The sequence below is a fragment of the Bradyrhizobium sp. IC4059 genome, assembly GCF_020193615.1.
Lineage (GTDB): Bacteria > Pseudomonadota > Alphaproteobacteria > Rhizobiales > Xanthobacteraceae > Bradyrhizobium > Bradyrhizobium yuanmingense.
Window position 1 is genome coordinate 328,883 of the sequence record NZ_JADYVH010000006.1, and the last position, 109,646, is coordinate 438,528.

120 protein-coding genes and 2 tRNA genes (2 of these 122 running past the window's edge) are annotated in these 109,646 nt (G+C 64.3%); 93 read left to right on the forward strand and 29 right to left on the reverse strand.

Translation table 11 applies throughout. The features are described 5' to 3' along the window. The 3 genes from I6F12_RS20880 to I6F12_RS20890 all read left to right on the forward strand — a co-directional run. Positions 1 to 603 carry the end of an acyl-CoA dehydrogenase family protein gene (locus I6F12_RS20880; RefSeq protein WP_036027669.1) on the forward strand. 633 nt of this gene lie to the left of the window's left edge, so only the last 603 of its 1,236 coding nucleotides appear in the window; its start codon lies beyond the left edge, outside the window; it ends in the stop codon at positions 601 to 603. A gap of 131 nt (positions 604 to 734) precedes the next feature. Continuing rightward, positions 735 to 1,793 carry a phosphotransferase family protein gene (locus I6F12_RS20885; protein WP_036010960.1) on the forward strand — a complete coding sequence of 353 codons (1,059 nt, stop codon included), beginning with the start codon at positions 735 to 737 and terminating at the stop codon, positions 1,791 to 1,793. Between the two features lie 249 nt (positions 1,794 to 2,042). Further along, positions 2,043 to 2,669, forward strand: a complete 627-nt coding sequence (locus I6F12_RS20890) for a LysE family translocator (RefSeq protein ID WP_109143338.1) — start codon at positions 2,043 to 2,045, stop codon at positions 2,667 to 2,669. A 140-nt stretch (positions 2,670 to 2,809) separates the two neighbouring features. Here the strand turns inward: I6F12_RS20890 and argE are convergent, their stop codons facing one another. Continuing rightward, positions 2,810 to 3,982, reverse strand: coding sequence for an acetylornithine deacetylase (gene argE / locus I6F12_RS20895; RefSeq protein ID WP_225157134.1), 1,173 nt, complete (start codon positions 3,980 to 3,982; stop codon positions 2,810 to 2,812). A 400-nt stretch (positions 3,983 to 4,382) separates the two neighbouring features. Then, positions 4,383 to 5,168 (reverse strand): SDR family oxidoreductase, encoded by a 786-nt coding sequence (locus I6F12_RS20900; RefSeq protein ID WP_109143341.1) that lies wholly within the window; start codon positions 5,166 to 5,168, stop codon positions 4,383 to 4,385. Positions 5,169 to 5,301: 133 nt separating this feature from the next. On the opposite strand from I6F12_RS20900, the gene I6F12_RS20905 reads away from it, so the two are divergent. Together I6F12_RS20905 and I6F12_RS20910 are read left to right on the forward strand one after the other, a co-directional pair. Further along, positions 5,302 to 6,000 (forward strand): histidine phosphatase family protein, encoded by a 699-nt coding sequence (locus tag I6F12_RS20905; protein ID WP_057029612.1) that lies wholly within the window; start codon positions 5,302 to 5,304, stop codon positions 5,998 to 6,000. 33 nt (positions 6,001 to 6,033) lie between these two features. Beyond that, entirely contained in the window at positions 6,034 to 6,801 is a 768-nt protein-coding gene (locus I6F12_RS20910) for an SDR family oxidoreductase (protein ID WP_225157135.1), read from the forward strand. A gap of 147 nt (positions 6,802 to 6,948) precedes the next feature. On the opposite strand, the gene I6F12_RS20915 is transcribed toward I6F12_RS20910, so the two are convergent. Further along, the gene (locus tag I6F12_RS20915) at positions 6,949 to 8,184 is read right to left on the reverse strand and encodes a serine hydrolase domain-containing protein (RefSeq protein WP_225157136.1); all 1,236 of its coding nucleotides are present in this window, start codon (positions 8,182 to 8,184) and stop codon (positions 6,949 to 6,951) included. A 148-nt stretch (positions 8,185 to 8,332) separates the two neighbouring features. Between I6F12_RS20915 and I6F12_RS20920 the strand changes: the two genes are divergently transcribed. The 48 genes from I6F12_RS20920 to I6F12_RS21155 all read left to right on the forward strand — a co-directional run bounded on the left by I6F12_RS20920 (position 8,333) and on the right by I6F12_RS21155 (position 50,543). Beyond that, positions 8,333 to 8,408, forward strand: a tRNA-Trp gene (locus I6F12_RS20920). Positions 8,409 to 8,711: 303 nt separating this feature from the next. Next, positions 8,712 to 9,119, forward strand: a complete 408-nt coding sequence (locus tag I6F12_RS20925) for a hypothetical protein (RefSeq protein ID WP_225157137.1) — start codon at positions 8,712 to 8,714, stop codon at positions 9,117 to 9,119. Then, positions 9,116 to 9,859, forward strand: coding sequence for a methyltransferase C-terminal domain-containing protein (locus I6F12_RS20930; protein ID WP_225157138.1), 744 nt, complete (start codon positions 9,116 to 9,118; stop codon positions 9,857 to 9,859). Before I6F12_RS20925 ends, I6F12_RS20930 begins: the two co-directional genes overlap by 4 nt. A 327-nt stretch (positions 9,860 to 10,186) precedes the next feature. Continuing rightward, on the forward strand, positions 10,187 to 10,378 hold the full coding sequence (gene secE / locus I6F12_RS20935; RefSeq protein WP_036010992.1) for a preprotein translocase subunit SecE: 192 nt from the start codon (positions 10,187 to 10,189) through the stop codon (positions 10,376 to 10,378). Further along, a complete protein-coding gene (gene nusG / locus I6F12_RS20940) occupies positions 10,378 to 10,932 on the forward strand; it encodes a transcription termination/antitermination protein NusG (protein ID WP_018647229.1) in 555 nt (184 codons plus the stop codon). The genes secE and nusG overlap by 1 nt, the downstream gene beginning before the upstream one ends. Positions 10,933 to 11,061: 129 nt before the next feature. Beyond that, a complete protein-coding gene (gene rplK, locus I6F12_RS20945; RefSeq protein WP_011088164.1) occupies positions 11,062 to 11,490 on the forward strand; it encodes a 50S ribosomal protein L11 in 429 nt (142 codons plus the stop codon). Between the two features lie 6 nt (positions 11,491 to 11,496). Then, a complete protein-coding gene (gene rplA, locus I6F12_RS20950; RefSeq protein WP_025037003.1) occupies positions 11,497 to 12,189 on the forward strand; it encodes a 50S ribosomal protein L1 in 693 nt (230 codons plus the stop codon). A gap of 90 nt (positions 12,190 to 12,279) precedes the next feature. Next, on the forward strand, positions 12,280 to 13,233 hold the full coding sequence (locus I6F12_RS20955; RefSeq protein ID WP_225113229.1) for a 2-hydroxyacid dehydrogenase: 954 nt from the start codon (positions 12,280 to 12,282) through the stop codon (positions 13,231 to 13,233). 583 nt (positions 13,234 to 13,816) lie between these two features. Beyond that, positions 13,817 to 14,335, forward strand: a complete 519-nt coding sequence (rplJ, locus tag I6F12_RS20960) for a 50S ribosomal protein L10 (RefSeq protein WP_036010998.1) — start codon at positions 13,817 to 13,819, stop codon at positions 14,333 to 14,335. Between the two features lie 54 nt (positions 14,336 to 14,389). Further along, complete coding sequence (rplL, locus tag I6F12_RS20965) at positions 14,390 to 14,770, forward strand: 50S ribosomal protein L7/L12 (RefSeq protein ID WP_036027614.1); 381 nt, start codon at positions 14,390 to 14,392, stop codon at positions 14,768 to 14,770. A gap of 483 nt (positions 14,771 to 15,253) precedes the next feature. Beyond that, positions 15,254 to 19,378, forward strand: a complete 4,125-nt coding sequence (rpoB, locus tag I6F12_RS20970; protein ID WP_036011012.1) for a DNA-directed RNA polymerase subunit beta — start codon at positions 15,254 to 15,256, stop codon at positions 19,376 to 19,378. A 129-nt stretch (positions 19,379 to 19,507) separates the two neighbouring features. Next, entirely contained in the window at positions 19,508 to 23,704 is a 4,197-nt protein-coding gene (gene rpoC, locus I6F12_RS20975) for a DNA-directed RNA polymerase subunit beta' (RefSeq protein ID WP_036011015.1), read from the forward strand. Positions 23,705 to 23,889: 185 nt separating this feature from the next. Beyond that, positions 23,890 to 25,944 carry an FAD-dependent oxidoreductase gene (locus I6F12_RS20980; protein WP_225157139.1) on the forward strand — a complete coding sequence of 685 codons (2,055 nt, stop codon included), beginning with the start codon at positions 23,890 to 23,892 and terminating at the stop codon, positions 25,942 to 25,944. A gap of 134 nt (positions 25,945 to 26,078) precedes the next feature. After that, complete coding sequence (locus tag I6F12_RS20985; RefSeq protein WP_225157140.1) at positions 26,079 to 28,124, forward strand: ABC transporter ATP-binding protein; 2,046 nt, start codon at positions 26,079 to 26,081, stop codon at positions 28,122 to 28,124. 899 nt (positions 28,125 to 29,023) lie between these two features. Beyond that, positions 29,024 to 29,395 (forward strand): 30S ribosomal protein S12, encoded by a 372-nt coding sequence (gene rpsL / locus I6F12_RS20990; RefSeq protein WP_007603006.1) that lies wholly within the window; start codon positions 29,024 to 29,026, stop codon positions 29,393 to 29,395. A gap of 15 nt (positions 29,396 to 29,410) precedes the next feature. Next, positions 29,411 to 29,881, forward strand: a complete 471-nt coding sequence (gene rpsG / locus I6F12_RS20995) for a 30S ribosomal protein S7 (RefSeq protein ID WP_018647239.1) — start codon at positions 29,411 to 29,413, stop codon at positions 29,879 to 29,881. A gap of 33 nt (positions 29,882 to 29,914) precedes the next feature. Then, the gene (gene fusA / locus I6F12_RS21000) at positions 29,915 to 31,987 is read left to right on the forward strand and encodes an elongation factor G (RefSeq protein WP_225157141.1); all 2,073 of its coding nucleotides are present in this window, start codon (positions 29,915 to 29,917) and stop codon (positions 31,985 to 31,987) included. Between the two features lie 40 nt (positions 31,988 to 32,027). Next, positions 32,028 to 33,218 carry an elongation factor Tu gene (gene tuf / locus I6F12_RS21005; protein ID WP_025036994.1) on the forward strand — a complete coding sequence of 397 codons (1,191 nt, stop codon included), beginning with the start codon at positions 32,028 to 32,030 and terminating at the stop codon, positions 33,216 to 33,218. Between the two features lie 81 nt (positions 33,219 to 33,299). Beyond that, positions 33,300 to 33,608, forward strand: coding sequence for a 30S ribosomal protein S10 (gene rpsJ / locus I6F12_RS21010; protein WP_002712302.1), 309 nt, complete (start codon positions 33,300 to 33,302; stop codon positions 33,606 to 33,608). A gap of 52 nt (positions 33,609 to 33,660) precedes the next feature. Then, the gene (rplC, locus tag I6F12_RS21015; protein WP_025036993.1) at positions 33,661 to 34,374 is read left to right on the forward strand and encodes a 50S ribosomal protein L3; all 714 of its coding nucleotides are present in this window, start codon (positions 33,661 to 33,663) and stop codon (positions 34,372 to 34,374) included. A 1-nt stretch (position 34,375) separates the two neighbouring features. Beyond that, positions 34,376 to 34,996, forward strand: a complete 621-nt coding sequence (rplD, locus tag I6F12_RS21020) for a 50S ribosomal protein L4 (RefSeq protein ID WP_018647243.1) — start codon at positions 34,376 to 34,378, stop codon at positions 34,994 to 34,996. Then, entirely contained in the window at positions 34,993 to 35,295 is a 303-nt protein-coding gene (locus tag I6F12_RS21025) for a 50S ribosomal protein L23 (protein WP_025036992.1), read from the forward strand. Before rplD ends, I6F12_RS21025 begins: the two co-directional genes overlap by 4 nt. 12 nt (positions 35,296 to 35,307) lie before the next feature. Further along, positions 35,308 to 36,141, forward strand: a complete 834-nt coding sequence (gene rplB, locus I6F12_RS21030) for a 50S ribosomal protein L2 (RefSeq protein WP_024342450.1) — start codon at positions 35,308 to 35,310, stop codon at positions 36,139 to 36,141. A 12-nt stretch (positions 36,142 to 36,153) separates the two neighbouring features. After that, positions 36,154 to 36,432, forward strand: coding sequence for a 30S ribosomal protein S19 (gene rpsS, locus I6F12_RS21035; protein WP_008136357.1), 279 nt, complete (start codon positions 36,154 to 36,156; stop codon positions 36,430 to 36,432). A gap of 10 nt (positions 36,433 to 36,442) precedes the next feature. Next, complete coding sequence (rplV, locus tag I6F12_RS21040) at positions 36,443 to 36,829, forward strand: 50S ribosomal protein L22 (RefSeq protein ID WP_008549264.1); 387 nt, start codon at positions 36,443 to 36,445, stop codon at positions 36,827 to 36,829. Positions 36,830 to 36,846: 17 nt separating this feature from the next. Then, complete coding sequence (rpsC, locus tag I6F12_RS21045; RefSeq protein ID WP_036011029.1) at positions 36,847 to 37,572, forward strand: 30S ribosomal protein S3; 726 nt, start codon at positions 36,847 to 36,849, stop codon at positions 37,570 to 37,572. A 30-nt stretch (positions 37,573 to 37,602) separates the two neighbouring features. Next, positions 37,603 to 38,016: a 50S ribosomal protein L16 gene (gene rplP / locus I6F12_RS21050; RefSeq protein WP_008136349.1), complete on the forward strand. Its 414-nt coding sequence runs from the start codon at positions 37,603 to 37,605 to the stop codon at positions 38,014 to 38,016. A gap of 5 nt (positions 38,017 to 38,021) precedes the next feature. Continuing rightward, complete coding sequence (gene rpmC / locus I6F12_RS21055; RefSeq protein WP_025036989.1) at positions 38,022 to 38,228, forward strand: 50S ribosomal protein L29; 207 nt, start codon at positions 38,022 to 38,024, stop codon at positions 38,226 to 38,228. Positions 38,229 to 38,241: 13 nt separating this feature from the next. Beyond that, positions 38,242 to 38,490 (forward strand): 30S ribosomal protein S17, encoded by a 249-nt coding sequence (gene rpsQ / locus I6F12_RS21060; protein ID WP_024342452.1) that lies wholly within the window; start codon positions 38,242 to 38,244, stop codon positions 38,488 to 38,490. A gap of 84 nt (positions 38,491 to 38,574) precedes the next feature. Continuing rightward, a complete protein-coding gene (gene rplN, locus I6F12_RS21065; protein ID WP_007603030.1) occupies positions 38,575 to 38,943 on the forward strand; it encodes a 50S ribosomal protein L14 in 369 nt (122 codons plus the stop codon). Continuing rightward, positions 38,943 to 39,257 (forward strand): 50S ribosomal protein L24, encoded by a 315-nt coding sequence (gene rplX, locus I6F12_RS21070; RefSeq protein ID WP_011088142.1) that lies wholly within the window; start codon positions 38,943 to 38,945, stop codon positions 39,255 to 39,257. Before rplN ends, rplX begins: the two co-directional genes overlap by 1 nt. Then, positions 39,250 to 39,807 (forward strand): 50S ribosomal protein L5, encoded by a 558-nt coding sequence (gene rplE / locus I6F12_RS21075; protein WP_025036988.1) that lies wholly within the window; start codon positions 39,250 to 39,252, stop codon positions 39,805 to 39,807. Before rplX ends, rplE begins: the two co-directional genes overlap by 8 nt. Before the next feature lie 46 nt (positions 39,808 to 39,853). After that, positions 39,854 to 40,159 carry a 30S ribosomal protein S14 gene (gene rpsN / locus I6F12_RS21080; protein ID WP_028137018.1) on the forward strand — a complete coding sequence of 102 codons (306 nt, stop codon included), beginning with the start codon at positions 39,854 to 39,856 and terminating at the stop codon, positions 40,157 to 40,159. Positions 40,160 to 40,173: 14 nt separating this feature from the next. Continuing rightward, positions 40,174 to 40,572, forward strand: coding sequence for a 30S ribosomal protein S8 (rpsH, locus tag I6F12_RS21085; RefSeq protein WP_024342456.1), 399 nt, complete (start codon positions 40,174 to 40,176; stop codon positions 40,570 to 40,572). Between the two features lie 16 nt (positions 40,573 to 40,588). Beyond that, positions 40,589 to 41,122, forward strand: coding sequence for a 50S ribosomal protein L6 (gene rplF, locus I6F12_RS21090; protein WP_036011036.1), 534 nt, complete (start codon positions 40,589 to 40,591; stop codon positions 41,120 to 41,122). Between the two features lie 11 nt (positions 41,123 to 41,133). After that, a complete protein-coding gene (rplR, locus tag I6F12_RS21095; protein WP_024342458.1) occupies positions 41,134 to 41,496 on the forward strand; it encodes a 50S ribosomal protein L18 in 363 nt (120 codons plus the stop codon). A gap of 44 nt (positions 41,497 to 41,540) precedes the next feature. Then, positions 41,541 to 42,134 (forward strand): 30S ribosomal protein S5, encoded by a 594-nt coding sequence (gene rpsE / locus I6F12_RS21100; RefSeq protein ID WP_025036985.1) that lies wholly within the window; start codon positions 41,541 to 41,543, stop codon positions 42,132 to 42,134. A 25-nt stretch (positions 42,135 to 42,159) separates the two neighbouring features. Beyond that, positions 42,160 to 42,354 carry a 50S ribosomal protein L30 gene (rpmD, locus tag I6F12_RS21105; RefSeq protein WP_225147670.1) on the forward strand — a complete coding sequence of 65 codons (195 nt, stop codon included), beginning with the start codon at positions 42,160 to 42,162 and terminating at the stop codon, positions 42,352 to 42,354. Between the two features lie 75 nt (positions 42,355 to 42,429). Beyond that, the gene (gene rplO / locus I6F12_RS21110; RefSeq protein ID WP_036011044.1) at positions 42,430 to 42,915 is read left to right on the forward strand and encodes a 50S ribosomal protein L15; all 486 of its coding nucleotides are present in this window, start codon (positions 42,430 to 42,432) and stop codon (positions 42,913 to 42,915) included. Positions 42,916 to 43,064: 149 nt separating this feature from the next. Next, positions 43,065 to 44,396 carry a preprotein translocase subunit SecY gene (gene secY / locus I6F12_RS21115; protein ID WP_036011045.1) on the forward strand — a complete coding sequence of 444 codons (1,332 nt, stop codon included), beginning with the start codon at positions 43,065 to 43,067 and terminating at the stop codon, positions 44,394 to 44,396. Further along, positions 44,393 to 45,604, forward strand: a complete 1,212-nt coding sequence (locus tag I6F12_RS21120; RefSeq protein ID WP_225157142.1) for a preprotein translocase subunit SecY — start codon at positions 44,393 to 44,395, stop codon at positions 45,602 to 45,604. The genes secY and I6F12_RS21120 overlap by 4 nt, the downstream gene beginning before the upstream one ends. Then, the gene (locus I6F12_RS21125) at positions 45,601 to 46,470 is read left to right on the forward strand and encodes an adenylate kinase (protein ID WP_057029636.1); all 870 of its coding nucleotides are present in this window, start codon (positions 45,601 to 45,603) and stop codon (positions 46,468 to 46,470) included. Before I6F12_RS21120 ends, I6F12_RS21125 begins: the two co-directional genes overlap by 4 nt. A gap of 186 nt (positions 46,471 to 46,656) precedes the next feature. Next, on the forward strand, positions 46,657 to 47,025 hold the full coding sequence (gene rpsM / locus I6F12_RS21130) for a 30S ribosomal protein S13 (protein ID WP_008549231.1): 369 nt from the start codon (positions 46,657 to 46,659) through the stop codon (positions 47,023 to 47,025). A gap of 131 nt (positions 47,026 to 47,156) precedes the next feature. Then, a complete protein-coding gene (gene rpsK / locus I6F12_RS21135; protein WP_007603045.1) occupies positions 47,157 to 47,546 on the forward strand; it encodes a 30S ribosomal protein S11 in 390 nt (129 codons plus the stop codon). A 114-nt stretch (positions 47,547 to 47,660) separates the two neighbouring features. Next, positions 47,661 to 48,692, forward strand: coding sequence for a DNA-directed RNA polymerase subunit alpha (locus I6F12_RS21140; protein ID WP_036011050.1), 1,032 nt, complete (start codon positions 47,661 to 47,663; stop codon positions 48,690 to 48,692). A 148-nt stretch (positions 48,693 to 48,840) separates the two neighbouring features. Next, the gene (gene rplQ / locus I6F12_RS21145; protein WP_025036979.1) at positions 48,841 to 49,257 is read left to right on the forward strand and encodes a 50S ribosomal protein L17; all 417 of its coding nucleotides are present in this window, start codon (positions 48,841 to 48,843) and stop codon (positions 49,255 to 49,257) included. Positions 49,258 to 49,447: 190 nt separating this feature from the next. Then, positions 49,448 to 50,236, forward strand: a complete 789-nt coding sequence (locus I6F12_RS21150) for an SDR family oxidoreductase (protein ID WP_109143365.1) — start codon at positions 49,448 to 49,450, stop codon at positions 50,234 to 50,236. Positions 50,237 to 50,246: 10 nt separating this feature from the next. Further along, the gene (locus tag I6F12_RS21155) at positions 50,247 to 50,543 is read left to right on the forward strand and encodes a DUF1330 domain-containing protein (protein WP_036027590.1); all 297 of its coding nucleotides are present in this window, start codon (positions 50,247 to 50,249) and stop codon (positions 50,541 to 50,543) included. Positions 50,544 to 50,632: 89 nt separating this feature from the next. Here I6F12_RS21155 and I6F12_RS21160 read toward each other — a convergent pair whose 3' ends face one another. After that, the gene (locus I6F12_RS21160; protein ID WP_225157143.1) at positions 50,633 to 51,646 is read right to left on the reverse strand and encodes a zinc-binding alcohol dehydrogenase family protein; all 1,014 of its coding nucleotides are present in this window, start codon (positions 51,644 to 51,646) and stop codon (positions 50,633 to 50,635) included. Between the two features lie 123 nt (positions 51,647 to 51,769). Here I6F12_RS21160 and I6F12_RS21165 point away from each other — a divergent pair, with 123 nt between their 5' ends. Then, a complete protein-coding gene (locus I6F12_RS21165) occupies positions 51,770 to 52,144 on the forward strand; it encodes a helix-turn-helix domain-containing protein (RefSeq protein ID WP_036011060.1) in 375 nt (124 codons plus the stop codon). 120 nt (positions 52,145 to 52,264) lie between these two features. Here the strand turns inward: I6F12_RS21165 and I6F12_RS21170 are convergent, their stop codons facing one another. Further along, on the reverse strand, positions 52,265 to 53,878 hold the full coding sequence (locus I6F12_RS21170; protein WP_074448164.1) for an OprO/OprP family phosphate-selective porin: 1,614 nt from the start codon (positions 53,876 to 53,878) through the stop codon (positions 52,265 to 52,267). A gap of 312 nt (positions 53,879 to 54,190) precedes the next feature. On the opposite strand from I6F12_RS21170, the gene I6F12_RS21175 reads away from it, so the two are divergent. The 8 genes from I6F12_RS21175 to blaOXA all read left to right on the forward strand — a co-directional run bounded on the left by I6F12_RS21175 (position 54,191) and on the right by blaOXA (position 62,395). Further along, on the forward strand, positions 54,191 to 55,597 hold the full coding sequence (locus tag I6F12_RS21175) for a DegQ family serine endoprotease (protein ID WP_036027581.1): 1,407 nt from the start codon (positions 54,191 to 54,193) through the stop codon (positions 55,595 to 55,597). Continuing rightward, positions 55,594 to 56,928: a replication-associated recombination protein A gene (locus tag I6F12_RS21180; protein ID WP_225157144.1), complete on the forward strand. Its 1,335-nt coding sequence runs from the start codon at positions 55,594 to 55,596 to the stop codon at positions 56,926 to 56,928. The genes I6F12_RS21175 and I6F12_RS21180 overlap by 4 nt, the downstream gene beginning before the upstream one ends. 66 nt (positions 56,929 to 56,994) lie before the next feature. Next, complete coding sequence (locus I6F12_RS21185) at positions 56,995 to 57,312, forward strand: HigA family addiction module antitoxin (RefSeq protein ID WP_057029643.1); 318 nt, start codon at positions 56,995 to 56,997, stop codon at positions 57,310 to 57,312. Next, a complete protein-coding gene (locus I6F12_RS21190) occupies positions 57,309 to 58,523 on the forward strand; it encodes an RluA family pseudouridine synthase (RefSeq protein ID WP_036027577.1) in 1,215 nt (404 codons plus the stop codon). Before I6F12_RS21185 ends, I6F12_RS21190 begins: the two co-directional genes overlap by 4 nt. 197 nt (positions 58,524 to 58,720) lie before the next feature. Next, positions 58,721 to 59,512: an ATP12 family protein gene (locus I6F12_RS21195; protein WP_225157145.1), complete on the forward strand. Its 792-nt coding sequence runs from the start codon at positions 58,721 to 58,723 to the stop codon at positions 59,510 to 59,512. Positions 59,513 to 59,568: 56 nt separating this feature from the next. Then, complete coding sequence (locus I6F12_RS21200; RefSeq protein WP_225157146.1) at positions 59,569 to 61,170, forward strand: flagellar hook-length control protein FliK; 1,602 nt, start codon at positions 59,569 to 59,571, stop codon at positions 61,168 to 61,170. Next, positions 61,167 to 61,430, forward strand: a complete 264-nt coding sequence (locus I6F12_RS21205) for an EscU/YscU/HrcU family type III secretion system export apparatus switch protein (RefSeq protein WP_057029647.1) — start codon at positions 61,167 to 61,169, stop codon at positions 61,428 to 61,430. Before I6F12_RS21200 ends, I6F12_RS21205 begins: the two co-directional genes overlap by 4 nt. A gap of 146 nt (positions 61,431 to 61,576) precedes the next feature. Beyond that, the gene (gene blaOXA / locus I6F12_RS21210; protein ID WP_225157147.1) at positions 61,577 to 62,395 is read left to right on the forward strand and encodes a class D beta-lactamase; all 819 of its coding nucleotides are present in this window, start codon (positions 61,577 to 61,579) and stop codon (positions 62,393 to 62,395) included. Positions 62,396 to 62,443: 48 nt separating this feature from the next. Here the strand turns inward: blaOXA and I6F12_RS21215 are convergent, their stop codons facing one another. From I6F12_RS21215 to I6F12_RS21225, 3 genes are all read right to left on the reverse strand, one after another. After that, entirely contained in the window at positions 62,444 to 62,881 is a 438-nt protein-coding gene (locus I6F12_RS21215; protein WP_036027565.1) for a hypothetical protein, read from the reverse strand. Between the two features lie 191 nt (positions 62,882 to 63,072). Continuing rightward, a complete protein-coding gene (locus I6F12_RS21220; protein WP_225157148.1) occupies positions 63,073 to 63,663 on the reverse strand; it encodes a hypothetical protein in 591 nt (196 codons plus the stop codon). Between the two features lie 259 nt (positions 63,664 to 63,922). Then, complete coding sequence (locus I6F12_RS21225; RefSeq protein ID WP_225157149.1) at positions 63,923 to 64,327, reverse strand: DUF4260 domain-containing protein; 405 nt, start codon at positions 64,325 to 64,327, stop codon at positions 63,923 to 63,925. 140 nt (positions 64,328 to 64,467) lie between these two features. Between I6F12_RS21225 and I6F12_RS21230 the strand changes: the two genes are divergently transcribed. Both I6F12_RS21230 and I6F12_RS21235 read left to right on the forward strand, forming a co-directional pair. Next, entirely contained in the window at positions 64,468 to 66,000 is a 1,533-nt protein-coding gene (locus I6F12_RS21230; RefSeq protein WP_025036964.1) for an acyl-CoA carboxylase subunit beta, read from the forward strand. A gap of 110 nt (positions 66,001 to 66,110) precedes the next feature. Continuing rightward, positions 66,111 to 66,458: a hypothetical protein gene (locus I6F12_RS21235; protein WP_036027561.1), complete on the forward strand. Its 348-nt coding sequence runs from the start codon at positions 66,111 to 66,113 to the stop codon at positions 66,456 to 66,458. Between the two features lie 120 nt (positions 66,459 to 66,578). Here I6F12_RS21235 and I6F12_RS21240 read toward each other — a convergent pair whose 3' ends face one another. Together I6F12_RS21240 and I6F12_RS21245 are read right to left on the reverse strand one after the other, a co-directional pair. After that, positions 66,579 to 66,731 carry a hypothetical protein gene (locus I6F12_RS21240; RefSeq protein ID WP_193374987.1) on the reverse strand — a complete coding sequence of 51 codons (153 nt, stop codon included), beginning with the start codon at positions 66,729 to 66,731 and terminating at the stop codon, positions 66,579 to 66,581. 75 nt (positions 66,732 to 66,806) lie between these two features. Continuing rightward, the gene (locus tag I6F12_RS21245; protein WP_225157150.1) at positions 66,807 to 67,460 is read right to left on the reverse strand and encodes a glutathione S-transferase family protein; all 654 of its coding nucleotides are present in this window, start codon (positions 67,458 to 67,460) and stop codon (positions 66,807 to 66,809) included. Between the two features lie 130 nt (positions 67,461 to 67,590). Here I6F12_RS21245 and I6F12_RS21250 point away from each other — a divergent pair, with 130 nt between their 5' ends. Beyond that, a complete protein-coding gene (locus tag I6F12_RS21250; protein WP_225157151.1) occupies positions 67,591 to 67,905 on the forward strand; it encodes a hypothetical protein in 315 nt (104 codons plus the stop codon). Positions 67,906 to 68,047: 142 nt separating this feature from the next. Continuing rightward, positions 68,048 to 68,335: a twin-arginine translocation signal domain-containing protein gene (locus I6F12_RS21255; RefSeq protein WP_074448158.1), complete on the forward strand. Its 288-nt coding sequence runs from the start codon at positions 68,048 to 68,050 to the stop codon at positions 68,333 to 68,335. Between the two features lie 150 nt (positions 68,336 to 68,485). On the opposite strand, the gene I6F12_RS21260 is transcribed toward I6F12_RS21255, so the two are convergent. The 3 genes from I6F12_RS21260 to I6F12_RS21270 all read right to left on the reverse strand — a co-directional run bounded on the left by I6F12_RS21260 (position 68,486) and on the right by I6F12_RS21270 (position 70,762). Continuing rightward, positions 68,486 to 68,737 (reverse strand): hypothetical protein, encoded by a 252-nt coding sequence (locus I6F12_RS21260; protein ID WP_036011098.1) that lies wholly within the window; start codon positions 68,735 to 68,737, stop codon positions 68,486 to 68,488. 195 nt (positions 68,738 to 68,932) lie between these two features. Next, positions 68,933 to 69,943, reverse strand: coding sequence for an alpha/beta hydrolase (locus I6F12_RS21265; RefSeq protein ID WP_225157152.1), 1,011 nt, complete (start codon positions 69,941 to 69,943; stop codon positions 68,933 to 68,935). Between the two features lie 120 nt (positions 69,944 to 70,063). Next, a complete protein-coding gene (locus I6F12_RS21270; RefSeq protein WP_192893176.1) occupies positions 70,064 to 70,762 on the reverse strand; it encodes a winged helix-turn-helix domain-containing protein in 699 nt (232 codons plus the stop codon). Between the two features lie 158 nt (positions 70,763 to 70,920). On the opposite strand from I6F12_RS21270, the gene I6F12_RS21275 reads away from it, so the two are divergent. From I6F12_RS21275 to I6F12_RS21285, 3 genes are read left to right on the forward strand one after another with little or no spacing between them, the layout of a single operon-like run. Then, positions 70,921 to 71,229: an NIPSNAP family protein gene (locus tag I6F12_RS21275; protein ID WP_036011128.1), complete on the forward strand. Its 309-nt coding sequence runs from the start codon at positions 70,921 to 70,923 to the stop codon at positions 71,227 to 71,229. A 24-nt stretch (positions 71,230 to 71,253) separates the two neighbouring features. Further along, on the forward strand, positions 71,254 to 71,604 hold the full coding sequence (locus tag I6F12_RS21280) for an antibiotic biosynthesis monooxygenase (protein WP_036011104.1): 351 nt from the start codon (positions 71,254 to 71,256) through the stop codon (positions 71,602 to 71,604). Positions 71,605 to 71,655: 51 nt separating this feature from the next. Next, a complete protein-coding gene (locus tag I6F12_RS21285) occupies positions 71,656 to 72,465 on the forward strand; it encodes an isocitrate lyase/phosphoenolpyruvate mutase family protein (protein ID WP_057029659.1) in 810 nt (269 codons plus the stop codon). Positions 72,466 to 72,522: 57 nt separating this feature from the next. Here the strand turns inward: I6F12_RS21285 and I6F12_RS21290 are convergent, their stop codons facing one another. Beyond that, positions 72,523 to 72,912: a hypothetical protein gene (locus I6F12_RS21290; RefSeq protein WP_225157153.1), complete on the reverse strand. Its 390-nt coding sequence runs from the start codon at positions 72,910 to 72,912 to the stop codon at positions 72,523 to 72,525. A gap of 162 nt (positions 72,913 to 73,074) precedes the next feature. Between I6F12_RS21290 and I6F12_RS21295 the strand changes: the two genes are divergently transcribed. After that, positions 73,075 to 73,719, forward strand: a complete 645-nt coding sequence (locus I6F12_RS21295; RefSeq protein WP_225157154.1) for a trimeric intracellular cation channel family protein — start codon at positions 73,075 to 73,077, stop codon at positions 73,717 to 73,719. Positions 73,720 to 73,774: 55 nt separating this feature from the next. On the opposite strand, the gene I6F12_RS21300 is transcribed toward I6F12_RS21295, so the two are convergent. Beyond that, the gene (locus I6F12_RS21300; protein WP_225131185.1) at positions 73,775 to 75,022 is read right to left on the reverse strand and encodes a c-type cytochrome; all 1,248 of its coding nucleotides are present in this window, start codon (positions 75,020 to 75,022) and stop codon (positions 73,775 to 73,777) included. Positions 75,023 to 75,305: 283 nt separating this feature from the next. Between I6F12_RS21300 and I6F12_RS21305 the strand changes: the two genes are divergently transcribed. The 8 genes from I6F12_RS21305 (at position 75,306) to I6F12_RS21340 (ending at position 88,186) form a co-directional block, all read left to right on the forward strand. Next, positions 75,306 to 78,797 carry an indolepyruvate ferredoxin oxidoreductase family protein gene (locus I6F12_RS21305; protein WP_225157155.1) on the forward strand — a complete coding sequence of 1,164 codons (3,492 nt, stop codon included), beginning with the start codon at positions 75,306 to 75,308 and terminating at the stop codon, positions 78,795 to 78,797. Positions 78,798 to 79,774: 977 nt separating this feature from the next. Further along, positions 79,775 to 80,932, forward strand: coding sequence for a thiolase domain-containing protein (locus tag I6F12_RS21310; protein ID WP_225157156.1), 1,158 nt, complete (start codon positions 79,775 to 79,777; stop codon positions 80,930 to 80,932). Then, positions 80,932 to 81,321 (forward strand): OB-fold domain-containing protein, encoded by a 390-nt coding sequence (locus I6F12_RS21315; protein WP_225157157.1) that lies wholly within the window; start codon positions 80,932 to 80,934, stop codon positions 81,319 to 81,321. The genes I6F12_RS21310 and I6F12_RS21315 overlap by 1 nt, the downstream gene beginning before the upstream one ends. 197 nt (positions 81,322 to 81,518) lie before the next feature. Next, entirely contained in the window at positions 81,519 to 82,379 is an 861-nt protein-coding gene (locus I6F12_RS21320) for a MaoC family dehydratase (protein ID WP_036011141.1), read from the forward strand. Positions 82,380 to 82,554: 175 nt separating this feature from the next. Beyond that, positions 82,555 to 83,433, forward strand: a complete 879-nt coding sequence (locus I6F12_RS21325) for an SDR family oxidoreductase (protein ID WP_225157158.1) — start codon at positions 82,555 to 82,557, stop codon at positions 83,431 to 83,433. Positions 83,434 to 83,558: 125 nt separating this feature from the next. After that, positions 83,559 to 84,512, forward strand: coding sequence for a dihydrodipicolinate synthase family protein (locus tag I6F12_RS21330; RefSeq protein ID WP_225157159.1), 954 nt, complete (start codon positions 83,559 to 83,561; stop codon positions 84,510 to 84,512). 4 nt (positions 84,513 to 84,516) lie between these two features. After that, positions 84,517 to 85,311 carry an NUDIX hydrolase gene (locus tag I6F12_RS21335; protein ID WP_225157160.1) on the forward strand — a complete coding sequence of 265 codons (795 nt, stop codon included), beginning with the start codon at positions 84,517 to 84,519 and terminating at the stop codon, positions 85,309 to 85,311. A 187-nt stretch (positions 85,312 to 85,498) separates the two neighbouring features. Continuing rightward, the gene (locus I6F12_RS21340; protein ID WP_036027531.1) at positions 85,499 to 88,186 is read left to right on the forward strand and encodes a PAS domain S-box protein; all 2,688 of its coding nucleotides are present in this window, start codon (positions 85,499 to 85,501) and stop codon (positions 88,184 to 88,186) included. Here the strand turns inward: I6F12_RS21340 and I6F12_RS21345 are convergent, their stop codons facing one another. After that, on the reverse strand, positions 88,187 to 88,540 hold the full coding sequence (locus tag I6F12_RS21345; RefSeq protein WP_036011154.1) for a GrlR family regulatory protein: 354 nt from the start codon (positions 88,538 to 88,540) through the stop codon (positions 88,187 to 88,189). A gap of 254 nt (positions 88,541 to 88,794) precedes the next feature. On the opposite strand from I6F12_RS21345, the gene I6F12_RS21350 reads away from it, so the two are divergent. Then, positions 88,795 to 89,292 carry a hypothetical protein gene (locus I6F12_RS21350; protein WP_225142820.1) on the forward strand — a complete coding sequence of 166 codons (498 nt, stop codon included), beginning with the start codon at positions 88,795 to 88,797 and terminating at the stop codon, positions 89,290 to 89,292. Positions 89,293 to 89,351: 59 nt separating this feature from the next. Here I6F12_RS21350 and I6F12_RS21355 read toward each other — a convergent pair whose 3' ends face one another. Beyond that, on the reverse strand, positions 89,352 to 89,738 hold the full coding sequence (locus I6F12_RS21355; RefSeq protein ID WP_225157161.1) for a VOC family protein: 387 nt from the start codon (positions 89,736 to 89,738) through the stop codon (positions 89,352 to 89,354). Positions 89,739 to 89,920: 182 nt separating this feature from the next. On the opposite strand from I6F12_RS21355, the gene I6F12_RS21360 reads away from it, so the two are divergent. The 3 genes from I6F12_RS21360 (at position 89,921) to I6F12_RS21370 (ending at position 91,399) form a co-directional block, all read left to right on the forward strand. After that, the gene (locus tag I6F12_RS21360) at positions 89,921 to 90,493 is read left to right on the forward strand and encodes a hypothetical protein (RefSeq protein ID WP_036011161.1); all 573 of its coding nucleotides are present in this window, start codon (positions 89,921 to 89,923) and stop codon (positions 90,491 to 90,493) included. Positions 90,494 to 90,654: 161 nt separating this feature from the next. Next, on the forward strand, positions 90,655 to 91,173 hold the full coding sequence (locus I6F12_RS21365; RefSeq protein ID WP_225142822.1) for a hypothetical protein: 519 nt from the start codon (positions 90,655 to 90,657) through the stop codon (positions 91,171 to 91,173). A 149-nt stretch (positions 91,174 to 91,322) separates the two neighbouring features. Then, positions 91,323 to 91,399 (forward strand) — tRNA-Arg (locus I6F12_RS21370). Positions 91,400 to 91,472: 73 nt separating this feature from the next. On the opposite strand, the gene I6F12_RS21375 is transcribed toward I6F12_RS21370, so the two are convergent. Both I6F12_RS21375 and I6F12_RS21380 read right to left on the reverse strand, forming a co-directional pair. After that, positions 91,473 to 92,435 carry a helix-turn-helix domain-containing protein gene (locus I6F12_RS21375; RefSeq protein WP_225157162.1) on the reverse strand — a complete coding sequence of 321 codons (963 nt, stop codon included), beginning with the start codon at positions 92,433 to 92,435 and terminating at the stop codon, positions 91,473 to 91,475. Positions 92,436 to 92,760: 325 nt separating this feature from the next. Then, positions 92,761 to 93,045: a hypothetical protein gene (locus tag I6F12_RS21380; protein ID WP_036031624.1), complete on the reverse strand. Its 285-nt coding sequence runs from the start codon at positions 93,043 to 93,045 to the stop codon at positions 92,761 to 92,763. Between the two features lie 249 nt (positions 93,046 to 93,294). Here I6F12_RS21380 and I6F12_RS21385 point away from each other — a divergent pair, with 249 nt between their 5' ends. Together I6F12_RS21385 and I6F12_RS21390 are read left to right on the forward strand one after the other, a co-directional pair. Then, the gene (locus I6F12_RS21385; RefSeq protein ID WP_225142826.1) at positions 93,295 to 93,705 is read left to right on the forward strand and encodes a DUF3775 domain-containing protein; all 411 of its coding nucleotides are present in this window, start codon (positions 93,295 to 93,297) and stop codon (positions 93,703 to 93,705) included. Positions 93,706 to 93,745: 40 nt separating this feature from the next. Next, positions 93,746 to 94,207: a host attachment protein gene (locus tag I6F12_RS21390; RefSeq protein ID WP_225157163.1), complete on the forward strand. Its 462-nt coding sequence runs from the start codon at positions 93,746 to 93,748 to the stop codon at positions 94,205 to 94,207. 24 nt (positions 94,208 to 94,231) lie between these two features. On the opposite strand, the gene I6F12_RS21395 is transcribed toward I6F12_RS21390, so the two are convergent. Beyond that, the gene (locus tag I6F12_RS21395; RefSeq protein ID WP_225113203.1) at positions 94,232 to 94,495 is read right to left on the reverse strand and encodes a hypothetical protein; all 264 of its coding nucleotides are present in this window, start codon (positions 94,493 to 94,495) and stop codon (positions 94,232 to 94,234) included. Between the two features lie 297 nt (positions 94,496 to 94,792). Here I6F12_RS21395 and I6F12_RS21400 point away from each other — a divergent pair, with 297 nt between their 5' ends. Continuing rightward, positions 94,793 to 95,239, forward strand: a complete 447-nt coding sequence (locus tag I6F12_RS21400; protein ID WP_036011182.1) for a hypothetical protein — start codon at positions 94,793 to 94,795, stop codon at positions 95,237 to 95,239. A gap of 99 nt (positions 95,240 to 95,338) precedes the next feature. Further along, positions 95,339 to 96,211, forward strand: a complete 873-nt coding sequence (locus I6F12_RS21405) for a DMT family transporter (protein ID WP_225139888.1) — start codon at positions 95,339 to 95,341, stop codon at positions 96,209 to 96,211. A 116-nt stretch (positions 96,212 to 96,327) separates the two neighbouring features. On the opposite strand, the gene I6F12_RS21410 is transcribed toward I6F12_RS21405, so the two are convergent. Next, positions 96,328 to 96,621, reverse strand: a complete 294-nt coding sequence (locus I6F12_RS21410) for a hypothetical protein (RefSeq protein WP_036011186.1) — start codon at positions 96,619 to 96,621, stop codon at positions 96,328 to 96,330. A gap of 66 nt (positions 96,622 to 96,687) precedes the next feature. Further along, positions 96,688 to 98,079 (reverse strand): deoxyribodipyrimidine photo-lyase, encoded by a 1,392-nt coding sequence (locus I6F12_RS21415; RefSeq protein WP_249787029.1) that lies wholly within the window; start codon positions 98,077 to 98,079, stop codon positions 96,688 to 96,690. A gap of 158 nt (positions 98,080 to 98,237) precedes the next feature. Between I6F12_RS21415 and I6F12_RS21420 the strand changes: the two genes are divergently transcribed. Beyond that, positions 98,238 to 99,968 (forward strand): Cache 3/Cache 2 fusion domain-containing protein, encoded by a 1,731-nt coding sequence (locus tag I6F12_RS21420; protein WP_225157164.1) that lies wholly within the window; start codon positions 98,238 to 98,240, stop codon positions 99,966 to 99,968. Between the two features lie 122 nt (positions 99,969 to 100,090). Here I6F12_RS21420 and I6F12_RS21425 read toward each other — a convergent pair whose 3' ends face one another. Then, the gene (locus I6F12_RS21425; protein ID WP_036011192.1) at positions 100,091 to 100,750 is read right to left on the reverse strand and encodes a peroxiredoxin; all 660 of its coding nucleotides are present in this window, start codon (positions 100,748 to 100,750) and stop codon (positions 100,091 to 100,093) included. Positions 100,751 to 101,143: 393 nt separating this feature from the next. On the opposite strand from I6F12_RS21425, the gene I6F12_RS21430 reads away from it, so the two are divergent. Beyond that, positions 101,144 to 101,716, forward strand: a complete 573-nt coding sequence (locus I6F12_RS21430; RefSeq protein ID WP_036011195.1) for a hypothetical protein — start codon at positions 101,144 to 101,146, stop codon at positions 101,714 to 101,716. Positions 101,717 to 102,544: 828 nt separating this feature from the next. On the opposite strand, the gene I6F12_RS21435 is transcribed toward I6F12_RS21430, so the two are convergent. Continuing rightward, a complete protein-coding gene (locus I6F12_RS21435) occupies positions 102,545 to 102,865 on the reverse strand; it encodes a LuxR C-terminal-related transcriptional regulator (protein ID WP_036029207.1) in 321 nt (106 codons plus the stop codon). Between the two features lie 42 nt (positions 102,866 to 102,907). Further along, a complete protein-coding gene (locus tag I6F12_RS21440) occupies positions 102,908 to 103,159 on the reverse strand; it encodes an FtsX-like permease family protein (RefSeq protein WP_225142834.1) in 252 nt (83 codons plus the stop codon). Here I6F12_RS21440 and I6F12_RS21445 point away from each other — a divergent pair. After that, positions 103,149 to 103,370 (forward strand): hypothetical protein, encoded by a 222-nt coding sequence (locus I6F12_RS21445; RefSeq protein ID WP_036013472.1) that lies wholly within the window; start codon positions 103,149 to 103,151, stop codon positions 103,368 to 103,370. The two genes, I6F12_RS21440 and I6F12_RS21445, sit on opposite strands and share 11 nt — an antisense overlap. Positions 103,371 to 103,544: 174 nt before the next feature. Continuing rightward, positions 103,545 to 103,994, forward strand: a complete 450-nt coding sequence (locus I6F12_RS21450) for a hypothetical protein (RefSeq protein WP_225157165.1) — start codon at positions 103,545 to 103,547, stop codon at positions 103,992 to 103,994. 1 nt (position 103,995) lies between these two features. On the opposite strand, the gene I6F12_RS21455 is transcribed toward I6F12_RS21450, so the two are convergent. Then, positions 103,996 to 104,838, reverse strand: coding sequence for a GNAT family N-acetyltransferase (locus I6F12_RS21455; RefSeq protein WP_225157166.1), 843 nt, complete (start codon positions 104,836 to 104,838; stop codon positions 103,996 to 103,998). Between the two features lie 116 nt (positions 104,839 to 104,954). Here I6F12_RS21455 and I6F12_RS21460 point away from each other — a divergent pair, with 116 nt between their 5' ends. After that, positions 104,955 to 105,659, forward strand: a complete 705-nt coding sequence (locus I6F12_RS21460) for an SDR family oxidoreductase (RefSeq protein WP_225142842.1) — start codon at positions 104,955 to 104,957, stop codon at positions 105,657 to 105,659. Between the two features lie 9 nt (positions 105,660 to 105,668). Here I6F12_RS21460 and I6F12_RS21465 read toward each other — a convergent pair whose 3' ends face one another. Further along, entirely contained in the window at positions 105,669 to 106,724 is a 1,056-nt protein-coding gene (locus I6F12_RS21465) for a serine hydrolase (RefSeq protein ID WP_225157198.1), read from the reverse strand. Positions 106,725 to 107,003: 279 nt separating this feature from the next. Between I6F12_RS21465 and I6F12_RS21470 the strand changes: the two genes are divergently transcribed. Then, on the forward strand, positions 107,004 to 107,390 hold the full coding sequence (locus tag I6F12_RS21470; protein ID WP_225142844.1) for a metalloregulator ArsR/SmtB family transcription factor: 387 nt from the start codon (positions 107,004 to 107,006) through the stop codon (positions 107,388 to 107,390). 2 nt (positions 107,391 to 107,392) lie between these two features. Further along, positions 107,393 to 107,884: an SRPBCC family protein gene (locus I6F12_RS21475; protein ID WP_036013486.1), complete on the forward strand. Its 492-nt coding sequence runs from the start codon at positions 107,393 to 107,395 to the stop codon at positions 107,882 to 107,884. Positions 107,885 to 107,992: 108 nt separating this feature from the next. On the opposite strand, the gene I6F12_RS21480 is transcribed toward I6F12_RS21475, so the two are convergent. Continuing rightward, positions 107,993 to 108,880 carry a manganese catalase family protein gene (locus tag I6F12_RS21480; RefSeq protein WP_036013489.1) on the reverse strand — a complete coding sequence of 296 codons (888 nt, stop codon included), beginning with the start codon at positions 108,878 to 108,880 and terminating at the stop codon, positions 107,993 to 107,995. 140 nt (positions 108,881 to 109,020) lie between these two features. Next, on the reverse strand, positions 109,021 to 109,646 hold the 3' portion of the coding sequence (locus tag I6F12_RS21485; protein WP_057029681.1) for an MBL fold metallo-hydrolase. The gene runs 223 nt beyond the window's last position; 626 of the gene's 849 nt are visible here — the last part of the coding sequence; its start codon lies off the right edge, out of view; its stop codon occupies positions 109,021 to 109,023.

A 109,646-nucleotide genomic window follows, 5' to 3' on the forward strand; every position in this document is an offset into this window, starting at 1 on the left:
GGCATCAAGGTCGAGAAGATGCTGCCGGTGTTCGGCTTCGACGACGCCCCGCACGGCCATGCCCAGGTGCTGCTCGAGAACGTGCGCGTGCCGAAGGAGAACATCCTGCTCGGCGAAGGCCGCGGCTTCGAGATCGCGCAGGGCCGCCTCGGCCCGGGCCGTATCCATCACTGCATGCGAACCATCGGCAAGGCTGAGGAGGCGCTGGAGAAAATGGTGAAGCGGCTTGCCTCGCGCACCGCGTTCGGCAAGAAAATCGTCGAGCACAGCGTGTGGGAGCAGCGCATCGGCGAGGCCCGCACCAACATCGAGATGACGCGTCTTCTGTGTCTCAAGGCGGCCGACATGATGGATAAGGTCGGCAACAAGACCGCGCAGGCCGAGATCGCCATGATCAAGGTCGCTGCGCCCAACATGGCGCTGAAGATCATCGACGAGGCGATCCAGGCGTTCGGCGGCGGCGGTGTGTCGGACGAGGCTGGCCTTGCCAAGGACTACGCCCACATCCGCACGCTGCGGCTCGCCGACGGCCCGGACGAGGTGCACAATCGCGCCATTGCCAGGCTCGAACTTCGGAAGTATGCAAACTCTCCCAATCACTAAGCGGGGGAGCCCTGCGGCGCTCCCGACTTGAAGAAACGACGGGACATGATCCAATTGCGGTAACCGCTTGACGCAAGTGCGTTAGCGGTTACCGATTAGGATCATGTTCGGACTGAAGAGGGAGCGTGACCGTGGCTGACGGCGTCAGGAAAGACGAGGAGTTTTCGGGCACCAAGCCGGTCGAGGAGCGGCATCGCTTCGACGAGATGCGGCTCGAGGCCTGGATGCGCGAGCACGTCGAAGGCTTCGAAGGCCCGCTTGTGGTGCTGCAGTTCAAGGGCGGGCAGTCCAACCCGACCTATCGCCTCAACACACCGAACCGCTCCTACGTGATGCGCCGCAAGCCGTTCGGCAAGCTGCTGCCGTCGGCGCATGCAGTCGACCGCGAGTATCGCGTCATCGCGGCGCTTGGCAAGCAGGGCTTTCCGGTCGCGCGCGCCTATGCGCTGTGCCAGGACGACGGCGTCATCGGCGCGGCCTTCTACATCATGTCGATGGAGGAGGGGCGCGTGTTCTGGGATCCGACGCTGCCGAGCCAGGAGCCGGAAGCGCGGCGCAAGATCTTCACCAGCAAGATCGAGACGCTGGCCAAGCTGCATATGTTCGACCCTGTTACCATCGGGCTCGGCGACTTCGGCAAGCCTGGCAACTACTTTGCCCGCCAGATCGACCGCTGGACCAAGCAATATCGGGCCTCCGAGACCCAGCACATTCCCGAATTCGAGAAGGTCGCCGAATGGCTGCCGAAAACGGTGCCCGAGCAGGCGCGCGTCTCCATCGTCCATGGCGACTATCGCCTCGACAACATGATTTTCCACGCGACGGAACCGCGCGTGCAGGCGGTGCTGGACTGGGAGCTGTCGACGCTCGGCGATCCCATGGCCGATTTCACCTATCTCTTGATGCAATGGATCATGCCGGGCCTCGACGGTGCCGACCTCAAGGCGCTCAATATCCCGAGCCTCGAAGAGGCCGCGCAGATCTATTGCAACGTCACAGAGATGACGGTGCCCGATCTCAACTGGTACTTCGCCTACAATTTGTTCCGTCTCGCCGGCATCACCCAGGGCATCGCCGGCCGCGTCCGCGACGGCACTGCCGCCAACGCCAAGGCGCTCGAATCCGCCAAGCGCACCGTGCCGCTGTCGAAGGCTTCCTGGGAATACGCGCAGAAGGCGGGGGCGGTGTAGGAAGAACAAAGGCGCGGCTGATGGCCGCGCCCTTTTTTGTTTTGGTAAGGCGCTGCTCCACACGCGCCGTCATTGCGAGCGCAGCGAAGCAATCCAGATTCTTTCCGCGGTGGCCCCCTGGATTGCTTCGCTGCGCTCGCAATGACGAGGAGGCGGAATCCAAGACTCGCAATTCACACCGCGCAAGTGCCTTTCGCAGCGACCGAGTCCTTGTATCCCTTTGCCCAATCCGCCCCGGGAGACCCGCGCATGATCGACCACACTACCCTCATCACCTACGTCCTCATCGTGCTCGGTTTCGTCTTCATCCCGGGACCAGCGACGCTGCTCACGATGGCGCGGGCGGCAAGCTCGGGAACGAAGGTCGGCATCGCCACGGGTGCGGGAATCGCCGCTGGAGACCTGGTACATACGGGGATGGCGATTGTCGGACTCTCGGCGATCATCGCGACCTCGGCGCTGCTGTTCAGCATCGTCAAATATGCCGGCGCTGGCTTCCTGATCTATCTCGGCATTCGGGCCATGCTGGACAAGGCGCCGATCGCGCTGAACGGCGGCGCCCCTCCGATCGGCGCGGGCCGTGCCTTTCGCGAGGCCGTGCTGACCGAGGTGCTCAATCCCAAGACCGCACTGTTCTTCCTGGCGTTCCTACCACAATTCGTGAAGCCGGAGCACGGCGCGCCCGCACTTCAGCTTGCCATTCTCGGTGTCGTCTTCGTGCTGCTCGGTCTGCTCAGCACCATCGTGTTTGCTGTCGGCGCCGGCCGTCTGGGCAACCTCCTGCGCCGCCATCCGGCGGTGGTGAAGTGGCAGGGCAAGGTGGTCGGGACCATTTACTGCGCCGTCGGCGTGCGGCTGGCCCTGCAGGAGCGGTGAGCCCGCAGTGGATGAGTACAGCGATATCCGGGCAGGAGGTTCCTACACGCCCGTCATTGCGAGCGAAGCGAAGCAATCCAGAAATCATTCCGCGGTCGCAGTCTGGATTGCTTCGTCGCTTTGCTCCTCGCAATGACGAGCTACCCCTTCGCACAATGCGCGATCAGCCGCTCCACGAACCCCGCGCATTTCTCCAGCTCCGCCATCTCCACGAACTCATCCGGCGTATGCGCCTGCGCGATCGCGCCGGGGCCGATCACCACTGAGGGGATGTCGGCGATGCTGGTGAACAAGCTCGCCTCGGTGCCGAACGCGACCTTGGCGTGGTCGTTGCGTCCTGCGAGGCTCTTGGCCAGCGTGACGATGGCGGCGTCGGCGGCGGTGTCGAGCGCGGGATAGTCGAGGATCTCCTCGAAATCGATGCCGCAATCCGGATGTCTCGCCTTCATCGCCGGCTCGATCTCGGCCTTGGCCCAGGCGACGATCGCATCGGTCACCTCCTTGGACTCGGTGATGCCGATGCCGCGGCATTCGAAATCCACGGTGCAGGTATCAGGCACGATGTTCAGCGCTGCGCCGCCGTGCACGATGCTGGTGAGCAGCGTCGAATGCGGGACGTCGTAGAGGCTGTCCGTCGACCGCACGGCCGCCAGCGCCACGGCGCGGCGGCGGATCTCGACGATCAGCTCGGCGGCATATTCGATCGCATTGACGCCGTCGGGCGCGATCGAGGAATGACGCGCGAGCCCATGGAACGCGGCGCGTACACCGTGCTTGCCCTTGTGGCCGATGATGACCTGCATCTGGGTGGGCTCGCCGATGAAGGCGCCGAGCGGCCGGACCCTCTTCTTCGCGACCTCGTGCAGCATCGGCCGCACGCCGACGCAGCCGATCTCCTCGTCATAGGAGATCGCCAGATGAATCGGCGTCTTGAGTCTCGCCTCCACCATCTCCGGCACCATGGCGAGGCACACCGCCACATAGCCCTTCATGTCCGTGGTGCCGCGGCCGTACAGCTTGCCGTCACGCTCCACCAGCTTGAACGGATCATGGCTCCAGTCCTGGCCCACCACAGGCACCACATCGGTATGGCCCGACAGCACGAAGCCCGGCCGATCCTCCGGCCCGATCGTGACCCAGAGCGAAGCCTTCTCGCCGGTCTCGTCGACGATGCGCTCACCCTTGAGGCCGAACGCGGCGAGATAGCTCTCGATATGGGCAATCAGGGGCAGGTTAGTGCGGTCGCTGACGGTGTCGAACGAGACGAGGTCGGCGAGGAGTTTTCGGATGCGGTCGGGTCTTGAGCTTGGCATTGTCTCGGTCTTGTCAGGGAATGGAGGCTGAGTTGCCTGCAGGAACCATACCAACGTGAGCCCCGGTCGAGCAAATCAACACAGTCCCGCAGCCCGGATGCTGCCCACCACACGACCGTCATTGCGAGCGCAGCGAAGCAATCCATAGTCTTTCCGCGGAGGGATTCTGGATTGCTTCGCTGCGCTCGCAATGACGGGTTGAGGCAGCTGTGTACCTGAAACTCACGTCTCGTGGCCCGGACGCTGCGCAGCGTCTCCCCGGCGATGCGAAGCATCGTCCGGTTCGACGATGCGCTGCAGAGCCGGGGCCCGTGCAGCAGCGAGCGACGTAGCCTGCTGGGTCCCGGCTCTGCGCCGCACCGCTTGCGCGCTGCGTCGCGTCCGGGACACGACCTGCGAACTAAACCGGCTTGCCCGTATACGGCATCGATGCCGTCAAGCCGCCGTCGACCGGGAACGCCTGGCCGTTCACATACGAAGCCTCGTCGCTCGCCAGGAACAGTCCCATCGCCGCGAGCTCGTGCGGCTGTCCCGGCCGCTTGAGCGGGTTGAGCTGGCCGATCTTGTCTTGGGTGCCGCGCTCCTTGGCGCGGTCGAAGATCGGCTTGGTCATGCCTGTTTCGATCAGGCCGGGGCAGACCGCATTGATGCGCACGCCGGTGCCGGTGAGCGAATACGCCGTGGTCTGCACCAGGCTGATCACGCCGGCCTTGCTCGCGGCATAGGGATGCCCGCTCGCGCCGGCCTTGAGGCCGGCGACAGAGGCGGTCAGCACGATTGCGCCGGACTGCTGCTTGACCATGTGCGGCATTGCGTACTTCACCGCGAGGAACGGCCCGATCAGGTTGACGCGCAGGATTTCCTGCCAATGCTCGACGGTCTGCTCGGCGAGCGGAACGAGTCCGCCGGAGACGCCGGCATTGGCCCAGATCACGTCGAGCCGGCCGTGCGTCTTCACCGCCTTGTCGATCACAGCGATGACGTCTTGTTCGGAGCCGGCATCCGCAACCATCGCTTCCGCGACGCCGCCGGCCTTCTTGATCTCCTCGACCGTCTCCTTCACCGCCTCGGTGCGATCGACCGCGATCAACTTGCCGCCCTCCTTGGTGAACAGCAGCGCAGCCGCGCGGCCGATGCCGCTGCCGGCGCCGGTGATGATGACGGATTTGCCTTGCAGGCGACCCATGCGTTTCTCCCTTTTGCTCGTGCACGACGCTTGCCGCGCGACGGAATTTCAAACAAGATTTCAAACGGCAAAGTGTCTTGAGACGCGTTCACTACTCACGTACAGCGACAATAGACGGGATGGAAGGGTTTCGATGGCAGGTGCAGACAAGCCGAACGTGGTCATCACGCGGTGGTGGTGGGTCCGTCACGCGCCGGTGCGCAACGACGGCGGCAACATCTACGGGCAGAGCGACATCGCCTGCGATACCAGCGATACTTATGTGTTCAACGCTGTTGCCAAGGTGCTGCCACGCCAGGCGGTCTGGTATTCGAGCAATCTGATGCGCACCCATCAGACCGCCGAGGCGATCTGGGCCGCGGGTTTTCCAAGGCCGGCAGCGCTGAAATGGGAGGCGGATCTCGCCGAGCAGAACCTCGGCCGCTGGCAGGGCATGAACCGCGCCCAGTTCATTGCCAGCCGCCCCGTCGGTGCGAGCTGGTTCGCCGACATCAACGAGCCCGCGCCCGGCGGTGAAAGCTTCATGGACCTGTACAACCGCACGCGCCGCACCATCGAGCGGATCAACGCCGAGGCGGCCGGGAAGGACATCATCGCAGTCGCGCATGGCGGCACTATCAGGGCGGCAGTGGGGTTCGCGCTCGGCGGGCAGCCGGAACGCGGGCTGTCGTTCGACATCGACAATTGCTCGGTGACGCGGCTGGATTATTTTGCGAGTCCCGATCGCACGGTCTGGCGGCTGCCGATGGTCAATCAGCAGCCTTGGATCGCCGATCCAGCGCACGCGGCGATGCATCAGCCGGCGGGACCGGAAGTCAAGAAGCTGGCCTGATACTGAATACGAAAATCAATCTGGGAGAGAAACATGACCTTGTTCGACATGAAGGGGAAAGTCGCCGTCATCACCGGATCGACGCGCGGCATCGGACTTGCGATCGCCGAGCGCATGGCCGAGCACGGCGCCAAGGTGGTGATCTCCTCGCGCAAGGCCGACGTGTGCGAGCAGGTGGCGAAAGGCATCAACGACAGGTTCGGCAAGGGCACTGCAATTGCGATCGCCGCCAACATCTCGTCGAAGGAGAATCTGCAAAACCTCGTCGACGAGAGCAACCGTGCCTTCGGCAAGATCGACGTGCTGGTCTGCAACGCCGCATCGAATCCATATTACGGCCCGCTCGCCGGCATCTCCGACGATCAGTTCAGGAAGATCCTCGACAACAACATCGTCGCCAACAATTGGCTGATCTCGATGGTGGTGCCGCAGATGATCGAGCGCAAGGACGGATCGATCATCATCGTCTCCTCGATCGGCGGCCTCAAGGGCTCGACCATCCTCGGTGCCTACGCGATCTCGAAGGCCGCCGACATGCAGCTCGCGCGCAACCTCGCCTGCGAATACGGCCAGCACAACATTCGCGTGAACTGTATCGCGCCGGGCCTGATCAAGACCGATTTTGCCAAAGCGCTGTGGGACAATCCGGAGAACCTGAAAGCCTCGACCTCGCGCTCGCCGCTCTTGCGCATCGGCATCCCCGACGAGATCGCCGGCGCGGCGGTGTTCCTGGGCTCGAAGGCCGGCGACTTCATGACCGGCCAGACCATGGTGATCGACGGCGGCGCGACGATCAGTTGAGATAACGACCGTGTCCCGGACGCCAGCGTGTAACGCTGCGCCGCAGAGCCCGGATCCAGAAGGCCGAGAACGAGATCGTGGATGCACGGGCCCCGGCTCTGCGCAGCAACGCTAAAGGGCGTTGCAGCGCGTCCGGGGCACGAGATCTCACTCCACCGCCGCGTACACCAGATCCCGTACCAAGGTCCGCGTGTAGTCGCGCTGTCCCGGCCCCTGGCTCATGAACACTGCGAACAGGTCCTCCTTCGGATCGATCCAGAAGAAGGTGCCGGCAATGCCGCTCCAGAAATACTGGCCGACGCTGCCGGGGAAGGGTGCGATGCCTGCCTCGCGACGCACGGCAAAGCCGAGGCCAAAGCCATGGCCGGGCGACAGCAGCGTGCCGTTGGTGGGCACGCCTGGCCCGAGGTGATCAGAGGCCATCAGCTCCAACGTCTTGCGGCCGATGATCCTGTTGCCGTCGAGTGAGCCGCCGTTTCGCAGCATCAGGCAGAAGCGGGCATAATCCATCGTGGTCGAGACCAGGCCACCGCCGCCGGACTCCATCACCGGCTGCTCCAGCATGTTGAACAGGGCGACCTTGTCGCCGGTCCAGGGGTCGGCCGCGAACGGCTCGGCGAGCCGGCCGGCATTCGCCTGGCTCGTCGAGAAGCCGGTTTCGGCCATTTGCAGCGGCGCGAGCACGCGCTCTGTGAGGAACGTGCCGAGCGATTTGCCGCTCACCACTTCGATGATGCGGCCCAAAATATCCGTGGAGCGGCTGTAGTTGAACTCCGCGCCGGGCTGGCAGACCAGCGGGAAGCTCGCCACCAGCGCGGCGTGCTCGGCATTGGTGATCTTGCGGCTGCGGACGCGGGACTCCTGGTAGAACTTGTGCACGGGGCCGTCGCCCTGGTGCTCGTAGGTGAGGCCGGAGGTGTGGCGGAGCAGGTCCTGCACGGTCATGGGCCGCGCCGGCGGCACCAGCTCCAACCTGCCGTCCTTGACGACGCCGACCTGCTGGCTCGCGAACTCCGGGATGAACTTTGCGACGGCATCGCTGAGCAGGAGGAAGCCGTCCTCGACCAGCGCCATGATGCCGACCGAGACGATCGGCTTGGTCATCGAGAAGATGCGGAAGATCGAATCGCGCGCCATCGGCGCCGCGCCTGCCGGGCTCTGCCTGCCGAGTGCCTCGAACCAGCCGATTTGGCCGCCCCTCGCCACCAGCACCGTGACCCCGGGCACGGTTCCCTTGTCGATCTCGCGCTTGAAGGCGTCCGACATGGCCTGGAGCCGCGGTCGCGACAGCCCGAGCGTCTCCGGGCGGCCCTCTGGCAAAGCTGGGGTGTGGGGCGCGCCTGGAGCCTGTGAGGCGGCAGTGGCGGTCGCTAGTGCGGTCATGGGCACTCCCGATTGTTTTTCGTTATGGCCGATGGACTGTGGCCCAGAACCCCCGGCACAAACAAGCGAAGCCGGCGCGGTTCACCCTTGCAAATCGGCCGCTCTCTGTGCTTGAAAGCGCCCTTGGTCCGCGGCGACGCGGGTTCGTAGGAGTGTAGCTCAATTGGTAGAGCACCGGTCTCCAAAACCGGGGGTCGCAGGTTCGAGCCCTGCCACTCCTGCCAGCCAAATCAATCACTTACGTTCGATGCTGGCGGGATAGGGACGGTAGCGTCCCGCGGACGAATCGCCAGCAGCGGGTCCTGATCTTCGACGTCCTAATGCCAGGCCCGCCCTAGCGCGCCGGGATCCGCTCGCGATCGCCGGGAACCTGGCTGAGATCGACGTTCCGGATGGGAACGCGGCGCAGCAGGGAAAGGACGGTCCCAGCTCGAGATAGGTGCGCAGCCGCAGCGCGCGCGATGAACCCTTCAGCTCTGCGTTCAGGCTCACCGGAACCTGGGCGTAGGTGAGGCCGAGCTGGAGCAGTGAGATCAGCGCACAGATTCCGCGCTGCGGTGCCGATGGCGCTGCATCTGTGCCGGGATTGCGGCCATCTCCAGATTCTCCATGTCGGCAATCCGGAGATCCAGTACCGAAACTACGTCTATATCACCTCGCTCTCGCTCGGCCTGCGCGAGCATTTCGCCGGCTATGCCAACGACGTCGTGAGCCGTTTCGGCATCGCGCCGGGTTCGCTGGTGGTCGAGCTCGGCAGCAATGACGGATCGCTGCTCGGCTTCTTCAAGGAGCGCGGCATGCGGGTGCTGGGCGTCGATCCCGCCGTCGAGATTGCGCGGCGCGCCACGGAGGCGGGCATCGAGACATCGGCGATTTCTTCACCGATGCCATCGGTCGCCGCATCCTCCAGAACCATGGCGCGGCGAGCGTCGTGATCGCCAACAACATGATTGCCAATGTCGACAATCTGGATCCGCTGGTGATCGGGGTTCGCGACGTGCTCGCACCGGACGGATTGTTCGTCTTCGAAACGCAATACGGCGTCGACGTCACCGAGAAGAACCTGCTCGATACCGTCTATCACGAGCATCTGTCGTATTTTAACATCAAGCCGCTGATCCGTTTCTTCGCCCGGCTGGGCATGGAGCTGATCGACGTCCAGCACATCTGGACCAAGGGCGGTTCGATCCGCGTGACCGTGCAGCGCGCCGGCGGCGCCAAGAAACCGTCGGCCGAGGTCGCGCGTTTCGTTGCCGAGGAAGACCGGCTCGGCGTCGATCAGCCGGCCTATTATGTGCCGTACGTGAAGAGGATCGCCGCCATCCGTGACGAATTGGTCGCGATGGCAGATGCCGCCCATGCGCGCGGTGAGCTGGTCGCCGGCTATGGCGTCTCGGTGGGCACCACGACGCTGCTGCCGCAGTTCGGCCTGGAGAACAAGATCGACTTCCTGGTGGACGACGATCCCAACAAGGGGAAGGTGATGGCGGGCCCCGGCTATGACATCCCGATCCTGCCGCCTGCCGCTCTCTACGAGCGCAAACCCGCGTTCGTCGTGGTCTTCGCCTGGCGCTATGTCGACCCGATCCGGGCCAAGCACGCCCGCTATTTCGCCGAAGGCGGGAAGTTCGTGGTGCCGCTGCCGGGGATTTCCATGGTCGACCGGGCCGACTGACGGCTCCCGATAGCCTTGCCGGGGATGGGATGGCGCGTTCCGGGCGGTCGACAAGTCCTTGATCCACATGGCCTCTGCACGACCCTCGGGGGGAGGGCGGCCTGCCCGGGCGAACTCTCTCTACCTTGACCTTTGGCCGCATCCGCAGTAGATACCCGGCACTCGCAGCCGGCCCGTTAGACGCGGATTTCCGGCGCGGCCTTGAAATCCCCGAACAATCGAGCCCGGTTTCCGGCTCATCCTTCGAGACAGAGGGCTGGGCCAACGGCGGCTGTTCGGATCCCTGAAATTCATTTGCGTCTGTCGACGGACGCTGGACCTCAAGCGATGGCAGTCAGCCCGTTCAAGTTCTTGCAGGAAGTGCGCTCGGAGACTGCCAAGGTCACCTGGCCGACCCGCCGTGAGACCACGATCACCACCATCATGGTGTTCGTCATGGTCGCGGTGGCTTCGATCTTCTTCTTCGCCGCCGACCTGATCATTCGCTACCTCGTCACCTTCCTCCTGGGCATTCAATGATGGCAACAGCAACCGCTCAAGTGTCCGACAAGCGCTGGTACATCGTCCACGCCTATTCGAACTTCGAGAAGAAGGTCGCCGAATCGATCCGCGAGCAGGCCAAGCAGCGCGGGCTCGAGGAGCTGTTCGAGCTGGTGCTGGTTCCGACCGAGAAGGTCACGGAAGTGCGCCGCGGCCGCAAGATCGACGCCGAGCGCAAGTTCTTCCCCGGCTACGTGCTGGTGAAGATGAAGCTGACCGACGAGGCGTTCCATCTGATCAAGAACACGCCGAAGGTCACGGGCTTCCTCGGCGCCGAGAACAAGCCGATGCCGATCTCGGAAGCCGAGGCCATGCGCATCCTGCACCAGGTGCAGGAGGGCGTGGAACGGCCGAAGGCGTCGGTGTCGTTCGAGATCGGCGAGAACGTGCGCGTGGCCGACGGCCCGTTCGCCTCGTTCTCGGGTGTGGTCGAGGAGATCGATGAGGCGCGCTCGCGCGTGAAGGTCGCCGTGTCGATCTTCGGCCGCGCGACGCCGGTCGAGCTGGAATTCGGTCAGGTCGAGAAGGTCTGATCGGGTAACGCGGGAGGCTTCGGTCTCGCGCAACAAGAGGCCGTGGGAGGGAGGGGCGGTTGCCAGCCGCATCCGACCCAGACCACGAACCTGAAACCGCCGGTCCTGCCGGCACAACAGGAGTGATACATGGCAAAGAAAGTGACCGGATACCTGAAGCTTCAGGTCCCGGCCGGCGCGGCGAATCCCTCGCCCCCGATCGGTCCCGCGCTCGGTCAGCGCGGTCTCAACATCATGGAGTTCTGCAAGGCGTTCAACGCCCAGACCCAGAAGGAAGAGAAGAACACCCCGATCCCGGTGATCATCACCATCTATGCGGACCGTTCCTTCACCTTCGAGATGAAGACGCCGCCGATGTCCTACTTCCTCAAGCAGGCTGCAAAAATCCAGTCCGGCTCGAAGGCGCCGGGCCGCGACAAGGCCGGCAAGGTGACCAAGGCGCAGGTGCGCGAGATCGCCGAGAAGAAGATGAAGGACTTGAATTGCGACACCATCGAATCGGCCATGAAGATGGTCGAGGGCTCGGCCCGTTCGATGGGTCTGGAAGTTGCGGGGTAAGCGGCCATGGCAATCGGAAAGCGTTTGAACAAAGCCCGCGAAGGCATTGACCGCGAAAAGCTTTACCCGCTCGCGGACGCCATCAAGATGGTCAAGGAACGCGCGAAAGCGAAGTTCGACGAGACCATCGAGGTCGCGATCAATCTCGGCGTCGATCCGCGCCACGCCGACCAGATGGTCCGCGGTGTCGTGACCCTGCCAAACGGCACCGGCCGTACGCTCCGCGTCGGCGTGTTCGCCCGCGGCGCCAAGGCCGATGAAGCCAAGGCCGCCGGTGCGGACGTGGTCGGCGCCGAGGACCTGGTCGAGAAGGTGCAGAACGGCACGATCGATTTCGACCGCTGTATCGCCACCCCCGACATGATGCCGCTGGTCGGCCGCCTCGGTAAGGTGCTCGGCCCGCGCGGCCTGATGCCGAACCCGAAGATCGGTACCGTGACCATGGACGTCACCGGTGCGGTGAAGGGCGCCAAGGGCGGCTCGGTCGAGTTCCGCGTCGAGAAGGCCGGCATCCTGCAGGCCGGCGTCGGCAAGGCCTCGTTCTCCGAGGAGAAGCTGGTCGAGAACATCAAGGCTCTGGCTGACGCGGTCTCCAAGGCGAAACCGGCCGGTTCCAAGGGCACTTACATCCAGCGCGTTGCGGTGTCCTCGACGATGGGCCCGGGCGTGAAGGTCGAGCCGGGCACCATTCTCGGCTGAGGTTTGGAAATTGCATGAGGCGAGGGGCGGGATCGGGTGACCGATTCCGCCCCTCGTCGTTTGTGGCGGCGCTCTTCGGAAACAACAACAATGGCTGACAAGGTCCTGATCTACTCGCGCTTTCCCAAGTCGATGATGGCGCGCTTCGCCGAGCGGTTCGAGCTGCTCGACACCGGCGGCAAGCCCGTGCGGGAGGTGTTTCCGGCGGAGGAGCTGGGCGGCATCCGCGCACTGCTGACTGCTGGCGGCTCGCCACTCGGTGCGGAGGCGATGGACCTGTTTCCGAAGCTCGGCGCCATCGTCTGCTATGGGACTGGCTATGATGGCGTCGACTTGAAGGCGGCGGCCAGCCGGAACATCGCGGTCGGTCACAGCCCAGGTGCCAATGCGGCTTCTGTCGCCGACATCGCGATGACCTTGATGCTGGCGACGACGCGGCGGATTTTGGTGGCCGACCAATATGTCCGCAGCGGCGATTGGGCGGCCTCGAAACAGTCGCCGATGATGCGTCCCCAGGCCGGCATGCCCGGCCGCCGCATCGGCATCTACGGCATGGGTGAGATCGGCCGCAAAATCGCCGCGCGCTGTGCTGCTTTCGAGAGCGAGGTCGGCTATTTCAGCCGCACCCGGTATGATCTGCCCTATCAGTACTTTCAGACCCTGGAGGCGCTCGCCGATTGGTGCAGCGTCCTGATGATCGCGGTGCGGGCAGGGGCCGAGACCCAACATGCCGTCAACGCCGATATCCTCAGGCGCCTCGGGGCGGAGGGCTACGTCGTCAACATCTCCCGCGGCTCCGTCATCGACGAGAAGGCGCTGGTCGCGGCGCTCACCGACAAGACGATCGCGGGGGCGGGCCTCGACGTCTTCGAGAAGGAACCGCACGCGCCTGACGCCCTGACCGAACTCCCCAACGTGGTGTTCGCCCCGCATATCGGCGGCCACACCCTGGATTCGCACGTCGCGATGCAGAACTGCGTGCTGGCCAACCTGACCGCGTTCTTCGAGGGCAAACCGCTGCCGTATCGGGTCAAATCGGCCTGAATCGGCCCTTGTTGGGCCATCTCAAGCCCAACCGCCAATCGATTGGAACTGGTGTGAATTTTGCTCTTGGCAAGCAGGCTCCGAGCGGTTAAAGAACCGCCTCCGGACGTGCCGGCCTCGGCTGGCGCGTTCGTGCACGCATTCCGAAAACCCGACACGACAGGAGATCATTCCTTTTCAGGACGTCCGTGAGGATTTGCCCGAAAAGGAAGGAAGATCCGTCTTTTGGCAGGGATGCGGGCAGAGGTCGGGCGGTTCGCCGGCTGACCTCGTCCTGTCCAAGACTGCAGGCGCCCGCGGGGAATCTCGATTCCTCAACGGCTTAATCGCATGGCCTGCATAGACGGGTGAAGACCGGATTTCACTTCGCATCCAGCTTTAAGGGCTGGTTTTGCGAAACGGGTCTGGTTCGGACCTCGACACGCCGTGGGCCCTTGGGCTCCCGGAGGGCAGGCTTTGAATTGTCGTCTTGCCCGGCGTGTCCGATGGGTTTTTGACCCGGAGGTTCAGGTTTGGGCGGGACGATGGGTGCAACCCGGCGGTCCCGCTTCTCGCGATGACCGCCAACCGGAGAGAGCTTGCTGTGGAACGAGCGGCAAAAAAAGAAGCGGTCGAACAGCTCAACGAGGTCTTCAAGACCACGAGCGTCGCGATCGTTGCTCAATATTCCGGCCTCACCGTCGCCCAGATGCAGAAGCTGCGCCAGCAGATGAAGCAGGCGGGTGCCGCGGTGAAGGTCTCGAAGAACCGTCTCGCCAAAATTGCTCTTGAAGGCACTGACGTCGTTGCCATCGGCCCCATGCTGAAGGGGCCGACCGTGATCGCGACTTCGAACGATCCGGTAGCGGCGCCAAAGGTCGCCATCGAATTCGCCAAGGCGAACGAAAAGTTCGTCATCGTCGGCGGATCGATGGGGAAGACCGTCCTGAATGTCGATGGCGTGAAGGCGCTTGCCTCGCTGCCGTCGCTTGACGAACTGCGCGGCAAGATCGTCGGCCTCATCGTGGCCCCGGCGACCAAGCTGGCCCAGCTCGCCAACGCGCCCGCGGGCAAGCTCGCGCGCGTCATCCAGGCTCATGCCTCAAAGGGCGAAGCGGCCTGACGCCCTTCGCAAAACTCAAACCCGAACCAGACTTACAGTTAAGGAAACTGAACAATGGCTGACCTGCAGAAGATCGTTGACGACCTCTCGAGCCTGACCGTGCTCGAAGCTGCCGAACTCGCGAAGCTCCTCGAAGAGAAGTGGGGCGTTTCGGCTGCCGCGGCTGTCGCCGTGGCCGGCCCGGCCGCTGGCGGCGGCGGTGCTGCCGCTCCGGCGGAAGAGAAGACCGAGTTCACGGTCGTTCTCGCCAGCGCCGGCGACAAGAAGATCGAGGTCATCAAGGAAGTCCGCGCCATCACCGGTCTCGGCCTGAAGGAAGCAAAGGACCTCGTCGAGGGTGCTCCGAAGCCGCTGAAGGAAGGCGTGAACAAGGACGAAGCCGACAAGATCAAGGCCCAGCTCGAGAAGGCTGGCGCCAAGGTCGAGCTCAAGTAAGCACTGCTTACTGGCGGGATCCCGGGCGGGCAACGGCTCTGCCCGGGATCCTGGTCCCCCTTCGAGAGGGTGGACCGGAATGCAAAAGGCGTGCGACGGAACGATCCGACGCAGGCCAAACACGAAAAAGTGTGGGGATTTGAGGGTTTGACCCTCGAATCTGCACTATTGTCGCCCCATATCGGGTCGGCAGCACGAAAGCGCGGTGGGCAGGGATGCCGGATTTCCCTGTAAGCCGTTGGGAGAGCAGGCTATTTCGGGCTTTTGCAGTCCGTGAAGATGATCGTTGTGACGGGCGGGCGCGCATCTGCGCCCCGCGCGTCGTTTTGCGTTTTGAAGGTCTGAAGAACAGATTCAGGACATCGGCGCCTGAAACTGCGTCTCCGGCCCCCCAAGACGGGTTCGAAAATTCAACCCGGAAAGCGGTGGCAGCCGCGGTCCGGACGGTGCGCCCAGGGCGGGCGACGAAAATGAGAGGCCACGATGGCGCAGCAGACATTCACCGGTCGCAAACGCGTTCGCAAGTTCTTCGGACACATCAAGGAAGTCGCCGAGATGCCGAACCTCATCGAGGTTCAGAAGGCGTCCTATGACCAGTTCCTGATGGTGGACGAACCCCAGGGCGGACGTCTCGACGAGGGTCTGCAGGCGGTGTTCCGCTCGGTGTTTCCGATCTCCGACTTCTCCGGCACCTCGATGCTGGAATTCGTCCGCTACGAGTTCGAGCAGCCGAAATACGACGTCGACGAGTGCCGCCAGCGCGGCATGACCTTCGCTGCGCCCCTCAAGGTGACGCTGCGCCTCATCGTGTTCGATATCGACGAGGAAACCGGCGCGAAGTCGGTGAAGGACATCAAGGAGCAGGACGTCTACATGGGCGACATCCCGCTCATGACGATGAACGGCACCTTCATCGTCAACGGCACCGAGCGCGTCATCGTCTCGCAGATGCACCGTTCGCCCGGCGTGTTCTTCGACCACGACAAGGGCAAGACCCATTCCTCGGGCAAGCTGCTGTTCGCCGCCCGCGTCATCCCGTATCGCGGCTCCTGGCTCGACATCGAGTTCGACGCCAAGGACATCGTCTATGCGCGTATCGACCGTCGCCGCAAGATTCCGGTGACGTCGCTGATGTTCGCCCTCGGCCTCGACGGCGAGGCGATCCTCTCAACGTTCTACAAGAAGATTCTCTACAAGCGGACCAAGGAAGGCTGGCGCGTTCCGTTCGACGCCAACCGCTTCCGCGGCTACTCCACGGTCAACGACCTGATCGATGCCGACACCGGCAAGGTCGTGCTCGAGGCCGGCAAGAAGCTCACCGTCCGCGCTGCCCGCCAGCTACAGGAGAAGGGGCTGAAGGCGCTGCGCATGGCCGACGAGGAGCTGGTCGGCAACTACGTCGCCGAGGATCTCGTCAACCCCAAGACCGGTGAGATCCACGCCGAGGCCGGTGAGGAGATCACCGACAAGCTGATGAAGGCGCTCAACGAGCAGGGCTACAAAGAACTGCCGCTGCTCGACATCGACCACGTCAATGTCGGCCCCTACATCCGCAACACGCTCTCGGCCGACAAGAACATGACGCGCGAGGACGCGCTGTTCGACATCTACCGCGTGATGCGTCCGGGCGAGCCGCCAACGCTGGAATCGGCGCAGGCCATGTTCCAGTCGCTGTTCTTCGACGCCGAGCGCTACGACCTCTCCGCGGTCGGCCGCGTCAAGATGAACATGCGCCTCGACCTCGATGCGCCCGACACCCAGCGCACGCTGCGCAAGGAGGACATCCTCTCCGTCATCAAGACGCTGGTGGATCTGCGCGACGGCAAGGGCGAGATCGACGACATCGACCATCTCGGCAACCGCCGCGTGCGTTCGGTCGGCGAGCTCATGGAGAACCAGTACCGCATCGGCCTGTTGCGCATGGAGCGCGCGATCAAGGAGCGCATGTCCTCGGTCGACATCGACACGGTCATGCCGCAGGACCTGATCAACGCCAAGCCGGCCGCCGCCGCGGTGCGCGAGTTCTTCGGCTCCTCGCAGCTCTCGCAGTTCATGGACCAGACCAACCCGCTCAGCGAGATCACCCACAAGCGCCGCCTCTCGGCGCTCGGACCGGGCGGTCTCACCCGCGAGCGCGCTGGCTTCGAGGTGCGCGACGTGCACCCGACGCATTACGGCCGCATCTGCCCGATCGAGACGCCGGAAGGTCCGAACATCGGCCTGATCAACTCGCTCGCGACCTTCGCGCGCGTGAACAAGTACGGCTTCGTCGAGACGCCGTATCGCAAGGTCAAGGATGGCCGTGTCACCGACGAGGTCGTGTACCTGTCGGCGATGGAGGAAGGGCGCTATTCCGTGGCCCAGGCCAACGTGCCGGTCGACGCCAAGGGCCGGTTCACCGAAGACCTCGTGGTCTGCCGTTCGAGCGGCACCCGCGACGTCGTGCCGATGACGCCCGACAAGGTCGACTACATGGACGTGTCGCCGAAGCAGCTCGTTTCGGTCGCCGCGGCGCTGATCCCGTTCCTCGAGAACGACGACGCCAACCGCGCGCTGATGGGCTCGAACATGCAGCGCCAGGCGGTGCCGCTGGTTCGCGCCGAGGCGCCGTTCGTCGGCACCGGCATGGAGGGCGTGGTTGCCCGTGACTCGGGCGCTGCGATCGCGGCGCGCCGTTCGGGCGTGATCGACCAGATCGATGCGACCCGCGTCGTCATCCGCGCCACGGAAGATCTCGATCCGACCAAGTCGGGCGTCGATATCTACCGCCTCATGAAGTACCAGCGCTCGAACCAGTCGACCTGCATCAACCAGCGTCCGCTGGTGAAGGTCGGCGACGTCGTCAGGAAGGGCGACATCATCGCCGACGGTCCTTCGACCGATCTCGGCGAGCTCGCGCTCGGCCGCAACGTGCTGGTCGCGTTCATGCCGTGGAACGGCTACAACTTCGAAGACTCGATCCTGCTCTCCGAGCGGATCGTGAAGGAGGACGTCTTCACCTCGATCCACATCGAGGAGTTCGAGGTGATGGCCCGCGACACCAAGCTCGGACCTGAGGAAATCACCCGCGACATTCCGAACGTCTCGGAAGAAGCGCTGAAGAACCTCGACGAAGCCGGTATCGTCTACATCGGCGCGGAAGTGCGCGCCGGCGACATCCTGGTCGGCAAGATCACGCCGAAGGGCGAAAGCCCGATGACGCCGGAAGAGAAGCTGCTGCGCGCCATCTTCGGCGAGAAGGCCTCCGACGTCCGCGACACCTCGCTGCGCGTTCCCCCGGGCGTGCAGGGCACCATCGTCGAAGTGCGCGTGTTCAACCGCCACGGCGTCGACAAGGACGAGCGTGCGCTGGCGATCGAGCGGGAGGAGATCGAGCGCCTCGCCAAGGACCGCGACGACGAGCAGGCGATCCTGGACCGCAACGTCTACAACCGTCTTGCCGAGCTGCTCGAGGGGCGGCAGGGCATTGCAGGTCCCAAGGGCTTCAAGAAGGACACCAAGATCACCCGTGCGGTGCTCGAGGAGTATCCGAAGTCGCAATGGTGGCTGTTCGCTTCGCCGAACGACAAGCTGATGGCCGAGATCGAGGCCATGCGGAAGCAGTACGACGAGTCGAAGAAGGGACTGGAACAGCGCTTCCTCGACAAGGTCGAGAAGCTTCAGCGCGGTGACGAATTGCCGCCCGGCGTGATGAAGATGGTCAAGGTCTTCGTCGCGGTGAAGCGCAAGATCCAGCCCGGCGACAAGATGGCCGGCCGCCACGGCAACAAGGGCGTGGTGTCGAAGATCGTGCCGATCGAGGACATGCCGTTCCTCGAAGACGGCACGCATGCCGACATCGTGCTCAATCCGCTCGGCGTGCCTTCGCGCATGAACGTCGGACAGATCCTCGAGACCCATCTCGGCTGGGCCTGCGCCGGCCTCGGCAAGCGTATCGGCCAGACCGTCGATGCGTACCTGTCGAGGCAGGACATCAAGCCGCTGAAGGAGACCTTGAAGAAGGTCTACGGCGAGGACGAGACGATCAAGTCGCTCAACGACAACGAGCTGCTCGAACTCGGCCATAACCTCAGCCGCGGCGTGCCGATCGCAACCCCGGTGTTCGACGGTGCCAAGGAAGCCGATATCGAGGAGATGCTGAAGCTCGCCGGTCTCGACGCTTCGGGTCAGTCGACCGTCTATGACGGCCGCACCGGCGATCCGTTCGATCGCAAGGTGACGGTGGGCTACATCTACATGCTCAAGCTGCACCATCTGGTCGACGACAAGATCCATGCGCGTTCGATCGGTCCGTACTCGCTCGTCACCCAGCAGCCGCTGGGCGGCAAGGCGCAGTTCGGCGGCCAGCGCTTCGGCGAAATGGAGGTGTGGGCGCTCGAGGCTTACGGCGCGGCGTACACGCTCCAGGAGATGCTGACGGTGAAGTCGGACGACGTCGCCGGCCGTACCAAGGTGTACGAGGCGATCGTGCGCGGCGACGACACGTTCGAGGCCGGTATTCCGGAATCGTTCAACGTGCTGGTCAAGGAAATGCGCTCGCTCGGCCTCAACGTCGACCTGCACAACTCCAAGATGGGACCGGCGCCGACGTCGGAAGCGGCCGAGTAATTCGACCTGTCATGCCCGGCCTTCGCGGCCGGGCATCGGCGCCCCGCCCGAGGCCTTGAGGGCAGGGCGCCATGCAGAAGTGATTTTCGAATTTGCGGCCGGAGGCGACCGGCACGCGAGGAGAAGACGATGAACCAAGAAATTATGAATCTCTTCAACCCGACGACGCCGGCTCAGGTCTTCGACCAGATCCGGATCTCGATCGCGTCTCCAGAGAAGATTCTGTCCTGGTCCTACGGCGAGATCAAGAAGCCGGAGACCATCAACTATCGTACCTTCAAACCCGAGCGCGACGGCCTGTTCTGCGCCCGCATCTTCGGGCCGATCAAGGACTACGAGTGCTTGTGCGGCAAGTACAAGCGCATGAAGTACAAGGGCATCATCTGCGAGAAGTGCTCGGTCGAGGTCACGCTGTCGCGCGTCCGGCGCGAGCGCATGGGTCATATCGAGCTCGCAGCCCCCGTCGCGCACATCTGGTTCCTGAAGTCGCTGCCCTCGCGCATCGGCCTCCTGCTCGACATGACGCTGAAGGATCTCGAGCGGATCCTCTACTTCGAATATTACGTCGTGCTCGAGCCGGGCCTCACCGCGCTGAAGGACCGTCAGCTGCTGTCGGAAGACGAGTATCTGAAGGCGCAGGACGAGTACGGCCAGGACAGCTTCACCGCCATGATCGGCGCCGAGGCGATCCGCGAGCTGCTCAAGGGCATGGACCTCGAGAAGCTCGAGGCCTCGCTGCGTGCCGAGATGCAGGAGACCGACTCCGACATCAAGCACAAGAAGCTCGCCAAGCGTCTGAAGATCGTGGAAGCGTTCCGCCATTCCGGCAACAAGCCGGAATGGATGATCATGACCGTGATCCCGGTGATTCCGCCGGACCTGCGTCCGCTGGTGCCGCTGGACGGCGGCCGTTTCGCGACCTCTGATCTCAACGACCTCTATCGCCGCGTCATCAACCGCAACAACCGCTTGAAGCGGCTGATGGAGCTGCGCGCGCCCGACATCATCATCCGCAACGAGAAGCGCATGCTTCAGGAAGCGGTCGATGCGCTGTTCGACAACGGCCGCCGCGGCCGCGTCATCACCGGCGCCAACAAGCGTCCGCTGAAGTCGCTCGCCGACATGCTCAAGGGCAAGCAGGGCCGCTTCCGCCAGAACCTGCTCGGCAAGCGCGTCGACTATTCGGGCCGTTCGGTGATCGTGGTCGGTCCCGAGCTGCGCCTGCATCAGTGCGGCCTGCCGAAGAAGATGGCGCTCGAGCTGTTCAAGCCGTTCATCTATTCGCGGCTCGACGCCAAGGGCCTGTCCACCACCGTGAAGCAGGCCAAGAAGCTGGTCGAGAAGGAACGGCCCGAGGTCTGGGACATCCTGGACGAGGTGATCCGCGAGCATCCGGTGCTGCTCAACCGCGCCCCGACGCTGCACCGCCTCGGCATTCAGGCATTCGAGCCCGTGCTGATCGAGGGCAAGGCGATCCAGCTTCACCCGCTGGTCTGCTCCGCGTTCAACGCCGACTTCGACGGCGACCAGATGGCCGTGCACGTTCCGCTGTCGCTCGAAGCGCAGCTGGAAGCGCGCGTCCTGATGATGTCGACCAACAACATCCTGCATCCCGCGAACGGCCAGCCGATCATCGTGCCGTCGCAGGACATCGTGCTCGGTCTGTACTACGTCTCGATCATGCGCGAAGGCCTGCCCGGCGAGGGCAAGGTGTTCGGCGACATGGCCGAGCTCGAGCATGCGCTGCACGCGAAGGTCATCCACCTCCACACCAAGATCAAGTACCGGTGGGAAGGCATGGACGAGACCGGCAAGGTCTCCAAGCGCTGGATCGAGACCACCGCCGGCCGCGTCATGCTCGGCAATCTGCTGCCGAAGAACCCGCGCATCTCCTACGAGATCATCAACAAGCTGATGACCAAGCGCGAGATCTCCGGCGTCATCGACCAGGTCTACCGCCACTGCGGCCAGAAGGAGACGGTGATCTTCTGCGACCGCATCATGGCGCTCGGCTTCTACAACGCGTTCAAGGCCGGCATCTCGTTCGGCAAGGACGACATGGTCGTGCCGCACGGCAAGTGGAAGATCGTCGACACCACCCGTACGCTGGCGAAGGATTTCGAGCAGCAGTACAACGACGGCCTGATCACCCATGGCGAGAAGTACAACAAGGTCGTCGACGCCTGGTCGAAGGCCACGGAAGAAATCGCCAAGGCGATGATGAAGGAGATCTCCGCCACCAAGAAGACGGCGAGCGGAGCCGACGCCGACATCAACTCGATCTACATGATGGCTCACTCCGGTGCCCGCGGTTCGCCGGCCCAGATGCGCCAGCTCGCCGGCATGCGCGGCCTGATGGCCAAGCCGTCGGGCGAGATCATCGAGACGCCGATCATCTCGAACTTCAAGGAAGGCCTCTCGGTGCTCGAGTACTTCAACTCGACCCACGGCGCCCGCAAGGGCCTCGCGGACACCGCGTTGAAGACCGCGAACTCCGGCTACCTGACCCGTCGTCTCGTCGACGTGGCGCAGGACTGCATCATCACGCAGAGCGACTGCGGCACCAAGCTCGGCATCAAGATGCGCGCCATCGTCGACGCCGGTACCGTGGTCGCCTCGCTCGGCTCGCGCATCCTCGGACGCACGGCCTGCGAAGACGTGCGTGACAGCTCGGGCCAGGTGATCGTCAAGCGCGATACGCTGATGGAAGAGAGCCACGTGGATGCCATCCACCAGGCCGGCATCCAGGAGGTGAAGATCCGCTCGGCGCTGACCTGCGAGCTCGTCAACGGCATCTGCGGCAAGTGCTACGGCCGCGACCTCGCCCGCGGCACGCCGGTCAACCACGGCGAAGCGGTTGGCGTCATCGCGGCGCAGTCGATCGGCGAGCCGGGCACCCAGCTCACCATGCGCACCTTCCACATCGGCGGTGCGGCGCAGCTCAACGAGCAGTCCTTCGTCGAAGCCAACTTCGACGGCAAGATCGTGATCAGGAACAAGGCCATCGCCCGCAACAGCGAAGGTCACCTTATCGCGATGGTGCGCAACATGGTTGTCGCGATCGTCGATGCCGACGGCACCGAGCGTGCGACGCACCGTATCCAGTACGGTTCGCGTCTGCACGTCGACGAGGGCGACATGGTCAAGCGCGGCCAGCGCATCGTCGAATGGGATCCCTACACCCGTCCGCTGCTCACCGAGGTCGAAGGAACCATCGGCTTCGAGGATCTGGTCGAGGGGCAGTCGATCTCGGAAACGCTCGACGAGGCCACCGGTATCGCCAAGCGCGTGGTCATCGACTGGCGTTCGACGCGCGGCGGCTCGGACCTGCGTCCGGCCATCGTGGTGAAGGGCAAGGACGGCAAGGTGCTCAAGCTCGCCCGTGGCGGCGATGCCCGCTACATGCTGTCGGTCGACGCCATTCTCTCGGTCGACATCGGAGCCAAGGTCCAGCCGGGCGACATCCTCGCCCGTGTCTCGACCGAAAGCGCCAAGACGCGTGACATCACCGGCGGTCTGCCGCGGGTGGCGGAACTGTTCGAGGCTCGGCGCCCGAAGGATGCGGCGATCATCGCCGAAATCGCGGGCACCATCCGGTTCGGGCGCGACTACAAGAACAAGCGTCGCATCTCGATCGAGCCGATGGACAAGACCGACGAGCCGCGCGAGTACCTGATCCCGAAGGGCAAGCACATCCACCTTCAGGACGGCGATGTCGTCGAAAAGGGCGACTTCATCGTGGAAGGCAACCCGGCGCCGCACGACATCCTTGCGGTCAAGGGCATCGAGGAGCTGGCGGCCTATCTGGTCAACGAGATCCAGGAGGTCTACCGGCTGCAGGGCGTGCTCATCAACGACAAGCACATCGAGGTGATTGTCCGTCAGATGCTCCAGAAGGTGGAAATCACCGATCAGGGCGACACGGACATGATCTCCGGCGAGCAGGTCGACAAGATCGAGTTCGACGCGCTGAACGTGAAGGCCAAGGAAGAGGGCAAGAAGCCCGCCACGGGAACGCCGGTTCTGCTCGGCATCACCAAGGCGAGCCTCCAGACCCGCTCCTTCTTCTCGGCGGCATCGTTCCAGGAGACCACCCGCGTCCTCACCGAGGCGGCGGTCAACGGCAAGATCGATCCGCTCGAAGGCCTCAAGGAGAACGTCATCGTCGGCCGGCTGATCCCGGCGGGCACCGGCGCCTCCATGGCCAAGATCCGCGAAGTCGCCATGAAGCGCGACAAGCTGATCCTGGACGAGCGCGAGAAGCAGGCCGCCGTCGTGTCGCCGGCGCCGGAAGCCGAGCTTCCTGCGCTGCCGCCCGCGGAATGATCGTTCATCCGTAGGAATACCGAGGACAATGAAAAGGCCGGCTTTTGCCGGCCTTTTTGCTGCTTTGTTGCGATGCGGGATCAACCTTTGTTCATCTTTCCTTCAGCCGCAAAAGCGCTTGTGCTATGGCGCCTTAGACCGGTGGTCCCGCCAAGGGGGCAGGGCCGGAAGACCACGGAACTCTCATGCTTGATCTCGCAATCGTAGGCGGCGGCCCCGGCGGGCTGATGAGCGCCTGGTACCTGAAGCGCAAGCTCGGCGACCTCTGCCGCGTCACCATCTACGAGGCCTCCGACAGGCTCGGCGGCAAGATCGTCACCCGCAAGTTCGATTCGGCGCCCGCGATGTACGAGGCCGGCGTTGCCGAGATCTACGACTACTCCATGACAGGCCCGGATCCTCTGCGCGAGCTGATCCAGCATTTCGGCCTTCAGACCATTCCGATGGATGCCGAGCAGGTGCAGTTCGGCGGTGAGCTGCTCAAGGACGTTCCCGGCATACGCCGCAAATACGGCGCCAAGACTGCCGCCGCGATCGAAGCCTTCCGCAAGCGCTGCGCCGAGGTGATGTCGCCGGTGGAATATTACGAGGGCGTCGGCGCGCACGACAACGAACATCCCTGGGCGTACAAGACCGCCGAGCAGGTGCTCGACGAGGAGGTCGAGGACGTCACCGCAAAGCGCTTCTTCAAGGTGATGGCGCGTTCCGACATCGCGACCGAGAGCCACAACACCAACGGGCTCAACGCGCTCAAGAACTATCTGATGGACGTCGACGGCTATATCGGCCTCTATTCCATCCAGAACGGCAACGAGCAGCTGATCGAATGCCTGCAGTCGGAGGTCAATGCCGACATCCAGCTCAATCACCGCGTGCTCACCGTCGGCAAGGCGCCGACCGGCCGGTATCAGCTCAAGATGATGAACGGCAAGGGGCCGGAGACCCGTGACTTCGATCTCGTGCTGGTCTGCCTGCCGCATTCCTGGCTCGCCACTCTCGGCTGGGAGGGCGAGCAGCTGCGCAGGTCGATGGTCAAGCACGTCGCCTATTTCGACCGGCCCGCGCACTATCTGCGCGTCTCGATCCTGTTCGACGAGCCGTTCTGGGGCGACAAGATTCCGGGCGCCTGGTTCATGTCGGAAGCCTTCGGCGGCTGCTGCGTCTACAACGAGGGCGCACGTCACGACGTCGGCAAGCATGGTGTTCTGAACTGGCTCATTCCCGGCTCCGATGCGCTGGCTTTTGCCAATCTGTCGGACCAGGAGCTGATCGAGGCCGCCCTGAAATCGCTCCCAGCTTCTCTCGGCGATGCGCGTCTGCACTTCATGGAAGGCAAGATCCACCGCTGGCTGTCCTCGGTGAACGCGCTGCCTGGTGGTTTGCCCGCGCGCGACGTCATGACCAATCACCGGCCCGAGCCGAAGGAGCACCCCGGCATCGTGGTGGTTGGCGACTATCTGTTCGATTCGACGCTCAACGGCCTGCTGGATTCCTCGGACGCGGCGACCGACATCATCCTGACCGAGATGATGCGCCTGCGCCGCCAGCGCGCGCAGGACGACAAGCCGCTCTCGGACAAGATCGATCGCAAATATTTCGAGAATTATCGCGGTCTCGGCCCCTATCATCAGGCGTGGCGGCACTTCACCGATCCCGACTACCTGACGAAGCTGATCGGCATCGTCTGGGGCAGGGCGGCGGGCGCCAAGCTGCTGGTCGCGGGCTCCGCCAGCGGCGAACTGGTCGGCGCCCTGCGCGATCGCGGCATCGATGCATGGGGAATCGAGAACAACCGCGCGATCCACGCCAGGACGCCGAAATCGCTGAAGAAGTACAACAAGCTCGGCACGATCACCGACATGCCGTTCAAGGACGGCACGTTCGACTTCGTGTTTGAGACCAGCCTCTGCCACGTGTCCCCCAAGCAAGTGGTCCGCGCGATCCGCGAGCTCAACCGCGTGGTCAAGACCGGCCTCGTGTTCGGCTCCATCACCTCGGACATGGCGCCGGCATTGATCGACCGCTACGACCTCTTGCGCGGAGTCAAGAAGCTCGGCACCTGGTGGGAATGGTCCGAACTGTTCTTCGGCAACGGCTTCGACCTGTCGATGCACCGCAAGGATTGCACCGATGCGCTGTGGGAGGCGACGCTCGCCGCCAACAAGGGGCCGGGGCAGTGGTACGCCGACGCGGACAGCTTGCGCTATTCCTTCTTCGACAAGGTCGAGGACGAGGACTAGCCCGGGGGACGCCAACCGAATTCGCCAATTGTTTTGCCGAATTCATCTTGATCGCATAGAATCGGTGCAATAGCGGTTGCCGCTATTTCCTGCGTTCTCTGCGGTCATGCCGGCCGTCAGCATCGGTTGGTTTCATGGCATCCAAGCCTTTCTTGCCTGGCGACAAGCCTGTATCTCCCGATCAACAGAAGCTCGCCGCGGAGGAGGCGGCCGGGCTCGATGGCAAGCTCGCCGACGCTGCCAAGCCGGATCTCAAGGACGACGAGGACGCCGAAGACGAGGGGGATGACGAGCTGGAGCTCGACGAGGACGATGAGGACGAGGACCTCGTCGTCTTTACCGCGCGCGAAGCCGCCGGGGCCCTTGCGACCATTGTCGGGTTCGTCAAGCCCTATCTCTCCAACTACAAGCGGATGCTGTCATTCGTGGCATTCGGCGTCGTGGTCGAGACGTTGTTCAACGTCATCATGCCGCTCAGCCTCAAGTTCCTGATCGACGATGCGCTCGGCGAGGAGGATTTTCAGGCGCTCTACAAGATCCTCGGCGTGCTCGCCGTCGCCGGCATTTTCACCTCGATCGTTGCAGTCTGGTACGAACGCTGGGACGCGCGACTTGCCGCTTGCATCATCTCCGATGTCCGCACACGCCTGTTCGAGCACGTCCAGGACCTGCCCGCCGCCTATTTCGGCCGCACCAGGCGCGGCGAGATCCTGTCGCGCTTCTCGGTCGATCTCTCGGCCTTCGAAGGCTCGGTCAAGACGTTCGCCAACAGTGCCGCGCTGCCGTTCCTGGAGCTGATCGCCGGCATCATCCTGATGCTGTTCCTCAACTGGCAGCTCGCCGTCGTCGCGCTGCTGGTGTTCCCGATCACGCTGATCGGCCCGCGGATCCTGACGCCGAAGGCGGTGCAGGCCAATTACGAACAGAAGCTCAATGAATCGGCGTTGCTGGGCCAAGTCCAGGAGAACGTGGCCGCCCAGGCGGTCATCAAGGCGTTCAGCCTGCAACGCAAGATGTTCGGCTTCTTCCGGTTGCGCAACGACGAGACCCGCAACAAGATGGCCTCGGCCACATTCCTCTCGACCATGGTGGAGCGGACAGTCACCATCTCGGTGCTCCTCCTGCACCTTGTGGTGCTCGCGATCGGCGCGTATCTGGCGACCAAGGGCCATATCACCATCGGCACCTTCGTCACCTTCGAGAGCGCGTTCTGGGAGGTCTCCTACAACATCGCCCATGTGATGCATTTCATCCCGGTGTCGATCTCCTCGGCCGCCGCGATCCGCCACATCCAGGAATTGCTCGACGAGCCGACCCGCAGCGCCGATCGGCCGGGCGCGCCCGATCTGCCGCGCATCACCCACGACATTACCTTCGATCACGTCACCTTCCAGTACGAGGGCAGTCAGACGCCGGTGCTGGACAATCTCAGCCTCAAGCTCGATGCCGGCAAGCGCATCGCGATCGTCGGTCCGAGCGGCTCCGGCAAGAGCACGCTGCTCAATTTGATCCTGCGGCTCTACGTGCCCGACGAAGGCCGCGTCACCATCGACGGGGTCGACGTCCGCAAGGTGACGCTGGACTCGCTGCGCCGGAGCATGGCGGTGGTGTTCCAGGAGAACATGCTGTTCAACATGTCGATCCGCGAGAACATCCGGCTCGGCAAGGAGGGCGCAACCGACGAGGAGGTGGAGGAGGCGGCCAAGAAGGCCGAGATCCACCGCTACATCATGAGCCTGCCGCAGCGCTACGACACGCCGGTCGGCGAGCGCGGTGACACACTGTCGGGCGGCCAGCGCCAGCGCATCGCGATCGCGCGCGCGATCATTCGCAACCCCTCCGTGCTGCTGCTAGACGAAGCCACTTCGGCGCTGGACCAGACCACTGAGGCCGCGATCAACCGCACGCTGCTCAAGGTCGCCAAGGGCCGCACCATGATCTGGTCGACCCACCGCCTGACCTCGGTGGTCGAGATGGACGAGATCATCGTGATTTCAGGGGGCAGGGCGATCGAGCGCGGTTCCCATGCCGAGTTGCTCGCCAAGAATGGCACCTATCGCAAGCTGTGGAGCGACCAGATCCACCAGCCCCATGGCGCGGCAGCTCACGCCGACGCCGACCGCGATGATGACGACGAGGACCAAGCCCTCGATGACGATGAGGACGACGAGGAGGAGTAACCGCGGGCAGTCAGCTTCGAGGGGCCGCGTCTGGTCGTCTCGTCTCACAGGCAACACGCGGTTCAGCGCCGACTGGTCGATTCTCTGATGCAAGGCGTTCGGCCGCCGCGACGCCGCTTTTTTTTCGCACGCATGGTTTGGGGCAAGCGCCATTCGCGGATCGACCAGTCCGGGCTGAAGCCCCGTCACACCGGGCATCGCGGCGGGCCGGGAAAAGCTGGTAGACCGGCCACCAGCCAGCAAACCGAGCGCAGGCAGGAGAAAAGCCCCTCAGCTTGGTAATAAAACTACATTAGACCCGGGTATAATTGTTTCAGATCTGGCAGGTCAGTCGCCTCGCTCCTATATCAGGCAGGCGCGGGGAGGCGGCGAAGAGGCGATTTTTTGCAGGCGCATGAAGCGCTTTGTGACTGTCGTTTCACCTTGACTTGACCGATTCCCACTTATAGAAAGCGCCTCACTTAACGACAGGCGGTGAGCATCGCCAGCGTCGGAACGGGCCACCCGTTGATCCCCAAAGACTAGATCTGCCAGGGGTCGCAAAGACGGGCACCAACCTCGACGAATGCCGCTCAAACGCTGTCGATCATAGCTAGGCAATGCCAGTGCGACTTTAGTTCTCTCGAGCACGTTCTCTTGAGATCGAATTCGGATGCATGACCTCAGTGCGCGGGCCGCGGCGTTACGCTGAACGGCTTCGAGACTGCGGTCCTCTGTGGCGTCGAAGCGCTTTCCGCTCGTTGATGGAGCGGTTGGCGCAATTTCGCTTTGCGCGGGTCTTTCGCGCCAGGCGGCCCGTTCGGGCGGGTAGCTCGAGCAGAATTTGCGGACCCGGTGACGGGCCGCGGCAAGACAGCGGACCCGAGAGGGGCCGCAGCAGAAAAAGGGTGAAGGCCAGAATGCCGACGATCAACCAGCTGATCGCTCAACCGCGGGAAGTGCAGAAGTCGCGCAAGAAGGTGCCGGCGCTGCAGCAGTCGCCGCAGAAGCGTGGTGTTTGCACGCGCGTCTACACCACGACCCCGAAGAAGCCGAACTCGGCGCTTCGTAAGGTTGCCAAGGTGCGCCTGACCAACGGCTTCGAGGTGATCGGCTACATCCCTGGCGAGGGCCATAACCTCCAGGAGCACTCGGTGGTCATGATCCGCGGCGGCCGCGTCAAGGACTTGCCGGGCGTGCGCTATCACATCCTCCGCGGCGTTCTGGACACCCAGGGCGTCAAGAACCGTAAGCAGCGTCGTTCGAAGTACGGCGCCAAGCGTCCGAAGTAAGCGGGAACCAAGCCTATGTCTCGTCGCCACTCTGCGGAAAAGCGCGAAGTTCTTCCGGATCCGAAATTCGGGAACATCATCGTCACGAAGTTCATGAACTCGGTGATGTACGCCGGCAAGAAGTCGGTTGCGGAAGGCATCGTCTATGGTGCGTTCGGCATCATCGAATCCAAGACCAAGCAGAACCCGCTCGGCGTGTTCGAGCAGGCGCTCGAGAACGTCATGCCGACCATCGAGGTCCGCTCCCGCCGCGTCGGCGGCGCGACCTACCAGGTTCCGGTCGAGGTCCGCTCGACCCGCCGGCAGGCGCTCGGCATTCGCTGGCTGATCGCGGCTGCGCGCGAGCGCAACGAGAAGACCATGACCGAGCGGCTCTCGGCGGAGCTCTTGGACGCATCGAACAACCGGGGGAACGCCGTCAAGAAGCGCGAAGACGTGCACCGCATGGCGGAAGCCAACCGCGCCTTCTCGCACTACCGCTGGTAACGGCGACACACTCGGACTCGCAAGGAACGACCCATGCCCCGCCAACATGCCATCGAGGACTACCGTAACTTCGGTATCATGGCGCATATCGACGCCGGCAAGACCACGACGACCGAGCGCATCCTCTATTACACCGGCAAGAGCCACAAGATCGGCGAAGTGCACGAAGGTGCCGCGACGATGGACTGGATGGAGCAGGAGCAGGAGCGTGGCATCACGATCACCTCGGCTGCGACCACCGCGTTCTGGAACGGCAAGCGCCTGAACATCATCGACACTCCCGGTCACGTCGACTTCACCATCGAAGTCGAGCGTTCGCTCCGCGTGCTCGACGGTGCCGTCTGCGTGCTCGACTCCAACCAGGGCGTCGAGCCTCAGACCGAGACCGTCTGGCGCCAGGGCGACAAGTACAAGGTTCCGCGCATCGTCTTCGCCAACAAGATGGACAAGATCGGTGCCGACTTCTTCAAGTGTCTGGCGGACATCGTCGACCGTCTGGGCGCCAAGCCCGTCGCGATCCAGCTTCCGATCGGTGCCGAGAACAACTTCAAGGGTCTTGTCGACCTCGTGAAGATGAAGGGCGTCGTCTGGAACGACGAGTCGCTCGGTGCCAAGTTCGACTATGTCGACATTCCGGAAGACCTTGCCGACCAGGCCAAGGAATACCGCGAGAAGATGGTGGAAGCCGCCGTCGAGCTCGACGACGATGCCATGGCCGCCTATCTCGACGGCAAGGAGCCGGACGAGGCGACCCTGAAGCGCCTGATCCGCAAGGCGGTGCTGACCGGCGCGTTTTATCCCGTGCTGTGCGGTTCGGCCTTCAAGAACAAGGGCGTGCAGCCGCTGCTCGACGCCGTGGTCGACTATCTGCCGTCGCCGCTCGACGTGCCCGCGATCAAGGGCACCGACGACAAGGGCAACGAGATCGTGCGCAAGGCGGACGACAAGGAGCCGCTGGCGCTGCTCGCGTTCAAGATCATGGACGACCCGTTCGTCGGCACCATCACCTTCTGCCGCATCTATTCCGGCATCCTGCAGAGCGGCACCGGCGTCGTGAACTCGACCCGCGAGAAGAAGGAGCGGATCGGGCGCATGCTGTTGATGCATGCGAACAACCGCGAGGACATCAAGGAAGCCTATGCCGGCGACATCGTCGCGCTGGCCGGTCTGAAGGAAGCGCGCACCGGTGACACGCTGTGCGATCCCGACAAGCAGGTGATCCTGGAGAAGATGGAGTTCCCCGAGCCGGTCATCGAGATCGCGATCGAGCCGAAGTCCAAGGCCGACCAGGAGAAGCTGGGCGTGGCGCTGGCCAAGCTCGCCGCGGAGGATCCGTCCTTCCGCGTGTCGACCGACCACGAGTCCGGCCAGACCATCCTCAAGGGCATGGGCGAACTCCACCTCGACATCAAGGTCGACATCCTCAAGCGCACCTACAAGGTCGACGCCAACATCGGCGCGCCGCAGGTGGCGTTCCGTGAGCGCATCACCAAGCGGGTGGAGCACAGCTACACCCACAAGAAGCAGACCGGCGGTACCGGCCAGTTCGCGGCCGTGTCGTTCATCGTCGAGCCGAACGAGCCCGGCAAGGGCTTCGAGTTCGAATCGAAGATCGTCGGTGGCGCGGTGCCGAAGGAATACATCCCGGGCGTCGAGAAGGGCCTGGAGAGCGTGCTGTCGTCCGGCGTGGTCGCGGGCTTCCCCGTGGTCGACGTCAAGGTGCAGCTGGTCGACGGCAAGTATCACGACGTCGACTCGTCGGCGCTCGCCTTCGAAATCGCCTCGCGCGCCTGCTTCCGCGAAGCGCTGCAGATGGGCAAGTCGGTCCTGCTCGAGCCGATCATGAAGGTCGAGGTGGTGACCCCGGAAGACTACACCGGCTCGGTCATCGGCGACCTGAATTCCCGGCGCGGTCAGATCCAGGGGCAGGACATGCGCGGCAACGCCAACGTCATCGACGCGATGGTGCCGCTCATGAACATGTTCGGTTACGTGAACAATCTGCGCTCGATGAGCCAGGGTCGCGCGACCTTCACCATGCAGTTCGATCACTACGCAGAAGCGCCGGCCAACGTGTCGGCAGAAGTCCAGAAGAAGTTTGCCTGATTGTCGTCGGTTGAAAGCTGACGATTGAACGGAGAGTCAAATGGCCAAAGCAAAGTTTGAACGTACCAAGCCGCACTGCAACATCGGCACCATCGGTCACGTCGACCATGGCAAGACGTCGCTGACCGCGGCGATCACCAAGGTTCTCGCCGAAGCCGGCGGTGCGACGTTCACCGCGTACGACCAGATCGACAAGGCGCCGGAAGAGAAGGCCCGCGGCATCACCATCTCGACCGCGCACGTCGAGTACGAGACGCCGAACCGCCACTACGCCCACGTCGACTGCCCCGGCCACGCCGACTACGTCAAGAACATGATCACCGGCGCTGCCCAGATGGACGGCGCGATCCTGGTCGTGTCGGCCGCTGACGGCCCGATGCCGCAGACCCGCGAGCACATCCTGCTCGCCCGCCAGGTCGGCGTGCCCGCGCTCGTCGTGTTCCTCAACAAGTGCGACATGGTCGACGATCCGGAGCTGCTCGAGCTCGTCGAGCTCGAAGTCCGCGAGCTGCTCTCCAAGTACGAATTCCCCGGCGACAAGATCCCGATTATCAAGGGTTCGGCGCTCGCCGCTCTCGAAGACTCCGACAAGAAGCTCGGCCACGACGCCATCCTCGAGCTGATGAAGAACGTCGACGAGTACATCCCGCAGCCGGAGCGTCCGATCGACCAGCCGTTCCTGATGCCGGTTGAAGACGTGTTCTCGATCTCGGGCCGCGGCACCGTCGTGACCGGCCGTGTCGAGCGCGGCGTCGTCAAGGTCGGCGAGGAAATCGAGATCGTCGGTCTCCGCGCCACCCAGAAGACCACCGTCACCGGCGTCGAAATGTTCCGCAAGCTGCTCGATCAGGGCCAGGCCGGCGACAACATCGGCGCGCTGCTCCGCGGCACCAAGCGCGAAGACGTCGAGCGCGGCCAGGTTCTGGCCAAGCCGGGTTCGGTCAAGCCGCACACCAAGTTCAAGGCCGAGGCCTACATCCTCACCAAGGAAGAGGGCGGTCGCCACACCCCGTTCTTCACCAACTACCGTCCGCAGTTCTACTTCCGCACCACCGACGTGACCGGTGTCGTGCACCTGCCGGAAGGCACCGAGATGGTGATGCCGGGCGACAACATCGCGATGGAAGTGCACCTGATCGTGCCGATCGCGATGGAAGAGAAGCTCCGCTTCGCGATCCGCGAAGGCGGCCGCACCGTCGGCGCCGGCGTCGTCGCCTCGATCATCGAGTAACAACGCGAATAGGGAATGGCGAGTGGCGAATAGTTTCTATTCGCTATTCGCTACTCGCCACTCACTAAGAAAGATTCGGCAATGAACGGCCAAAACATTCGTATCCGTCTCAAGGCGTTCGACCATCGTATCCTCGATACGTCGACCCGTGAGATCGTGAACACGGCGAAGCGCACCGGCGCGCAGGTCCGCGGACCCATTCCGCTGCCCACCCGCATCGAGAAGTTCACCGTCAACCGTTCGCCCCACGTCGACAAGAAGAGCCGCGAACAGTTCGAGATGCGCACTCACAAGCGCCTGCTCGACATCGTCGATCCGACCCCGCAAACCGTCGATGCTTTGATGAAGCTCGACCTGGCCGCCGGTGTCGACGTCGAGATCAAGCTCTAAGATTTTGGATCCCGTTCGCCAAAAGCGGACAAAGAGAACAGGAAGCAAGCCGATGCGCTCCGGAGTGATCGCACAAAAGGTCGGGATGACGCGGGTCTTCACGGAGGCCGGCGAACATATCCCCGTGACCGTGCTGAAGCTCGGCAATTGCCAGGTCGTAGGCCACCGCACCGAAGAGAAGAACGGTTACGTCGCGCTCCAGCTCGGTTCGGGCAGCCGCAAGACCGTCTACATGCCGAAGGCCGAGCGCGGCCAGTTCGCGGTCGCCAAGGTCGAGCCAAAGCGCCGGGTCGAGGAATTCCGCGTCACCGCGGACGCCATGATCCCGGTCGGCGCCGAGATCCAGGCCGACCACTTCGTCGTCGGCCAGTTCGTCGACGTCACCGGCACCTCGGTCGGTAAGGGCTTCGCCGGCGGCATGAAGCGCTGGAACTTCGGCGGTCTGCGCGCCACGCACGGTGTGTCGATCTCGCACCGCTCGATCGGTTCGACCGGTGGCCGTCAGGACCCCGGCAAGACCTGGAAGAACAAGAAGATGCCCGGCCACATGGGCGTCGACCGCATCACCACGCTCAACCTTCGCGTCGTCCAGACCGATGTCGAGCGCGGCCTGATCCTCGTCGAAGGCGCCGTTCCCGGCTCCAAGGGCGGCTGGATCCGCGTGCGCGACGCCGTCAAGAAGCCGCTGCCGAAGGAAGCCCCGAAGCCCGGCAAGTTCAAGGTTGCTGGCGACGCGGAAGCCGCTCCGGCTGCGCAGGAGGCGTGAGATGGAATTGAAGGTCACCACCCTCGAAGGTAAGGAAGCCGGCTCCGTCCAGCTGTCCGACGCCATTTTCGGCCTCGAGCCGCGCGAGGACATCATCGCGCGCTGCGTGCAGTGGCAGCTCAACAAGCGCCAGGCCGGCACGCACAAGGCCAAGGGCCGCGCCGAGATCTGGCGCACCGGCAAGAAGATGTACAAGCAGAAGGGCACCGGCGGTGCTCGTCACGGCTCGGCCCGCGTGCCGCAGTTCCGCGGCGGCGGTCGTGCCTTCGGTCCGGTGGTGCGTTCGCACGCCACCGACCTGCCGAAGAAGGTTCGTGCGCTCGCTCTGAAGCATGCGCTCTCGGCCAAGGCCAAGGACGGCGATCTCGTCGTGATCGAGAAGGCCGCGCTGGAAGCCGCCAAGACCAAGGCGCTGCTCGGTCACTTCTCGGGCCTCGGCCTCACCAACGCGCTGATCATCGACGGTGCCGAGCTCAACAACGGCTTCGCCGCTGCGGCTCGCAACATCCCGAACATGGACGTGCTGCCGATCCAGGGCATCAACGTCTATGACATCCTGCGCCGTCAGAAGCTCGTTCTGACCAAGGCCGCCATCGATGCGCTGGAGGCGCGCTTCAAATGAGCAAGAACATCGAGCCTCGCCACTACGACGTGATCCTGTCGCCGGTCGTGACCGAAAAGGCGACGATCGCCTCGGAGCACAACAAGGTGCTGTTCAAGGTGGCCGCCAAGGCGACCAAGCCGCAGATCAAGGAAGCGATCGAGAAGCTGTTCGACGTCAAGGTCAAGAGCGTCAACACGCTGGTCCGCAAGGGCAAGGTCAAGGCCTTCCGCGGCACCATCGGCTCGCAGTCGAACAGCAAACGCGCGATCGTGACCCTCGAAGAGGGTCACCGGATCGACGTCACCACCGGTCTGTAAGGTCGTACGACGATGGCACTGAAGACATTCAATCCCACGACGCCGGGCCAGCGCCAGCTGGTCATGGTCGATCGTTCGGCCCTCTACAAGGGCAAGCCGGTCAAGGCGCTCACCGAAGGCAAGAAGTCCTCGGGCGGCCGCAACAACACCGGCCGCATCACCGTGCGCTTCCGCGGCGGTGGTCACAAGCAGACGCTGCGTACCGTCGACTTCAAGCGTGAGAAGATCGACGTGCCCGCGACCGTCGAGCGTCTCGAGTATGATCCCAATCGCACCGGTTTCATCGCCCTGATCAAGTATCAGGACGGCGAGCAGGCCTACATCCTGGCGCCGCAGCGCCTGGCGGTGGGTGACACGATCATTGCCGGCAATTACGTCGACGTGAAGCCGGGCAACGTCATGCCGCTCGGCAACATGCCGGTCGGCACGATCATCCACAACATCGAGGTCAAGATCGGCAAGGGCGGCCAGCTGGCGCGTTCCGCCGGCACCTACGCCCAGCTCGTCGGCCGCGACCAGGACTACGTCATCATCCGCCTGAATTCGGGCGAGCAGCGCCTGGTGCACGGTCGTTGCCGCGGCACGATCGGCGCGGTGTCAAACCCGGATCACATGAACACCTCGATCGGCAAGGCCGGTCGCAAGCGTTGGATGGGCCGCAGGCCGCACAACCGCGGTGTCGCGATGAACCCGATCGACCATCCGCACGGCGGTGGTGAAGGTCGTACCTCGGGCGGCCGCCACCCGGTCACCCCGTGGGGCAAGCCGACCAAGGGCAAGAAGACCCGCACCAACAAGTCGACCAACAAATTCATTCTCCTAAGCCGCCACAAGCGGAAGAAGTAAGGAACGCCGGACATGGTTCGTTCAGTCTGGAAAGGCCCGTTCGTCGAGGGTTCTCTGCTCAAGAAGGCAGATGCCGCGCGCGCGTCCGGCCGTCACGACGTCATCAAGATTTGGAGCCGTCGCTCGACGATCCTGCCGCAATTCGTCGGCCTGACCTTCGGCGTCTACAACGGTCAGAAGCACGTGCCGGTGGCCGTGAACGAGGAAATGGTCGGTCACAAGTTTGGCGAGTTCTCGCCGACCCGGACCTTCCATGGCCACTCCGGCGACAAGAAAGCCAAGAAGGCTTGAGGATTAAACGATGAGCAAACCTAAGCGCGAACGGAGCCTCGCCGACAACGAGGCCAAGGCGGTCGCCCGGATGCTGCGGGTGAGCCCGCAGAAGCTCAACCTGGTCGCCCAGCTCATTCGCGGCCGGAAGGCGTCTGCCGCGCTCGCCGACCTGCAGTTTTCGCGCAAGCGGATCGCGGTCGACGTGAAGAAGTGCCTGGAATCGGCGATCGCCAACGCCGAGAACAACCACGACCTCGACGTCGACGATCTCGTCGTGGCGCAGGCCTTCGTCGGCAATGGCCTCGTGATGAAGCGCTTCGCCGCCCGCGGCCGCGGCCGCTCGGGCCGTGTCTACAAACCGTTTTCGCAGCTGACGATCATCGTTCGTCAGGTCGAAGCTGAAGCCGCCGCTTAAGGGCGCAGGAGAACACGATGGGTCAAAAGATCAATCCGATCGGTCTGCGTCTCGGCATCAACCGGACCTGGGATTCCCGCTGGTTCGCCGGCAAGCAGGAATACGGCAAGCTGCTGCACGAGGACGTCAAGATCCGCGAGATCCTGCACAAGGAGCTCAAGCAGGCGGCCGTCGCCCGCATCGTGATCGAGCGTCCGCACAAGAAGTGCCGCGTCACCATCCACTCGGCCCGTCCGGGCGTGGTGATCGGCAAGAAGGGCGCCGACATCGACAAGCTGCGCAAGAGGGTCGCGGACATCACCTCGTCCGACGTCGTCATCAACATCGTCGAGATCCGCAAGCCGGAGCTCGATGCGACGCTGGTGGCCGAATCGATCGCGCAGCAGCTCGAGCGCCGCGTGGCGTTCCGCCGTGCCATGAAGCGCGCCGTGCAGTCGGCAATGCGTCTCGGCGCGGAGGGCATCCGCATCAACTGCTCGGGACGTCTGGGCGGTGCGGAAATCGCGCGCATGGAGTGGTACCGCGAAGGCCGCGTGCCGCTGCACACGCTGCGTGCCGACATCGACTACGGCGTTGCGACCGCGTTCACGACCTTCGGCACCTGCGGCGTCAAGGTCTGGATCTTCAAGGGCGAGATCCTCGAGCACGATCCGATGGCCCAGGACAAGAGAATGGCCGAAGGCGAGACCGGCGGCAGTGGCGATCGCGGTGGCCGTCAGCGCCGCGAGACGGCCGCTGCCTAAGGCCAGACAGGAATTTGAGGGCTTAAAGCCATGATGCAACCTAAGAAAACGAAGTTCCGGAAGGCGCATAAGGGCCGCATCCACGGCGTTGCGTCTTCGGGCGCGACGTTGGCGTTCGGCCAGTTCGGCCTGAAGGCGACCGAGCCTGAGCGCGTCACCGCGCGCCAGATCGAAGCCGCCCGCCGCGCGCTGACCCGCCACATGAAGCGCGCCGGCCGCGTCTGGATCCGCGTGTTCCCCGACGTTCCGGTGTCGAAGAAGCCGGCCGAAGTCCGCATGGGCTCCGGCAAGGGTTCGCCGGAATTGTGGGTCGCGCGCGTCAAGCCGGGCCGGGTGCTGTTCGAGATCGATGGCGTCAACACCCAGACGGCGCGTGAGGCGCTGACCCTGGCGGCCGCCAAGCTGCCGATCAAGACGCGCTTCGTCGAGCGCATTGCGGAGTAATGGCCATGGCACAGATGAAGATCGAAGACATCCGCGCGATGAGCCCCGACCAGCAGGATGAGGCCATCCTGAACCTGAAGAAGGAGCGCTTCAACCTGCGCTTCCAGCGCGCCACCGGGCAGCTCGAGAACACCTCGCGCCTGCGCGAGGCCCGCCGCGACATCGCCCGGATCAAGACCATCGCCGCGCAGACGCGCGCGAAGAAGAAGTAAGAGGCTTACGAAGATGCCGAAACGTACTTTGCAGGGCGTGGTCGTCAGCGACAAGCAAGCCAAGACCATCGTGGTGCGCGTCGACCGCCGCTTCACGCACCCGATCTACAAGAAGACGATCCGCCGTTCGAAGAACTACCACGCGCACGACGAGAGCAACCAGTTCAAGCCGGGCGACATGGTGTGGATCGAGGAAACGAAGCCGATTTCGAAGTTGAAGCGCTGGGTCGTGATCCGGGGCGAACACAAGAAAAGCGCCTGATCTGTTGGCTTTAGCCGACTGACTTCAGGGAAATGTTGAGCGCCGGCTGGGCTGGCGCAAAGAGAAAGAGGACGAGGTGCATCAATGATTCAGATGCAGACCAACCTCGACGTGGCCGACAATTCTGGCGCACGCCGTGTCATGTGTATCAAGGTGCTCGGAGGCTCCAAGCGCCGCTACGCCACGATCGGCGACATCATCGTCGTGTCGATCAAGGAAGCCATTCCGCGTGGCAAGGTGAAGAAGGGCGACGTGATGAAGGCCGTCGTGGTGCGCGTCCGCAAGGACATCCGCCGCGCCGACGGCTCGGTCATCCGTTTCGACCGCAACGCCGCCGTGCTGATCAACAACCAGTCCGAGCCGGTCGGCACCCGTATCTTCGGGCCCGTGCCGCGCGAGCTGCGCGCCAAGAACCACATGAAGATCATCTCGCTCGCGCCGGAGGTGCTGTGATGGCTGCGAAGATCCGCAAGGGCGACAAGGTCGTCGTGCTGACCGGCCGCGACAAGGGCCGCACCGGCGAAGTGTTCGAGGTTCGCCCCGACGCCGGCACCGCGCTGGTGCGCGGCATCAACATGGTCAAGCGTCACCAGAAGCAGACGCAGGCCCAGGAGGGCGGCATCATCTCGAAAGAGGCGCCGATCCAACTGTCCAACATCGCGTATGTCGGCAAGGACGGAAAGCCGACCCGCGTCGGATTCAAGATTCTGGCGGACGGCAAGAAGGTCCGCATCGCCAAGAGCTCGGGAGCTGAGATCGATGGCTGAGGCCGCTTACACGCCGCGCCTGCGCGCGGAATATGACGCGAAGATCCGCACGGCTCTGACCGAGAAGTTCGGTTACGAGAATGTCATGCAGGTTCCGCGCCTGGACAAGGTTGTGCTGAACATGGGCGTTGGCGATTCCGTCAACGACCGCAAGAAGGCCGAGACCGCCGCTGCCGAATTGACCCAGATCGCCGGCCAGAAGGCGATCGTCACCTATTCGCGCATCGCGATCGCGACCTTCAAGCTGCGTGAGAACCAGCCGATCGGCTGCAAGGTCACGCTGCGCAAGGCCCGCATGTACGAGTTCATCGATCGCCTGGTGAACGTCGCGCTGCCGCGCGTGCGCGACTTCCGCGGCCTGAACCCGAAGAGCTTCGACGGCCGCGGCAACTACTCGCTCGGCATCAAGGAGCACATCATTTTCCCCGAGATCGACTTCGACAAGGTCACGGAAGCCCGCGGTATGGACATCACCGTCTGCACCACGGCCAAGACCGACGAAGAGGCGAGGGCCTTGTTGACCGCTTTCAATTTCCCGTTCCGGCAGTGAGACGCTGACTTAGAGCCTCTCAAACGCGGATACCCAGGAGCCAAGCATGGCAAAGAAGAGTTCAGTCGAGAAGAACAACCGGCGCAAGCGGATGGTGAAGAACGCCGCCGCCAAGCGCGAGCGGTTGAAGGCGATCATCGCCGACAAGACGCTGCCGATGGAGGAGCGGTTCGCCGCGACCCTGAAGCTGGCGGAAATGCCGCGCAACTCGTCGGCGACCCGCATCCGCCTGCGTTGCGAGCTGTCGGGCCGTCCGCGCTCGAACTATCGCAAGAACAAGCTGTCCCGTATCGCGCTGCGCGAACTTGGCTCCAAGGGCATGGTCCCGGGCCTCGTGAAGTCCAGCTGGTAAGGAGGGTCGTTTAGATGTCTACGCACGATCCAATCAGCGATCTGATCACCCGTATCCGCAACGCGCAGATGCGTTCGAAGACCAAGGTCTCCACGCCCGGCTCGAAGATGCGCGAGAACGTGCTCGAGGTTCTGAAGGCTGAGGGCTACATCCGCGGTTACGCCACGCTCGAGCACTCCTCGGGCCGCAGCGAGATCGAGATCGAGCTGAAGTATTTCGACGGCGAGCCCGTCATTCGCGAGATTGAGCGCGTTTCCAAGCCCGGGCGCAGAGTCTACGCCTCGGTGAAGAACCTGCCGCGGGTGAACAACGGTCTCGGCATTTCGGTGTTGTCGACGCCGAAGGGGATCATGGCCGACCACAGCGCGCGCGACGCGAATGTGGGCGGTGAAGTCCTCTTCACGGTGTTCTGAGAAGGATTTTTCATCCATGTCACGAGTTGGCAAAAGGCCTGTGGCGGTTCCGTCGGGTGTGACCGCGACCGTCGATGGGCAAACCGTCAAGATGAAGGGGCCGAAGGGCCAGCTTCAGTTCGTCGTCCACGACGACGTCGAGGTGAAGCTCGAGAACGGCCAGGTCAAGGTCAAGCCGCGGACCGAGACCAACCGCGCGCGGGCCCTCTACGGCACCGCTCGCGCCCAGGTCGCGAATCTGGTCGAAGGCGTCACCAAGGGTTTCGAGAAGAAGCTCGAGATCACCGGCGTCGGCTATCGCGCCGCGATGCAGGGCAAGAACCTGCAGCTCGCGCTCGGCTACAGCCATGACGTGATCTACCCGATCCCCGAGGGGATCACGATCACCGTGCCGAAGCCGACCGAGATCACGGTGGCGGGCAGCGACGTCCAGCGCGTCGGCCAGGTCGCCGCCGAGATCCGCTCCTATCGTCCGCCGGAGCCCTACAAGGGCAAGGGCGTGAAGTATGTGGGCGAATTCATCTTCCGCAAGGAAGGCAAGAAGAAGTAACGGAGCCGGTCATGTCGAAAGCCAAGGTTACGAATGCCCGGCGCAAGCGGAGTGTGCGGCTGAAGCTGCGCCGTTCCGCCGGCGGCCGTCCGCGCCTGTCGGTGTTCCGCTCGTCCAAGCACATCTACGCCCAGGTCATCGACGACCTGAAGGGCGAGACGCTGGCCTCTGCTTCGTCGCTCGAGAAGTCGATGCGCGACGGCGGCAAGACCGGCGCCGACATCGATGCGGCGAAGGCGGTCGGCAAGCTGCTGGCTGAGCGCGCTGCAGAGAAGGGTGTCAAGGAAGTCGTGTTCGATCGCGGCAGCTATCTCTATCACGGGCGCGTCAAGGCTCTTGCCGATGCAGCGCGTGAGAGTGGGCTGAGCTTCTAACAGAATTTGAGGATTGAGGCGTAAGTCTCTGAAGGATTAGAAAAATGGCAGAACGCGAACAACGTGGTGGACGCGATCAACGCGGCGGCGGACGTGAACGCAGGGAGCGCGAGGAGCGCGACAGCGAGTTCGTCGACAAGCTCGTCCACATCAACCGCGTGGCCAAGGTCGTCAAGGGCGGCAAGCGCTTCGGTTTCGCAGCGCTGGTCGTGATCGGCGACCAGAAGGGCCGCGCCGGCTTCGGTCACGGCAAGGCGCGCGAAGTGCCTGAGGCGATCCGCAAGGCGACCGAGTCCGCCAAGCGCAACCTGACGCGGGTGTCGCTGCGCGAGGGCCGCACGCTCCATCACGACATCGCCGGCCGTCATGGCGCGGGCCGTGTCTATCTGCGTGCAGCTCCGGCCGGTACCGGCATCATCGCCGGTGGCCCGATGCGCGCCGTGTTCGAGACGCTCGGCGTCCAGGACGTGGTGGCGAAGTCGATCGGCTCGTCGAACCCGTACAACATGGTGCGCGCGACCTTCGACGCGCTCAAGCACCAGGATTCGCCGCGTTCGGTCGCAGCCCGCCGCAACATCAAGGTGTCCACCCTCCAGTCCCGTCGTATCGGCGGCGATGCCGAGGCGGCCGCCGACTAACGGAAGCTTTTCGGAGTAGACTCCCATGGCCAAGACCGCAAAGACGATCAAGGTCGAGCAGACCGGCAGCGCGATCCGCCGCCATCACTCGCAGCGTTCGACCCTGATCGGGCTCAAGCTCAACAAGATCGGCCGCACCAGCGAACTGCCGGATACCCCGGCGGTCCGCGGCATGATCGAGAAGGTTCACCATCTCGTCCGCATCATCGACGAGAAGTAAGCAAAGGCGCACGGTCCCGGAGAGCGGGAAGCGGTTTTCGGTGAAGATCGTGCGCAAGACACAAGGAGAAGGGCGATGAAGCTCAGCGATATCGCCGACAACGCCGGCTCGCGCAAGAAGCGTATGCGCGTCGGCCGCGGCATCGGTTCCGGCAAGGGCAAGCAGTCCGGCCGCGGCGGCAAGGGCCAGACCGCGCGTTCGGGCGTGCGCATCAAGGGTTTCGAAGGCGGCCAGATGCCGATGCATCGCCGTCTGCCCAAGCGCGGCTTCAACAACATCTTCCGCGTCGAGTTCGCCGAGATCAATCTCGACCGGCTCCAGGAAGCGGTCGACGCCAAGAAGATCGACGCCGGCAGCGTCGTCAATGTCGAGGCCCTGGTGAAAGGCGGCGTGCTGCGCCGCGCCAAGGGCGGCCTGCGGCTGCTCGGCCGAGGCGAGCTCAAGTCCAAGCTCAACATCGAAGTGCACGGCGCCAGCAAGACCGCGATCGCCGCGGTCGAGAAGGCCGGCGGTTCGGTGAAGATCCTCGCCCAGCCCAAGGAAGAAGGCGAGGCGGCGTAACAACTGCGTCATTGGCCCGCGGCGCGCGGGCCTTTACGCATGCGGGACGTGGACTTATCGAAGCCGAGCCCCAGATAATGTCCGGCGTCCGCTAATTCAGCCCGGCCGCGGGCATCAACGGCGCAATAGGCGGCGGGAGAAAGTCCAAGATGGTCTCTGCAGCGGAACAACTGGCAGCCAATCTCAATTTCGGCGCGTTTGCCAAGGCCGACGAACTGAAGAAGCGCATCTGGTTCACCCTGGGTGCGCTGCTCGTTTATCGGCTCGGGACCTACATTCCGCTGCCCGGCATCGACCCGAGCGCCTGGGAACAGGTGTTCCGCTCGCAGGCCGGCGGCATCCTCGGCATGTTCAACATGTTCGCCGGCGGCGGCATCAACCGCATGGCGATCTTCGCGCTGAACATCATGCCGTATATCTCGGCCTCCATCATCATCCAGCTGTTGACCACGGTGTCGCCGCAGCTCGAAGCGCTGAAAAAGGAAGGCGAAGCCGGCCGCAAGACGCTGAATCAGTATACCCGCTATCTCACGGTGATCCTGGCCGCGTTCCAGTCCTACGGCATCGCGGTAGGACTTCAGGGCGCCGGCAATGTCGTCAGCGAACCTGGACTGTTTTTCCTGCTCTCGACCTCTATCACGCTGACCGGCGGCACCATGTTCCTGATGTGGCTCGGCGAGCAGATCACCTCGCGCGGCATCGGCAACGGCATTTCGCTGATCATTCTGGCCGGCATCGTCGCCGAGTTGCCCGCGGCACTCGCCGGCATGCTCGAGCTCGGCCGTCAGGGCGCGATGTCGACCGGCCTGATCCTGGTCGTCATCATCATGGCCGTCGTCGTGATCGCCTTCATCGTCTTCATGGAGCGCGCCCAGCGCCGCCTCTTGATCCAGTATCCGAAGCGCCAGGTCGGCAACAAGATGTTCGAGGGCCAGTCCTCGCATCTGCCGCTCAAGCTCAACACCTCCGGCGTGATCCCGCCGATCTTCGCATCCTCGCTGCTCCTCTTGCCGACGACGGTTGCGAACTTCAACACGGGTAGCGGGCCGGAATGGTTCCAGTGGATCACGACACAGCTCGGCCATGGCCGTCCGCTGTTCCTGATCATGTATCTGGCGCTGATCGTGTTCTTCGCCTTCTTCTACACCGCGATCGTGTTCAACCCGACCGAGACCGCGGACAATCTGAAGAAGCACGGCGGTTTCATTCCCGGCATTCGCCCGGGCGAACGCACCGCGGAATACATCGACTATGTGCTGTCGCGCATCACCGTGCTGGGTGCGATTTATCTCGCCATCGTCTGCTTGATCCCGGAAATCCTGATCTCCTACGCTTCGGTGCCGTTCTATTTCGGCGGCACCTCGCTGCTGATCGTCGTCAGCGTCACCATGGACACGGTGGCGCAGGTCCAGGGCTATCTGCTGGCGCACCAGTATGAAGGTCTGATCCGCAAGTCCAAGCTGCGGGGCCGCCGTAGATGAGCAGGGAGCTCGCGCGCCGAATCGCTTTCACGATCGGCGCGCTGCTCCTTTTCAGGCTCGGCACGCAGATCCCGATTGCGGGACTGAATCTCTCCGACGTCTCGCCGGCGCTGGATCTCGTCTCCCGGCTTTCGATCTTTGCGCTCGGCCTCGTTCCCTATCTGACTGCGGCAATCTTGATCCGGCTGCTGTCCATGGTGTGGCGCGGCCCGAATTCGCTCGAACGATCCGGCGAGGGCGGACGGCGTAAGATCGCACGTGCCACGCTCGGGCTCACACTCGGAATTGCGGCCTTTCAGGCCTACGGCATCGCCTCGGCACTGACGTCGATCCCGGGCCTCGTCAAAAATCCCGACGGCTGGTTCGTGACGACGGCTACGGCCTCGATGGTCGGCGGCGTCGTCGTGCTGGTGTGGCTCAGCGAACAGATGACCCGCTACGGCATCGGCAATGGCTTGGCGCTGATCTTGAGTGCCGGCTTCATCGTCGCCGTTCCGCAAAACATTGCCGGTATCGCGGATCTCGTGCGGAGCGGGACGATCTCGGGCAATCTTGTGCTCGGCCATGTCGTGTTTTGGATCGCGATCGTCGTCGTGATCGTGCTTGTCGAAGGTGCGCGGCGAAATATCCGGGTCCAGTTCGCAGCACAAAGCGTCGGTACGCGGCAGCTGCCTGTGCGCGATGCAGTACTGCCGATTAAGCTCAACAGCGCCGGGTTCGTGATTCCCGTCACCGTGGCGCCGTGGATATTCTATCTGCCGCTTGCCTTTGCGGGCTTCATCCTGGGAGGCGATCATCCCCTGGTTGCCGCAACCTACCGGCATCTCCAGCTGGGGCAGCCGGCGCACCTCATTCTCGTGTCGATCGCCGTGTTCGTGCTCGCCTTCGTCTACACTGCTTATGTGATTGATCCCGAATACACCGCCAAATCCCTGACCCGCCATGAGGGCGCAATTCCCGGTGTCGCTCCCGGCGAGGCCACCGCGGACTATCTCGATCGCGTCGTGTCATTGACGACAGTCGTCGGAGCCGTCTACCTGACGGCGTTGCAGTTGATTCCGGAGGTGTTCGAGCTTTACGGGATCGGCCTGCCTTATAGTATGGTCGTCAATGGTGGTGCAGTGCTGGTTGTGGTTTGCACCGTTCTTGATATCAAAACGCAGGTGCGCGAGGTGTCGCTCACCAATCCGGGGGGCGTACGCCGATGAGAATTATACTTCTGGGACCGCCGGGGTCGGGCAAGGGGACCCAGGCCCAGCTCCTGGTGCAGCGCTATGGCATCGTCCAGCTCTCGACTGGCGAGATGCTGCGTGCCGCGGTTGCGGCCGGCACCCCGGTCGGGTTGAAGGCCAAGGAGATCATGGCGAGCGGCGGCCTCGTGCCCGATGACGTCGTGGTGGGAATCATTTCCGACCGCATCGAGCAGCCGGACGCCAAGAGCGGTTTCATCCTCGACGGTTTCCCTCGCACCGTGCCGCAGGCCGAGGCGCTGGACGAGCTGCTCAAGCGCAAGCACCTCAAGCTGGACGCCGTGATCGAGCTCCGGGTCAATGAGAGCGCGCTTCTGAGCCGCGTCGAGACCCGCGTCGCCCAAATGCGGGAGCGCGGCGAGGAGGTCCGGCTCGACGATACCCCGGAGGTCCTGACCAAGCGGCTGGCCAGCTATCGCAGCCAGACGGAACCGCTGATTCACTACTATTCCGAGCGGCGGAAGCTCTCGACCATCGACGGCATGATGACCATCGACGAGGTCACCCGCGCCATCCATCGCCAGCTGCTGGCTCTGGGGGCGGTCGAGCCCAAGACGCATGCCCGGAGCGCCGCCAAGGCGGCGCCGGCTAAAAAGGCCCAAGCGGGGAAGAAGGCGGCGGCAAGGCCGGCAAAAACGGCCAAAAAGGGCGTCAAATCGGCTAAAAAGGCCGCCAAATCGGCGGTGAAAGGCCCAAAGAAGGCGGCCAAGAAAGCCTCCAAGAAAGCCACCAAGAAAACCGTCAAGAAAGCAGCCAAGAAGTCGGTCAAAAAGGGTGCCAAAAAGGCCGCAAAAAAGGTCACGAAAAAGCGAGCCAAGCGCTAGCAGCGGTTGACGAAAGCCCCCGGAATCCCTTAATAAGCCCGCATCCAAGTCGGATAGTTTCAGACGATGCCGGGCCCCAGGAAGACCGGGGGTGGGCGTCGTGTTCGCGTTTGTGAACACCTGCCCGAGAAAGCAAGCACTTAAAGCCCGATCCCTGACGAGGGATCGGCAACAGGAGAGAAGGCCGTGGCCCGTATTGCCGGCGTGAACATTCCCACCAACAAGCGCGTGCTGATCGCGCTCCAGTACATCCATGGCATCGGCCAGAAGATCGCTGGTGAGATCCTCGAGAAGGTGAAGATCCCCGTGGATCGTCGCGTCAATCAGCTCAGCGACGCCGAAGTGCTCCAGATCCGCGAAGTGATCGACCGCGACTATCTCGTCGAGGGCGACCTGCGTCGTGAGGTCGGCATCAACATCAAGCGTCTGATGGACCTCGGCTGCTATCGCGGCCTGCGTCATCGTCGCGGTCTACCGGTGCGCGGTCAGCGGACCCACACCAATGCGCGCACGCGCAAGGGCCCGGCCAAGGCCATCGCCGGCAAGAAGAAGTAAACTGGCGAATTGGACGTGGCGAGTGGCGAGTAGGGGGCTTCCCTATTCGCCACTCGCTACTCGCTATTCGCTTCCATAGGTGTAGCCGCTGGCATTACGGCGGCGTTTGAGATCTTCAGGAAAGGGACTCAATGGGCAAGGAAGCCACCCGCGTTCGTCGTCGTGAGCGCAAGAACATCGCCTCCGGCGTCGCGCATGTGAACTCGTCGTTCAACAACACGACCATCACCATCACCGACGCGCAGGGCAATACGATCGCCTGGTCCTCGGCCGGCACGATGGGCTTCAAGGGCTCGCGCAAGTCGACCCCGTATGCCGCGCAGGTTGCCGCCGAGGACGTGTCCAAGAAGGCGCAGGAGCACGGCATGCGCACGCTGGAAGTCGAGGTCGCCGGTCCTGGTTCGGGCCGCGAATCGGCGCTCCGCGCGCTCCAGGCTGCCGGCTTCACCGTCACCTCGATCCGCGACGTGACCACGATCCCGCACAACGGCTGCCGTCCCCGCAAGCGTCGGCGCGTTTGATTTTGACGAGCTGCGGGCGCGTCGGCGCCCGCGGCGACTTTGCAAGAAGCCGCGGGAATGATCTGCGGCCTTTCTCCAACGCCAGTATTTGCACCGTCAAATTGACTGGCCTGTATGGGTGAAACAGTGACGATCCAGAAAAATTGGCAAGAACTGATTCGGCCGAACAAGCTCCAGGTCACGCCCGGCAGCGATTCCTCGCGTTTCGCGACCATCGTCGCCGAGCCGCTCGAGCGTGGCTTCGGCCAGACCCTCGGCAATGCGCTGCGCCGCATCCTGCTCTCCTCGCTCCAGGGCGCGGCGGTGCAGTCGGTGCACATCGACGGCGTGCTGCACGAGTTCTCCTCGATCGCGGGCGTCCGTGAGGACGTCACCGACATCGTGCTCAACATCAAGGACATCTCGATCAAGATGCAGGGCGAGGGCCCCAAGCGCATGGTCGTGAAGAAGCAGGGCCCGGGTGTCGTCACCGCGGGCGACATTCAGACCGTCGGCGATGTGGTCGTGCTCAACCCCGATCTGCAGATCTGCACGCTCGACGAGGGCGCCGAGATCCGCATGGAGTTCACGGTCTCGACCGGCAAGGGCTACGTGCCCGCCGAGCGCAACCGTCCCGAGGATGCGCCGATCGGCCTGATCCCGGTCGACAGCCTGTACTCGCCGGTCCGCAAGGTCTCCTACAAGGTCGAGAACACCCGCGAGGGCCAGATCCTCGACTACGACAAGCTGACCATGACGATCGAGACCAACGGCGCGATCACGCCGGATGACTCGGTGGCCTACGCCGCCCGCATCCTGCAGGATCAGCTCAACGTGTTCGTCAACTTCGAAGAGCCGCGCAAGGAAGTCGCCCAGGAGATCATCCCGGACCTCGCCTTCAACCCAGCCTTCCTCAAGAAGGTGGACGAGCTCGAGCTGTCGGTGCGTTCGGCCAACTGCCTGAAGAACGACAACATCGTCTACATCGGCGACCTCGTGCAGAAGAGCGAGGCGGAAATGCTCCGCACCCCGAACTTCGGCCGCAAGTCGCTGAACGAGATCAAGGAAGTGCTGGCCCAGATGGGTCTGCACCTCGGCATGGAAGTGCCGGGCTGGCCGCCGGAGAACATCGACGAGCTCGCCAAGCGCTTCGAGGATCATTACTGAGCGAATGGCGAGTAGGGAGTGGCGAGTAGGGGAAGAAGATCTATTCGCTACTCACCATTCGCCACTCGCAGCCTAGGGCGAACGCAGGAAGCCCACCTGAAAACCAGTCGCTGAACCACCGCGACACAATCGAAGAAGGACTACACACATGCGTCACGGCAAGGTTCATCGGAAGCTCAACCGCACGGCCGAGCACCGCAAGGCGATGTTCGCCAACATGGCGGCCGCGCTGATCAAGCACGAGCAGATCGTCACCACGCTGCCCAAGGCCAAGGAGCTTCGCCCGATCGTCGAGAAGCTCGTCACCCTCGGCAAGAAGGGCGGCCTGTCGCTGCGCCGTCAGGCCATCTCCGAGCTGCGCGACGTCGATATGGTCAAGAAGCTCTTCGATACGCTCGCGACCCGCTACAAGGACCGCCAGGGTGGCTACACCCGCATCATCAAGGCGGGCTTCCGCTACGGCGACAACGCCGCGATGGCCGTGATCGAGTTCGTCGATCGCGACGTCGACGCCAAGGGCCAGGATTCCGGCCCGGTGCAGGAGAAGGAAGCCGAGGCGGCGTAAAGCCCGACCGGCATGACGTTTCAAAAGCGGCGCCTTCGGCGCCGCTTTTTTGTTGGAACGGTCGGGTGGACAAAGGGCGCGCTCTTGGCGCGCCGTGCCCACCATTCACGCTCCTCACGCGTCGGTGAGCCCTGATTGCAGCTGAGGGAGCCGCTTCCGATATCTCCATCCGCATCCATGGAGATATCGCATGAAGATCGACCTTTCCGGAAAAACCGCCCTCGTCACCGGCTCGACCGCCGGCATCGGCCACGCCATCGCCAGGGGGCTCGCCGGCTCCGGCGCCAGCGTCGTGATCAACGGCCGCGGCCAGGACAAGGTCGATGCGGCGGTGCGCAGGTTGGAAGGGACGGGCGCCAAGGTCCGCGGCATCGCAGCCGACGTCTCGACCGCGGCAGGCTGCAAGGCACTCGTTGCGGCGCTGCCCGAGGTCGACATCCTCATCAACAATGCCGGCATCTTCGAGCCCAAGGATTTCTTCGACATCTCCGACGAGGACTGGAGCCGTTTCTTCGAGGTCAACGTGATGAGCGGCGTGCGGTTGTCGCGCGCCTACATGAAGGGCATGCTGAAGCGCAATTGGGGCCGCATCGTCTTCATCTCCTCGGAATCCGGGCTCAACATTCCCGTCGAGATGATCCATTACGGCATGACCAAGACGGCCCAGCTTTCGGTGGCGCGCGGCCTGGCGCAGCTCACCAGCGGCACCGGCGTCACCGTCAATTCCGTGCTGCCGGGCCCGACCATGTCGGAAGGCGTCGAGACGTTCGTCAAGGATCTCGCGAAGCAGAACGGCCAGTCCGTGGATGAAGCCGCCGCCAACTTCGTCAAGCAGCATCGTCCGAGCTCGCTGCTGCAGCGCTTCGCCAGCGTCGACGAGATCGCCAACATGGTGGTCTATGTCGCCTCGAAGGAGGCATCCGCCACCAACGGCGCAGCGCTGCGCGCCGAGGGTGGCATCGTCAACACGATCGCCTGAGGCGATGCGCATGGCGGCCTATGTGATCTCCGAGGTCGAGGTGCGCGATCCCGCCGCATTCGAGGCCTATCGCGCCCTGGCTGCCAAGACGATCGCGCAGTACGACGGGCGTTATCTCGTCCGCGGCGGCAAGGCCGAGCTTGCCGAAGGCAATTTGCCGCCGAAGGCCATTATCATCGTCGAGTTCGCGTCGATGGCGCGGCTGAAGGAATGGTACGCCTCGCGGGAATATGCCGAAGCGCTCAAGGTGCGGCAGACGGCGCTGGAGCGGCGGCTGTTGTTCGTTGAAGGGACGCCGGTGCCGTAGGGTGGGCAAAGCGAAGCGTGCCCACCATTGTCGCGACTAGAGAGAGATGGTGGGCACTGCGCAAGTGCGCGTTGCCCACCCGACGAAAGCTACCATCCCTCCAGCACGATCTTGCCGCGCGACTTGCCGCTCTCCAACAGCGCGTGCGCGCGCTTCAGGTTGGCTGCGTTGATTGTGCCGAAGGTCTGGTCGAGCGTGGTGCGCAACACGCCCTTGTCGATGAGGTCGGCCACGTCATTGAGCAGATGATGCTGCGCGATCATGTCAGGGGTCTGGAACGAGGAGCGCGTGAACATCGATTCCCAATGCACCGAGATTGCCTTGCCCTTGAATGCGGCAATCGTGAACTCCGGGGGATCGTCGATCAGGCCGAACTTGCCCTGTGGTGCCATGAATTCCGCAATCGCCTTGTAGTGCTGGTCGGTAAAGGTGAGGCTGGCCACCAGCGCAACCGGCGGCAGCTTCAATTTCTCGATCTGCTCCTTCATCGGCTTGCCATGGTCGATCACCGCATGCGCGCCGAGATCGATGCACCATTTCTGCGACTCCGGCCGCGTCGCGGTGGCGAGCACCGTCAGCCCGGTGAGGCGGCGGGCGAGCTGGATCAGGATCGAGCCGACGCCGCCGGCGCCGCCCGTGATCAAGAGGGTACGCGGATCGACGCTCTTGCCCGGCACTGCGCCGAGCCGGTCGAACAGCAGCTCCCAGGCGGTGATCGAGGTGAGGGGAAGAGCGGCGGCTTGGGCGAACGACAGGCTCTTCGGTTTGGCGCCGACGATGCGCTCGTCGACCAGATGGAATTCGGCGTTGGTGCCCTGGCGCAGGATCGAGCCCGCGTAGAACACCTCGTCCCCTGGCTTGAACAGCGTGACCTCAGACCCGACCGCATCGACCACGCCGGCCGCGTCATAGCCGAGGATCTTGGTCTCGCCCTCGGGCGGGGCGGCGCGCTTGCGCACTTTGTAGTCGACCGGATTGGCCGATATCGCTTTCACCGCGACGCGGATGTCGCGCCCTTTGGGGTCGGGTTTAGCGGTCTCGAAATCGAACAGTGATTCCGCGTCCTCGATCGGAAGCGATTTCTTGTAGCCGACGGCTTTCATGGCGTGTCTCCATCAGATGGCTTTGTTCGCCCGCTGCCCTAACTGTCGCTCTGGCTCCGATTTGGCAAGTACTGTAAATTTGGGGATATAGTCCCTGTTTGGATACTATTGGGAAAAAGCCGCATGAAACGCCGTAACTTCGCCCGCCGTCCAGGCTGCTCGGTCGAGGCGACGCTGGACCTGATCGACGGCAAGTGGAAGGGCGTGATCCTCTACCACCTGCAGAGCGGCACCCAGCGCTTCGGCGAATTGCGCCGCCGGATGCCTGGCATCACCCAGCGCATGCTGACGAAGCAGCTGCGCGCGCTGGAGGAAGACCGGCTCGTCATCCGCAAGGTCTATGCCGAGGTGCCGCCGCGGGTGGAGTATTGCCTGTCCGAACTGGGCGAGAGCCTGAGGCCCGTGATCGACATCCTGAAGGCCTGGGGCGAGAGCCACCAGGAGCGGTTGTCCTGCGCGCCGCCGCCCGTGGTCGTGAAGAAGAAGCGCGCGGCGTGATCGTTCGGGAGCGGACGCTGCCGCTCCCGAACGAGCGCGTTCTAAAGCGCGATCGCGCTTTAGGTTTTGTTTGAGCATGATCTTTTCGGAAAACCGCTTCACACTTTTCCGGATCATGCTCTAGAACGCGAACTGCGTGCGCATCGCGACCGCGTCGAACTTCGAGCCGACGTCGGCGGTCGAGATCGGCGAGGCCTGTCGCGACACCGTGCCGTGCAGATAATCGAGCATGAAGCGCACGTTGCCGTTGACGTACCAGTTGAGCGCGAGCGTATAGACGGTCTGCCGGCCGCCTGCGACGCCGCTCGCGGTCGCGAGCTGATCGTTGAGGTCGATCGTCGAGAACCGTCCTGCGATCTCCCACGCGCCCCAGCCGCCGCCGTCGAGCGAGAACGGATGTGCCGGCTTGACGCCGCTATAGGCCGCGTTCGCCGCATTGTAGGAGCGGCCTTCGCCGGTCAGCACATAGCCGGCCTGCGCGTAGCCGCCTTGGAATTTCAGGCTCGGTGCACCCGTCAGCGGCACGGCCGTGTTGGCGGTGCGATCGACATTGTACCAGAAATACTCGCCCTGGACGATGAACGGACCGTAGGTCGCCGCCGCCTCGACGCTGTAGACCTGCGCGCCCGAGGCATTGGCGATAGCGCCGGTCGAGATCAGCGTGGTCGGGTCGAGCCGCAATTCCGGACGATCGCTGAGCGTGACCGTCTGGGTGTTGGCGATGAGATTGCGCGGCGGCTGGATCAGCCATTGCGCATTGGCGCCGATATGCACCGAGTAGTCCTTGGTGCTGATCGGATTGCCGGCGACGCGCGCCACGGCACCATATTGCTCGCTGGTGCCGGGCGGCGCCGCGCTCGAGGCGGAATGGATCGCACCGGTCGTCGGTCCCGTGACATAGCCGCCGATCCAGAGCTGGTCGTTGAACCAGCGCGCACCGGCTGCGGAACGGAAGTCACCGGCGGCGATGTTGGTCGCGATCACGCCGGGCGAGGCGCGCTCCATGAACATGATGTCGTTCGAGCTCGTGGCTTCATCCATGGTGTAGGGCAGGTCCATGATGCCGGCCTCGATCGCCATCTTGCCGCCGAACGGCTTCAGGCCGGTATAGCTGATATAGGCGTTCTCGACGCCGGAGACGCCGCCGCCGGGCAGCGATCCCGGCGCGGCGCCGCCAAATCCGTCGGACGAGCCGCCGAAATCGTAGACCAGTGCGAAATTCCAATCGTGGAAGAACTTGCCGGTGACACCGATGCGCGCGCGGCGGACGTTCTGGCCGCTATCGAGCTTTTGCGGCACGGTGGCCGCGGTGTTGGGACGATAGTCATAGCCGCCGACATCCCAATGCAGGCGGCTGGTGATGGCGACGCAGTTGGCCTGGTCGGCGGTGCAGATCGTCGGCCGGTTGTTCGGCATCGTCACGACGACGCCGGACGCCGGCGCCGGCCCCTTGACGGGGATTGCCGCGTTGGCATTGGCCACCGCGGCCTTTGCCTCCGCGCGCGCCTCGGCCTTTGCCTCTGCCTTGGCTTCGACTTTCGCCTTTGCTGCGGCTGCCGTGTTCGCCGCGGTCTGGCTCTGCAGCTTGTCGAGCTTCTGCTCGAGCATCTTCAACTGCTGCTTCAACAGCGCGATCTCCTGCTCGCTGCTGCTTGCCGACTGGGCCTGGGCCTGCGAGGCCGCCAGCGCGCCGGCGAGACCAATCGCGGTGGCCGCAATTCTTGTTCTGCTCACGTTACGCTCCATCATCTGACTGTTTTCCCCAAGTCGCGAACGGAGAGCCTAGGTGTGATCGATGACTGCCCCGCGACGCTGCGAGCGGTTGCGTCGGTTCCTACTGATGCAAATTCGCCGCAACCGAATCCGCCTCACACCACCATGCAAGATGACGCACATCATGCCAATCCGCCGCCGGGCAAATGGCCGATTCGCACGGCACCCTTGCATCCCGGACACGGCTTCGAGGCGGCCGAATATTGCCCTCCGGCGCTCTTCTATTGGGGGGCGAACGCGCCTATATTCCGGCGTCATTTCCAAGAGGTAGGAATGTTTCGAGCGACCTGGACTGCCGCCCTTACGGCGCTGTGCATAGCCTTTTCGGCCACCTTCAATCCGACTGCAGCGCAGGACCGTCGGGTCCCGTCGTCGCCGGCCGAGCTGCGGATGTCCTATGCGCCGATCGTGCAGCGGGTGCAGCCGGCGGTCGTCAACGTCTATGCCGCAAAGGTGGTGCAGAACCGCAATCCGCTACTGGACGATCCGATCTTCCGCCGCTTCTTCGGCGTGCCGGGCCAGCAGCCCGAGCAGATGCAGCGCTCGCTCGGCTCCGGCGTCATCGTCGATGCCTCCGGCCTCGTCGTCACCAACGTCCACGTCATCGAGGGCGCCGACCAGGTGAAGGTGTCGCTGTCGGACAAGCGCGAGTTCGAGGCCGAGATCCTGCTCAAGGATTCCCGGACCGATCTCGCCGTGCTGCGCCTGAAGGACAGCAAGGAGAAGTTCCCGACGCTGGACTTCACCAATTCCGATGAGCTCTTGGTCGGCGACGTCGTGCTCGCGATCGGCAATCCGTTCGGCGTCGGCCAGACCGTGACCCAGGGTATCATTTCGGCGCTGGCGCGCACGCAAGTGGGCATCACCGACTATCAGTTCTTCATTCAGACCGATGCGGCGATCAACCCGGGCAATTCCGGCGGCGCGCTGGTCGACATGGGTGGCAAGCTCGCCGGCATCAATACCGCGATCTATTCGCGCTCCGGCGGCTCGCAAGGCATCGGCTTTGCGATTCCCGCCAACATGGTGCGCGTCGTCGTCGCCTCCGCCAAGAGCGGCGGCAAGGCGGTGAAGCGGCCCTGGCTCGGTGCGAAATTGCAGGCGGTGACGCCCGACATCGCCGAGAGCCTCGGCTTGCGCTCGCCGACCGGTGCGCTGGTCGCGAGCGTGGTGTCGAACGGTCCGGCGGCGAAAGCCGGCCTGAAATCCTCCGACCTCATCACCGGGATCGACGGCCAGATCGTGGATGATCCCAACGCCTTCGACTATCGCTTCGCAACCCGTCCGCTCGGCGGCACCGCGCAGCTCGACGTGCAGCGCGGCGGCAAGTCGGTGAAGCTCACGGTAGCGCTGGAGACCGCGCCCGACACCGGGCGCAACGAGCTCGTCGTCACCGCGCGTTCGCCGTTCCAGGGCGCGAAGGTTTCGACCATCACGCCGGCCGTCGCCGATGAGCTGCGTCTGGATGCCGACACCGAAGGCGTCGTGATCACCGATATCGGCGGCGATACCGCGGCTGCGAGTGTCGGCTTCCAGAAGGGCGACATCATCCTGGCCGTCAACAATCAGAAGATCAGCAAGACCGGCGACCTCGAGAAGGCTGCAGGTGAACGGGCACGGATCTGGCGCATCACGCTGGTGCGTGGTGGCCAGCAGATCAACGTCACGCTGGGCGGATGAGTCCGAAGCGACCAACGGAGACACCGACTCTCTTTGCTGCGGCGGGGCTCGAACACGATGCTCCGCATCCGCTGCCGGACCGGCTGCGCCCGCGCACGCTGTCGGAGGTCGTCGGCCAGGATCACATCCTCGGCCCGGACGGTGCGCTGACGCGCATGCTGGAGACGCGCACGCTCGGCTCGCTGGTGTTCTGGGGCCCGCCCGGCACCGGCAAGACCACGGTGGCACGGCTCCTGGCTGACGCGACGGATCTGCATTTCGAACAGATCTCGGCGGTGTTCTCCGGCGTCGCCGACCTCAAGAAGGCGTTCGATGCCGCGCGCGCCCGCCGCGAGACGGGCAAGGGCACGCTGCTGTTCGTCGATGAGGTGCACAGATTCAACCGCGCCCAGCAGGACTCCTTTCTACCGGTGATGGAAGACGGCACGGTCGTCATGGTCGGCGCCACCACCGAGAACCCGTCCTTCGAGCTCAATGCGGCGTTGCTCTCGCGTGCGCGCGTGCTGGTGTTTCGCTCGCTCGATGCCGCCGCGATCGAAAAGCTGTTCGTGCATGCCGAAGCCGTCGAGGGCAGGAAGCTGCCACTCGATGCGGAGGCGCGCGCGGTGCTGGTGCGCATGGCCGACGGCGATGGCCGTGCGTCGTTGACGCTCGCCGAAGAAGTCTGGCGTTCGGCGCGGGCGGACGAGATTTTCAATGCCGAGCAGCTGCAGGAGATTCTGCAGCGCCGCGCGCCGATCTACGACAAATCGGCCGACGGCCACTACAATCTCATCTCGGCGCTGCATAAATCGGTGCGCGGCTCCGATCCCGATGCCGCGCTGTATTACCTCGCGCGCATGCTGGACGCTGGCGAGGACCCGCTGTTCCTGGCCCGCCGCGTCGTGCGCATGGCGGTCGAGGACATCGGGCTGGCCGATCCGCAGGCGCTCGTCATCGCCAATGCCGCCAAGGACGCCTTCGACTTCCTCGGCCATCCCGAGGGCGAGCTCGCCATCGCCCAGGCCGTGGTCTATCTCGCCACCGCGCCGAAATCGAACGCGGTCTACACCGCCTTTGGCAGCGCGATGCAGGTCGCCAAGCAGGCCGGCTCGCTGCTACCGCCAAAGCACATCCTCAATTCCCCGACCAAGCTGATGAAGTCGGAAGGCTACGGCTCCGGCTACACATACGACCACGACGCGCCGGACGCCTTCTCCGGCCAGGACTACTTTCCGGAGGCCCTGGGACGTCAGACCTTCTACGACCCGCCCGAGCGCGGTTTTGAACGCGAGATCAGGAAGCGGCTGGATTACTGGGCCAAGCTGCGCAAGGAGCGGGGCGGGACTTAGGGCTACAGGGCGTATATTTACGGTTTACGTAACGCGTAAATCTTGCTACTCGCCGGGGAAACTCCCATGGCTCATACACCAACACATCCCGGTGAGCATCTCGCCGAAGAACTGCGCGAACTCGGCATTTCGGCCGCAGAGCTGTCGCGTCAGATCGACGTACCTGTGAATCGCATCACCGGCATCATCAACGGGCAGCGCGGCATCACCGCCGACACGGCGTTGCGCCTGGGTCACTGGTTCGGCACCAGCCCGCAATTCTGGATGAACCTGCAACAGCAATATGAGCTGCGGCTGGCGGAGAAGGAGGTGGGCGCGCAGGTTGCGTCGCTGCCCCGCCGCGCCAATGCGCAGTCGACGCGAAAGCTTGGAAAAACCGCATGAGTCGCCGCATCAAGAGAATGAACCCAAAGCCGCGTTCGCGTGACGAGCGCGACGACTCGCGGGCGCATCAGGCGCGTAGCGCGAAGAAGGCCGGGCCGCGTCCGGGTGGCAAGCCCGGCGGGAAGCCGCCGCGCTTTGTCGGCGAGCGCGCCGAGCGGCGTCCGCCCAAAGCGGTCCAGGAGAGGCCTGCGCCTGAAAAGTCGGTCGAGGCGCTGCTGCCGACCAAGGTGCAGACCGTCACGGTCACGGCCGACGAGAACAACATGCGCGTTGACCGTTTCCTGGAAGCGCGCTTTCCCGGCCTGTCGTTCTCCCACATTCAGCGTGTCGTGCGCAAAGGCGAGCTGCGTGTCGACGGCAAGCGCGTCGACAGCAAAGACCGGCTGGAGGAGGGACAGAGCGTCCGCATCCCGCCGCTCAAGCTCGATGCGCCGAAGGTCGTCGGCGAGCTCTCGGAGGCCGCGCAGAAGACGCTGAAGGCGCTGAAGGAGATGACGATCTGGGAGGACGACGACGTCCTCGTCCTGAACAAGCCGGCCGGCCTTGCCGTGCAGGGCGGCTCGGGCATGACGCGGCACATCGACCAGATGCTGGAGGTGATGCGTGATGCCAAGGGCCAGAAGCCGCGTCTCGTCCACCGTATCGATCGCGAGACCTCAGGGTGTCTGCTGATCGCCAAGACGCGCTTTGCCGCCTCGCATCTGACCGGTGCATTCCGCTCGCGCTCGGCACGAAAGGTTTATTGGGCCCTGGTGCCGGGCCTGCCGAAGCCGAAGCAGGGCCGCATCTCGACCTTCCTTGCAAAGGAGGAGGGCGAGGACGACACCATCATGCGCATCGCCCAGCATGGCGATGAGGGCGCCAGCCACGCGGTGACGTACTACGCCGTGGTCGAGACCGCCGGCAACAAGCTGACCTGGGTGTCGCTGAAGCCGGTGACGGGCCGCACCCACCAGCTGCGCGCCCACATGGCCCATATCGGCCATCCCATCGTCGGCGATCCCAAATATTTCAACATCGAGAACTGGCAGCTGCCGGGCGGCTTGCAGAACCGGCTGCATCTGCTCGCACGCCGGATCGTCATCCCGCACCCGCGCGGCGGCGTGATCGACGCCACCGCGCCGTTGCCGCCGCACATGCAGCAGTCGTGGAACCTGCTGGGTCTGGACGCAACCAGATTTGATCCGATCGAGAACGCGCCGGAAGAATAGTGAGGTTGAATAGGGGCGGCAGGCGCACGACATGTTCCCCCATGAGACGATTGTCGATCTGCTTTGCGCTCTTGGCTACTCTGTTGGTAGAGCCGGCCGCCCGCGCGCATGTGTGCGAACTAGCAGCACTCCTGGTCCTACTGGCAAGGTCGTGACGACACTGGTAATTCGACTGACGACAGGAACAAAAAAACGACATGCGCGAATTGTTCGAAGAAGCAGCAAGGCAGCCTGCGCCTGATCCCCGGGAATCGGCGCGCGGGTCCGCGCGCACGCCGCTGCGCAAGCGCTTCTACAAGGAGGCCGGCGTCGTCGACGCCGAGGGCGGCTTCGCCATCACTCTCGACGGCAAGCCGATCCGTACGCCCTCCGGCCGCCAATTGGTGATCCCGACGCGCGCGCTCGCAGATAGTGTCGCCGCAGAATGGTCCGCCCAAGGCGAGGCGATCGATCCCGTGACCATGCCGTTGACACGCATCGCCAACAGCGTGGTCGAGGGCGTTATCGATCGCGTCGAGCTCGTCAGCGACGACCTCGCCAAATATTTCGAGTCTGACCTGCTGTTCTATCGTGCCGGCCATCCTGAGGGACTGGTCGCCCGGGAGGCCGCGCATTGGGATCCTGTGCTGTCCTGGGCGGCGCAGACGCTGGGTGCGCATTTCATCCTGTCCGAAGGCGTCATGCACGTGAAGCAGCCGGACGAGGCGGTGAAGGCCGCACGGGCCGCGCTGCCCGGCGACCCCTGGTCGGTCGCCGCGCTCCACATGGTGACCACCCTGACCGGATCGGCGCTGCTCGCGCTGGCGCTGGACCAGGACGTGCGCGATGCCGACCAGGTCTGGGCCGCCGCCCATGTCGACGAGGACTGGAACGTCGAGCAATGGGGCTTGGACGAGGAGGCGGCCGCCCGCCGCGCCGCCCGCCTGAAGGATTTCCAGGCCGCTGCGACGGTTCTGGCGGCGGTGAAGCCGCCGGCCGTGCCAGGTTAACGAGAGGTTTACGAGGCAGCGGTTACGGTAGCCAGCATTCCCCTAGGGCTGCCGAGATGCCGACGCCGGTCACCCCCATCGCTCCCGTCAACGCTGCCAGCCGCCCGGCTGATGCGGCGACGCCGGATCTCGTGCTGCAAGCCGGCAGTGTCGTCGATGCCAGGGTGGTCAGCGTGCTCGCCGACAATCTGGTGCGGATCGCGATCGCCAACCTGGCGATGGACGTGATGTCGGAGGTGGCGCTGACGCCGGGGCAGAATCTCCAGCTCGCGGTCTCGCAGAGCAACGGCACCATTCGCCTTGCAGTCATGGCCGGGGCGGGCGAGGCGACGGGAGATCAGGTCACGCTGACCCCGCGCGCGGCCTCGCTGGTGGACAGCCCGCCGCTGGCGCCGTCGGTGGCGACGGCACGGAACACCCTCACTCCGTCCGAGCAGGTCGCCGTTCAGACGGCCTCTGCCGGGGCCGTGACCAAACAGGGCAGCCAGGCGCCGCTGTTTGCCAACCTGGCCTCCGTCGTGACGAGCAGCAATCTGCCCGCCGGGCTGAAGCAGGCGGTGCTCGACGTGCTGGCGCAGCAGACGCCGCTCAACACCGCCCTCGACGGCGGCGATATCGAATCCGCGTTCCAGAAGTCAGGGCTGTTTCTCGAGGCGTCATTGGCCGCAGGCACAACGCCGTCCTCCGGCACGATCCCGGACTTGAAGGCCGCTCTGCTGGTGTTGCGCCAGACCCTGGCATCGACTTCCGGCGCGCCGCAAGCAACTGCGCCAGGTGTGGCGCTGCCGGCGAGTGCTGCGGCAACGACGCAGACCGCAGCCTCCGCGCTGGCGGGCGAAACGGCCCAAGCGGCGTTGCCGGAACTCGCCCAACCGGCGCAAGCGTCGCGCGGTGCGCTCGCTGTCGCCGTGCTGGCCCATGCGGCGGGGAACAATCCGCAAGCCTTGGTGTCGCGCACCATGTCCGGGGGCCTTGCCGCGAGCCTGCTGCAGGAGGTCACGGAAAACCTGCCGCGCCTGACCGGCAACGTGCCGGGCTCCAACAAGTCCGTGCCGGACGCCCATATCTTCGAGGCGGCCGCACACTCGACACCTCCGCCGGTCCGCGGTGCGCTGCCGGCGCCTCAGTCCATCGCCGCGCCGTCGCTCGCACCGGATACGCCGCTGGCTGCGACCGTGCATCGTCTGCTCGATGACACCGATGCCGCGATCGCGCGGCAGACGCTGTTGCAAATTGCCTCGCTTCCCGATCGCACCGACGCCAGCGGCCACCGCATCGATCCGGCCGTGCCGCAGTGGAATTTCGAGATTCCGTTCGCGACCCCGCAAGGTACCGCGATGGCGCAGTTCGAGATCTCGCGCGACGGCGGCAATGAGTCGGACGATCCCGCCAAGCGCGCCTGGCGCGCGCGCTTCTCGCTCGATGTCGAGCCGGCCGGACCCGTGCATGCGCTGATCACGCTGAACGGCGACAAGACCTTCGTTCGGATGTGGGCGGAGCGGCCGGTCACGGCGCAGCAGCTCCGCGCCGGCATCGGTGAGCTCAGCCAGGCATTGACGAAGGCCGAGCTCAAGCCCGGCGATATCGTGGTCCGCGACGGCACGCCGCCGGCTCCGGCGCCCGCTCGCGCCGGCCACTTCCTGGATCGCGCCACATGAGCGATCCCTCCAAGCTTGCGATCGCGCTGCATTACGAGAAGGGATCTGGCGCGCCCATCGTCGTCGCCAAGGGCAAGGGCACGATCGGCGAGAAGATCGTCGAGATCGCCAAGGCCCACGACATTCCGATCGAGGAAAACGAGCTGCTGGCCGGCGCGCTGTCGAAGGTCGAGCTCGGCGACGAGATCCCGCCGGATCTCTACAAGGCCGTCGCCGAGGTGCTGGTGTTCGTGCTGCGGCTGTCGGGCCGGGGGCGGTAGAGCATGATCCGGACCCGAAGGGCCGCGCTAGCGCAAAGTGTGTAGCGGTTTCCCGAATAGATCATGCTCAAGATGTAACCTGTCATCGTTTCAACACTTAGCGGCTGCATGGTCGCGCTGGTTTTCACTGCTCACGGATCTCGCTTTTGCTGACCCGCCGTTCCACCCTCGGCCTCCTCGCCGCAACCGCGATCCTGCCTCGACGCGCGCGCGCCCATGTCGCGCCGCCGCGCAATGAAATCCGCGACGCTCTTGCAAAGCGCTTCACCGACCTCGGCACGTCGGGCACCTTCGTCGGCTACAAGGTCGAGGACTATCTGATCGTCGCCAGCGACAAGGAGCGCTCGGGCGAGGGCAAGTTGCCGGCCTCGACCTTCAAGATTCCCAACTCGCTGATTGCGCTCGAGGCCGGTGTCGTCACTGACCCCGACAAGGACGTGTTTGCCTGGGACGGCGTCAAGCGGCCGATCGAGACCTGGAACAAGGATCACACGCTGCGCAGCGCGATTCTCGTGAGCGCGGTGCCGGTCTATCAGGAGATTGCGCGCCGCATCGGCGAGGTGCGTATGCAGCAATATGTCGACGCGTTCGACTATGGCAATCGCGACATCGGCGGCGGCATCGACCAGTTCTGGCTCACCGGGGCCTTGCGCATCGATCCGGTCGAGCAAGTCGATTTCGTCGACCGGCTGCGCCGCCGCTCGCTGCCGATCTCGAAGCGCAGCCAGGATCTCGTCGCCGACATCCTGCCGGCGACCAAGGTCGGCGACGCCGTCATCCGCGCCAAATCTGGTCTCCTGGGCGCCGAGCGCGGCGAGCCGTCGCTCGGCTGGATGGTCGGCTGGGCCGAGAAGGGCGAGGCACATACCGTGTTCGCGCTCAACATGGATTGCAAAGAGCCACGGCACATCGAGGCTCGCATGACGCTGACGCAAGCCTGCCTTGCCGAGATCGGCGCGATCTAGCGCGACCGTGTGGTTGATGGAGAAGCAACCCGATCCCACACGGTCAGCTTAAGCGCGCGGTTGCAGATCAGCCGGCACCTGAACCTCGGTCGTCGCAATCAGGCGCCAATCGGCGAGCGCGGCCAAACGGTGGGGCTCGGCCTCACGCCGGTAATCGGAGCTCAAGACGATCGCTCGAAAGGTCGCGAAGTCAGGGTAACGGACGATTGCGGCGTCGTGCCAGGCTTCGCCTTGCGCGGCCACCAGCAGAGCTCCGACAGATCCAAGCCAAGTTGGCCTGACCCCTTGCGGAGTCGCGATCTTGCGAAATGCGGGGACATAGCGCGTGAAATAGGCTTCGCGGCCGCAACAGGCCGGAAGCTCGGACTTGTCCCGGTACAAGGCCTCATTCCGATAACGGAGAAGATTGATCATGAAGATAGGTTGATCTCCGGGCAGGCTCGAGCCTGCCATCGCGAGTGATGCATTATCGATATCGACGAACATTGTTCTCTCCGGTCGTGGGTTCTTGCTGCGCTGATATCGCTTTCGAACGCCCGGCCTTGTAGTGGTTTCGGTGTCACCGCTATGATGACGTCATGGCAACACCACGCAGCCATCGGCAACTCCTCGGCAATTCTGAGCGCCAACCCGGCGGTCCAGCTCGAGCTGAAAGTCGACGATTTCGGGGACGGAGTTCAGGCGTTGTCGGGTTTTGCCGTGAGCGCCCGGTCAATCGCAAAGCCGCCGATCTCGCTCATGGCCTGCGAGATCGGATCACCGCGCCGGGCAAAGCCGCTGGAGAGATAATCGAACTGCGTCCGCGCCAGCCGCAGCACTTCGATCGGCACCGAGACCGCGGTCTCGTTGAGGCTGTCGACGGAGGCGCGCAAGCTGTCGAGCTCCGTCGTGAGCTTGCCGATATGTCTCTCGGCATGCTGCATCAGCTCGAGCAGCTTGCCGCGCTCGGCATCGAAGGCGGCGCGCTCGGCTGCGGTCGCGGCGGTGAGCTCGGCGAGCTGTGCCCGCAGCGCCGCGATCTGGTCGACCATGGCGTCGGAGGCGAGTTCGGCGGACTCGCGCAGCACGGCGCTGCGCGTGCTCTCTTCCTGCGCCTGATGATAGAGCCGCTCGGCCGACATCGCCCGCTGGCCGAGCTGTTCGATCATGCTGGCTGCGCGCAGCAGCATCTCGCCGTTCCGCCCCGACACCATGCCGGCCATGCGGCGCAGGAAGTCGATCGTTTCGGACGCTGGGTTCGGCGGCAAGGGGACGACCGTCGCGGACATCTTGCGTGATGCCAGTAGGTAGATGCTGGAGCTAGGGCATGATGATCACCGCCGTACCGATTGGGCTCACGCAACATTCGGCGCCTGATCTGACTCGGAGCAAGCCTGAATCGGTCGGCCCGGTCAACCCGCTGGTGCGACAAATGCGGTCCTGTAGCCCGGATGGAGCGCAGCGAAATCCGGGGGAATCGCGCCCGCGCTGCACCGTCCCGGATTACGCTCCGCTCCATCCGGGCTACGCACTCAGCCGGAAGGGAGATCAGGAGTCCCTCTGCCGCCCAATCCGCCCCAGGTGGGTGAAGCCGAACCCGGCGGAATATTTCAGGCCGTAGCCGAGCGCCCGGTCGATGCCGATATGGGCAAGCCAGATCAAGGCGATGGAGAGGGTGAGGGGCGAGGCGAGGGCGAAGCCCAGCGTCAGCAGCGCCACCGGCGCCAAGTAGCTGTGGGCGGCGTTGTAGACCATCGCGCCGAACCTGGCGTCGGACAGGTAGGCCAGGAAGCTCAGATCGGGTACGAAGAACAGCAGCGCAAACACCAGCCACGACCCGTCCCAGGCCGTATAGAGCGTCACCATCCCTGCAAACAGGGTCAGGCCCTCCAGCCGCAGCAGGATGTTGACGCCGCCTGTCGCAGCGCCCGTCTCGGCCGTTCCTTCGCTCACGCTCGCCTCCTGGGCAAAACTTTGTAATTCCTTGCGCTTTCCCGCTGCGGCAGGGCAGCCCTGCGACCGCGAAACCGGCTTTCCGGGCCGCAAAATGCCGTGTTAGAACCCGCCCATCACTTAAGAACTGGCGGGAGCAAATGAAACACATCCTGGACGCCCTTGAAGATCGTCGTGCCGGCGCAAAGCTCGGCGGCGGGGAGAAGCGCATCGAGGCGCAGCACGCCCGCGGCAAGCTGACGGCGCGCGAGCGTATCGAGCTGTTGCTCGACAAGGGATCGTTCGAGGAGTTCGACATGTTCGTCGAGCACCGCTCCACCGAGTTCGGCATGGAGAAGACCAAGGTGCCGGGCGACGGCGTGGTCACCGGCTGGGGCACCGTCAACGGCCGCAAGACTTTTGTCTTTGCCAAGGACTTTACGGTGTTCGGCGGCTCGCTCTCGGAAACGCATGCGCTGAAGATCACGAAGCTCCAGGACATGGCGATGAAGGCGAGGGCGCCCATCATCGGCCTCTATGACGCCGGCGGCGCCCGCATCCAGGAAGGCGTCGCGGCGCTCGCCGGCTATTCCTACGTCTTCCGCCGCAACGTGCTTGCCTCGGGCGTGATCCCGCAGATCTCCGTCATCATGGGCCCTTGCGCCGGCGGTGACGTCTATTCACCGGCCATGACCGACTTCATCTTCATGGTGAAGAACACCAGTTACATGTTCGTCACGGGCCCAGACGTCGTGAAGACCGTGACCAACGAGGTCGTCACCGCCGAGGAGCTCGGCGGCGCCTCGGTGCATGCGACGCGTTCCTCGATCGCCGACGGCGCCTTCGAGAACGACGTCGAGACGCTCTTGCAGATGCGCCGCCTGATCGACTTCCTGCCCTCCAACAACACCGACGGCGTGCCGGAATGGCCGAGCTTCGATGACATCGAGCGGGTCGACATGTCGCTCGACACGCTGATCCCCGACAATCCGAACAAGCCCTATGACATGAAGGAGCTGATCCTGAAGGTCGTGGACGAGGGCGACTTCTTCGAGATCGCGGAAGCCTTCGCCAAGAACATCGTCACCGGCTTTGGACGCATCGCCGGGCGCACCGTCGGCTTCGTCGCCAACCAGCCGATGGTGCTGGCCGGCGTGCTCGACAGCGACGCATCGCGCAAGGCGGCACGCTTTGTTCGTTTTTGTGATGCCTTCAACATTCCGATCGTCACCTTCGTCGACGTCCCCGGCTTCCTGCCCGGCACCGCGCAGGAATATGGCGGCCTGATCAAGCACGGCGCCAAGCTCCTGTTCGCCTACTCGCAATGCACCGTGCCGCTCGTCACCATCATCACCCGCAAGGCCTATGGCGGCGCCTTCGACGTCATGGCCTCCAAGGAGATCGGCGCCGACATGAACTACGCCTGGCCGACCGCCCAGATCGCGGTGATGGGCGCCAAGGGCGCGGTCGAGATCATCTTCCGCAGCGATATCGGCGACCCCGACAAGATCGCCGCCCGGACCAAGGAATACGAGGACCGCTTCCTGTCGCCGTTCATCGCCGCCGAGCGCGGCTATATCGACGACGTCATCATGCCGCACTCGACAAGAAAGCGCATCGCGCGGGCGCTGGCGATGCTGAAGGACAAGAAGACGGAAATGCCGGCGAAGAAGCACGACAATTTGCCGTTGTAATAGGAGGTAGCCCGGATGAGCGCAGCGAAATCCGGCCCTTTGCCGAGGTCCCGCATGTCGCTTTGCTCATGCGGGCGACAGGCTCCTTCTGATTTGGCACGCTCGATCCAATGACCGAAGACGATCCGACCGATGAAATCTCCGATATCGAAGATCGGATCGAAGAGCTCGCCGAGATCGCTGAGCGGTGCCGCAAGTACATCCTGGCGTCCAAGATCGCGATCGGTGGCGGGGCGGCGCTGCTGCTGGTGACGATCCTCGGTCTGTTCGGATTTGGTCAGACTGCCGCGCTCGGATCGATTGCGCTGGTGCTCGGCGGGATCGTCTCGCTCGGCTCGAATGTCTCGACGTTGCGGCAGACGGACGAGGCCATCAGTGCTGCGGAGGCGCGGCGTGCGGCGTTGATCGGCAGCATTGACCTCAGGGTCGTTGCCGATGCGCCGCTGAAGCTGGTGTGAGGTGTAGGGTGGATTAGCGAAGCGTAATCCACCAAGGTGTGCGTCATCGGATGGAGAAGTGGCGGATTACGCTATCGCTAATCCGCCCTACGCATCAGACGCCTCCAGCGCCAGCAAGCCTCACGCGGCCTGCTTGACTGTCAGCTCCGACAATTCGGCGCGGCATTCGGCGGCGTAGGCCTGGAGCCGGTCGGCGGTCTGCCGGTCGAGGATGGCCTTGGCCAACCGCTCGGCGCGGGCGATCTGTCGCTTGAGATATTCGATGCGGACCATGGGTCACCTGTCGAATTGAATCGTTCCGATGCCGGCGACTCTATGCCAAGCACAGCATCGATTATGTGAGGTGCATCACGCCCCACGCGCCTTATCCGCCGCGGCGAAATGCGCCAGCTGGTCGGCGTGGGCCTTGGCGAACGCCGGACGTCCGGTGGCGCGCGCGACGTAAGCGCGGCAGGCAGGACTATCCGTCAGCCCGTTGAAACCATCGACGACGCGCAGCACGTCCGCCATCAGGATGTCGGCGACGGAGAAGGAGCCCGCCAACCATTCGCGGCTGGCCAGCACCGCCTCGAGATGCTTGAGCCGAAGCTTGAGGAAGTCGTCCACGAATTTCCATGCTGCCGTGTCGGTCGGATGTCCCATGAATTTGGACATGCCCCAGGGCAGGCTGGCCATCTCCACCGAATTGAGCGCCGCGAACACCCACTCCGCCGCTTCAGTGCGGCCGCGCTGGTCCTTTGGCATCAGCCTCTCGCTGAGGCCGCCGAGATGCAGCAGGATCGCGCCGGTCTCGAAGATCGAGAGGTCGCCGTCGGTCAGCCACGGAACCTGGCCGAACGGCTGGTGGGCGAAGTGCGCGGGCCCGCGGTCGTCGAATGGCACGCTGGCGACGCGATAGGGCAAGGCGGCTTCTTCCAGCGCCCAGCGCACGCGGAAGTCACGCACGAAGCCTCGCGGCGCTGCGGGAACCCAATCGAAGGTGGTCAGGGTGAGCTCGGCCATTTTCTGTCTCCGTGTCCTGGTTCGATGCAAAGGACGAACGAAGAGCGCCCGTTCCGACATCCAGGCCAACTCTTTTTGTCGCCGGCGGCTTAACCGGCTAGGCTCGCCCCAAACAACAGGAGGAAATCCGATGCCAGCAGCCTTCTTCGTCGTTCGCGCCGTCGTCTCCGACGCCGAAAAGCGCGCTGCGTTCGACCGGTGGTACGAGACGGAACACTTGCCCGACGCAGTGAAGGCCTTCGGCGTGAGCAAGGCGTGGCGGTTCTGGAGTCTCGACGATCCCTCGCTGCACCAGGCGATGTATCAGTTCGACGACGAGGCCAAGCTGAACGCGATTCTGAAAGGCGACGCGCTGAAAAAGCTCGTCGCCGATTTCAACCGCGACTGGCCCGACGTGAAGCGCTCGCGCGAGACGCTGGTGCTGGCGCAGGAGTTCGCGACGTAGCGAGGTTCTGTAACCCGGACGGAGTTACGAATTTTTCATCTCGGCTCGCATGAATCTGAACGCCGGCTTCAGCTTCGGTTCATGGCGTTGCAGCGACATTCCTTCTGCATCACGTGCACGATGATCCAAGAAGGAAGAAACGATGGAGCGCCGGAACTTTTTGAAACTTGCCTTGGGATTGACGGCGGGCGCCGCTGCCTTCGCCGCGACCGCGGCACAGGCCGCGCCGCTGTCACCGCAGCCGCTCGCTGATCCCACTCACGCGCCGCAAGGCAATCCCGACGCTCATCCCGCTGTCACGACCAGTGAGGAAGCTGCGCAACTCGCTCCTGAGCAGGTTCACTGGCGTGGGCGTGGCCGCCACTGGGGCTGGCACCGCCGTCATTGGCGCCGGCACCGTCGGCGCTGGCGCCGCCGCCATTATTGGTAAGCTCGCGACCATTCGCGGACTCAACGGGGATCGCCGCTGGCGGTCCCCGTTTCGATTCTGGAGACGCCCGGCTCCGTGGGCGAAAGTCAGAGCCCCAAAAGAAAATGGCCGCAGCGGATGCCGCGCGGCCATTCTGGAGTGCGAAGAAGATCAGTAAGGACGGCAGCGGCCGGCGTACCAGCGGAAGCCGTAGGGGCAGACGCGCGCGCGGGGCACCACGACGACCGGCGGGGCGACCACCACGGGGGCGGGGCGCACGACGACCGCGCCACGCATCGGGCGGCACTGACCATAGGGGCCGCGATAAAACCCTCGGCCGCAGCCCTCGGCGGCGCTGGCCGCCTCGCTGAAACCGACGACGGCCGCGCTGGCGAGCATGACGGCGGCTAACAGGTATTTCATTTTTGATCTTCCTTCTCGTCCTGGGGGCAGGCTTAGGGGGATGGCGCTTGTGGCGCACAATGAATCAACAGACACGATTCGACACGTTAAAATTGGAGAAACGTGCCGGCACGTTGCGATCCAAACCTGCCAATCATGACCTGAATGCGGCATGAACGTTCCCCGCATCTGGTCCCGGACGACACGCTGGTGTCGCTAGCGGCCGAGAAAGCCCAGCACCAGTTCCTTGTACGTCTCCGGCGCCTCCAGGAACACGAGATGGCCGGTGTCGGGGATCACCTCGGCCCGCGCGTTCGGCATCTTCGCGGCGAGCTGCTTCGCAAGCTCTGCGTTCTGCCCCATCTTGGCCCGCAGCGCCTCCGGCGCGAGCGGCCGGCCCGGCGCGTTGTGGTCGTCCGCGCCCATGATGAACAGAGTCGGTGTCGCGATCAGCGGGATCTCGTGCGCCACCGGTTCACGATAGATCATCTGGCCGGAAGAGACGAAGGCGCGCAGCCAGCGCGGATAGTCCGGGCTGCCCTTGATATTGAAGCGGGCCTCGATGAACGGCGTGATCGCCTCGGCCGGCAGCTTGATTGCGTAATTGGTCTGGAGCTGCTTGCGATAGCCGTCGGCGGTGAGCTTGTCCTCGGTCTCGATCATCTTCTCGGTCGGCGTCGGCGGCACGTAGAGGCGGTAGTCCTCGAGCCCGATCGGCGCGGTCAGCACCAGATGGGCGAGGCGGTCCGGATAGGCGCGAGCGATGCGCACGCCGAGCATGCCGCCGAGCGAATGCGCGACGATCTCGGCCTTGTCGATTTTGAGGTGATCGAGCAGCGCAATGGTGTTGCGCGCCAGATTGTCGAAATGCAGCTCGCCCGCCGGCTTGGAAGACTTGCCGAAACCGACCTGGTCCGGCACCACGACACGAAAGCCGGCCTCGCTCAGCATCTTGATCACGGGCGCCCAATAGCTCGACGGAAAATTGCGCCCGTGCAGCAGCACGACGGTGCGGCCGTTCGGCCGTGCCGCGGCGACATCCATATAGGCCATGCTGAGCTGCTCGCCGTCGTTGACGACGGGGAGCAAGTGCACGGGGTAAGGATAGGCAAAGCCTTCGAGCGCGATGCCATAGGGCTCGCGGGGCGTGGCATCGGCGGCGTAGGTCGATGTGAGTTGGAAAGTAAGAAGGGTGGCGGCGAGCGCGGCCAGGAAGATGCGGTTCATCACAGTCTCCGTCATGCCCGGGCTTGTCCAGGGCATCCACGTGCCAGCCGCAATAAAGACGTGGATGGCCGGGTCAAGCCCGGCCATGACGGAAGCGAGAGGGCACACGCAAAAGTGTGATCAGTCCTTCCCATTCGCGAACAGCGCAGCGAACTGCTTCTCGCCGGTACGGGTGAAATTCACGATACGGCTGCCGGGCGTGGGATCGCGCGCGGCCCATTTCAACTCGGCGAACCGTTGCATCATGGCCGCGCCCAACGTGCCGGCGAGATGGTGCCGCCGCTCGCTCCAGTCGAGGCAGGCCTTGCAGACCGGGCGGCGCGGATGGCTGAGCATGTCGGGCGAGATCTGCAGGTGCTTCACAAGAAAGCGCTCGCCCTCGGCGGTCAGCTCGATCTCCTGCTTCTTCTGCCTGACCAGATGCCGCTCGCGCAAGGAGTCCAGCATCTGCACGCCGAGGTCGCCGGCGAGATGGTCGTAGCAGATCCGCGCGCGCCGCAGCGCAGGGTCCTTCGGCCCGGTGCGCACGCGCATATGGCCGGTCCGCGCGGCAAGGCCGGCGAGCCCCTCGAGCACGCCGGCGACGTCGTCGTCGGTGAGGCGGTAATAGCGGTGGCGGCCCTGTTTCTCCGGCTCGATCAGGCCGCCGGCCTCGAGCTTCGACAGATGCGAGCTTGCGGTCTGCGGCGTGATGCCGGCCTCCTGAGCCAGCTCGCTCGCCGTGAGCGCACGGCCGTTCATCAGCGCCGTGAGCATATTGGCGCGGGCGGGGTCGCCAACCAGCGAGGCGACCATGGCGATGTCGGGTCCTGATTTCATGCTTCGATGGTAACCGAAGCGTTGGTGTCGGGCAAGGGCCTATCGTGTCACCACGTCGTCATTGCGAGCGTAGCGAAGCAATCCAGACTGCGTCCGCGGAGGGACTCCTGGATTGCTTCGCTATGCTCGCAATGACGGCGAAAATAAAGGAGCCCATCATGTCCGTCACCGTCTTCATCCGCTACCAGCTCGATCCGTTCAAGCGCGCGCAGTTCGAGGAATATTCGAAGCGCTGGCTCACCATCATCCCAAGATGTGGCGGCGAGTTGATTGGCTACTTCATGCCGCATGAGGGCACCAACAACATCGCGTCCGCCCTGATCTCGTTCGAGAGCCTGGCCGCCTATGAAGCCTATCGCAAACGGCTGCGCGCCGATCTCGACGGTATGGCAAACTTCAACTTTGCCGAGGCGGAGAAATTCATCCTCGCCGAAGAACGCACCTTCCTGCGCAAGGTGGTATTGTAGGCCCACCAACAGCAGGAGACGCCCATGATCGCCGTGATCTTCGAGGTCTGGCCCAAGCCGGAACACCGCCAGACCTATTTCGACCTTGCAGCCGATCTGAAGCCGTTGCTGCAGACCATCGACGGCTTCATCTCGGTCGAGCGCTTCGAGAGCCTGACGGAGAAGGGCAAGATCCTGTCGGTATCGTTCTGGCGGGACGAAGCGGCCGTCCAGGCCTGGCGCAACACGATGGAGCACCGCCGCACCCAGGCCAGGGGCAGGGCGCAGATCTTCGCCGATTATCACTTACGCATCGCCAGCGTCATCCGCGACTACGGCATGAACGACCGCGACGAGGCGCCGAAGGACAGCCGCGCCGTGCATGACGCGCACTAGCGGACTCGAAAACGCAGCCTTATCTCTGCGCGGCTAACAAGGGAGAGAAACATGCACGTGACGACCGCTGACAAGCGCGCGACGTTCAGGAAGATGCACGAGAGCGGCTGCTTCATCCTGCCCAATCCGGTCGATGTCGGCAGCGCGAAAGCCTTGCAGCATCTCGGTTTCAAGGCGATCGCGTCATCGAGCGCCGGCTTTGCCTGGACCATTGGCAAGGCCGACAATCACGTTACCGTCGAGGACGTCTGTCAGCATCTGGCAGCATTGAGCTCGGCTGTCGACATCCCCGTGAACGCCGATTTCGAGGGTGGCTTTGCGGTCGAGCCCGATAAGGTCGCGGACAATGTCGAGCGCGGTGTGCGCACCGGCGTTGCGGGCCTCTCGATCGAGGATTCCACCGGCGACAAGGACAAGCCGCTCTACGATCGCGCGCTGGCCGTCGAGCGCATCAAGGCCTCGCGCAAGGCGATCGGCGACAGCGGCACGCTGCTGGTCGGCCGCTGCGAGGCCTATCTGTGGGGCGTGACCGATCTCAAGCTCGTCATCGACCGGCTCACCGCCTATGCCGATGCCGGCGCCGACTGCCTCTATGCGCCGGGTCTGAAGAGCCGCGAGGACATCGCCGCGGTGGTCAAGGCGGTCGCACCGAAGCCGTTCAATCTTCTGATCGGCGGCTCCGGCCTGTCGCTGCAGGAAGCCCAGGATCTCGGCGTGCGCCGCATCAGCGTCGGCGGCTCGCTCGCCCGCGCCGCCTGGGGCGGCTTCATGCGCGCGGCCAAGGAGATGGCGGAGAAGGGGACCTTCACCGAGCTCGGCGGCGGCTATCCCGGCGGCGAGCTCAACAAGATGTTCGGGTAGGCAAACGAAAGCGGCGGGATGTTGCATCCCGCCGCTCTCGCGCATCATTACGAAATGTTACTTCGCGCCGTCGGACGGAGCTGGCGTATTCGGGGCCGGCCTGTTCGGCGCTGCACCCGTGGTCACGCCCGGCTCGGCGTTGCTGCGCGGCGTCACGTCACGCATGCCGGGAGGTGCGGCCGGATTGGTCGGCTGCGTCTGCGCAGTCTGCGAGGCCGGTGTGTTGCTGGCCTCGTTGGTGGTGCTGGAATTGTTCAAGCCGTAGAACACTGCGCCCAACACCAGGGCGACAGCGACCGCAAACAGCGCGATCTTGCCGCTGGAGGCGGGGCCTTCCCCGAGCTCGGGATCGGCCTGCAGGTCGGCATCCCGGCGCGCCGCGCGAGAGTACTCATCGTCGGCGAGGTTCGGGCGGTACGGATCGTTGGGAAAACGGTCGTCTGCCATCGATTTGGTCTCCTCGGTTATGACCCGGGACAACCCTCAGGTGCGAGATTCTGTTCCGCCGCCTTGATGCTTTCGTCGCATGTTGCCTCGGTGTGGGGAATCGGGAACCTGTTCCATGGGAACCCGCGCCTGAGTTCGAGGGCCACGGAGAGGGAACACGCGATGTGGAGCCTGCCGCCTACCGATAGCTTGCTGCATTTCCTGTCCCTGGCTGCGGTGGCCGCGCAGGGCATGACGGCTGCGCTCGCTGCCGGACGCCGCAGCATGGATTGGCTGGGCGTCTGCTTCCTCGGCTGCATCACCGCGCTCGGCGGTGGCACGTTGCGCGATCTCTTCCTCGGACATTATCCGCTGGCCTGGGTGCAGAACCCGATCTATCTCGCGCTCGCCGGCGGCGCCGCCTTCCTCACCATCCTGTTTGCGCGCCTCGTGCACCGGCTGAAGGTCGCCTTCATCGTGCTCGATGCCATCGGTCTCGTCGTCTTCACCATGACCGGCTGCGACGTTGCTTGGCAGATGGGTGCTTCTCTGCCGATCGTCATCGTCTCGGGCATGGTGACGGGCTGCGCCGGCGGCGTGTTGCGCGACGTGCTCTGCAATGACGTGCCGCTGCTGTTTCGCTCCGAGCTCTATGCCAGCGTCTCGGTGGTGACGGGACTGTTCTATGCGACCGCGTTCGGTCTCAAGCTCAACGCGGAGCTCTGGACCATTTTGACATTTGTCCTCGGCATCAGCTTCCGCCTGCTTGCGGTGCGCTACAAATGGGAGATGCCGAAATTCGTGTTCACGGGGGATGAAGAGCGGTGAGCGCTGTCGCGCGCGAATGGCGAATAGCGAATGGTTCTGGGCCATTCGCCACTCGCTATTCCCCATTCGCCTCTCGCTTCCTTGCTTTTGCCACCTGTGCCGGTGTCACCAGCGGGCCGGCATTGCCCCAGGAATTGCGGATGTAGTTCGTCACCGCGGCGATCTCGGCGTCGGACAGCTGCTTGGCGTAAGCCGGCATCTCGCCGGTGTTCGGCGCGCGCGGCGTCGTCACGGTGTGGGCACCGTCGAGGATGATGCGCAAGGTCGAGGACGGATTGATCGATTGCAGCAGCGCATTGCCCGGCAGCGGCGGGTAGATGCGCGGGCTGCCTGTGCCGTCGGCCTCGTGGCAGGCGATACAGAGCTTTGCGTAGACCGCCTGGCCGGCCTTCATCTCGGCAGCGTCCGGCGGCGTCACGATGGTCTCGCGCCGGGCCGGCGGCAGGCTCTTCAGATAGATCGCGATCGCGCGCACGTCGGCATCGCTCATCTTCGAGGTCGAGTTGACGACGACCTCCGCCATCGGCCCGCCGGCGTGGCTTTTGGCGTTGCGCCCGCTTTGCAGGTACTCCGTGATATCGGCCTCGCTCCAGGATTTCAGCCCGGTGCGGGCGGCGCCATCGAGCCGCGGTGCGAACCAGCCGCCGACCGCGTTGCCGGACAGCGCCTGCGCATCCCGGTCGGCGCCGAAATAATTCTTGGGCGTGTGGCAGGCGCCGCAATGGCCGAGCCCGGTGACCAGGTAGCCGCCTCTGTTCCAGGCCGCGCTCTTGGTCTGGTCCGGCTCGAACAGGCCGGGCTTGAAATACATCGTGTTCCAAAGCCGCATCAGGCCGCGATAGCCGAATGGCCAGCGCAGCTCCGGCGGCTTGTTGCGGCTGGTGACGGGCGCCAGCGTGGCGAGATAGGCGCGGATCGCCAGCGTGTCGTCCTTCGTCATCCTCGTGAAATAGGGGTAGGGAAACGCCGGGTAATAATTCGAGCCGTCAGGCGCGATGCCGGTGCGCAAGGCGCGGGTGAAATCGGCATCCGTCCAGCCGCCGATGCCGGTGTCGCGGTCCGGCGTCAGGTTCGGCGCATAGATCGCGCCAAAGGGCGTGTCGATGCGCTTGCCGCCCGCGAACGGTTTTGCCGGATCGGCAGTGTGGCAGCCCGCGCAGTCGCCGGCCTCGGCCAGCGCCTTCCCATAGGCGATCAGCTCGGGCGATGGTCCGGCGGCGCCGGCCGCGCTTGTGACCGTACTTGCAACCGCACTGCACAACGCCAGGCCCACAAGCGCCAGGCCCGTCAGAATCGTCCGCATCGACAGCCTCCCCTGCGACCCATCGACCCTACCTGCGTGAAGGGAAGCGTCGATTCATTTCGCAACGATGGGGGTATGGTGACACAAACTGAAAATCGCCAACGTGTTTCAGGCCACGAAATTGCGATTTTTACCCGAGGCCTCCTTTGGTCCAGAATTGTGATGCGGAGCATGAAATATCCGACATAGAGTGGCGGAGGTGGTCGGCGCGCCCTAGCTAAAACCAATGGGCAGGCAACGACTTAAGTCAGCAAGACCTGAACAGGGCGCAAGCGAGGACAGCATGGGCATCAACCAGGGTCCGATCAGTCTCGATCAAAAGTACACCCAGCAGACCGGACACGTCTTCACCACGGGCATCCAGGCCCTGGTCCGCTTGCCGATGGCCCAGATCCGGCGCGACCGCGCCAACGGCCTCAACACCGCGGGCTTCATCTCCGGTTATCGCGGCTCGCCGCTCGGCGGCTACGACCAGCAGCTGTTCGCCGCGCGCAAGCATCTCGAGCAGTACAATATCAAGTTCCAACCCGGCGTGAACGAGGACCTCGCCGCGACCGCGGTATGGGGCTCGCAGCAGCTCAACCTCTCGCCCGGCGCCAAATACGATGGCGTGGTCGGCATCTGGTACGGCAAGGGCCCGGGCGTCGACCGCTGCGGCGACGTGTTCCGTCACGGCAATGCCGCGGGCTCGGCCAAGAACGGCGGCGTGCTGTGCCTTGCCGGCGACGACCACGGCGCAAAATCCTCCACCGTCCCGCATCAGTCCGACCATGCTTTCATGTCGGCACTGATGCCGTATCTCTATCCCTCGAGCATCCACGAGATGATCGAGATGGGCCTGCTCGGCATTGCGATGTCGCGCTATTCCGGCTGCTGGGTCGGCATGAAGGTGATCACGGAGACGGTGGAGACCACCGCCGAGATCGACCTCACCGACGAGATGAAGCCGTTCATCATTCCCACCGATTTCGAGCTGCCACCCGGCGGCCTCAACCTGCGCTGGCCCGACGACCGCTTCGAGCAGGACCGCCGCCTGCAGGACTACAAGGGCTTTGCCGCCATCGCCTTTGCCCGCGCCAATAAGGTCAACCGCGTCACCATGGATTCGCCGACCGCCCGTTTCGGCATCATGGCCTCTGGCAAGAGCTACGAGGACGTTCGTCAGGCGCTGCGCGAGCTCGGCATCACCGAGGAGGTCGCCGCCAAAATCGGCCTTCGTCTCTACAAGATCGGCATGCCCTGGCCGCTCGAGCCGGAAGGCGTGCACGAATTCGCCGTCGGCCTGGAGGAGATATTCATCGTCGAGGAGCGGCGCGAGATCGTCGAGAACCAGGTCAAGCAGGTGTTGTTCAACTGGCGCGACGATGTGCGCCCGCGCATCGTCGGCAAGATGGACGAGCACGACAAGCGCTTCCTGACCTTCGCCGCCGAGCTCAGCGTCGCCTCGCTCGCGACCTCGCTCACCGAGCGCCTGCTTCGACTTGATCTCAACCCTGAAATCGCGGAGATGCTCCGCGCCAAGGCCGATTGGTTCAACGGCCGCCAGGCGACCCAGATGCAGGCGGTCGCCCCTGTCTCCCGAACCCCGTATTTTTGCTCCGGCTGCCCCCACAACACGTCGACGAAAGTCCCCGAAGGCAGCCGCGCGCTGGCCGGCATCGGCTGTCACTTCATGGCGCTGTGGATGGACCGCTCGACCGAGACGTTCACGCATATGGGCGGCGAGGGCGTGCCCTGGGTCGGCATCGCGCCCTTCACCAACGAGAACCACATCTTCGCCAATCTCGGCGACGGCACCTACTTCCACTCCGGCATTCTCGCCATCCGCCAGGCGATCGCCTCCAAGGCCAACATCACCTACAAGATCCTCTACAACGATGCGGTAGCCATGACCGGCGGCCAGCGTCATGACGGCGATCTCTCGCCGCAGCAGATCACCCAGCAGCTTTACGCCGAAGGCATCCGCGAGCTCTATCTGGTCTCGGAAAACCCCGACGCTTACCCGGCCGATACCATCGCGCCCGGCGTGAAGAAGTATCACCGCGACGAGCTCGACAACGTCATGAAGATGTGCCGCGAGTTCAAGGGCACCTCGGCGATCGTCTTCGTGCAGACCTGCGCCGCCGAGAAGCGCCGTCGCCGCAAGCGCGGCCTGATGGAGGACCCGGCGCGCCGCGTCATGATCAATCCGACCGTCTGCGAAGGCTGCGGCGATTGCTCGGTGCAGTCGAACTGCATCTCGGTCGAGCCGCTGGAGACCGAGTTCGGCCGCAAGCGCGCTATCAACCAGTCATCCTGCAACAAGGACTATTCCTGCCTGAAAGGATTCTGTCCGTCGTTCGTCACCATCGACGGCGGCGCGCCGCGCCACCGCGCGCCAGCCGAGCTCGCTGAGATCGGCACGCTGCCCGAGCCGGCCTCGCGCCCGACGCTCGACAAGCCCTATAACATCGCCGTCGGCGGCGTCGGCGGCACCGGCGTGCTCACCATCGGCGCGCTGCTCGGCATGGCCGCCCACATCGAGGGCAAGGCCTCGATGATCCTGGATATGTCGGGCCTCGCGCAAAAGGGCGGGGCGGTGCTCAGCCATGTGCGGCTATCAGATCATCCGGCCGAGGTGACCTGCTCGCGCATCGTCACCGGCACGGCCGATCTCGTGCTCGCCGCCGACGAAGTCGTCGCAGTCGCCAAGGACACGATCACCCTTTGTGACACCAGCCGCACCCACGGCATCATCAACAGCCACGTCATTCCCACCGCCGATTTCATCCTCAATCGCGATTTCAATTTCCAGACCCGCAAGCTGAACGGGCTCCTGGAAACGGCGCTGCACAAGGATTCGGTGTTCTTCGACTTCACCAAGCCGGCTGAGCAGCTGCTCGGCGATGCCATCGCCACCAACATGATGATGATGGGCTATGCCTATCAGAAGGGTCTGTTGCCGCTCTCCGCGGAAGCGATCGAGCAGGCGATCGAGGTCAATGGCGTCTCGATCAAGATGAACAAGGAAGCTTTCCGCCTTGGCCGTCTCGCGGTCGCCGACCCCAAGCGCCTTGCGGATATGCTGAAGGGCGGGGACGAAGTGGCCGCGCCGAAGGCGCTCGATGCCATGACGCTCGACGAGGTCATCGAGCACCGTGCCAAGCATCTGACCGCCTACCAGAACGCCCGTCTCGCCAGGCGCTATCGCAAGCTGGTCGACCAGGTCCGCGATGCCGCCGCGAAGGGCGGCTATGGCGATGCGCTGCCGCGCGCGGTTGCCGTGAATTATGCAAAGCTCCTCGCCTACAAGGACGAGTACGAAGTCGCGCGCCTCTACACCGACGGCGCCTTCGAGCAGCAGCTTCGCGACCAGTTCGAGGGCGACTTCAAGTTCAACTTCAATCTCGCGCCGCCGATCCTCAGCAGCGGTGTCGATGCGCTGGGGCGCCCGAAGAAGCGCGCCTTCGGCCCGTGGATGCTGAAGGTCTTCCGAGTGCTGGCCAAGTTCAAGTTCCTGCGCGGCACGCCGTTCGACATCTTCGGCCGCAGCGCCGACCGCAAGCTCGAGCGCGATCTCATCGCCAGCTACGAGAAGGACGTCGCCACCGTGCTCGGCCTGTTGTCGCCGCTCACGATTGACACCGCGGTCGAGCTGCTCTCACTGCCCGACCGCATCCGCGGCTACGGCCCCGTGAAGGAGAAGGCCGTACACGACGCCAAGGCCCGCTACGCCCAGCTCGCCGCGGATTTGGCCAACCCGCCGCCGGCGCCCCGGCAGATCGCGGCGGAGTAGGCGCTCCCGTAGGGTGGGTTAGCCTTGTGAATGCGCGAAGCGCGTTCGCGGGGCGTAACCCACCGCTTCTGCCGCCGCTGAGAGCGAAGCGGTGGGTTACGCCTTCGGCTAACCCACCCTACGACACCACCCCTAGCACTACGCGTCGGGCAAAACACCCAAGCCATGGTCAATCCGCGCGCGCAAAAACATTCCGCTTTACCGAAATTCGGAATTATCGTATCTCTCCGCCACCTCATCCCTCTCAGAGGGGCGTATCGCGATCGCCACGAAACGCGGGGTGAGCGGCGGTGGACGCGGGCTGCGTCGCGCGAGTCTTTCGCGCGCACGACGGGCGCGGTCTCGCGTACGGCAAAATCGTGTGGTCCTGACGCCCGGGGTCTGTGCGTCAAGTCGTGCGGGTCTCTCTCGCAAGGCGACGGGGGCAATAGTGCATCGCTCCCCGGGGAGAGCGCGACATAAGCCGTAAAGCCACTGCGCAGGGAAGGCCGGATGTTGGGCTTCACCTGTATCCCGCTGTGCATCTGTTTTTCGCGCAATTCGCGCACAGCGGACCGTGGGTGCCCAGCCGGCACCCGGTCTTCCCTGCGCCCTCTGTCTTCGGAGGGAGCAAGACGGGAGCAAAACTCGGGCGAGATGTGCCGCGAGGATGCGGGCGTGTGTCTGCGAGCGAGTCTTGAGTTGAAGCAGCGCCATCAGTGGCAACAAACTCCGTCATTGCGAGCGTAGCGAAGCAATCCAGAATTCCTCAATGGAGGGGCTCTGGATTGCTTCGTCGCAAGGGCTCCTCGCAATGACGACGCGGCGGGCAGGTTCGCTTGCTATCTGGGGCGGATTTTCGGATGTGCTCCCCTTGCGCCAATCCGCTACCCTCTCGCGGGGCGGAATATTTCCGCGCTTGCCAATCAGCCCGGTGCGGTTCAGAAAAAAGAGCCAAAAAAAGAGCCACGAACGAGACGCGAGCGGAGACTGAAGTTTTGACCATCAAGGGCAAGGCCTACATTGCCGGGATCTACGAACACCCGACCCGGCATGCGCCGGACAAATCCACCGCCCAGCTCCACGCCGAGGTCGCCAAGGGCGCGATCGAGGATGCCGGGATCAGCAAGGATGATATCGACGGCTATTTCTGTGCGGGCGACGCGCCCGGCGGCGCCTGGCCGATGGTCGATTATCTCGGCCTGAACACCAAGAAGCTTCGCCACATTGATTCCACCGAGACCGGTGGCTGCTCCTACATCATCCATCTCGGCCATGCCGCCGAGGCGATCGCCGCGGGCAAATGCTCGATCGCGCTCCTGACGCTCGCCGGCAAGCCGCGCACCGGCGCGATGCCGCCGCGCGCTTCCGGCGCCGAGGTCGATTTCGAAACCGCTTACGGGGCGACCACGCACAATGCCTATGGCATGTGTGCCATGCGCCACATGCACGACTATGGCACCACCTCCGAGCAGCTCGCCTGGATCAAGGTCGCGACCTCGCATCACGCGCAGTACAATCCGCATGCGATGCTCAAGGACGTGGTCACTGTCGAGGACGTCCTGAACTCGCCGATGATCTCCGATCCCCTGCATCGCATGGATTGCTGCGTCGTCTCCGACGGCGGCGGCGCGCTGATCGTGACGACGCCGGAGATTGCCAAGAGCCTGAAGAAGCCGCTGGTGCGCCTGATCGGCCATGGCGAGGCGATGAAGGGCCCGCGCGGCGGCAAAGATCTCGACCTCACTTACTCCGCCGGCGTCTGGTCCGGTCCGCGTGCGTTCGAGGAAGCCGGCATCACGCCGAAGGACATCAAATACGCCTCGATCTATGACAGCTTCACCATCACCGTGCTGATGCAGCTCGAAGACCTCGGTTTCTGCAAGAAGGGCGAGGGCGGCAAGTTCGTCGCCGACGGCAACCTGATCTCGGGCGTCGGCAAGCTGCCGTTCAACACCGATGGTGGCGGCCTCTGCAGCAACCACCCCGTCAACCGCGGCGGCATGACCAAGATCCTCGAAGCCGTCAGGCAGCTGCGCGGCGAGGCGCATCCGAAGGTGCAGGTCAAGAACTGCGATCTCGCCATCGCCCACGGCACCGGCGGCCTGCTCGGCGTCCGCCACGCCGCCTCGACCGCCATTCTGGAGCGCGTGTGATGAGCGAAGTGAAAAAGTATCCGGCCCCGGTGACGAATCCCGAGACATCAGCGTTCTGGGACGCGGCGAAAGAGGGCAAGTTCATGATCAAGCGCTGCACCGCCTGCGGCGAAGCGCATTACTTCCCGCGCTCGATCTGCCCGTTCTGCTACTCCGACAAGACGGTGTGGGAACAGGCCTCTGGCGAGGGCACGATCTACACCTACAGCTTGATGCGGAAATCGCCGACCGGCCCTTACGCCATCGGCTACGTCACGCTGAAGGAGGGGCCATCGGTGCAGACCAATTTCGTCGACTGCGATATGGAGAAGCTCAAGATCGGTCAGAAGGTGAAGGTGGTGTTCAAGCCGACCGACGGCGCCCCGCTGCCGTTCTTCACGGTGGCTTGATTGCTTTCTTCCTTCCCCCCTTGCGGGGGAAGGTGGCGCGAAGCGCCGGATGAGGGGTTCTCTCCACGGAGAGAATCTTCAACGTGGAAGCAACCCCTCACCCAAACGCGTATGTGGCCGGCACCTCGGAGCCCTCTCCCGCAAGGGGAGAGGGCGCATCAGTAAGCGCCGGTGAAATCCCGGGAGAAACCAGAAGAATGTCCGCCAGATACGAAGAGCTCAAAGGCCTGAAAAATCTCGGCCAGAAATACGCCTACACCGATCGCGAAGTCATGCTCTACGCCTACGGCATCGGCCTCGGTGCCGATCCCATGGACGAGAACGAGCTCGCCTTCGTCAACGAGGGCACGTTCACGCCGCGGCCGCTGAAGGTGGTGCCGACCTTCGCCTCTGTCGCGGCCTGGGGCTCGGGCCCGGGCGAGATGAATCTCAACCGCGTCATGGTGGTCGACGGCGAACGGGACATCACCTTCCACCAGCCGCTGCCGGTCGCCGCCAACATCACCGCCGACTCCTCGGTGCTCGAAGTCTACGACAAGGGCAAGGACAAGGGCGTGGTCATCGTTCACCAGACCGTGCTGAAGAACGAGAAGGGCGAGAAGCTGGCAACGCTGGTCGCCTCGCGCTTTGCCCGCGGCGATGGCGGCTTCGGCGGGCCGAACCTGACCCAGCCCGATCCGCACAAGATCCCATCGCGCGAGCCGGACAAGACCATCGACATCACCACGCGCCCCGACCAGGCGCTGGTCTATCGCCTCTGCGGCGACCGCAACCCGCTGCACTCCGATCCCGAGTTCGCCAAGAAAGCCGGCTTCCCGCGTCCGATCCTGCACGGCATGTGCACCTACGGCATCACCTGCCGCGGCGTGCTCCAGACCTATGCCGACTACGATGCGAGCGCCTTCCGTCAGCACGTCGCGCGGTTCTCCTCGCCGGTCTATCCCGGCGAGACCGTGACCATGGACCTCTGGAAGGACGGCAACGTGATCTCGTTCGAAGCCAAGGTGAAGTCGCGCGGGGTGACGGTGATCAAGAACGGCAAGACGGTGCTGGGTTAGTGGGCACCGGCGTTTCACTCCCTCGCCCCGCTTGCGGGGAGAGGGTGGGGTGAGGGGCTCTCACCACGAGTCGGGACGGTATTGAGACCTGTACCCCCTCACCCGATCGCTACGCGATCGACCTCTCCCCGCAAGCGGGGAGAGGTGGAAGAAAAACAAACAGGGAGACGCCACCATGGGACTACTCGACGGCAAGGTCGCGCTGATCACCGGCGCGGGCGGCGGGCTCGGTGAGGCCTACGCAAAGCTGTTCGCGCGGGAAGGGGCCTCGGTCGTGGTCAACGATCTCGGCGGTCCCCGCGACGGCTCCGGCGCCGACAAGTCCATGGCGCAGCAGGTCGTGGACGCGATCAAGGCCCAGGGCGGCAAGGCGGTCGCGAACGGTGCCGACATCTCCACCATGGAAGGCGGACAGTCGGTGTTCGACGACGCCATCAAGCATTTCGGCCGGGCCGACATCCTGGTCAACAATGCCGGCATTTTGCGCGACCAGACCTTTCACAAGGCCAGCGAGGCCGACTGGGACAAGGTCATCAAGGTCCATCTGAAGGGTGCCTTTTGTTGCACCATGCCGGTGTTTCGCTGGATGCGGGAAAACGGCGGCGGCGTCATCGTCAACACCTCCTCGACATCAGGGTTGATCGGCAATTTCGGCCAGACCAACTACGGCGCCGCGAAGGGCGGCATCTGGGGCCTGTCCAACGTGCTCGCGATCGAGGGCCGCAAGTACAACATCCGGATCTGGACGCTGGCCCCGGGCGCCCTGACCCGCATGACCGCAGACCTGCCCCGCTATAAGGAGAACCCCGGCGCCGCGCTCGGGCCGGACGGCATCGCGCCGGCCGTGCTATACATGGTCAGCGATTTGTCGGGCGACCAGACCGGCAAGGTGCTGGGCGTGTCCGGGCCCCGCGGCGTGCGCGAGATGCGGATGATGGAAATGGAAGGCTGGAAGCCGCCGCACTCGGGCTGGAACGCCCAGGACATTGTCGATCATGCCAAGGAGATCTTCTTCTCCGAGGAGCAGATCAAGATGGGGGCACGGCGGTTTTAGAAGGCCGTCATCTCGGGGCACGCGAAGCGTGAGCCCGGGATCCATACTCCGGATCGTGGTTATGGATTCCGGGCTCGCGACTGCGTCGCGCCCCGGAATGACAGATTAGAGAAAGACGAGGACCGATGAAACTCACCGCCGACGCCAAGGGCACCTTCGCAATCGCGCCGACGCCGTTCCACGGCGACGGCCGGATCGACGAGCGCTCGATCGACCGCCTGACCGATTTCTACGAGGAGGTCGGCTGCGACGGCGTCACGGTGCTGGGCATTCTTGGTGAAGCCCCCAAGCTTGATGCCGTCGAGGCCGAGCAGGTCGCGGTGCGCTACGTCAAGCGCGCCAAGAAGATGCAGGTGATCGTCGGCGTCTCCGCGCCGGGCTTTGCCACCATGCGTTCGCTGGCCAAGGCTTCGATGGATGCGGGCGCGGCCGGCGTCATGATCGCGCCGCCGCCCTCGCTTCGCACCGACGACCAGATCATCGGCTATTTCAAGCAGGCGGCGGAAGCCATCGGCCCTGATGTGCCCTGGGTGCTGCAGGACTATCCGCTGACCTTGCAGGTGGTGTTCACCCCCGCCGTGATCCGCAAGATCGTCATGGACAATCCGAACTGCGTGATGCTCAAGCACGAGGACTGGCCGGGCCTGGAGAAGATCTCGACACTACGCGGCTTCCAGAAGGACGGCTCGCTCCGTCCGCTCTCGATCCTCTGCGGCAATGGCGGCACCTTCCTGGACTTCGAGATGGAGCGCGGCGCCGACGGCGCCATGACCGGCTATGCCTTCCCGGAGCTCCTGATCGACGTCGTGAACCTCTCCAAGGCCGGCAAGCGCGACGCGGCACATGACATCTTCGACGCGCATCTGCCGCTGATCCGCTACGAGCAACAGCCCGGCGTCGGCCTCACCGTGCGCAAATACGTGCTGCAGAAGCGTGGTATCATCGCTTCCAGCGCGCAGCGCAAGCCCGGTGCGACGATGACGGCGACGGCGAAGGCCGAGGTCGACTATCTCTTGTCGCGGGTCGCCCGTTTCGACAAGCGCGCCAATCTCGGCCCGCAATCCAGCGCCGCAGGCTAGTTGCATGGCCGAGACATCAGCATCACGCCCGGCCTCGACGATCCTCCTGCTGCGCGACGGCACTAAGGAAATCGAAGTCTTCATGATGGTCCGCCATCATCAGATCGAGTTCAACTCGGGCGCGCTGGTGTTTCCCGGTGGCAGCGTCGATGCCGGCGACAACGAGATCGTCGCCCGCGCCGACCTCTATTCGGGCGGCGAAAGCCTCAGCGAAGCGGACCGCGGCTTCCGGATCGCCGCGATCCGCGAGACCTTCGAGGAGAGCGGCATCCTGCTGGCGCGATCGAGGCAGACTGGCCTGGCGGTCGATGCCAACCGCGCCGGCGAGATCGCTGACGCGCACCGCGTTGCCCTCAACGAGCACAAGATCAGCTTCCTGAAGATCCTCGACGACAATGGCCTCCAGCTCGCGCTCGACACGCTGGTGCCTTACGCACACTGGATCACGCCGGAGGGCATGCCGAAGCGCTTCGATACCTGGTTCTTCCTCGCGGCCGCGCCGCCCGACCAGCTCGGCGCCCACGACGGGCGGGAGTCCACCGATTCGATCTGGCTGTCAGCGCGCGAGGCGGTGGAGGGCGGCGAAAGCGGCCGCTTCAAGCTGCCGTTCCCGACCACGCGCATTCTGATCCGGCTCGCCAAGCAGGGAAGCGTGAGCGCGGCGCTGGAGCACGCCCGCGGCCTCTCGATCGTTACGGTGATGCCGGTGATGACCAAAACCGAAACCGGCCGTCAGCTCCGCATCCCCCGCGAGGCCGGCTATGACGGCGAGGTGTTCGACGTCGGCCCCGTCGGCTAGCACACTTCGACAGGCGGCGAAGTATCGATGAATCCCGGCGCGCGGGGCGGCCAGCGTCAAACTGTCGTAAAGCTGAAGCGGGCGGCAAGTCCTGATATTAACGATATTCCGCGTCCCGAGGCATGTTCCCCCCGGGCAGGAATACGTCGTATATTGGACCTCCAGCAGTCCGGTCCTCAAACCACCAATGTCCGCCGAATTGACGCCGCCCCCTGAGAAAAGGCGAACCTTCTCGCTCTCCATCGGCCAGCTCACCTTCGGTAGCTTCCTGTTGGTGCTGGCGGTGATCATTGTCACCTCGACTGCGAGCGTGATTGCGATCCGGCACATCGATTCGACCTTCGCCGAGCTGCAGCGGCTGCAGAGCGTCGGTGACCTCGCCGAGGACATCGATCGCCGCATGAACGAACTGCGTCTTGCCGCGCGCGACTTCGTCACAGATCCCGGTGCCGGCATCCAGTTCCAGCAGGTCGGCGAGGCGGCCTCGACGCTCAGCGACATCCTGAAGAAGACCCGCATCGAGCTCGCGCCCGAGCAGCAGGACATGCTCGACGGGGTCACCGAGCGGCTCGCAACCTATCGCTCCGGCCTCGAGCGGATCTCCACGCTGATCGACCGCCGCGCCCAGCTGCTCGCCGGACTGCCGCCGCTGCGCGAACAATTCGACGCAGCGGTTGAAGGCACCGCGGACCGCGAGCTGGCGTCCCGCCTGTCCGAGGCACAGGGCCGGATCGCGATCGGGCTGCTCGCGCGCAACCCGTCCGCAGCCGAGCAGGCTGCACAGGGAATGCGGGGGCTCGATATTGCCGATGCCAAGCTGAAGTCGGCGGTGAACGACTATGCCGAGGCGATCATGGCCGTCGCCGTCCGCGAGCGGCAGATCGCCGACATCGATCGCGAGGTGCTGGGAACGGAAGGACGGCTGATCGGCCGCGTCACCGAATTGCTGCGCGAGGTCAGCTCCCGACGCGGTCACGTGCTGTCGCGCGACTTCGCCCGGACACTGACCGAGGCGCGATGGCAGAGCATCGTGCTCGGCACGGTCGGCGTGCTGATCGGCATCGGCGCTGCCTGGTTCGTCGTTCGCAGGACGGTGCGTCCGCTCGCCCAGATCGCGCGATCCATTCGCGCGCTTGCCGCCGGCCGGAAAGATGTCTCAATTCCGTCCGCCGACCTTGGCAACGAGATCGGCGACATTGCGCGGGCGGCCGAAGTGTTTCGCCGCGCGCTGGAGGAGGCCGACACCGCGCGCGAGGCGGCGGTGCGCGCGCTCACCGAGCAGCGGCTCGCCGAGGAGAGCTATCGAAAACTGTTCGAAGGCTCCATCGACGGCATCTACGTGACGACCCCGGCCGGTGACCTCCTCAACGCCAATCCCGCGCTGGCGCGCATGATGGGCTACGACAGCCCGCAGCAGCTGATCGACAGCATCAGCGACATCGCCCACACGATCTACGTCCACCCCGAGGCGCGCGCCGAATACCAGCGGTTGATGGCGCGCGACGGCATGGTGCGCGAGTTCGAGTATCAGGTGCGCCAGCGCAGCGGCGACATCCTCTGGCTCTCCGACAGCGCCACGGGCGTGCGGGACGAAGCGGGCAACATCATCCGCTACGAGGGCACGCTGCGCGACATCACCGACCAGAAGCGGGCGGAGGAAGCCATCGCCGAAGGCCGGCGCCTGCTCCAGCAGGTCATCGACACCGTGCCGGCGGTGATCAACGTCAAGGATCGCAATCTGCGCTACGTGCTGATGAACCGCTACATGGCCGGCATCTTCGGCATCGAGCCCGGCGAGGCGCTCGGCCGCACCACGGCCGACCTGATGTCGCGCTACGGCGCATCCAAGTCGGACGAGAGCGACAAGCGGGTGCTCAAGCTTCGAAAAGGTCTCGGTTTCTACGAGGAGGAGTATCAGGACGCCTCCGGCAACATGCGGCAATGGCTGGTCAACAAGTTGCCGCTGCTCGACGCCGAGGGCGAGATCGAGCGGATCGTGACCGTTGCGCTCGATATCGGCGAGCGCAAGCGGGGCGAGCAGGAGATGCGCAAGGCCAAGGAAGCCGCCGAAACCGCGCTGCGCAATCTCCGCGAGACCCAGGCCTCCCTGATCGAGGCCGAGAAGCTGGCCGCGCTCGGGCGCCTCGTCGCCGGCGTCGCCCACGAGGTCAACAATCCCGTCGGCATCAGCCTCACCGTCGCCTCCGCGCTGGAGCGCAAGACCGCCATGTTCACCGCCGAAGTCGAGCGCGGCGAGCTGCGCCGCTCCACGCTCAACGACTTCCTCAGCACCAGCCGCGATGCTTCCTCGCAGCTCGTCTCCAATCTCAACCGCGCCGCCGAGCTGATCCAGTCGTTCAAGCAGGTCGCCGCCGACCGCAACTATTCGGATCAGCGTACTTTCGATCTCGGCGACCTCACCGAGCAGGTGGTGATGAGCCTGCGGCCGGGCCTGCGTAAGCATAATCTGACGCTCAACGTCGAGTGTCAGCCGGACCTGACCATGAACAGCTATCCCGGCCCCTACGGCCAGGTGCTGACCAATCTGTTTCTGAACTCGGTGGCGCACGCCTTCCCGGACGGCCGGCCCGGGACGATCGAGATCCAGGTGCGCGAGTCCGGCAAGGACAACGTCGAGATCATCTTCTCCGACAATGGCTGCGGGATGTCGCTCGACGTCCGTCGCCGCGCCTTCGATCCGTTTTTCACCACGCGGCGCGACCAAGGCGGCACCGGCCTCGGGCTGCACATCGTCTACAGCATCGTCACCAACCGGCTCGGTGGCCGGCTCGATCTCGATTCCGAACCGGGTGGCGGTACGCGCATCCAGATGATCCTGCCGCGTGTGGCGCCGCTCGAACAGGCCGCGGAATAGCTAATCGACGTCTGCAAGCTTGTGCAGCGTCGCGCCGAAGATCTGGCTGGCCTTGCCGACCAGCGCGGTGCCGGTCATCTGTCCGCGCGTGTCCGTGAACGTGCCGGTGACGCCGATGCCGACAGGGGCAGGGCCGCCGAACAGCGGATTGTCATCGCCTCGAGGCGAGGTGTGCCGTTGCACCAGCACCTCGCCCTTGAAGCTGTTGTTGTCCTTCACCGTGTAGCTGCCGGTGTAATACAGGTAGGCATCGCCGCCGAGAATCTTGCCGTCGCGGAAGAGAATCACGCCGCTGCCCTTGCCGACTCGACCATCGAGCAGGGTGACGTGAATTGAATAGAGGCCGTTTTTCATAACGTCCCGTAGGCCGGCCGCCATCGCCCAATGGCGCAACCGGTCCCGCTTTTATGCCAAAGCCCATCCCTGCGCGCAACGAGGCAGTTTGCCGGCCGGTCGCGGCGGCTGGGAGCCGTAGTTGTTCCGGTTTGTCCATGACACCGTCGTGACGCTCTGATGGTGAGGCGAGGCCCGACGTTGCCAATCAGAGTTGGCCCGCGAAATGCATAACCATTGTTGCACTGGCCGCGGGGTGCTGGAGCAAGACGAACGTGACCAACTGGATCGATTCCGGCGGCGATGAGCCGCGTCTGTACGGTGCGCGTCCCACGAATTGCAAAAGCGAACAACGGCGGATTGGCGATGCGATACGCCGGGCAAACCTGACGAGGCTGGCGCCCGCGTTGGCTTTGATCGCGCTCGCAGCCCCCTCGGGGCACGCGCGCGACCGCGGGCAGTTCGCCAACACCAATCCCGAATTGAAGGCTTGGTTCGACAGTCTGCGCAGCGGCAAGGGGCCTTGCTGTTCCGATGCCGACGGTTCGGCGCTCTCGGACTCCGACTGGGACAGCAAGGACGGGCATTATCGCGTTCGCGTCCCGCGCTATGGCTATGCGCTCGATGGCCAGCAGCAGGAGCTCGTCTGGGTCGACGTGCCCGCGGAGGCCGTGATCTCGGAGCCGAACCGGGTGGGACGCACCATGGTCTGGCCGATCTACGGCTACATGGGTGTTACCATCCGCTGCTTTATGCCCGGTAGCATGACTTAGCCTTCTGCCGTGACGTTGTCGCCGGCTCGGATGCCTGGACGGCGGGGCGCTCCGTCGCGTCAGGTATATTTCTTGTCGCGCTCGAGCAGCTCGATCGAGATGCCTTCAGGCCCGCGGATGAAGCAGATGCGTACGCCGGGACGAATGGTCGTCGGCTCGCGCGTGAACGTGACACCCTTGGCCTTGATCTCGGCGGCGACCGCGTCGATGTCCTTCACCGTCAAGCCGAAATGGTCGAGGCCCTGATGCGGGTGCGGAGGTGGCGGGCTGACGGCGCTGTCGCTCTCGAGCGGCGCGATGAAGATCCTGGCTCCGCCGAGGTTCACGTCGATTCGTCCCGGCGCGCGCACGATCTCGCCACCAAGGATGTCCTGCAGCCAGGCCGCGGTGGCCTCCGGATCGGGGCTGCGCAGATGGACGTGATCCCAAGCGACGGCGAACGGCATTTCGTACTCTCCCAACGGGTCTATTCGATGCTACGGCGCATGCTAGCAGTATCGCCGGTGGCCACCACCGCCGTTGCCGACTCGCATGACGTTGGGGGAACCTTAGTTCGTCGCCCGAATTAAGGTAAGCTGTCACTAAACCCATGTTCGATTGGTGCTGCGGTCGCGATCGGTGTGCAACCATGAATGCGAGGCTCGACCGACTCGGATTGGGGCGCTTGGCCGGCACCGGCGAACGACTGGCGCGGGCGGTGACGATTGCGAGCGTCTCATTTGGCCGAAGCCTTCTATGGCTGCTGGCGGCAATCATCGTCGGTTGCGGCATCTGGATGCTGCTACCTCTCTCCAAGGGCAACAGTGCTGAGCCGGTGAGGCCTGAGCTGGCGGCTGTTGAAGCGCCTCCCTCCGGCGATGCGTCCAAAGTAGCCTCGCCTGTGTCCGAAGCTCAGGTGCCGGCGACAGCAGAACTTGGTCGTCTCAGGATTTCATCACAGACCTGGCGTCGCGGCGGCCTCGGCTCCAAAGCCCTGGTGACGTTCACGCTGCGAAACGACAACGACTATGCCGTAAAGGATGTCGAGATCGTCTGCGCCTTCACGCGGCGCGATGGAAGTCATCTGACCGACCGCAGCCGCGTGCTGGCGGATCCGGTCAGCATGAAGAGCCGCAAGACCTTTGTGCGTATCCCGATCGGCTTCGTTAACGTGAATGCCGATCAGGCAAAATGTTCCCCGGTTGCAGCACGCCGTGCTTGAAGGCGACTTGTCCCGGTAGCTGAAAAGTTACCTTCTGCAGTCCTTGGCCGAAAACTATGCATCACCATTTGAACCGAACGGCTGGGCCAGGAACCAATTGGAAGATCGCCTGTTGAGGCGAGCAGAGCCCACGCGGGGATGCGGGGGGCGGAGCGCGGCCAATGCCCATCTTTAGGTATTTCATCTTTGTCGGTGGAGCTTTGCTCACACTGCTGTTCGCGGCGGATTTCGTTCTCCCGGCGGCGCCCGTAGCGCAGGCCGTCGCGACCGCAAGCAACGACCAGCCGCTGATCCGAATCCGGTCCGACCGCCATCTGCCTGAGCGCGTCGTCCTCGACACGAGCCAGCCGACGATTGTCGCACCCGCGGTTCAGACTGCCGCAGTTGCGGCTCCCCAGCCACCGTTACAGGAGAGCCTGTCGCCGGCTTTGGCCGAGATGTCTGCCAAGACGCGGGTGCGCGAGACCTTCGCCCAGTTCACGCCAGAGCCGAGGGCCGGGACTGCCGCAGCGAGGAAGTCCGACGCGGGCCAGCCCCAGACGTTCCAGGCCCAAGCGTCTCCTGTCCAGGCTCAGCCCAAGCGTAAGATCGTCAGGACGCAACCGGCGCATCAGCCGGGCCGCCCCATGATGCTGGTCGCTCAGCAGCCGCATTTCGGCCTCTTCAACACGACCTGGTAACAGCGCCTTCGGCTGCCTCGATCGAGGTGGGAAGGGCTTTTTATTGGCCGGCCTCTCTGCTAATTCGAACCAATCCGACCGCCGTCGGGTGTACTGGCTCCTCGCCAGTGCCGGCCGGCGGATTTCGGTGGCCCGCTACTCGGGCCAGGGCGCTCGTAGCTCAGCTGGATAGAGCATCGGATTTCGATTCCGAGGGTCGGAGGTTCGAATCCTTCCGAGCGCGCCAGTCCTCTTTGTTCCATATATGTTCTAAAGCGGCGAGGATGCCGGGTCACCGCCGCGAGGGCTTGCGGCGTCCATCAGCCTGCCGGGACACCGCTTTGCCGGCCGCGTGCCAGCGTGTCGGAGGGCGCCTCGTGGAAGATCGCGCGGTAGGCTGCGGCAAATTCGCCGAGATGATGGAAGCCCTGGGCACGTGCGCAGGTGGCCACGGTGACGCCGCCCTTGAGGAGGCGGGCGCGGGTCGCCCACAGCCTCTTCAGGCGAATGTACTGGTGCAGGCTCATGCCCCGCACCTTGCTGACGGCGCCGCCGAGCGTACGGATCGAGACGTCGAACTCGCGGGCGAGATCGGCTGTATAGATCGGTGCGGTCGGATATGTAGCGACGTAGTCGTCGATGCGCTGCACGAGCTTGATCGCCCGCTCGCCGTGGACCGAGGTGCTCCGATCCGACGTCGAATCGATTCGAAACAAATCGTCGAGCGCGAGCAGCAGGCCTTCCTGCAGATGGGCCGCAATCTCGGTCGTCTCGAACAGGTCTGGCTGCACTGACGCGGTGCGCAGGATATCGAGCAGGAACTGTCGGGTGTGGAGCAGGGCGGGCCGGTTCGCGACATGGGCGCGCAAATGGTCGGCGCGGTCGAACCAGCCCCGGTCTCTCAGCTCGGGGGAGAAGATGATCATGGCGTGATGATTGGTCCGGGGCTCGACGAAATGGCACTCATCGTCCCCGTGGAGGGCAGCGAAGAAGCGGGCGTCGAGATCCACACCTTTGAAGTTGACCTGAAGATCGTCGCTCATCGACAGGATCACCATCCCGCTCGGCATGCGATAAGCGGTATCTAGGATCCGCGCGAACGATCTCATCACGATGATGCGGCACGCCGGCAGGGAGACGATGGCTCGGGCCGCCGCGAAGTTCGGGATGTCGAGCGGAATGCTCCTCGCATCCTCCATCGTCTCAATCGGCCGAAACGCATCGACATCGGAGAAGCCGATCAGTTGAAGCGCAGAGGAGGGAGCGAGGTCGTCGAACAACATGATTCTGGCCGGCCGCTGAAATGAGACAATCAAAGGAACATCGCTGCATCATCAATGGCGAAGCATCGAGTTTCAGTAAACCGAATTTCAGGGCCGTAGTATTGCGGACATCATGCCATGAGGTACGTTGGATCATCGCCGTTTCTCAACGCTCTGCACCTTCATGTTGACAGCACCGAAACACGATCGGTTAAATCGTCATAAGTGACCTTTTCGGCTGATCTCATCTTTGATCTAGATCAAACATGAACGGCTTGGGGCCAGTGATCCACTGCGCAAGACATGATCTCGCAAAAGCGAAGGGGCCCGAAGGCCCCTTCAAACGTCACCAGCGGCGATAGCCGTAGTACCCATAATGGCGCGGCCCGTAATAGCGCGGCGGCCCATAGTACCGCGGGCCGTAATAATATGGCCGCGGCCTGTAGTAGTAGCCATAATAGTTCGGCCGCCACCAGCACCGTCCCCAGGCGTCGCAGACCATGCGGACCTGCTCGACGCCGGAGACCTGCGGTGTCGCAGGTGCAGGCGCGATGGGCATGGCGGATGCCGTCGACGATGCAACGAGGGCGCCGAACAGGAACGCGGCCAATCGGCCAGTCGTGAGGTTCATGATGTCTCTTCCTTCGCTTACGCGATGCAGGATATCGAGGTTGTTCTGATCAAATTGTGGCCGAACCGAAATGTAATACAGATGAACAGGCGAGCTGACCCTTACTTCACGGCTCGGCAGCGGGTCGTAGGCCGGGCAGGCCGTGTCGTGACTTGAGCTTGATCCTGCGCAATTCGCAAGTTTGCCTTGGCTCTTACTGTCGCCGTCATGGCAGCGGCGTGGTGCCTGCTGCCGGGCAAGGTGAGCTGAATGCGAGTCATTCCAGATCTGTCGATCTCGCCGGAGAAGGTGTTCTTCGTCATCTCGAAATCGCGCCGGTCCGACAGCGAAGCGGGCGGGGGTGGCGTCATCCTGGACTTCGGCGACGACGACATGAGCTACGGCCGCGGTGGGCGCGGCGAAAGCACCGACCGTGCCGAGCTCGCGGGCTTCATCCGCGCTCTCAATGTTGACGAGCAGATCGATCTCGTGGCGCTGACCTGGCTTGGCCGCGGCGACAGTGATCCCTCCGATTGGCGTCAACTGCGCGCCCAGGCCGCCCAGGCGCACAACCAGCGTACCGCCTCCTATCTGATCGGTACGCCAATGCTCGCCGACTATCTGGAGGAGGCGATGACGCAATTCGGCAAGTCCTCCGAGGAATTCGAAGAACAGCTCTGATGCCGGATGCGGCGTCTGCAAGTGTCAAGGAGAAGTTGCGATGGACAAGATGAGAATGGACAAGGGTGACTGGCTGGTCGTGTGCGACGGGCGCAAGGCGCTCATTCTGGAAAACCTCGGCGACGAGATGTTTCCGAACCTCCACACCAGGGAGGTGCACGAGCAGCCCAATCCCGCCACCGCCGCTCAGGGGGCCGACGCGCCAGGCCGGTTGCATGGCGCGGTCGGCGGCTCACGCAGCTCGGTCGAGCAGACCGATTGGCACGACGAGGCCGAGCGTGCCTTTCTGCGGAGCCTGGCCGGCCGGCTCGATGCCGCCGTCAGCTCCGGTGAGACGACGGCCCTGACCATGGTGGCCTCGCCACGTGCGCTCGGCATGATCCGCGCCGACTATTCGGACGGGCTGCGCAAGGCGCTTCAGGGGGAGGTCGGCAAGGACCTCGTCAAGCTGCCGGTCTACGAGATCGAGAAGCAGTTGCTGCGGTCGGGCGCCCCCAAATAGAGGAGCCGCAGCGGCCGCGGCGCCTCAGTAGCAGGGGTGCCGCCGGCCGTCCTGACCAATATAAGCGGCCGCGCTGCGGTAGCAGTGGTTGGTCGCCGGGCCGTCATAGTAGGCGAAGGTGCCGGGGGTGATACCCGGGCCGTAATTGTGCAGGTAGCTGATCGGGTAGGGCAGCGGGCTCGCGTAGGAGCGGTGGTACCGGTGGCGGCCGTTCGCCTCCGCGAGGGCGGGGGCCAGGACCGCAGCCGTCAGGGCCGCAACCGCGGCGACACGCGTCAACTTGCTCATCTCGATTCTCCGGAACCCGCTCGAATGGGTCAGCCTGTTATAGCAATTTCGAGCGGCCAAGCATCGCTCCGGAGGCCAGAAATCAAGGCCAATCCCGCAGATTTCCGGGTGGGTGTGACAGAATTGCCGGACATGCGGCCAAAGCTGCCCATTTTTGGCCTTTTCGGGATGCTTAACGAATTCCCCACACAAGTATGACCAAAGACTATTCGGTTCAGAATTCTTCCGCCGGCCCGGGGGCATTTGCCGGCCCCTCGAGTCCGGTACATTCCTGAAGGCCTTCGCCGTCATCTCGCCATGCGCATCACGCTTCCGAGTCTGCTGTTGCTCTGCCTCGCCGCCGCCACGCCGGCGCGCGCCGAGCTGCACATCACGCGCGACCACGGCGGCTATGTCGAGGAGTACAAGGCCAAGTACAAGCGGGTGCGCGAAAAGGGCGAGCGGGTCATCATCGACGGCATCTGCAATTCGGCCTGCACGCTCGTGCTCGGCATCGTGCCGATGAACAAGATCTGCGTGACGCCGCGCGCGAGCCTCGGCTTCCACCAGGCCTATTACGACAAGGCGTTCACCTTCGGCATCAAGGTCACCAGCGCTGAGGGTACCTCCGATCTCATGTCCTACTACCCCGACACGGTGAAGGACTGGATTCGCCGCAATGGCGGGCTCACCACGGACATGAAGAAGATCAAGAACGGGGTCGAGCTCTGGAAGATCGTCAATCCCTGCCCGGACGAATGGTGAGCGGCTGAGACGGACCGCGATCCTCCGTCGCAGCGCAGCATATCGTCACCACGAAATTCGCATTGCCGCATGGCCGAGGGTCGGGCAATGAGGGCGGCAATGAATCATAATCAAGAAGCCCTGGCCGCCCGCGCCGCGCCGATCCTGTTCGTGCTGCTCTGGAGCACCGGATTCATCGGCACCAAATACGTCGTCAACAATGCCGATCCCTTGACCTATCTCGCCATCCGCATGGCGATCGTGGTCGGGCTGATGGCAATCATCGCGGGAATCGCCCGGCCGAAATGGCCTGATAGCGCCGGCATCGCGCACAGCGCCGTCGCCGGCATCCTCGTCCACGGCTTCTATCTCGGCGGCACCGCGATTGCGATCGCGCATTCGATTCCGGCCGGCCTGTCGGCGCTGATTCCAGGTCTGCAGCCGATCCTGACCTCGACCATCGCCAATCGCTGGCTCGGCGAACGGGTCACGCCGCTGCAATGGGCCGGGCTCGTGCTCGGCCTCGGGGGGGTGGTGCTGATCCTGCACAACCGTCCGATGACCGGCGAAGCCGGGCTCGGCTGGCTCGCCTCGGTGGTCTCGCTGGTCAGCATCACGCTCGGCACGCTCTATCAGCGCCGCTATTGCAATCACATCGACTGGCGCGCCGGCAATCTCGTGCAGTACGTGGCGGTCACCATCTTCTTCGCGGTCGGCGCCTTCCTGTTCGAGGATCGCGTGGTGCACTGGACACGGGAGTTTGTGCTTGCGCTCGCCTGGCTCGCGGTCGCGCTCTCGATCGGATCGATCGGGCTGTTGTACTGGCTGATCCGCCACGCCGCGGCGACCTCGGTCGCGAGCCTGTTCTATTTGGTTCCGGCCGTCACGGCCCTGATGGCCTATCTGCTGTTCGGAGAAAAGCTGGATGCGATTGCCATTGCTGGCATGGCGCTCTGCGCCGCGGCGGTCTTTGTGGTCAATTGGCGGTCCTGACGGCACGCAGTTCGGCTCGCCGGAAACGCGGAAGTGCTTCAACGCCGAGCAAGCGGCGAGGATAGATGCGGGCTGTCTCCGGGCGCGCCCGCACCCGGAGACGTCTTCCGGTGCGATCAGCGCTTGGCCTTCTTGGCCTTCTTCTTCGACTTGCCGGCTTTCTTGGTCGCCTTTTTCGCAGACTTTTTCGCGGCCTTCTTGGACGACTTCTTTGCGGCCTTCTTCGTCGTCTTCTTCGCAGCCTTCTTGGCTTTCTTCTTGGCCGCCTTCTTCGGCGCTACTTTCTTCGCGACCTTCTTGGCGGCTTTCTTCACCTGCTTGACTGCGGTGACTGCCGCGTCCTTGGTCGTTTCCACGGCAGTGGTGATCGTCTCCATCGCCTGTTCGGTGATCGGTTTCTCGTCGTCCATATCGTCCCCCACGGTTTGCATGGAGCGATGACGATAGCGGGTTTCGAAATCGTGTCAAAGCGACGCTCAACCTTTGCGGATCTTTGCGTAGGCGGCGAGCGCGCGTTCGCGTGCCCTGGCATGATCGACGATCGGCTGCGGATAGGTCTTGCCGATCGTGATGCCCGCGCTCGCAAGCTCGATCGGCGTTGCCTGCCAGGGCCGGTGGATCAGCTTGGCGGGCAGGGCCTTCAGCTCCGGAACCCAGCGTCGAACATAGGCTCCATCAGGATCGAACTTCTCGCCCTGAAGCTGCGGATTGAACACGCGGAAATAGGGCGCAGCGTCCGCGCCGCAGCCGGCGACCCATTGCCAGTTGGCGGGATTGCTGCCGGCGTCCGCGTCGACCAGCGTGTCCCAGAACCAGGCCTCGCCCTCGCGCCAGTCGATCAGGAGGTGCTTGACCAGGAAGGAGGCCACCACCATCCGCACCCGGTTGTGCATCACGCCGGTGTGCCAGAGCTCGCGCAGGCCGGCATCGACGATGGGGTATCCGGTGCGCCCGCGCTGCCAGGCGGCGAGCGCTTCTTTGTCGGGCTGCCAAGGGAAGGCATCGAAGTTCGTCTGCAGGTTTTCGGCGGCAAGGTTGGGGTGATCGTGGAGGAGGTGGCGGCAGAATTCGCGCCAGCCGAGCTCGCTCAACAATTTTTCGACGCCTTGCCCGCGTGCCGGATCTTCCGCCGCGGCAAACCGGGCGGCGTGCCAGAACTGACGCGGGCTGAGTTCGCCGAAGCGCAGATGCGGCGACAGCCGTGAGGTGCCCTCTCGGTCCGGACGGTCGCGGTCGCCCACATACATTCGAACAGTGTGCTTGAGGAAGTCGCGCAGGCGCAGATGGGCAGAGGCGGCACCGGGGCTCCATGCCTCGCGCAGGCCGCCCGCCCAATCGGGCGTGGTCGGCTCGAGCTTCCAGCTCTCCAGTCGATCGCTCGCGATGCTCGGTGCAGGGCGCAGCTGCTTCGGCGCGGGCAGGGGCTTTGGCGGGTCGCCGAGCGAAAGTACGCGGCGCCAGAACGGGGTGAACACGCGCAGACCCCGGCCGTCCTTGGTGCGTATCGCCGCGGGCGGGACCAGCAGGTCGCCGGGAAAGCTCTGCGCGTGCATGCCCAGCTTTGTCAGGGCCGCTTCGAGCTGTCGTTCAACCGCCTGATGCGGCGCCTGCGCGATCTCGTTCCAGTAGACGGCGCGGGCACCGCTCTGTCGCACCACCTCAGGGATCACCTTGGCCGCCGATCCTCTGCGCAGGACAAGCGAGCCGCCGCGCGCGGCGATCTCGGCTCCGAGCGCCCGCAGCGACTGCGCCAGCCACCAGCGTGCCGCGCCGCCCGGCGCTCGCCCCGCCGCCTCGTCCAGTACGTAGAGGCAAAGCACCGGCGCTCCGGACGTGGCGGCGGCGTGGAGGGCGGGGTGGTCGGACAGGCGGAGATCGTCGCGAAACCAAACGATGACGGGCGGGGTCAGGGCAAGGCCTCGTTTACCAATTGGAAACCATGCCGCGCGGGGCGGTGGGAACCGTCGTTAATGCGGCTGTAAGTCAATTGCACCAATATGCAGGAATTACGGGGGTCATTCCATCCATGTCCAATCTTCTAACGGCGAAGTTCCTGCCGCGTTTCAAGCTCGGCACCAAAGCCGTCCTGTGCGCGGTGCTGTTGATCGCAATGAACACGGCGCTCGTGGTCGGCGCCGGCTATTGGTCACTGACATCCGCCTTCAATGACCGCGCCCTGCGCGACATCGAGGTCAATCTGCGCACGCTGGGGCTGGCCTTTGCGGAGACCGTTCCCGAAGCCAAGATCACGATCCGAGACGGCGCGGTGGTCCGCGCCGAGATCCCCAAAATGCCCGACTTCAGGGATCACGCCATCGTCGACCGGGCGGTGTCCTATGTCGGCGGCAACGCGACCCTGTTCGTGTTCGACGCGGCGAGCGGACAGTTCATCCGCCGCTCGACCAACGTGAAAAAGGAAAACGGCGACCGCGCCGTCGGGACCCAGCTGGCCGCCGATCATCCGGGGCAGGCCCCGCTGCGCCGTGGCGAGGCCTATAAGGGGCCGGCCACGCTGTTCGGCAAGACGTTCATGACCGCCTATTTCCCGATCGCCGATGGCACCGGCAAGGTCGCCGGCATTCTCTATGTCGGCATCCCCATGGTGCAGTTCGAGGGCATGCTGTCCCAGGCGATGGAGAGCATGGCGGCCGCTGCCGGGCTTGCCGCGCTTCTGGTGCTGGTCCTGACCCTGCTGGTCGTACGCCGCATCACCCGGCCGCTGACCTCGGTGACGCATTCGCTCACCGCGCTTGCCAACGGTCAGAGCGACGTCGCGATCGAATGCGAGGACCGGGCCGACGAGATCGGCGAGATCGCCCGCACGGTCGCGGTGTTCAGGAGCAACTCGCAGGAGCGGGCGCGCCTGCGCACCGAGCAGGCAGCGGCAACCGCTGCCGCAGCCGAGCAGCGCAAGGCCGAGCTGCGCAACTTCGTCGAGGGGTTCCGCGGCAGCGTCGGCGGCATTCTCGACAAGGTGCTGGCATCGTCCGGCGAGTTCGAGCGCGCCGCGCGACAACTCACCGACGCCGCGCGCTCCACGGCTGATCTGTCAGCGCAGTCGGCAGGAGCATCCGAAAGCGCCTCCGAGCATGTGCGTTCGGCGGCGTCCGCTTCCGACGAGCTGTCTCAATCCATCTCCGAGATCACCCGCCGGGTGCAGGAATCGAACGAGATCTCCGCCGAGGCGGTGCGGCAGGCCGAAGCGACGGACCAGCGCATCGCGCAGCTCTCGGAGGCCGGCTCGCGCATCGGCGACGTCGTCAAGCTGATCACCTCGATCGCCGAGCAGACCAATCTGCTGGCGCTGAATGCGACCATCGAGGCTGCACGCGCGGGCGATGCCGGCCGCGGCTTCGCGGTGGTGGCTCAGGAGGTCAAGACGCTCGCCGGCCAGACCGCGAAGGCGACCGACGAGATCTCGAACCAGATCGAGAGCATGCAGCTTGCGACCGAGGAATCGGTCGCAGCCATCAAGGCGATCAGCCAGACCATCGAGCGCATCAGCGGCATCGCAGGCTCGATCTCGGCGGCGGTCGAGCAACAGAAAAGTGCGACGCACAACATCGTGGCCAGCGTGCGCGCCGCGGTGTCAGGCACGGCCGATGTCGCGGTCAATGTCCGTCACGCCGCCAAGGGCGCCAGCGAGACGGGCGAAACGTCGAGCCGGATGTTTGCTTCCGCCCAGGCGCTGTCGGGCGAGAGCCTGCATCTGAAGGCCGAGGTCGAGAGCTTCCTCGACCGCGTGCACGCGGCGTGATTCTGGGTCTTCATCCCGGGATGGTCCTAAGGACCAGCCCCGGGATCTCGAGATCCCGGGTTCGATGCTGACGCATCGCCCCGGGATGACTTTTTGGGGCCGCTATCCGCGACCGCCAAAAGTCATCTGGGCTGCGGGACGATGCGGATGTAGGGCTTCGGCTCCTTCCAGCCCTGCGGATAGATCGTCTTGGCCTCGTCGTTGGAGACCGAGCCCGCGATGATGACGTCGTCGCCCTGCGACCAGTCGGCCGGGGTGGCGACGCGATGCTTGGCGGTGAGCTGGAGCGAGTCGATGACGCGCAGGATCTCCTGGAAGTTCCGGCCCGTCGTCATCGGATAGACCAGCACCAGCTTGATCTTCTTGTCCGGGCCGATGATGAAGACGTTGCGGACGGTTTGGTTGTCGGCCGGCGTGCGGGTGAGGGGATCGCCAGAGGTCGAGGCTGGCAGCATGCCGTAGAGCTTGGAGACGTTGAAATCGGTGTCGCCGATCATCGGGTAGTTCGGCGCGGCGCCTTGGGTCTCCATGATGTCTTCCGACCATTTGGCATGACGGTCGACCGGATCGACCGAGAGGCCCATCAGCTTGACCCCGCGCTTGTCGAATTCCGGCTTCAGCTTGGCGAGGGCGCCGAGCTCGGTGGTGCAAACCGGCGTGAAGTCTTTCGGGTGTGAGAACAAGAGGGCCCAGCTGTTGCCGATCCAGTCGTGGAATTTGATCTTCCCTTCGGTGGTTTCGGCTTCGAAGTCAGGGGCGGTGGCGCCGATCGGAAGTGTCATGATCTTACCTCATCTCATTGAATCTAATCGAGAATTCGTCTCCGGCCGTCACATCCATTATAAGGGCTTCGCCGGCCTAAGTGAACGCCAACTGAACCGGCTCAAGTAAAATGTGAATTCCTTCTTTGAAGAGCCGATTTTCTAGCAACTTATTGTTACAGCGGCAGCTGCGGCGAAACAGCTCCAACCGGGGTCACACGGTCTCGCTCGCCCCGATAATGCCTTTTATGACTTTCATCACGCTCGCCCGGCGCGTTCTAGAACCAGATTGGTCCTGATAGCGACCAATTGGCAACCATCTAGAAAAGTCGCGATCCCCGTATCGAATCGTTAACCACCCCTTTACGCCGGCATGGAAATGCTGGTCGATCAGAAGAAGTCTGGAAGTGAACTATGTCCGCCGCTGCGCCTAAGCCCACCGAGCCGTCGTCCCTCGTGCCGTCCTGCCGCGATACTGCAGCTCATGCCCTTTCCGTCGTGCGGGACGGCGTGATCACGGGCGAAGGCCCGACCACCAAGGGACGGGTGCATTTCTCCCGCTCGCTCGACGCCGATGACACCGCCTGGTGCGTGCGCATCCTCACCGCCACCGCCGTCAACGACCAGCCGGTCAGCCGCGCCGAGGCCGAAGTTCTGTTCGAGATCAACGAGGCCGCGACGGAGCGCACCGATGGCGGCCGGTTCGACGACCTGCTTGCCAAGGCGGTCGCCCATTATGCCGCGAGCGCCTCGGGCCTGAAGGTGCCGCCGCGCAGCGTCGCGCTGTCGGCCGACACCGAGATCGAGAGCTGGGCGCCGTCCTATGCCTCCAAGGTCAACAGCGAGATGCTGGAGTGGATCGCCGGCCAGATGCGTGGCAAGCGCCAGAACAACCGTCGCCTGATGGCGATGGTGGCGACCTTCCTCGGCGCCACCGCACTGCCTCTGGCGGGCCAATTGCCGAACGTGTTCGACATCGGGATGTAAGGCAAATGGGCCGCGGTCGCGGCTCGCAGATCGTGTCACGCTCGTGTCCGGGGCGCGAGACTACCGCATTGTGACACCGCTGTCTCAACAGCGTCATTGCGAGCGCAGCGAAGCAATCCAGAATCCCTCCGCGGATACATTTCTGGATTGCTTCGCTGCGCTCGCAATGACGGAGCAAGTTGCGACACCGCGTCTCTCCAATTCGCATGACTCGCAGGCACGCTGCCGCATCCTCGCGGCGCATTTCGCCCGAGCTTTGCCTGTCGTCCGACCCTCAATTGAAAGAGGGCGCAGGGAAGACCGGGTGCCGGCCGGGCACCCACGGTCCACTGTGCGAAAGGTGGCAACGAAGAATTTGCACAGCGGCATACAGGTGAAGCCAAACATCCGGCCTTCCCTGCGCAGTGGCTTTACGGCTTATGTCGTGCTCTCCCCGGGGAGCGATGCACTATTGCCCCCGTCGCCTTGCGGATGGCTGATGCGCTTGCCCGGTTGGGCCGCAACATCACCGCAAGACTTGACGCACAGACCCCGGGCGCCAGGACCACACGATTTTGCCGTACGCCGATGACACCGGTCGTATGCGCGAGGTCTTTGCTCACGGCTCTCCGCCCTGCAAACCCTTTCGCGCCAACGCCATCAGCGTCCACCGCCCCCCGGCCCGCGTTCGTGACGATCGCGATACGCCCCTCTTCCTTGGGCCGGGTTGCGCGACACATAGGCGATTTCCGAATTTCGGTAAAGCGGAATATTTTGGGCCGCGTGCGTTGACCCATAGATTGGATGTTTTGCCCGTCGGGCAACGCAAGGGATGGTGGCTGCATCCATTCAATCCGGCGCGGTCTGCGCCGTCGGTGGATTCGGTGCAAGCGCCTGCGCCGGCTTCGTCGCGGCCGGATAGAGCTCGGTCTTGGCGAGATCGCGCCGGAGCGACGATGGCGCCGCGTGCAGGGCAAAGGCGATCGCGATCTGCGTTCTGTTCTGAAGCCGGTACTTGCGCATGATGTTGCCGATATGCGCCCGCACCGTGTTCTCCGAGATGTTGAGCTCGTAGGCGATGTTCTTGTTCTGCATTCCCCGCGCGATCAGCGTCATCAGCTCCCGTTCGCGCGGCGTCGGTGCGATCAAGTCCTTCGGATCCGAGCTCATGGCTGATGCCTCCCTGGCCTTTGCGAACATCCCGGCATGCTCTCACTCCGTCTTGAGCGCCTCGATCGGGCTCAGCTTGGACGCCTTGTGGGCTGGATAGAAACCAAAGACGAGGCCGGTCGCGATCGAGAAGACGAGAGACAGGCCGATCGCCTGGCCGTCGATCGAGGTGACCCAACCGGCCATGCGGGCGACCGTCATCGAGAGCGTGATGCCGCCGGCGACGCCGATGGCGCCGCCGAGCAGGCAGAGGACGAGCGCTTCGGAGAGAAACTGCAGACGGATGTCGCGCATTCGCCCACCGAGCGCCCCGGGCGACGGTCACACCACAATGGTCCAGGACGAGAACGGCACGTCGGTGATCACGCAGAGCGGCGATCGGCAGAAGGAGCCCGGGCGCACGACGGTCACTCGCCGCAGCGGCGGCAACACCGCGATCGTGACACAGGGCAGCGCAAGCCCGCAGGACATGCTCGACTGGCTGCGCAAGCTGCAGGGCCACTGACGCACGAAGCCCTTGAAATGAGAGAGGAATTCCGGGCGTTCTGCCGCACCTTGTTCCCGGTTATTCGCGTGCCTTAACCAATAATTAATTATACGTTTGCGGGTGGGCGACAGCCCGGCCTAGCCTCCTTTCGGGGAGCCGCTATCGCGAAGCCAAACGAGTGTGGTGCGTATCATGATTGCCAGATCATATGGGGCGTTGTTCGCCTCGCTCAGCGCAGCTGCGCTGCTGTTCAGCTCCAGTGACAGTCTTGCCGGACCCGCCGGCGCCACTGCGTCAGGCGTCGCAACTGCCGCCGCGCCGCCGGCTGCGGCACGTCCGGCGATCGGGCCGGGCGCCAGGTTCCACCGCCGCAGCGCTCCCTGGGTCTATTGGCCGGGCGGCGGCAGCTACTTCTACGACGGCGCCGGCTACAGCCAGCCCTTCGCCGACGTGAACCAGTCGCTCTCCGCCGATGTGCGCTACACCTACACCTATGATGTGCCCTGGGACTGGACGCATCGCTATCCGCCGAACGTCGTGCCGTCCAATCGGCCCTACGTGCCGAGCTGCCCGACGGAGCAGGTGACGGTGCCCGGCCGTGGCGGCAGCGAGCACACCGTCAACATCATGCGCTGCTACTGAGTTAACCCAACTCGAAGCTGGTGACGCCGAAGACGCGGTCGAGCCGCAGCGGCGCGATCTGCCCCGTATACATCCGCGCCGTCTCGAACACCGGCTCGAGGCCGAGCTCCTCGGCGAGCGCGATCGCGACGGGATTGACGGCGGGGACGTCGAGGAAGACCTCGCCGGCGCCCGCGCTTCCGAGCAGCGCCTGCACGACTTGATCCGCGGCGGCGCGATCGTCGGCGACGAGCGGGCCGATCTTGTAGCCCGTCCGGCAGGGCCGGATCACACCCCATGCAGCGAGCCTGCCCTCGCGCAGCAACGCGCGGCCGACGTGGCCTCGTGTGTTGATCCAGGCGCGCAGGAAGGCGCTGCGCGCGGCGGGGAATACACGGGCGTCATCGGCGTCCACCAGCGCAAACGGGAGCTTGTCGAGCGCAACGACATCGGCGGGCGGCTTCACCGATCCCGCAACGGTGCCGCCATAGCGGATATTGGCGTAAGCGAGCTGGAAACCCGACTTCTTGTAATTCTCCTGCTGCGCCACGACGCCGTCGAGGCCGATCACGCGCGCGCCTGCATGCGCAATCGCGGCATTCCAGATGCGCAGGCCATGGCCCGCGCCGCGAAAGCGCTCGCGCACGATGTAGAACCCCAGGAAGGCGAAGTGGTCGTCGTAATTGACGCAGGAGACGGTCGCGACCGGCTCGCCGTCGATCTCGCCGACGAAGAAGCCTCGGGCATCGGGGATCGCGAAGCAGGCGGCATCCGCCAGCCCCGGATTCCAGCCCTCCGCCGCGGCCCAGTCAACGGCGAGGGCGATTTCGTCGGGACGCAAATTGCGGATCTGCAAATCACTCATTTCAAGCCACTCATGATGGATGCCTTCGGCCATGGACCTGCCGACGGGTCTGGCTGTAGAAGGCCTCATGATAGGCCGAGCCTGCGGCTCGCCTCAACTGAAGGGATCATCGGATCATGGCAGTAGAGAAGGTTGCGCTCGTCACCGCCGGCGGCAGCGGCATGGGGGCGGGGGCTGCGCGGCGGCTGGCGGCAGACGGGTTTCGCGTCGCGATCCTGTCGTCCTCGGGCAAGGGCGAGGCGCTGGCGGCCGAGCTCGGCGGGCTCGGCGTTACCGGCTCAAACCAGTCGAACGACGACCTGAAGCGCCTCGTCGAGGCTGCGATGGCGAAGTGGGGACGGATCGATGTGCTCGTCAACAGCGCCGGGCACGGGCCGCGTGCCCCTATCACCGAGATCACCGACGAGCAGTGGCACACCGGCCTCGACACTTATCTCTTGAACGTGATCCGTCCGACCCGGCTGGTGACGCCGCTGATGCGGGCGCAGAAGGGCGGCGCCATCATCAACATCTCGACCGCCTGGGCGTTCGAGCCCAGCGCGATGTTCCCGACCTCGGCGGTGTTCCGCGCAGGGCTCGCCGCCTTCACCAAGATCTTCACCGACACTTACGCGGCCGACAATGTCCGCATGAACAACGTGCTGCCGGGCTGGATCGACAGCCTGCCGCAACAGGACGCGCGGCGCGATAGCGTGCCGATGAAGCGCTACGGCAAGGTCGAAGAGGTCGCGGCGACAATCTCGTTCCTGGCCTCCGACGGCGCCGCCTACATCACCGGCCAGAACATCCGCGTCGACGGCGGGCTGATGCGCTCGGTCTGAGCGGCGGCCTCAATGTGAGGCGATGAGCCGCGCCAGCTCCGGCAGGATCTTGTAGCGGGCGATCTCGTGCGGATACTCGCCGCGATTGGCCAGCAGGACGATGCCGATCCGCCGCGCCGGCACCAGGCCGATATAGCCGGAGGCGTTGTTGAGTCCGCCGGGCTTGTCGACGATGGTGACGCCTGGAACGCGCACGGTCTCCCAGGCCAGGCCCTGTCCGAATCTTTCGTCGACGCGGAAGGCCTCGCGCTGCGTCAGCCGCAACGCCTCGCGCAAATGCGGGTCGATCGCGCGGCCGTCGACGCAGGCGGCCGCGAAGGCGGCAAGGTCGCGGGCGGAGGCGAACATCTGGCCCGTGCCGGGAAAATCGAAGTAGCTCTGCTGGTTGCCGATCGGCCCGATCGCCATGCCCTGGTCGGAATAGCCCTGGACCACGCGCTGCATCGCCGCCGCGTCCATGACGGCGCGATGGTCCGGACCGCGCTCGGGGAGGAAGGTGGAGCCCATGGCGAGGGGGCGGAGAATGCGGTGCTGGATCAGCGCATGGATCGGCTTGCCGTAGCAACGCTCGAGCACGAGCTGAAGCAGCACATAGCCGGCATGGGTGTAGACGCGTTGCCGGCCAGGTGCGATGCCGGGTGCCGGCGTGAAGGCGTTCAGCAGGGCGATGAACTGCTCGCGCGTAAACTCTTCGTTCGGCCAGGGCGGATGGTCGGTCGGCAGCAGCAGGCCCGACGTGTGCGTCGCCAACTGGCCCACAGTGACGTTGCGGATGTAGTTGCCGCTCAGCTCGGGCAGGTATTTCGGCAGACGATCGTCGAGCCGCAGCTCGCCGCGCAGCACGCCGAGCGCCACGAGCGTGGCCTCGAACGGCTTTCGCAACGAGGCGAGGTTGAACAGCGTGTCGGGCGTCACCTTCCGTCCGCTCGCATCGTCGGCGAACCCGTAGCTGAAGAACTCGACATGGCGGCCGGCATAGAGCGCTGCGGCGAGGCCGCCCGCATGGTCCGCCGTCGCGGTCGGCGCCAGCGCGCCGGCGACGATGTCGCGCATTTGCGCAATCATGTCGGAATCGGCCGAGGCGCGGCGCTGGCAAAGCGCCATCGCCATCGCAATGGACGCGGCCTGGGCGAAGACTCGCCGGGTGATCGGGGATGAGATGACAACGGGCGCCACGTGCTCTGATCGATCATGCTGATGCGCCCCCGGGATGTTTTAGTGAGGAGGGCGCGAGGTCCCAACTCACGATTGCGCGTTGTGGGTTCCCGCCAATCGAGATTACAAAACTGAGCCGTTCGGCTAACAATTGTTGACGTCCGCGATCCTGCGTGTATAGTTAGCTTCATGGCTAACCAATTATCCAACCTCGACCAGATCTTCGCCGCGCTCGCCGATCCGACGCGGCGGGCGATCGTGATGCGGCTGTGCGCGGGCGAGGCGTCGGTCGGCGAGCTCGCCGGTCCCTTCGACATGGCGCTGCCGAGCTTCATGAAGCACATCCATGTGCTGGAGACGAGCGGGCTCGTTCAGTCCGAGAAATCGGGACGCGTGCGCACCTGCCGTCTCAGCGCGGATGCGCTGGTCGGCGCCGAGGATTGGTTCCAGCAGCAGCGCGCGGTCTGGGAAGCGCGGCTCGACCAGTTCGAGGCCTATGTGATGAAGCTCAAGAAAGAGAAGGAAAGGGCGGCCGCCAAGCGGCCGTCCCGCACAACCGAACGGAAAGGTTCCTGACAATGACTGGTTTTGCAAATCCCGCTCTGTCGCAATGGTCGCTCGACCGCGAGATCGTGATGTCGCGCGTGATCGACGCGCCGCGCGATCTGGTGTTCGAGGCATGGTCCGACCCGAAGCATCTGCCGCAATGGTTCGGCCCGAAGGGATTCAAGGTCGAGACCTTCGAGATCGACGTGCGCGTCGGCGGCGTCTGGCGCTTCAACATGATCGGGCCCGACGGCACGGTCTATCCGAACCGGATGCGCTTCCGCCGCATCGAGCGGCCGTCGCTGATGGAGATGGATCACGGTACCGACCAGGATGACGATCCCCGCATGTTCCGCTTCACCGTCACCTTTGCCGAGCAGAGCAACGGCAAGACCGTGCTGATGATGCGGCAGCTGGCCTCGAGCACCGAGCAGCGCGATGGCATGATCGGCTTCGGCGCCGTCGAATACGGCTACCAGACGCTCGACAAGCTCGCGGCCTATGTGGCGGGCATGAAGCGGTGAAGGCAGTCCCGCCATTCCCGGGCCCTGAGATGGCGAGCCGGGAATGACGGCGTGCGCGAACGCATTCTGATCAAGCCGCCGTCGAAATGGCGGCTTGCCTTGTACAGGTCAGGTCAGCGCGTTGGTGACCGGCGGCTCCTGCATCTGCTCCACTTGCGCGGCGCTGTCGGGACGTGCGGGTCCAAGCACGGGCTCGTCGCCGAGCGGCTCGAAGGCGGGGCGGAAGCTGAATTCGCCGCGGCCGTCGAGCGACGGACCTTGGTTGTAGCGGCCTGGCTCGAGCGGCGCTCCGCTGCGCTCGGTACCCATGAACATGTAGCTGAACTCGGTCGCTTCCTTGCTCCGGTCGAAGCTGTTCGGAATCGGCAGCGCGGCATCTCCGCCCAGCTCCTCGATCACGGCGAGCCATTGCTGTTGATGCATGGTGTCGCGCGCGATCAGGTAGCTGAGCATGTCCTGCATGCCCGGATCGCTCGTGGAGTTGAAGAGGCGCACCGCCAGCGTTCGGCCGGTGGCTTCGGCGGCCACGTTGCAATACATATCGGCGGCGAGATTGCCGCTGGCGTAGATGTGCGAACAATCGAACGGGACGCCGTCGGCGTTGGCCGGGAAGGCCGCCATGCCCGTCGACAGGATATGCCGATGCAGCATGCCCTCGATCACGTGCCGCGGCCGCTCGCCGCCGGACATCACCGCGCCGACGATCGGATTGCCCTGCATGCTGCTCTCCTGCATCGTCGCCGGTGCATTTTCCAGGTTCAGGGCGACCGCGGTCGAAAGCATCTCGATGTGGCTGATCTCCTCGGTTGCGGTGTTGAGCAACACGTCGCGATATTTGGCCGGACCGCGCGCGCCCCAGGCCTGGAAGAAATATTGCAGGCAGACGCGGATCTCGCCCTCCACGCCGCCGATCGCCTGCTGCAGCTGGCGGGCGAAGATCGGATCGGGCTTCTCGACCCTGACCGGGTATTGTAGTCGCTTGTCGAAATAGTACATGCGCAACTCCTTTTGTTCTGTCGTATTGGCGCAATGAAGCCAGTGGAGTTGCGTTCCTAATCATCTGCAATCGCAGTTCAGATCGCTTCGAAATTCGCGGACCGCAAAGCCGAAATTGACGCGGTCCCCCACCACCACTTCTATGCGCGTCGATGGGAAGGTACGGCGACCTCGTCGAACAACTCGGCCAGAGCATCGAGCGCAACGCGCATCGCCGGTCCTTGCATCGCCGCGCCATGGCCGGTCACGACGATCTCGGGAGCAAGCGCGGCAAGTTCGCGCACCGAGGTTTTTGCGCTGGCCCAATCCGGCGTGAAATACATCGGCGGCCCGTGCATCTCTGGCGTTTGCGTCATTGCCGCGTAAACTGACTCCTGCCGGGTGGTGATGAAGGCGTCGCCGGCGATCAGGACGCGGTCGCGCTCACGCCAGAGCGAGACATGACCGGGCGTGTGGCCGGGCGTCGGGATCCACCGCCAGTCTTGCATGAAGGGCACGCTGTGGTCCGAGGGCAGATCATAAAGGCGGGATGCGACGTTGACCGGTCTTGTCGGAAACAGCGGAGAGAGCAGGGCGAGCAAGCCGCCACCGACACTCGGATCGGCTGGCGGATAGGATTGCGTGCCGTCGAGATAGGGATGCTCGGCGTGATGCGCATAAACCGGGACGTCCCACTCGTTCGCCAGCGTCTCGAGCACACCGACGTGATCGAAATGAGCGTGTGTCATGATGATGCAGGCCGGGCGGCCGTGGCCGCCGAACCGAG

Coding starts and splice junctions, on each gene's coding strand:
- I6F12_RS20890 (WP_109143338.1), top strand. CDS start 2,043: ATGATCGACCACACTACCCTCATCACCTACGTCCTCATCGTGCTCGGT.
- argE (WP_225157134.1), bottom strand. CDS start 3,982: ATGCCAAGCTCAAGACCCGACCGCATCCGAAAACTCCTCGCCGACCTC.
- I6F12_RS20900 (WP_109143341.1), bottom strand. CDS start 5,168: ATGGGTCGCCTGCAAGGCAAATCCGTCATCATCACCGGCGCCGGCAGC.
- I6F12_RS20905 (WP_057029612.1), top strand. CDS start 5,302: ATGGCAGGTGCAGACAAGCCGAACGTGGTCATCACGCGGTGGTGGTGG.
- I6F12_RS20910 (WP_225157135.1), top strand. CDS start 6,034: ATGACCTTGTTCGACATGAAGGGGAAAGTCGCCGTCATCACCGGATCG.
- I6F12_RS20915 (WP_225157136.1), bottom strand. CDS start 8,184: ATGACCGCACTAGCGACCGCCACTGCCGCCTCACAGGCTCCAGGCGCG.
- secE (WP_036010992.1), top strand. CDS start 10,187: ATGGCAGTCAGCCCGTTCAAGTTCTTGCAGGAAGTGCGCTCGGAGACT.
- nusG (WP_018647229.1), top strand. CDS start 10,378: ATGGCAACAGCAACCGCTCAAGTGTCCGACAAGCGCTGGTACATCGTC.
- rplK (WP_011088164.1), top strand. CDS start 11,062: ATGGCAAAGAAAGTGACCGGATACCTGAAGCTTCAGGTCCCGGCCGGC.
- rplA (WP_025037003.1), top strand. CDS start 11,497: ATGGCAATCGGAAAGCGTTTGAACAAAGCCCGCGAAGGCATTGACCGC.
- I6F12_RS20955 (WP_225113229.1), top strand. CDS start 12,280: ATGGCTGACAAGGTCCTGATCTACTCGCGCTTTCCCAAGTCGATGATG.
- rplL (WP_036027614.1), top strand. CDS start 14,390: ATGGCTGACCTGCAGAAGATCGTTGACGACCTCTCGAGCCTGACCGTG.
- rpoB (WP_036011012.1), top strand. CDS start 15,254: ATGGCGCAGCAGACATTCACCGGTCGCAAACGCGTTCGCAAGTTCTTC.
- rpoC (WP_036011015.1), top strand. CDS start 19,508: ATGAACCAAGAAATTATGAATCTCTTCAACCCGACGACGCCGGCTCAG.
- I6F12_RS20980 (WP_225157139.1), top strand. CDS start 23,890: ATGCTTGATCTCGCAATCGTAGGCGGCGGCCCCGGCGGGCTGATGAGC.
- I6F12_RS20985 (WP_225157140.1), top strand. CDS start 26,079: ATGGCATCCAAGCCTTTCTTGCCTGGCGACAAGCCTGTATCTCCCGAT.
- rpsL (WP_007603006.1), top strand. CDS start 29,024: ATGCCGACGATCAACCAGCTGATCGCTCAACCGCGGGAAGTGCAGAAG.
- rpsG (WP_018647239.1), top strand. CDS start 29,411: ATGTCTCGTCGCCACTCTGCGGAAAAGCGCGAAGTTCTTCCGGATCCG.
- fusA (WP_225157141.1), top strand. CDS start 29,915: ATGCCCCGCCAACATGCCATCGAGGACTACCGTAACTTCGGTATCATG.
- tuf (WP_025036994.1), top strand. CDS start 32,028: ATGGCCAAAGCAAAGTTTGAACGTACCAAGCCGCACTGCAACATCGGC.
- rpsJ (WP_002712302.1), top strand. CDS start 33,300: ATGAACGGCCAAAACATTCGTATCCGTCTCAAGGCGTTCGACCATCGT.
- rplC (WP_025036993.1), top strand. CDS start 33,661: ATGCGCTCCGGAGTGATCGCACAAAAGGTCGGGATGACGCGGGTCTTC.
- rplD (WP_018647243.1), top strand. CDS start 34,376: ATGGAATTGAAGGTCACCACCCTCGAAGGTAAGGAAGCCGGCTCCGTC.
- I6F12_RS21025 (WP_025036992.1), top strand. CDS start 34,993: ATGAGCAAGAACATCGAGCCTCGCCACTACGACGTGATCCTGTCGCCG.
- rplB (WP_024342450.1), top strand. CDS start 35,308: ATGGCACTGAAGACATTCAATCCCACGACGCCGGGCCAGCGCCAGCTG.
- rpsS (WP_008136357.1), top strand. CDS start 36,154: ATGGTTCGTTCAGTCTGGAAAGGCCCGTTCGTCGAGGGTTCTCTGCTC.
- rplV (WP_008549264.1), top strand. CDS start 36,443: ATGAGCAAACCTAAGCGCGAACGGAGCCTCGCCGACAACGAGGCCAAG.
- rpsC (WP_036011029.1), top strand. CDS start 36,847: ATGGGTCAAAAGATCAATCCGATCGGTCTGCGTCTCGGCATCAACCGG.
- rplP (WP_008136349.1), top strand. CDS start 37,603: ATGATGCAACCTAAGAAAACGAAGTTCCGGAAGGCGCATAAGGGCCGC.
- rpmC (WP_025036989.1), top strand. CDS start 38,022: ATGGCACAGATGAAGATCGAAGACATCCGCGCGATGAGCCCCGACCAG.
- rpsQ (WP_024342452.1), top strand. CDS start 38,242: ATGCCGAAACGTACTTTGCAGGGCGTGGTCGTCAGCGACAAGCAAGCC.
- rplN (WP_007603030.1), top strand. CDS start 38,575: ATGATTCAGATGCAGACCAACCTCGACGTGGCCGACAATTCTGGCGCA.
- rplX (WP_011088142.1), top strand. CDS start 38,943: ATGGCTGCGAAGATCCGCAAGGGCGACAAGGTCGTCGTGCTGACCGGC.
- rplE (WP_025036988.1), top strand. CDS start 39,250: ATGGCTGAGGCCGCTTACACGCCGCGCCTGCGCGCGGAATATGACGCG.
- rpsN (WP_028137018.1), top strand. CDS start 39,854: ATGGCAAAGAAGAGTTCAGTCGAGAAGAACAACCGGCGCAAGCGGATG.
- rpsH (WP_024342456.1), top strand. CDS start 40,174: ATGTCTACGCACGATCCAATCAGCGATCTGATCACCCGTATCCGCAAC.
- rplF (WP_036011036.1), top strand. CDS start 40,589: ATGTCACGAGTTGGCAAAAGGCCTGTGGCGGTTCCGTCGGGTGTGACC.
- rplR (WP_024342458.1), top strand. CDS start 41,134: ATGTCGAAAGCCAAGGTTACGAATGCCCGGCGCAAGCGGAGTGTGCGG.
- rpsE (WP_025036985.1), top strand. CDS start 41,541: ATGGCAGAACGCGAACAACGTGGTGGACGCGATCAACGCGGCGGCGGA.
- rpmD (WP_225147670.1), top strand. CDS start 42,160: ATGGCCAAGACCGCAAAGACGATCAAGGTCGAGCAGACCGGCAGCGCG.
- rplO (WP_036011044.1), top strand. CDS start 42,430: ATGAAGCTCAGCGATATCGCCGACAACGCCGGCTCGCGCAAGAAGCGT.
- secY (WP_036011045.1), top strand. CDS start 43,065: ATGGTCTCTGCAGCGGAACAACTGGCAGCCAATCTCAATTTCGGCGCG.
- I6F12_RS21120 (WP_225157142.1), top strand. CDS start 44,393: ATGAGCAGGGAGCTCGCGCGCCGAATCGCTTTCACGATCGGCGCGCTG.
- I6F12_RS21125 (WP_057029636.1), top strand. CDS start 45,601: ATGAGAATTATACTTCTGGGACCGCCGGGGTCGGGCAAGGGGACCCAG.
- rpsK (WP_007603045.1), top strand. CDS start 47,157: ATGGGCAAGGAAGCCACCCGCGTTCGTCGTCGTGAGCGCAAGAACATC.
- I6F12_RS21140 (WP_036011050.1), top strand. CDS start 47,661: ATGGGTGAAACAGTGACGATCCAGAAAAATTGGCAAGAACTGATTCGG.
- rplQ (WP_025036979.1), top strand. CDS start 48,841: ATGCGTCACGGCAAGGTTCATCGGAAGCTCAACCGCACGGCCGAGCAC.
- I6F12_RS21150 (WP_109143365.1), top strand. CDS start 49,448: ATGAAGATCGACCTTTCCGGAAAAACCGCCCTCGTCACCGGCTCGACC.
- I6F12_RS21155 (WP_036027590.1), top strand. CDS start 50,247: ATGGCGGCCTATGTGATCTCCGAGGTCGAGGTGCGCGATCCCGCCGCA.
- I6F12_RS21160 (WP_225157143.1), bottom strand. CDS start 51,646: ATGAAAGCCGTCGGCTACAAGAAATCGCTTCCGATCGAGGACGCGGAA.
- I6F12_RS21165 (WP_036011060.1), top strand. CDS start 51,770: ATGAAACGCCGTAACTTCGCCCGCCGTCCAGGCTGCTCGGTCGAGGCG.
- I6F12_RS21175 (WP_036027581.1), top strand. CDS start 54,191: ATGTTTCGAGCGACCTGGACTGCCGCCCTTACGGCGCTGTGCATAGCC.
- I6F12_RS21180 (WP_225157144.1), top strand. CDS start 55,594: ATGAGTCCGAAGCGACCAACGGAGACACCGACTCTCTTTGCTGCGGCG.
- I6F12_RS21185 (WP_057029643.1), top strand. CDS start 56,995: ATGGCTCATACACCAACACATCCCGGTGAGCATCTCGCCGAAGAACTG.
- I6F12_RS21190 (WP_036027577.1), top strand. CDS start 57,309: ATGAGTCGCCGCATCAAGAGAATGAACCCAAAGCCGCGTTCGCGTGAC.
- I6F12_RS21195 (WP_225157145.1), top strand. CDS start 58,721: ATGCGCGAATTGTTCGAAGAAGCAGCAAGGCAGCCTGCGCCTGATCCC.
- I6F12_RS21200 (WP_225157146.1), top strand. CDS start 59,569: ATGCCGACGCCGGTCACCCCCATCGCTCCCGTCAACGCTGCCAGCCGC.
- I6F12_RS21205 (WP_057029647.1), top strand. CDS start 61,167: ATGAGCGATCCCTCCAAGCTTGCGATCGCGCTGCATTACGAGAAGGGA.
- I6F12_RS21215 (WP_036027565.1), bottom strand. CDS start 62,881: ATGTTCGTCGATATCGATAATGCATCACTCGCGATGGCAGGCTCGAGC.
- I6F12_RS21220 (WP_225157148.1), bottom strand. CDS start 63,663: ATGTCCGCGACGGTCGTCCCCTTGCCGCCGAACCCAGCGTCCGAAACG.
- I6F12_RS21230 (WP_025036964.1), top strand. CDS start 64,468: ATGAAACACATCCTGGACGCCCTTGAAGATCGTCGTGCCGGCGCAAAG.
- I6F12_RS21235 (WP_036027561.1), top strand. CDS start 66,111: ATGACCGAAGACGATCCGACCGATGAAATCTCCGATATCGAAGATCGG.
- I6F12_RS21240 (WP_193374987.1), bottom strand. CDS start 66,731: ATGGTCCGCATCGAATATCTCAAGCGACAGATCGCCCGCGCCGAGCGG.
- I6F12_RS21245 (WP_225157150.1), bottom strand. CDS start 67,460: ATGGCCGAGCTCACCCTGACCACCTTCGATTGGGTTCCCGCAGCGCCG.
- I6F12_RS21250 (WP_225157151.1), top strand. CDS start 67,591: ATGCCAGCAGCCTTCTTCGTCGTTCGCGCCGTCGTCTCCGACGCCGAA.
- I6F12_RS21255 (WP_074448158.1), top strand. CDS start 68,048: ATGGAGCGCCGGAACTTTTTGAAACTTGCCTTGGGATTGACGGCGGGC.
- I6F12_RS21260 (WP_036011098.1), bottom strand. CDS start 68,737: ATGAAATACCTGTTAGCCGCCGTCATGCTCGCCAGCGCGGCCGTCGTC.
- I6F12_RS21265 (WP_225157152.1), bottom strand. CDS start 69,943: ATGAACCGCATCTTCCTGGCCGCGCTCGCCGCCACCCTTCTTACTTTC.
- I6F12_RS21270 (WP_192893176.1), bottom strand. CDS start 70,762: ATGAAATCAGGACCCGACATCGCCATGGTCGCCTCGCTGGTTGGCGAC.
- I6F12_RS21275 (WP_036011128.1), top strand. CDS start 70,921: ATGTCCGTCACCGTCTTCATCCGCTACCAGCTCGATCCGTTCAAGCGC.
- I6F12_RS21280 (WP_036011104.1), top strand. CDS start 71,254: ATGATCGCCGTGATCTTCGAGGTCTGGCCCAAGCCGGAACACCGCCAG.
- I6F12_RS21285 (WP_057029659.1), top strand. CDS start 71,656: ATGCACGTGACGACCGCTGACAAGCGCGCGACGTTCAGGAAGATGCAC.
- I6F12_RS21290 (WP_225157153.1), bottom strand. CDS start 72,912: ATGGCAGACGACCGTTTTCCCAACGATCCGTACCGCCCGAACCTCGCC.
- I6F12_RS21295 (WP_225157154.1), top strand. CDS start 73,075: ATGTGGAGCCTGCCGCCTACCGATAGCTTGCTGCATTTCCTGTCCCTG.
- I6F12_RS21300 (WP_225131185.1), bottom strand. CDS start 75,022: ATGCGGACGATTCTGACGGGCCTGGCGCTTGTGGGCCTGGCGTTGTGC.
- I6F12_RS21305 (WP_225157155.1), top strand. CDS start 75,306: ATGGGCATCAACCAGGGTCCGATCAGTCTCGATCAAAAGTACACCCAG.
- I6F12_RS21315 (WP_225157157.1), top strand. CDS start 80,932: ATGAGCGAAGTGAAAAAGTATCCGGCCCCGGTGACGAATCCCGAGACA.
- I6F12_RS21320 (WP_036011141.1), top strand. CDS start 81,519: ATGTCCGCCAGATACGAAGAGCTCAAAGGCCTGAAAAATCTCGGCCAG.
- I6F12_RS21325 (WP_225157158.1), top strand. CDS start 82,555: ATGGGACTACTCGACGGCAAGGTCGCGCTGATCACCGGCGCGGGCGGC.
- I6F12_RS21330 (WP_225157159.1), top strand. CDS start 83,559: ATGAAACTCACCGCCGACGCCAAGGGCACCTTCGCAATCGCGCCGACG.
- I6F12_RS21335 (WP_225157160.1), top strand. CDS start 84,517: ATGGCCGAGACATCAGCATCACGCCCGGCCTCGACGATCCTCCTGCTG.
- I6F12_RS21340 (WP_036027531.1), top strand. CDS start 85,499: ATGTCCGCCGAATTGACGCCGCCCCCTGAGAAAAGGCGAACCTTCTCG.
- I6F12_RS21345 (WP_036011154.1), bottom strand. CDS start 88,540: ATGAAAAACGGCCTCTATTCAATTCACGTCACCCTGCTCGATGGTCGA.
- I6F12_RS21355 (WP_225157161.1), bottom strand. CDS start 89,738: ATGCCGTTCGCCGTCGCTTGGGATCACGTCCATCTGCGCAGCCCCGAT.
- I6F12_RS21360 (WP_036011161.1), top strand. CDS start 89,921: ATGAATGCGAGGCTCGACCGACTCGGATTGGGGCGCTTGGCCGGCACC.
- I6F12_RS21365 (WP_225142822.1), top strand. CDS start 90,655: ATGCCCATCTTTAGGTATTTCATCTTTGTCGGTGGAGCTTTGCTCACA.
- I6F12_RS21375 (WP_225157162.1), bottom strand. CDS start 92,435: ATGTTGTTCGACGACCTCGCTCCCTCCTCTGCGCTTCAACTGATCGGC.
- I6F12_RS21380 (WP_036031624.1), bottom strand. CDS start 93,045: ATGAACCTCACGACTGGCCGATTGGCCGCGTTCCTGTTCGGCGCCCTC.
- I6F12_RS21385 (WP_225142826.1), top strand. CDS start 93,295: ATGCGAGTCATTCCAGATCTGTCGATCTCGCCGGAGAAGGTGTTCTTC.
- I6F12_RS21390 (WP_225157163.1), top strand. CDS start 93,746: ATGGACAAGATGAGAATGGACAAGGGTGACTGGCTGGTCGTGTGCGAC.
- I6F12_RS21395 (WP_225113203.1), bottom strand. CDS start 94,495: ATGAGCAAGTTGACGCGTGTCGCCGCGGTTGCGGCCCTGACGGCTGCG.
- I6F12_RS21400 (WP_036011182.1), top strand. CDS start 94,793: ATGCGCATCACGCTTCCGAGTCTGCTGTTGCTCTGCCTCGCCGCCGCC.
- I6F12_RS21405 (WP_225139888.1), top strand. CDS start 95,339: ATGAATCATAATCAAGAAGCCCTGGCCGCCCGCGCCGCGCCGATCCTG.
- I6F12_RS21410 (WP_036011186.1), bottom strand. CDS start 96,621: ATGGACGACGAGAAACCGATCACCGAACAGGCGATGGAGACGATCACC.
- I6F12_RS21420 (WP_225157164.1), top strand. CDS start 98,238: ATGTCCAATCTTCTAACGGCGAAGTTCCTGCCGCGTTTCAAGCTCGGC.
- I6F12_RS21425 (WP_036011192.1), bottom strand. CDS start 100,750: ATGACACTTCCGATCGGCGCCACCGCCCCTGACTTCGAAGCCGAAACC.
- I6F12_RS21430 (WP_036011195.1), top strand. CDS start 101,144: ATGTCCGCCGCTGCGCCTAAGCCCACCGAGCCGTCGTCCCTCGTGCCG.
- I6F12_RS21435 (WP_036029207.1), bottom strand. CDS start 102,865: ATGAGCTCGGATCCGAAGGACTTGATCGCACCGACGCCGCGCGAACGG.
- I6F12_RS21445 (WP_036013472.1), top strand. CDS start 103,149: ATGTCGCGCATTCGCCCACCGAGCGCCCCGGGCGACGGTCACACCACA.
- I6F12_RS21440 (WP_225142834.1), bottom strand. CDS start 103,159: ATGCGCGACATCCGTCTGCAGTTTCTCTCCGAAGCGCTCGTCCTCTGC.
- I6F12_RS21450 (WP_225157165.1), top strand. CDS start 103,545: ATGATTGCCAGATCATATGGGGCGTTGTTCGCCTCGCTCAGCGCAGCT.
- I6F12_RS21455 (WP_225157166.1), bottom strand. CDS start 104,838: ATGAGTGATTTGCAGATCCGCAATTTGCGTCCCGACGAAATCGCCCTC.
- I6F12_RS21460 (WP_225142842.1), top strand. CDS start 104,955: ATGGCAGTAGAGAAGGTTGCGCTCGTCACCGCCGGCGGCAGCGGCATG.
- I6F12_RS21465 (WP_225157198.1), bottom strand. CDS start 106,724: ATGATTGCGCAAATGCGCGACATCGTCGCCGGCGCGCTGGCGCCGACC.
- I6F12_RS21470 (WP_225142844.1), top strand. CDS start 107,004: ATGGCTAACCAATTATCCAACCTCGACCAGATCTTCGCCGCGCTCGCC.
- I6F12_RS21475 (WP_036013486.1), top strand. CDS start 107,393: ATGACTGGTTTTGCAAATCCCGCTCTGTCGCAATGGTCGCTCGACCGC.
- I6F12_RS21480 (WP_036013489.1), bottom strand. CDS start 108,880: ATGTACTATTTCGACAAGCGACTACAATACCCGGTCAGGGTCGAGAAG.